Source organism: Subtercola sp. YIM 133946 (assembly GCF_036553535.1).
In the GTDB taxonomy this organism is placed as follows: domain Bacteria; phylum Actinomycetota; class Actinomycetes; order Actinomycetales; family Microbacteriaceae; genus Subtercola.
The window spans coordinates 224,573-339,225 of sequence record NZ_JAZHPE010000045.1 but is presented as its reverse complement, the minus strand read 5'-3'; the positions used below and the strand labels follow the sequence as shown (position 1 = coordinate 339,225).

Below are 114,653 nucleotides of genomic sequence, written 5' to 3'. Positions count from 1 at the left end.
TCGCGGGCGGAGCGGTCGGCACCGACGGCTCGATCGTGCTGTCGACGGCCCGTATGAACCGCATTCTCGAGATCTCGCTCGACGACGAGCTCGCCGTGGTCGAACCGGGCGTGCTCAACCAGGCGCTGAGCGATGCGGTCGAGAACGACGGGCTCGTGTTCTCGCCCGACCCCGCGAGCAAGGCGATCTCGAGCATCGGCGGCAACATCGCTACGAACGCCGGCGGTCTGCTCTGCGCGAAGTACGGCGTGACCCGCGAGGCGATTCTCGGCCTCAAGGTCGTGCTGCCCGACGGCCGGATGCTCGAGACCGGCCATCGCAGCGTCAAAGGTGTCACGGGCTACGACCTCACGGCCCTGCTCACCGGTTCAGAGGGCACCCTCGGCGTGATCGTGGAGGCGACCGTGAAGCTGCGGCCCATCGCCACCGGCGAGGTGGTCACGATCGGAGCGTTCTTCTCCGACATCGTCGCCGCCGCGGCGGCCTCGGCCGCGATCACCGCCGCGCGCATCCGGCCCGCGGTGATGGAACTGATGGACGGCCCCGCGCTCGTGGCGATCGACGCCTACAACGGCACCGACCTGGTGGCGAAGGGCGCGGCCTACCTGCTCGTGCAGACCGACGGCGGTGGGTCGGTCGACGAGGCCGAGCGCATTCTCGAGATCGTGCGGGCCGCGGGCGGCGCGGCCGAGCTGACGGCCGACCCTGCGGTCGGCGAGCGGCTGCTGGGCATCCGGCGCAGTTTTCACCCGGCGCTGGAGGCGCGCGGCGAGGTGCTGATCGAAGACGTGTGCGTGCCGCGGTCGCAGCTGGCGGCGATGTTCGCCGCGATCGGCGAGATCAGCGAGCGTTACGGCATCTCGATTCCGACGGTGGCGCACGCGGGTGACGGCAACCTGCACCCGAACTTCGTGATCCCGCCGGCCGCGGCGGGCACCGACCGGGGTGCGACTGACGGCGGTGCTGCTGAGGGCGGTGCGGCTGAAGGCGGCGCGATCGCAGGCGTGGCCGCTGAAGGCGGTGCTGCTGAGGGCGGCGTGCCCGCCGCGCCGGGTGAGGCGACGGCCGGCGTGCCCGAGTACATCTGGGCGGCCGCGGGCGACCTGTTCCGGGCCGCACTGGCTCTGGGCGGCACCCTCACCGGCGAGCACGGGGTCGGGGTGTTGAAGCAGCGCTGGCTGCGCGACGAGGTCGGGGCCGACAGCTTCGACCTGCAGCGCCAGATCAAGGCGGTCTTCGACCCTCTCGGCATCATGAACCCCGGCAAGGTCTTCGGCTAGCCCCGTCAGAGCTCACGGCGGGGCCACCTGCCGACGGTGACGCCTCCGGCAACCTGGCGATGCGCTACAGCTCGGGGTGCGCCCACGCCAGCAGCTCGTCGACCGGCCACGTCGTGATGATGCGCGCGGGCGGCACGCCCAGCACCGCCGCGCGCTCGATGCCGTAGTCGAGCAGTCCCAGCTGCCCCGGCGCGTGCGCGTCGGAGTCGATGCTGAACAGACACCCCTCGTCGACCGCCAGCGCGATGAGATCGTCGGGCGGGTCGGTGCGCTCGGGCCGGGCGTTAATCTCCACCGCCACGTCGTGCTCGGCGCAGGCGGCGAACACCCGCTTGGCGTCGAACTCCGACGGCGGGCGGGTGCCGCGCGAGCCCTCGATGAGCCGGCCGGTGGCGTGGCCGAGAATGTTCGTGAACGGGTCGGCGATGGCCCCGAGCATCCGCTTCGTCATGGTGGCCCGGTCGTCGCGCAGCTTTGAGTGGATGCTCGCCACCACGATGTCGAGCCGGGCCCGCAGCTCGGGCTGCTGGTCGACGGTGGCGTCTTCGAGAATGTCGGCCTCGATGCCCGAGAGCACCCGGATTGCCGAGCTTCGGGCGCCGAGCTCGGCCAGCTCGCCGAGCTGCGTCTCGAGACGCTCGGCGGTCAGGCCATGGGCGACGGTGAGGTGCGGCGAGTGGTCGGTGAGGGCGACGTATTCACGCCCCAGGGTGCGTGCGGCATCCACCATCAGCGAGATCGACGTGGTGCCGTCAGACCAGTCACTGTGCGTGTGCAGGTCGCCGCGGATCTTCTGCTTCAGCGCCTCGCCCGCCGCCGTCAGGGGTGAGCTCGCGGCGGCTCGCAGAGCGGCGAGCCGCTCGGGCACCGCGCCGTCGAGCGCCTGGCGGATCACCTCGAAGGTGCTCGCTCCGATGCCCTTGGTCGCCTTCAGCCGGCCGTCGGCCGCGCGGGCGGCCAGCTCGTCGGGTGTGAACGCGGCGATGCTGTCGGATGCCCGGCGAAAGGCCTGCACCTTGAACTGCGGCGCCCGGTCGTACTCGAGCCGGAAGGCGATCTCGTTGAGCGCGCCGACGGCGTCGACCGGGCTGTCGCTGGGGGTGGGGCCGGAGGTCATGCTCCCATCATGCGACAGTTTCGCTAGCTTTAGACCAGATCGGTCGACGACCACCGCCACCAGACGACCACCGCCACCAGACGACCACCGCCACCAGATGACCACCGCCACCAAGGGAGCGAACCAGATGGCCACAATTCTGCAGCCCGAATCGATGAAGCCCGACGTGCGACGCTGGACGGGCATCTCGGCGATCGCCGTCGCCATCCTGATGGCGGCCGAGTTTCTGACCGCCTCGCTGGGCGTGGGCGCAGCGCCGCCGCTGTCTGACGAGACGGCCCTTGGCGAGTTCATGACGGGCGCTGCCGACGCTACCCTGCTGGTCATCTTCATCGACACGTTCTTGATGGCGGCGCTCGTGGTCTTTCTGGCGAGCTTTCGGCAGCTCATCACCCGCGCCCGCGCCGACATGCAGTGGGTGGCCGACCTCGGCTACGGCGCCGGGCTGATCTTCGTCGCCGTGACGCTGGTGGGCGACGCGATGGACGGCGGGGGCGCCCTCGACACCGTCAAGCAGCCGGCCGACGGCTCGGTCATCCGAGCCCTCACCGAGGGGCACATTCTGATGTTCGGCTCGATCGGCTGCGTGATGACCGCGCTGGTCGTGGCGGCCGCCGGCTACGTGTCGTTCGCCTCGGCCACCCTGCCCCGCTGGACCGGCTGGCTGGCCTTCGTGGTGGCTGCGCTCAACCTGCTCACCGTGCCGGCGATGTTCAACGGCACGAGCTCGACCGACCCGTTCTCGGCGGGCGGGCCGGGCGTCACGGCGCTGGCCACGTTTCCGTTCCTGGTGTGGGTGGCCATCGTCGGCATCGTGACGATTCGGGGCACTCACCACCACGCGATGCGGCGCGCACGCGCGGCGGCGGCGAAGGCGGCCCCGGATGCCCTGCTGCCGTCACGCTAGACCAATGTGTCGCGCCCGGTCGCCGCGCCGCGCCTGCGCGCCGACCCCTCGCTAGGGCGTCGCCGTCGGCGTCGGCGCCGGTGCGTCGGGAGCGGAGGTGGACGACGGGTCGCTCGTGGCGGTCGGCGTCGGCGTGGGCTTCTCGGTCGGTTGCGGCGCCGTGTTGCGCGTGAAGCTGGAACTCGGGGCCGGAAAGGTGCCGCCGCCGTAGGCGTCGGCCGTGCCCTTGTAGAACTCCTTCCACACGTAGAGGCGTGACAGCCCGCTGTACACGGTGTCGCCGTTACCGCCGGTCACTGCCGTGTTCCTGATCGACACGCCGCCGGTCACGTTGCCGACCCACGACGCCGAGACGAGCTTCGTCGTGCCGCCGACCAGCCAGACGTCTTTCTCGGCGTCGGTGGTGCCGGTCTTGCCGAAGTGCGGGGTGCCGTCGGCGGGGTTCGCGGGGGTGGCGGTGCCCGACTGGATGACACCCTGCATGGCGTACAGGGCGGCCTGGGCGATGGCCGGGTCGATCGCCTGCGTGCAGTCTGCGGTCGGAACGGCCACGGCCGCACCGGTCGCGTCGGTGATGCTCGAGATGGCGATCGGCTTGCAGTACATGCCCTGCGCTGCGACGCCGGCGTAAGCCGCCGCCACGGTCAGCGGGGCGACCTCGTTGCCGCCGAGCACGGTGGCGTAGAGGCCGGTGTCCATCGGCAGGCCGTCGGCCCGGTGCATCCCGAACGCGTTGGCGATCGCGTTGATGTCGCAGAGGTCGAGCTTCGAGGCCATGTTCAGGAAGGCGTTGTTCACGGAGTCTTCGAACTGGGTCAGCACCGAGGCATTGCCGCCGGCCTCGCCCGCGTCGTTACCGGCTTTGTAGGGGGTGCCGGGCACGTCACCGCAGCTGTTCGTGATGTTGGCCGATGTGAACGTCTGGTTGTTCGAGCCGTTCACGATGTCGCCGAGGGAGTGGCCGGTCTTCAGCCAGTCCATCAGAACGAAGAGCTTCTCGGTCGACCCGTTCTGAAACCCCGTCGATCCGCCGTAGTCGGCGTCGGTGCTGTAGTTGATCGCGGTGTTGGTCGCCGGATCGGCCGCCGGATCTTGACTGTAGTTCTTGTTCTGCGCCATCGCGAGCACCTTGCCGGTGCCCGGTTCGACCGTCACGAAGGCTCCACCGATGTCGACAGACGACATCGACTGCGGCACGTAGTCGCTCACCGACTGGTTCGCGGCTGCCTGCAGCTTCGTGTCGAGGGTCGTGACGATCTTGTAGCCGCCGGTGTTCAGGGCGGTGGCCCGGTCGTCGGCGCTCGCGCCGAAGGTGGTGTCGTTCAGAATGATGTCTTTGACGTAGTCGCAGAAGAATCCGGCGCCGTCGGTGGCCGTCTGGCAACCGGTCGATGGCTGCGTGATGCTGGGGGTGACGGGTGTCGCGATGGCGGCGTCGTACTGAGCCTGGGTGACCGTGTGCTCTTTCAGCATCGAGGCGAGCACGTCTTCGTTGCGCCGCGCAGTGTTGGCCGGAATATTGTCGGCGATGTCGATGCGCAGGCCCTCCGGCTCGTTGACCATGGCCGCGAGGCTGGCCGCCTGCGGCAGCGTGAGGTCGCTGGCGTTCACGCCGAAGTAGTACTCCGAGGCGGCCTGGATGCCGTACACCCGCCCACCGAAGAGGGCGATGTTCATGTACCCGAGCAGAATGTCGTCTTTGCTGTACTCCTTCTCGAGACCGATTGCCAGCTTCATCTCTTTGAGCTTGCGGTCGGTGGTCGTCGCGGTCGCGTCGGCGTAGGCGGCGGCCTCGGCCGTGGGGTCGCTGATCGCCTCGGCCCGCTGCACGAGGATGTTCTTGACGTACTGCTGCGAGATGGTCGAGGCGCCGGAGGTGATGCCGCCCGTCACCGTGTTGGCGACCAGGGCGCGAACCGTGGACTGAACATCCATGCCGCCGTGAACGTAGAAGCGCGGGTCTTCGGTCGACACGATGGCGTCTTTGAAGTACTGGGAGATGTCGTTCCAGCCGACCTCCTGGCGGTCTTGGTCGTAGAACGAGGCGAGCAGGGTCTGCGAGCCGTCGTCGTTCTGCGCGTAGATGCTCGAGGTCTGCGACAGAGCGTCGGGCTTGATGTAGCTCGGCAGGTTCTGGAAGACGCTCAGCGAGCTGTCGACAGCGACACCCGTCACGGCGACCGCGGGCGTGACGACGGCGGTCACCAGGATGCCCGCGATCACACTCGCGCCCACAAGCCCGACAATCGCCCCGAGCACACCGGTCGTCTTCTGTTTGTGGGAGGTCATACACACCGATCTGTCGAGCACGAAACGAGCGTCGCGGGCGCGCTTTCGTTGCCCCACGACCAGACCAGAGGCTACGGTGTGCCGCTGGGCACAGGGGTAGGTGAGCTATGAATGTTCTCAGAATCTGCCCCCAATCGGCCCCGAAGACCACGTCGGCTAGGGTGAGGCGCATGAAGTTCAGCCGGGCCGAGCTCGAGTCGTACCGCGGCCAGACGCTGCCCGAGCTGCTGCAGCGGGGCATCGGCATCACGAACCTGGTGGCGGGGGCATCCGCTCGGGCCGACGAGCTGACACAGGCCGAACTGGCCGAGGGCGCAGCGCCGCCAGCCGCCTGAGGCGCGGCCCGAGCTCGATGCTGCGAGGCCTCCTGCGTCAGAAGAGAGTGCTGGCCGGAACGCGCGACCCCTCGAGGGCGAGCAGGAACTGCTTGCGTTCGAGTCCGCCCGCATAGCCGGTGAGCGAACCAGATGCTCCCACCACCCGGTGACAGCCCACCACGATCGACAGCGGGTTGTGGCCCACCGCCTGCCCCACCATGCGCGCCAGTCGGCGGTCACCGAGCCGCTCGGCCAACTCGCCGTAGGTCACCGTCTCGCCGAACGGAATCTGGGCGAGCAGCGCCCACACCCGCTGCTGGAAGTCGTTGCCGGCGAGGGCGGTGGGCAGGTCGAACTCGGTGCGCCGCCCCGCGAGGTACTGTCGCAGCTGGCGGGCGGCCTCGGCCAGAACGAGGTCGTCGCCCTCGTCGACGGCCGGGCCGAAGGCGGTGCGGTCGGGCCTGGTCCAGTGCTCTGGGTAGTAGATGCCCACGAGCGCGTCGCCGGTCGCCACGAGGGTGACGTCGGCGATCTCGTCTGTGGTGATGGTGACGTGGCGTGTGTGCATATCAGAGACGATACGCGCGGCGCACGACACCGACTGGCACCCATCAGACATCACTGCCGTGCCCGGCGACCGCGCTGCACCCGCCCGACCATCCCTACCGCGTGCGCGGCCGATGCGAGAGGATGTGAACATGACAGCGACCATCCCCGCCGAGTACGTGCATCTGCTCGAAGAGCCGAACTACGGCGCGCTCGGCACCATCAGGCCCGACGGCACCGTGCAGGTGAACCCCATGTGGTTTCAGTTCGACGGCGAGGTGCTGCGCTTCACGCACACCACGAAGCGGGCGAAGTACCGCAACCTGCAGCAGAACCCGACGATGTCGCTGATGGTCATCGACCCCGAGAACCCGTTCAGGTACCTCGAGGTGCGTGGCACGCTCATCGAGGTGGTGCCCGACCCCACCGGCGCCTTCTATGTCGTGCTGGGCAAGCGCTACGGCAACGCCGACCAGGTGCCGCCGCCCGACAGCGCCGACCGCGTGGTGCTGGTCATGAGCGTGGAGCACACGACGAAGCAGTAGAGGCCGGGCGCGACGACCGGCGCGCGACCTGCACGAGCGTCGAGGTGGCGACGGCGGTTCATCGCGAGAGCCAGGGCGCGAACGTGACCTCGACCAGCGGCAGTTGCTTCTCGGGCGCACCGAGTGCCGAACCCAGTACGAACGACACCTGCTGCCCGGCCGACAGCACGATGAGCAGGTCGACGATGCCCTGAACGTCGGTGCCGGGCACGAGTTCACCGTTCGCGATCGCCTGCCGCAGCAGCTCGTCGAGCCGTGCCCGCCACACCACCTCGTAGTCGATCTGGTGGCTGGCGATGCCCGGATCGACCGCGACCCGGCCCCAGAAGCCCACCACGAGGTGGGCCTCGTCCTGCGTCTCCTTGCCCGTCGGCAGAATCTCGCGCATCATGGCGCGTACGGCATCCAGCCCCGACCGCCCCCTCGTGACCTCGTCGATGCGCGCGTTGGTGCGCGCGAACACCGTGCCGAAGGCCGCGCTCAGCACGGCGTCGAAGTTCGGAAAGTAGTGCCACAGGGCACCGGTGGCCACGCCCAGCTCGGCCGCGATGGCCCGGGAGGTCGCCGCGTGCAGGCCATCGCGGGCGGCGATCGCCAGCAGCGCCTCGACGATGTCACGCCGGCGCGCATCATGGTCGACGACGCGGGGCATGCCTCCATTGTTGCAGGATGCCCGGCCGCGCCCGCGCGGCACCCACCATTTACACGAACGAAACAAGCGCGTAATCTATTTCGAGCGAGCGCTCAATAACATTGTCGTTGTTCGTTCATCCCCCTCTCTGCCTGGTACCACCTATTGCCCCAGGAGTTCTCGTGACCAAGATCGCCCCCTCTGCCGACCCTGCCGTCACGGCGCCGGCCGCCCCATCGAACCGCCTGAGCGGAAAGCTCGGGGCGACCGCCATCGTATTCATGGTGGTCGCCGCCGCCGCACCGCTCACCGTCATCGCCTCGAGCCCCATCGGCATGGCGCTGACGAACGGCGGAGGCGTTCCGTTCAACTACCTCGCCGCCGGTGTCGTGCTGCTGGTCTTCGCGGTGGGCTTCACCACCATGGCGCACCACATCACAGACGCCGGCGCGTTCTACACCTTCGTCGGCAGCGGCCTCGGCCGCGTGATCGGCGGCGGAGCGGCGTTTCTCGCGCTGTTCTCGTACCTCGCCATCCAGACCGCAATCTACGCCTTTCTCGGCTTCTCGGCGTCGAACCTGGTCGCTTCGGCGGGTCTGCCCGACACTCCGTGGTACCTCTGGAGCGCCCTTGCCATGCTGATCGTGGCGTTTCTCGGTTATCGCAACATCGACCTGAGCGCGAAGGTGCTCGGCGTGTTGCTGATTCTCGAAGTGCTCGTGATCGTCGTGCTGAGCCTCGCCGTGCTGCTCAAGGGCGGATCGACGGGCGGCGGCGTGACGGCCGACTCGTTCACTCCGGCCGTCATCATGTCGGGCCCGGTCGGCCTCGGTGTCATGCTCGCCTTCGGTGGCTTCACCGGGTTCGAGTCGACCGCCATCTTCCGCGATGAGGCACGCGTGCCGCACAAGACCATTCCGCGAGCGACCTACGCCGCGGTGATCGGCATCGGTGTGTTCTACACGTTGGCGACCTGGATGCTCGTCGAAGCCTGGGGCAGCGGAGCCGTTCAGAGCATCGCCGTCGAACACACCGGTGACCTCGTTCAGCTCACCGCGACCACCTACGTGGGCCAGTGGCTCGCCACTGCCGTCAGTACCCTGCTGGTGACCAGCCTGTTCGCCTGCGTCATCTCGTTCCACAACGTCATCTCACGCTACCTGCACTCGATCGGCCGGGTGGGGCTGCTGCCGACACGGCTCTCCACGACGCACAGTCGGCACCGCTCGCCGCACTTCGCGTCGATCTTCGTCACGGCCGCCTCGGTTGCGCTGCTCGTGCTCTGGGTCGCCCTCGGCTGGGACCCGCTGCTGCAGGTCTTCACCCTCATTTCGTCGTCAGGGGCCATCGGAATCATCCTGCTGTTCGTGCTGACCAGCGTCTCGGTGGTGGTGTTCTTCGCCCGCACGAAGCTCGACCGACGGCCGTGGAACACGGTCATCGCCCCGATCGTGGCGCTCGTCGGCCTCATCGCGATTCTCGTGCTCGCCATCACCAACTTCTCCGCCCTGACCGGAACCCCCGAGCCGGCACTGAACACGGTGCTGATTCTTGCGCCCGTGGCGGCGTTCCTCGTCGGTGCCGGCGTGGTGCTGTGGGTGCGCCGCCGGCGACCTGCCACCTACCGTTCTCTGCTCTTCCACGACCACACAACCCAGAATGAGGATCACTGATGACCCTGGAGATGACGAACCACCCGGCGCCGAACCCGGCCGACCGAGACGCCACCGGCCGAGACGCTACCGGCCGAGCGGTCACCCATCCGCTGCAGCCGCTCGGCGCCGCCGAGATCGCCGCGATGAAGGCCGCCCTCGAGGCCGCCGGCCTCGCGGGCGACGCGACACGCTACTCGTACGTGCTGCTGCGGGAGGCAGACAAGAGCGAGGTGCTCGCCTTCGACGCCGACGGCGACGCCGCGAGCGGCGGGCGGGCATCCATTCGCCGCGAGATCAGTGCACTGCTGACCGACCTTGAGGCGAAGACACTGACCACCGTGATCGTCGACGTCACCGCCGGCCGCGACCCTGCCGTGGTGACAGCCGATCGGCTCGACCCCGCTGTCACCGGCTGGGGGCCGTCGCTCGAAGAAGACTTTCCGGCCGCCGACGCCATCGTCAAGGCGAACGCCGACTGGGTCGCCGCGCTGGCGCGGCGCGGCGTGACCGACCTCGACCGGGTGCGCACCGTGCCCCTCTCGGCCGGCGTGTTCGACTACCCCGACGAGGTGGGGCGCCGCATGGTGCGGGTGCTCGCGTTCTGGCAGCCGTACCCCACCGACTCGGTATGGGCCCACCCGATCGACGGCGTCGTCGCGCACGTCGACCTCAACGCCGCCGAGGTGCTGCGCGTGATCGAGACCGACATGACCACCGTTCCCGAGGAGTCTGGCGATTACACTGACCCCGACGTTCGGGGGCCCGAGCGCACCACCCTCAAGCCGATCGTCATCACTCAGCCCGAGGGCGTGAGCTTCACGCTCGACGACAACGTGCTGAGCTGGCAGAACTGGTCGGTGCGCCTCGGATTCAACGGGCGCGAAGGGCTGACGCTGCACCAGCTCGGGTTCGAACACCGCGGGGTGGTGCGCCCGATCATCTACCGGGCATCCGTGTCAGAGATGATGGTGCCCTACGGCGACCCCTCGCCGACGCACGCCTGGCAGAACTACTTCGACGTGGGTGAATACCAGTTCGGTCGGCTCGCCAACTCGCTGCAGCTCGGCTGCGACTGCCTCGGCGACATCACCTACGTCGACGCGACCGTCGTCGACGACCGCGGCGAGGCGAAGACGATCGCGAACGCGATCTGCATCCACGAAGAAGACTACGGAGTGCTGTGGAAGCACAACGACGACTTCGCAGGAACGAACGAGACCAGGCGGCAACGTCGACTCGTCATCTCGTTCTTCGTCACTGTGGGCAACTACGACTACGGGTTCTACTGGTACCTCTACCTCGACGGCACCATCGAACTCGAGGCGAAGGCCACCGGTGTCGTCTTCACCTCGGGTCACGCCGGTGGCGACTACGAGTACGCCTCGGCGCTCGCGCCGGGCCTCGGGGCGCCCTACCACCAGCACCTGTTCTCGGCGCGGCTCGACATGACCGTCGACGAGACGGCGAACGCGGTCGACGAGATCCAGGTGCAGCGCGTGCCGATCGGCGCGTCGAACCCGTGGGGCAACGCGTTCACCCGCAGTGTGACGCGCCTCGAAGACGAGCAGAGCGCCCAGCGGCTGGCGGCGCCGGGCGAGGGGCGGGTGTGGAGCATCCACAGCTCGTCGACGACGAACCGCATGGGCGAGCATCCGGCGTACGTTCTGTACCCCGAGGGGCAGCCGGTGCTGCTGGCGGCCGACGAGGCGTCGGCGCGACTTCGCGCGGGATTCGCGACCAAGCACCTCTGGGTGACGCAGTACGACCGCGACGAGCTGTGGGCGGCGGGCGCCACCGTGAACCAGCACCCGGGCGGGGCCGGACTGCCGGCCTACACGGCGGGCAACCGGTCGGTCGACGGCGAAGACATCGTGGTGTGGCACACGTTCGGGCTGACGCACTTTCCGCGCCTCGAAGACTGGCCGGTCATGCCCGTCGACTACGCGGGCTTCAAGCTCAAGCCGCACGGCTTCTTCGACCGCAACCCCACCCTCGACGTGCCGGCGAGCGTCGGGCACGGTGCGGGCGGGCACGGTGCGGGCGGGCACGGTGCGGGCGGTGCCGGTGGGGTCGGTGCGGGCGGGGTCGGTGCGAGTGCGCACGAAGGTCACGATCACGGCGCCGCGGCATCCGGCGACGGTCATGCCTGCAGCTGCTGACCTCGCGGGCGCCGGGGCGCGGCGTGTCTGAGCTGCTGCAGCTCGGGATGCTCGTTCCGACCGGCGCCGCGGCCTGCTGCGTCGCGGCGAACCGCAGGCGCCGCACCCTGCGCGACGGGGTGCCCACCGTGGTGATGCTCGCGGCCATGCTCGACCTGAGCATCCCGGGCCTCCTCGGCCGCCCCGCGCTGCTGCCACCCGCCTTCTGGTTCGCGGCGCTCGTCGCGTGCGCCCTGCTGGCGGCATTCCCCGCCCGGCGGCGCACGGCCGCAGGTGCGCGGGATCCGGTCGCATCCGCACGGCGCGCGGACGCAGGTGTGCGGACTCCGGTCGCATCCGCACGGCTCCCGGTGCGACTCGCGTCACCCTCGGCGCCACCCGCGCCGCGTGTGAACCGTGAGATCGGAGACCGGCCCGCGGGGCGCCTCTCACCGATGATCACCCACCGGGCGCTGAGCTGCGTCGTGATGGCGGCCCTCCTGCTGGCAGGCGGCATGAGCGCGACACAGGCGGCGACCGCGGCAACCACGGCGACGACGACGGCGACGGTGACGACGGCAGCGACGGTGACGACGACGGCGACGGCCATCCCGGCGGCGCACGGCTCCATGACCGGCATGGCCATGTTCGAGGCAACCGGCGGCACGGGCAGCCTCGGCCTGCTGCTTGCCGGCGGCGGCCTGGCGATCGCCGCGTTCGGCGGTGTCGTCGCCGTGCGCCACTGGCGGGCATCCCGTCTCGCTTCGATCGACGCCGCCGCCATGTCGCTCTCGGTCATCGTCATGCTCGTCGCCATGTGACCGTCATACGACCCCCGCCCGCGCCACCACGCCACCGGCACCCGACCCCGCCCGCGCCGCCACGTGATCGCCACGTCAGAATGGCGCGGCGCAGCCATGGTGGCAGGCCGGCCGCTGGCCTAGGGTGTGGAGCATGGGTCGGGGTCGGGTGGAGGCGTTCAGTGACGGGGTGATGGCCGTGGCCATCACCCTGCTGGTGCTCGACCTGCACACGAGCGCGGCGACCGGCGAACCGCTGCTCGATCAGCTGGCACACGAGTGGCCCGCCTTTCTGGCGTACCTGCTGAGCTTCTTCGTCATCGGAACCATCTGGGTGAACCACCACCTGCTCTTCGACGCGATGGTGCGCGTCGACCGGCTGACGCTCGCCCTGAACCTGCTGTTGCTGCTGTTCGTGTGCACCATTCCGTTCAGCACGTCGACGCTGGCCGACTTCGTCGTCGAGGGCGGCACGAACGCCCAGGTCGCGGTGGTGCTGTACGGCGCCGTCGCCGAGGGCATGGCGGTCAGCTTCGTACTGATTCTGCGGCACATCATCGACGCTGGGCTGGTCAGCCGGCCGATCGGTCGCGACGAGCGCCGCCGCCAGCTCGTGCGGTTCGGTGCGGGGCTGGTGCTCTACCCGCTTGCCACGGTCGTCGGGTTGTTCGCGCCCGTGGTGATGATGGTGGGGCTGACCGTACTGTCGATCTACTACCTCGTGGGTCGTTCGGCACTCACCGAACTCGCTGCGCCCAGCCCGGAATGAGGGAGCGGATCGACGCATGACCTCAGCGCGACCTGATGCGGGGTTGTGGCCCGGCTGAGGCACTTCTCTCCCGTTTCGTATAGTCTTTCTACAAATGGAGGAAAACCCAGACCTGGTGCTGCACGGCGGCACGGTGTACTCGTTCGACGATCCCACCCCTGGCGCGGCCGGAACCCGAGCCGAGGCTATCGCCTGTCGGGCCGGCACCATCGTCGCCCTCGGTACATCGAGGCAGGTGCTGGCCCTGGCGGGCCCCGCAACCCAGGTCATCGACCTCGCCGGCAGCACGGTCATTCCGGGCATCAACGACGCCCACCTGCACGGCGCGTGGCTCGGAGCCCGCTGGCCGAGCCTCTTCTTCGGCGACGAGAGTACAGCTCCGACGGGCCGACTGTTGTCGAACGCCACTGAACGGGCGGCAGCCCTGCAACGATCATGGGCCCTCCTGTCGTCGCTCGGAATCACCAGCTACACCGAGCCCGGCATCGGCCCCGGTGAAGACGACGGTGAGACCGGATGTTTCGGCTCAGCGATGCTCGACAGCTACCTCGAACTCGCCGGCAGTGCACAGCAGACCGTGCGGGTGACCCTGCTGCGGCTGTTCGGACTGCTCGATGGGCCGAGCACACTCGACGGCTTCCGGGCCGGGCTCGACGTGCCGACGCCGCCGACAGACTCGCGATGGCTGGCGATTCCCGGCGTGAAGATCTTCGCCGACGGCATCCCGCCCATGCACGGCGCCTGGACCACGACACCGTACCCCGACGGCAGCACCGGCGCACTGATGACCGAGGGAGGTGCGGAGTTCGGGTCGGAGTCGAACGCCGAAGCCTCCCGGCTGGCAGCATTCACCCGGATGATCGAGCTCGCCGATTCACGCGGCCTTCAGATCGCGGTGCACGCGACCGGCGACCGCACCATCGATGCGTTTCTCACGGCGATCGAGCGCCGACGAGCAGCTGGGGCGGCAAGCCGCGACGGGCATCGAGACGCAGGCCACCCCGCGGGCCGTGCCGCGAGTCGTGCCGGAGAGGCAGCCGGCGATGCCGCCCGCGCCGCCGGGCCGCACTACGTCGTGCACGGCGACCTCGTGACTCCGGCGCAGATCGCCCGACTCGCTCGACTGGGAATGGGACTCGATGTTCAGCCCCTGATCGCAGCCCACACTCGGGACTGGCTGAGTGAACGTGTCTCGCCCCAGGTCGCAGCGGCGGCGTGGCCGCTGGCCGATCTGCTCGAGAGTTCGGTGGCGACTTCACTGACGTCTGACGCGCCGATCGCGACGCCCGACTGGCGCCAGACGATCGCGGCGGCCGCAGCTCTACTCGAGAGCCGCGGCGTCGCTGTGACCCGTGAGCACCGCGCCCGATTCGTTCAGATGTACACCAGCGTGCCGGCAGCACAAGACGGCGCAGCGGGGTGGAAGGGAACCCTCGCCCCCGGAATGGCCGCTGACCTCTGCGTACTCACGGCCGATCCGCTCGAGACCGAGCCGGCCGATCTGCCTGCCGTCGAGATCGAGCTGACCGTCGTCGACGGCCGCATCGTCTATACGAGGGCCGGCGCCGACACGCTGCGCTGATCAGCAGCAGTGCCGCCGGCGCCCGCCCTCCCGCTGCGGAGGCGGGCGCCGGCTCGGCACGGGGATCAGACAGCTTCGGCGACGAGCAGCCGCGGGCTGCCGGGCAGCTCGATCACATCGATCGGGTTCCAGCGAGCGTCTGACAGCCAGCCGCGCACCTGCGCCTCGGGGTAAACGACAGTTCCGTCGATCACGAGGTACTCACCTGCATGCAGGGCGTCGATACGGCGCTGGTGCTCATCGTCGTCGAGAAAGAAGTCGAGCACGACGAGTCGCGCACCGGGCAGGGCAGCGTCGCGCAGAGCGCCGAAGATGCGTGCGTTCTGTTCGGCATCGAACCGATGGATGACGTGGTTGGCGAGCACCAGGTCGTACGAGCCCACGGGGGTACCCGTCGCCGTGTCGACCGGCAGAACGGTTGCGCGGTCGGTCAGTGCGGCATCCTGAATCGCTGCGGTCACCGACTCCGCGAAATCGGGCGCGAACATGAAGGTGGTGTGCAGGTCGGGGTTGACGCTCATCGCCTCGAGCGAGAAGTAGGCAGCCAGACCGCCGTAATCGAGACTGTTGCGGTACGGCGTGACGTCGAAGAAGCGGGTGAACATCTGCGAGTGCAGCCGGTTGTAGGTCATCACTCCGGCGAGGAACGTGGCCCAGCGCTCGTCGGTCATGCCGAGGTCGCCGGGCTCCGACGTGTCGACCGTGTGGCCGAACTGCAGCCAGTGCGGGTAGCTGATCTCGCTGAGAAAGGTCAGAAACGGTGCCAGGTCGACACTCGAGTCGCCCCCGACGAGGTAGTCGGCGGCATCGGCGGCCAGACTGTACTGCCCATCAGTGCGAGCGATCAGACCCAGTGACGACATCGCGTCGGCGAGGATGCGGGCGATACGCACGCTGACCCCGGTGGCTGCGGCGATCGCGTCGATCGTGAGAGCTCCGTTCTGCAGGCTCGCGAAGAGACCGATGCGGCTCGCCTCGAACAGTTGCTTCGACGCCATGTACCCGACGGCGATGTCGAGGATGCGCGCGGGTGTGGCGGCCGCGCCTCGGGCACCGGTCGAGCCGGTGGCGTCGGTGGCATACGGATGCACGGAGGCAGATTCAACGGTGGTCATTGTCTTCCTGTCTTTCTGTGGGTGGTTCTGGAGGGATTGCGCGAAACCGATCCGCGCGGTGAGGGAGGGTCAGTCGAGGAGGAAGTCGAGCGTCAAACAGCGCAGGTCGTCGCCGGCGAGCGCGCCGACGTGATCGCCGGGCACGATCTCGACCACGACGGGCCGGCCCGAGATCAGCGCTACGAGTTCTGTCGATGCAGACGCCATCTGGTCGTCAGCACCGATGACGAACAACGTGGAACACTGCGGCGGGGTGCGGGCAGGGTCGAAGGCATCAGCACCGAGGCCCTCGACGAGGGCGAGCAGTGATCTCGGGTCACGGCCGACGGCGCTGGCAAGCTGCACCATGATGCCGGCCAGCGGGTCGATCGGTTCGGTGCCGGTCTCGAGAAACTGGTGCAGCTGCCCGGTGTCGACGGCGGCGAACGGTTCGACCGGGCTGAGCCCGCCGAGCACGAGTCGCCGAACCCGATGGGGCCGGGTGCCGGCGAAGTCCCAAGCGAGCCGAGCACCGAGCGAGTAGCCGACCACGTCGAGGGTGCCCGTGTCTGATTCCGAGTCGGCGAACGACACGCCGGGCTCGATGGCAGCGTCGACGGCGGCAAGGATGGCGGCCGTCGAGACGTCTGCGACTGCGTCGATCGCACCCGCCGACCCGTGGCCGGGCAGGTCGACCACGTAGACGTCGCGGCCGGCCGAGGCCAGTGGTTCCGCCCAGCGGTCAGCGGGCCAGTCGGCGACCCCATCTGAGGCGAATCCGTGCAGCAGAAGCACCGCCGGACCGCTTCTCTGCCCGCGAGCCGGGGTGTGCGACACGCGCGCTACGAGCGCGGTCATCGTTGCGTCTCACGGTCGGAGCGGGCATCCGGTCGCCCGGTCGCAGTCGAGCCTAGACGACGTCGACCGAGGCACTCAGACGTTCGATGAAGTGGTCGACGTATGCCTGGTAGTCGGGCCCCTTCTCGCCGCCGGGGTACATCAGGCTCATGACATTCGACCCGATCGTCACCGAGATGACCTCGGTCGCCAGCTGTTCGTCGGTCTGCTCGAGCTTCACCCCTGTCGACTGCCTCGCCCGTCTGATGAGTGTCACCAGTTGCGCCTGCCACCCGGTGAGATGGCGCCGGTACAGGTCGGCCAGATCGGTGTTCGACATGGCGTACTCCCACAGCGCGAGCAGAACCCGGCCCGAATTCACACGATGTTCGTCGAGGGGCAGCGACCCCTCGAGGTACGAGCGCAGCTGCTGCAGTTCGTCGGCATCGGCCATCGGCGACGACAACGCCTCGCTCATCTCGGCGAGCACGCTCTCGAAGGTCGCCGCGACAATCGTCTCTTTGCCGGGAAAGTAGTGTTTCAGAGCGCCGTTCGCGAAGCCGGCCTCGCTGGCGATGCTGCGCATGGTCGCCGCTTCGAATCCGCCTTCGAGAATGAGCTTCTTCGCCACCTCGACGATGTCTCTGCGTCGCTGCTCGTGATCGATTACCTTCGGCATGGTGCCCTTTCTGTGCCTTACTGTATCGCGAGCGCATCGGCCGTCCTCCGAAGTCGCAACCACGCCTGCCGCCGGGCCGCCTGCGCCGACGGGTCGGCCACGGGCGACGCGAGCAACAGACGTTCGCTGTAGGCATGCTCAGGTGAGCGGGTGATCTGCTCACCGGGGCCCTGCTCGACGATCTCGCCCCGGTACATCACCGCCACGTTGTGGCAGATGCGCCGCACCACCCCGAGGTCGTGCGACACGAAGATGTACGAGACGCCCGTGTCGCGCTGGATCTCGATGAACAGATCGATGATCGCCGCCTGAGTGGTGAGATCGAGCGCGCTCACCGGCTCATCGCAGATGATGAGTCGGGGCCGCCGCACGAGGGCTCGGGCGATGGCGATGCGCTGGCGCTGCCCCCCGGAGAATTCACTCGGGTACCGTGCCAACGCGTTCTGCGGCAGCTTCACCCGGTCGAGCATCTCTGTCACCGACCCGCGGGCCGACGCCGCACGCACGCCCGAGGCGACCAGAGGCTCGGCCAGAATCTCACCGATCGTCATGCCCGGGTCGAGCGAACCGTACGGGTCTTGAAAGACCACCTGCAGACTGCTCGCCAACCGGCGCCGCGCAGCACCGCGGGCGTGGGTGATGTCGGTGCCGTCGAAGGCGATTGCGCCCGCCGTCACCGGAGCGAGGCCGAGAATGGCCTTGCCGAGCGTCGACTTGCCCGAGCCGCTCTCGCCGACGATGCCGAGGCACTCGCCTGGCGCGACCTCGAGCGACACACCCTTCAGAGCCCGGAACGGTGCACCACGGCGCCCGGGCACCCGGTAGTCCACCACCAGGTCGTCGACGGCCAGCAGTGGCCCTGCGCTCGCATTCATCGCGACATCACTCCTCGGCTGTGTTCGGCGACCACAGAAGCGGGTCGTTCGGTCGACGCGCCCGCGGGTGCAGCCGCCATTCGGTCGGCTGCCGGATGACCGGCGTGCCGTTCATCGAGTTCACGACGACTCTCCGACTCATCGAGCGACGCTCCGATGAGCGCCGCGGTGTACTCGTCGGCGGGATGCTCGAAGATCTGATCGACGTCGCCCACTTCGACGAGATGGCCGTTGCTCATCACGGCCACTCGGTCGCAGATGTCGGCGACGACGCCGAAGTTGTGGGTCACGAGCAGCAGAGCCATGCCATACTCGGCCTGCAGCTCGCGAAGCAGTTCGAGCACCTCGGCCTGCACCGTCACGTCGAGTGCGGTGGTCGGCTCGTCGGCTACCAGCAGTGAGGGTCTGCCGGCGATGGCCCCGGCGATCAGCACGCGCTGGGCCATTCCACCCGAGAGCTGGTGCGGGTACGAGCGCATCACGCGCTCGGGGTCGGTGATGCCGACCCGCTCGAGCACGGCGACTGCACGCGCCCTGGCTTCGCGTCTGCGCATGCTGTGCACCGTGCGCAGGGGCTCGACGAGCTGGAATCCGATGGAGTACGAGGGGTCGAGGTTCGACATCGGCTCCTGCGGAATGTAGCCGATCTGCGTTCCGAGCAACTTCGCGCGGGCGGCCGTGCTGAGGCCGGTCACCTCGAGGCCGTTGATCCAGATTGCGTCGGCGACCGCGTTGCCCCCGTTCGGCAGCAGGTCGAGCAACGAGAAGACGGTCTGCGACTTGCCCGATCCGGATTCACCCACGATACCGAGCACCTCGCCGGGAGCCACATCGAGAGTGATGCCGTGAACCACCTCGATGTCGGTGTCGCCTTTCGCGTAGCTCACCCGCAGGTTCTCGATGCGGGCGGCCGAACCGGCGATGTCGTACACCGTGCGGCCCGACGCTGGGCCGCCGCTGCCTGCCATCGCAGTTCGACGTCGGGTGGCCGCCGTGCGCTGCCTGCGTGTTGCTCTGTCGGTTCGCACGCTGATCAGATCGGCGAGCGTGGAACCAATGATCGCCAGTACCGCGATCGTGACTCCGAGGGCCGCGGCGGGCCAGAGCAACAGGAGAGGGTTGGTCAGCATATTTCTGAAGCCGTCATTCATCATGGCGCCCCAGCTGGGCACCACCGCGCTGCCGATTCCGAGAAACTGCAGACCGGCCTGCATTCCCATCGCAATGCCGGCGGTGAGGGCGGTCTGAATGATGATGGGTGGGTAGACGGCACGGATGATGTGGCGGCTCATCGTTCGGAGGTCGGTGAGGCCGGCCACCTTCGCAGCGTCGATGTACGGCTCGTTGCGCACCGAGAGAGTGGTCGATCGAGCGATGCGAAAGTACCCGGGCGCCATGAACACACCGATGGCGATCATGATGATCGTGAAGTCGGCACCTGAGGCTGCAGCCACGATCAGCAAAATGATCATGCCAGGAATCGCCTGCAGGGCGTCGCTGATCCACGTGCCGATGCGGTCGGTCTTACCGCCGAAGTAGCCGGCGGCGACCCCTGCGGGCCCCCCGACGACGAGCCCGGAGACGACGGCGATGAGCGCTCCGTAGAGCGTCGTGCGCGTACCCCAGATGAGCCGGCTGAGGATGTCGCGACCCGACGAGTCTCCGCCGAGCCAGTGCGCGGCGCTGGGCGGCGCCTTTGTCAGCGACAGCGTGACGAAGTTCGGATCGGAGGGGCTGAGCAGGGGCGCGAGAACTCCGATCAGCGCGATGACGACGAAGACAGCTAGAGCGATCACCCCGGCGGGGCGTCTGAGGTACCGCCGCCACACCGTACCGGGACGGGTCGCACGAGAATCGAGGTCTGCAGTGAGTGCTTCGGTCACGATGTGCGCGCTTTCGGGTTGACGATGCCGAGCAGAAGATCGAGCAGCAGGTTCACGATCACCACGAACAACACCGAGACCACAGTGATACCGAGGATCATCGGGATGTCGGCCGAGTTGGCGGCCGACATGGTCACCGCGCCGATGCCCGGAAGATTGAAGATCGTTTCGACGATGATGGCGCCCCCCAGCAGACCGACGAACTGCAGCGCGAGAACCGTCAGCGCTGCCGGTGAGGCGTTGCGAACAATGTGCGTGATGAGGCGCCCTCTAGAGAGACCACGGCTGCGCAGCGTTCGCACATATTCCTGGCCGTTCACCCGCACGACGGCATTTCGCAGCTGTTCGGCCACCGACACGATGGCGCCCAACGACAGCGCGATCGCCGGCAGCGTGATGGAGTCGAGCCAGCCCGCGAACGACTTCGCCGGCTGCACGTACCCGACTGCGGGAAACCACTTGAGGTTGATGGCGAACCAGATCACGAGCACGAGGCTGACCCAGAATCCCGGCAGGGCGAACAGCACCACCGCGGCCATCTTCACCACGCGATCGATCGCGCTGCCTGGCCGCGTCCCTGAGACGATTCCGAACGCCGCGCCCACCACGGCCGAGATGAGGGTGGCGAAGATGACGATCGACAGGGTGACGGGCAGTTTCGACGCCAGCTCGCCGGTCACAGAGCGCGAATTGGCCCACGATGTACCGAAGTCGCCTGTCACAGCGTGACCGATCCAACTGAAGAACTGGGTGATGATCGGCTGGTCGAGCCCGAGCTTGGAGTTGAGGGCGGCCTCCTGCGACGGCGTCGCATTGTCGCCGAGGATGGCCGATGCCGGGTTGGGGAATGCCCAGTGGCTGAGAAAGAACGCGGCGATCGAGATGGCCACCAACAGAATGGCCCCTGAGATCACGCGCCGAACGGTGAAGCGGAGCATGGACGTCTCCTGAAGGTGTGCGGGCGGGTCGCGCGTGGGGTGCGTGCGACCCGCCCGATTGTCGGGAATCTCTGGCTAGCCCTGCTGGATGTAACGCAGGGTGGGGAACATCATGCCGGTGATCGGCGTGACGGTGATGCCCGGGCTGCTCACGTAGATGTTGTTGGCCTGGTACCAGACGCTCCACCAGGCCATCTGCGTCAGCTGGGTGTTGAGCTGTTTGATCAGCGCCGTCTGCGCGTCACCGGTGGCCTGGTTGATCTGGTCGACCAGGCTCACCAGTTCGGGAAACTGGGTGTACTCCGGGGTCGGGTCGAACCACTGAGGGGTGGTCAGCATCTGCGCGACGGTAGCGTTCGGGTTCGAGTCCATGGCGAGGTACGAGACGAACATCGGGTAGGTCGCGGCCTTGGTCTGGTAGTCGGCCTGCGACATGTCGTCCCAGGTCACCGTGACACCGATATCGGCGAGCGATTGCTGCGTCACGGCCTGCCACTGCTGGAAGACCGGCGACATCGGCATGGTGACCGAGAAACCGCTGGCGTATCCGGCATCGGAGAGCAGCTGCTTCGCGGTCGCTACGTTGTACGCATAAGTCGAATTCAGCGAGGAGTCGTTGATCGCGCCGCCGTCGGGGAAGACCTGGTTCGTCGCGACGCCCGCTCCGCTGCCAATCGACTGCAGAATGGATGCCCCGTCGAATGCGTAGTTCAGTGCCTGGCGCACCTTCTCGTTACCGAGCGGCGCGAGCATCGAACCGGTGTGGTCGATGAACTGCAGCCCCACCCACCCCGCGACCTTCTGCGAGACGTTCCAGCTGTTCTGCTGGGCCTGCGGCAGATCGGTCGCCGCGGCGTAGTTGACGTTGATCTGACCCGACAGCATGGCATTGTTGCGAGCAGTGGCGTCAGTGATCGGCATGATCTCGAGGTTGGCGAAGGGGTAGGTCGACGCATCCCAATACCCGTCGACCTTGGTGAAGTGATAGTCGCTGCCGGCCGTGCTGGTCGACGCGTCGAGTACGTACGGGCCCGATCCGACTGGCGTCGTGGCAAGGGTCGACGACGTCAGAGCTTTCGGCGAGACCATGTAGCTTCGGCCGAGGCCCATCAGGTAGAGCAGGGTGTCATCACGCTGGGTGAGGGTGATCGTCAGAGTCGTAGGGTCGGTCGCCTGGAAGCTGGCGACATTCGCGTAGGTGGGCCCCGAGAGCGTGCCTGCCTTGAGGTGCTCGAGGTTGGCGACCGCTACTGAGGCATCGAACGCGGTGCCGTCACTGAACGTGACTCCGGTGCGCAGGTGCATCGTCAGAGTAAGGAAGTCGGCCGAGTACGACCAATCCGTCGCCAGGGCCGGAATCGGCTGCGAATCAGTGTCGAGTGCGATCAGCGGGTCGTACACGGCCGAGAGATAGGGCCCGTCGAAGCCGATGTCGGCGTTGGCCGGATCCCACGAGGTGACGTCGAGAAAGTTGCCGATCTTGAGGTCGGTGGGTGCGCTGCTTGTCGACGAACTGTCTGTGGCTCCGCCTGACGAACAGGCCGTGAGCACGATCGCCGCAGCGGCGAGCATCGCGACTATCGGGAACTTCTTCATGATTCCTTCTCTCGAGTACAAGGTGTGGTGGCGCATGTTCGGGTGAGGTGTTCTGACCACGGGTTGGTTCGCCTCGTGAGGTGGATCCGGCGGCACCGCGGTGTGTCGTGGTCTTTATTCTACATACGTTGACTTCAAAGGCAAGGTCTTCACCGGGCTTTATTCAACGATCGTAGGAAATTATTTCGACGGATCGTTCAATCGTGTTTCAATCGCGTAAATTCACCATCGCCCGTCAGATCGAACACTCGTGTCGACCTGGAGATCTGCCAGCAGGGTGCCGAGACGAGCGGCTCCGATTCGTTCGAAAAGGCGAACGGCAGCGATGCCCTCGTCGAGCTGGCTGCGACGGGATGCCCCGAACAGCACATTTCCCACCGCGGAATGGGCAAGCACGAAGGCGAGGCTGAGTTGTGCGGCGGTCGCGTCGAATTCGGCCGCCCGTCGGGCGATGGCAGGGTGGATGGCCGCGATCTGTTCGCGGATCGATCCGACATCGGCGCCGATCTTGCGCTGGGGGCGCAGTCGACCGGCGAGGATGCCGCCCTCGAAGATATCGGAGGCCTGTAGGCCCAATTCGCCCGATGCGAACAGGTCGCCGTACTCCCGACCCTCGGCCATCGATCGCCGCGCCACGCTGTACTTGAGCTGGGCGAACACGGGGGGCGCAAGGCCTTCGCGCCGGGCGAAATCGAGAGCCCGTCGGGTGTGCTCGATGCGCCAGTTGTTGATGCCCCAGCTGCCGATCAGGCCCTGCTGCTCAAGCGCGGCGACATCGGCCACAATGCCTTCGACATCGGGCTCGCCCAGATAATCACCGACCACCACCGTGTCGAGCCGCTGCTGCCCGATGCGCTCGAGGCTCTCGTGCAGCTGGTCGGAGAACGACGCTCTCGGGTAGTCCCACAGCCACAGCTTGCCGCAGAGCACCACATCGTCACGGTCTCGTCCCGACGACCTCAGCGCTTCGGCGAACAGCAGATCGGTTCGCGAGCCCTCGGCGTGCGGGCCGGTGTTGTAGTAGGCCACGTCGAAGAAGCCGGCACCGGCGTCGCAGGCCCGCTCGATCATGGCGACTGCCTCTGCGGCCGGCATTCTGTCCCACGTATTCCACGATCCGAGCGCCAGAATCGGCACCTCCGGGCCTGAACGACCCAGGCGTCGGGTCGGCAGCTTGTCATCAGTGTTCATCGTGCCTCCCGGCGTTTGCTTTTTTTCTACGCGCGTATAATATACGTACCACGCTATCAACGACGAGTGCCGAGGGCATCGCAGATCGGTGGAGGTTTCATGAGTTCGACACGGCGGGTGCTCGTCACCGGCGGAGCAAGCGGGTTGGGTCGCGGCATCGCCGAAGCCTTCGCTGAGTTGGGCGACGAGGTGATCATCGCCGACTCGAATCGCGAGGCCCTCGCGTCAGCCGCCACCGAGATCGGCGTGCTGCAGCGCTTCGTAGACATCTCCAGTGCGGCATCCGTCGCTGAGGCCGTCGACGCCGTCGCCACCGATCACGGGGGCATCGACGTGCTCGTCAACAACGCCGGCATCGTCGGCGGCGGCGGCTCGATGCTCGACCTCGATGTCTCGGTTCTGGATGCCGCACTGGCGGTGAACGTGCGAGGCACGTTTCTCATGACGCAGGCCGTCGGCCGGCTCATGGCCGCCGCCCGAAGCGGGTCGATCGTCAATGTCAGCTCGATCGGCGCCCGGCAGCCGACCCCGGGTCTCGGGCACTACGAAGCGACAAAGGCGGCGATCGACGCTCTCACCCGCACCGCGGCCATCGAACTGGCGCCGTACCGAGTGCGGGTGAATGCCGTCGCGCCGGGCCCGATCATCACTCCGCTGACCCGCGTGCTGGTCGCCGATCCGCAAGCCCGCTCTGCCTGGGAGGCGCGCATCCCGCTCGGCAGCGTCGCGACGGTCGACCAGGTCTGCCCGCTTGTGGTTTTTCTGGCGGGCGACACGGCATCGCACATCACCGGCACCAGCGTGCCGGTCGACGGAGGGCAACTTCTCTCATGACCACGCCGCTTCCCTCTGCCACCCGCGCTGCGGTGCTCGCACACCACGGTGAGCCCCTGTCGCTCACCCATGTTCCGCTGCCGACGGAGATCGAGCCGGGCGCGGCACTGGTGCGCCTGACCTGCACCACGCTCTGCGGTACCGACATCGAGCTCTGGTCGGGAAAGATGACGTTCGCCGGAATGCTGCCGATGATCCTCGGGCACGAGATGGTCGGCGCCGTGGTTGCCATCGGCGCAGGAACCGTGGACGCTCTCGGTCGGCCGCTCTCGGTCGGCGACCGAATCGGCTGGTCAGAGTCGACGTGCGGCGAGTGTTATGGCTGCACGGTGCTGCGCGAGCCGGTCGCCTGCAGTCGACGGGGTTACGGCTTTCTGCAGCGGTCAGACGCGCCGCCCTACGCCACCGCCGGGCTGGCCGAGTACTGCTACGTCACACCCGGAGCCGCCAAGCTGCTGCTGCCCGACGAGGTGAAAGACGCCTGGGCATCGATGGCCGGGTGCGCGGCGAAGACGGTACTGCGCGCATTCGACAGGGCGGGCGGGGTGCGGCCAGGATCCCGGGTGGTCGTGCAGGGGTCTGGAGCACTCGGCATCTTCGCCACTGCCGTTGCTCATCTCTCCGGCGCCGGATCTGTCATCACCGTCGGCGCACCGACCGCCAGGCTCGAGATGGCCGCGCGTTTCGGCGCCGACCACGTCATCGACATCGCCGGCGGATCGACGGCCACGGTCGAGCGGGTGCTCGAGCTCACCGCGGGGCGGGGCGCCGACCTCGTGCTCGACTTCGCGGGAGCCCCGAGCGTCGGGCCCGAAGCAGTGGCGATGGCCGCCCAACGCGGGACGTTCGTGGTGGTCGGCAGCACCGGGCCCACCGGCGATGCCATCACGCTCGGCACCGTCATGGGCAAAGAACTCACGATCGTCGGGTCGCTGAACGGCGACATCTCTGACTACTACAGGGCCATCGAGTTCTTTCGCGATTTCGCCACCCGCATGCCCTGGGACGACCTGTTCAGCGAACCGGTCGGCCTCAGCTTCGCCAGCGATGCTGTCGAGTCGATGGCGCGGCTCGGGCAGATCAAGGCCGTGATCGACCCCCGGCTGCCATGAGATCTGTCGCTCTCGTGCCCCCATCCCCTCAGCCCCTCACCCGCAGACACGCCGAAACCACCCCGGAGCCCCGAATGACGATCCCAGCACTCCTGAACCGCCGGATGATCGGCAGAAGCCCGGTCGAGACCTCGGCCCTCTCGCTCGGCTCGTGGCACACCTACGATCGCATGGACTTCAGCGACGCAGTCGACCTGCTGCAGTATGCGGTGCAGAACGGCATCACCCTGTTCGACGTGGCCGCCTACGGACTGCCGGGTGCCGCCCCCGTGCACACCGATGTACTGTTCTCGGCCATGGTGCGTGCCGCGGGCATCCCTCGCTCTGACTATCAACTGTCGGCGAAACTCTGGCTCGAGGGCTTCGGCGACCACGGCTTTCGGCCGCAGCTCGAACGAGCCCTTCTGCGCGCCGGGGTTGAGTATGCCGACCTCGTCATTCTGGGCGATCTGCGCCGCACCGACCTCGAGCTGCGCGACCTCGTGCTCGACCTCGCTTCGCTCGCAGACGCGGGGCTCATCAGAACATGGGGCGTGAACAACTGGTCGACCGAGAACATCCGGCAGCTCGTCGAGATCGCCGCGATATCGGGGGTGAGCGGGCCACAGATCGCGCAGCTCAAATACAGCGTCGCCCGCCGTGCGATACCAGACGGGGCACCCTTCGCCGAGCTGTTCGCGGCGGGTCTGTCGATGCAGGCATCCGATGTGCTCGAGGGCGGCATCCTGGCCGGAAACCTGGCGCCCGACCGCGAGGTCGGCCGAGACCCTGGTGACATCCGCGAGCGCATCCGGGCCTCGGTACCCGCCATCGCCGAGGCGGCCGGGAGACTCGGCGTCTCGCCGGCGCAGCTCTGCCTGGCCTTCACGCTCACACATCCCGCAAACGTGAGCACCCTGTTCGGTGCGAGCCGGCTGGGCCAGGTCACCGACGCCCTCGAGGCCGTCGACCTGGTGCACCGGGTGGGTGCCGACGAACTGCGAAGCCTCGTCGAACCATTCTGGGCCGACAACGGAATCGTCGATCCAGCCGGCCCCTGACCGACAGCACCGAGACCCTCCTCCGCCCTACAGGCACCGCTCACGAGAGATTCGAGATTCCATGCCGATCACCGACCCCGCTCCTCCCTTCGACACCGAGTTGCAGGCGACGCTCGCTGCCATGCCCGAGACGCCTCCGCTGACCTTGTCGAGCATTCCCGCTGCGCGCGAGGCACTGGCGGCGATGATGCCGACGGTGGCTGAGGCCATCGGCGACCGTGCCGTCTCGTTCACCGAGGTGCTGGTTCCGGGGCCCGCCGGGCAGCCCGCAGTGGCTGTCACGGTGCTGCGACCCCGGGAGGCCGTCCCGGCTGCCGCCGGGGCTCTGGTCAACTTCCACGGCGGCGGCATGATGGTGGGCAACCGCTTCATGGACACCGGGCGGCTCGTCGACCTCGTGCTCGAGCTCGGAGTGGTTGCGGTGAACGTCGAGTATCGGCTCGCGCCCGAGCATCCGCACCCCGCACCCGTCGAAGACTGCTACGCGGCGCTCGTCTGGGTCGCCGCCAACGCGATGCAGCTCGGGGTCGACCCCGATCGCATCGTCGTGATGGGCGGCAGCGCCGGCGGCGGTCTGAGCGCCGGAGTGGCCCTGCTGGCCCGAGACCGGGGCGGCCCCGCCCTCGCCGCTCAGCTACTGCTGTGCCCGATGATCGACAATCTGAACTCCACAGTGTCGAGTCGCCAGTGTGCGACAGGCGGAACCTGGACGCTCGACGCGAACCTGCTCGGCTGGCAGAGCCTGCTGGGCGGCGAAGCCGACTCGACGCAGGCGTCGATCTACGCGGCGCCGAGCCGAGCGACTGACCTTGCGGGGTTGCCGCCTGCGTTCATCGAGGTGGGCAGCGCCGAGCTGTTCCGCGACGAAGACGTCGACTACGCCTCGCGCCTCTGGGCTGCAGGCGGCCAGGCCGAACTGCATGTGTGGTCGGGGGGTTTTCACGGCTTCGACATGTACGCGCCCGGCAGCGCGCTTGCGGCAGCGGCTCTGGATGCCCGGCTCTCGTGGTTGCGGCGGGTGCTCGGTGCCTGAGCCCGTGCATGTGTCGCCGCCCCTGCCGGCGCTTGCGCCCGTTTCCTACGACCCGGAACTCGTGGCCGGACTCGCCGCTTTTCTCGACGCGGTCGAACAGCTCCCGCTTCGCGCCGACACCATCCTGGCCAATCGGGCTCACTTCGCTTCGCTCGTTCCGCCAGTGGAGCAGCAACTCGGTGACCGGCCCATCGATGTCGAACACGTGATGGCTCCCGGGCCCGCAGGAGCCCCAGACATCGAATTGACCGTGCTGCGGCCGAGGTCGGGCACCGGCAGCAGCGCAGGTACAGGCACCGGCACCCCCGTGCCTGGGCTCTACCTGATCCACGGCGGCGGCATGGTGCTGGGCAATCGCCACTTCGGCGTCTCCGACGCGTTCGACCTCGTCGAAGAGCACGGCGTCGTTGCCGTCTCGGTGGAGTATCGGCTGGCCCCTGAGCACCCCCACCCCGCACCGGTCGAAGACTGCTATGCCGGTCTGCTCTGGTTTGCCGCCGCCGCGTCCCGTCTTGGAGTCGACCCCGACCGCATCATGGTCTGGGGTGCGAGCGCGGGTGGGGGGCTGAGCGCGGCGGTCGCTCTGCTGGCGCGCGATCGGCGAGGGCCAGCACTGGCCGGTCAGCTGCTCGGCTGCCCGATGATCGACGATCGCAACAACACGGTCTCCAGCCACCAGTACAACGGCATCGGCGCCTGGGATCGTTCGAACAATCACACCGGCTGGAGCGCACTGCTCGGCGACGAGCGCGGTCGTGCGGGCGTCTCACCGTACGCGGCTCCGGCGCGCGCCATCGACCTCGCCGGCCTGCCGCCCGCGTACATCGAGGTGGGGGCCGCCGAGGTCTTTCGAGACGAGGCCGTCGACTATGCGTCGCGTCTCTGGGCGGCTGGCAGCCAGGCCGAGCTTCACGTCTGGGCCGGCGGCTACCACGGCTTCTCGACGTTCTCGCCCGACGCAGTCGTGTCGAGAGCCGCCAACGCTGCCCGTGCGACCTGGCTCCAGCGCACGCTTCGTCTGTTGCGCTGACTCGCGGCGCACCGTGCCCCGACCTCAGCCGAGCGAGGGCGCGAGCACCGGCACCGTGAAGATGGGCTCGAAGAATCGCGCGAGTTCGACCGTCGCCGTGAGGGGCAGAACGCTCGCCACGTACTGGTCGGGTCGCACCACCACGATGACTCCCCCGCGGTCGATGCCGCGCAGGTCGAAGATGTCGGCGCGCGGGTCGGCGGCGAACACCTTCTCGTAGTCGATCAGGTCGAACGGCCCGGTGCGCGGCAGAAACACCTCGGGCACCCGCCTGATGTCGAGTTCGTCGTGCGGCTGCTGATACACGACCTTGATGTCGAACAGGCCGCCCTCGTCGTGCCCCTCCGGTGAGAACGCGACGAGGGGCGAATCGGCCGACGTGGTCAGCCACGAGGCGAAGTCGGCGAGCGCCGACGGCTCCCCCGCCGCCGGCGCATCGGCGAACGCGTAGATGCGCCAGCGCCCGTCGGCCAGGTGCTGGTGCCCGAGTTCGAGCGGGTTGGCATCGGCGACCCGGATGACCGGGGCCGACCTGAAGCGCTTGCCGAGCGGGTAGCCCGTGGCGAGCCCCTGGTGGTTCGGCGACCCCACCAGCAGCGACGGCGGGTACTGCGTCATGAATCCCGCCGGAAACTCTGCGGTGCTGGTGTAGAAGTCTTCGAGCTCGGTCGGGTCGTCGAGGTCTTCGGGCCGCGTCGCCATCAGCGTCGACCACTCCTTGTCGAATTCGATCAGTGCCTTCGCCACCGGCTGCCGCTCGGCCGAGTAGGTGCCGAGCAGGGCCTCGGGGCTGCGGCCGGTGAGCACGTGCGCCAGCTTCCAGCCCAGGTTGAACCCGTCTTGCATCGACACGTTCATGCCCTGCCCCGCCTTGGCACTGTGCGTGTGGCAGGCGTCGCCGGCGATGAACACCCGGGGCGTTCGCGTGTCGAGCTCATCGGGCAGCACGTCGTCGAACCGGTCGGTGAGGCGGTGGGCGACCTCGTACACGCTGTGCCAGGCGACGTTCTTCACATCGAGGGTGTACGGATGCAGAATCTCGTTGGCCCTGTCGATGATCTGGTCGACGGTGGTCAGGCGCACCGCACCGTTGTCGTCGGCCGCGACCTCACCGAGGTCGACGTACATGCGGAAGAGGTGGCCGCCCTCGCGCGGAATGTGCAGAATGTTGCCGCCTGACCCCGACTGGATGGCGCACTTGGTGCGGATGTCGGGAAAGTCGGTCACCGCCAGCACATCCATCACACCCCAGGCGTGGAAGGCCTGGTCGCCCGCCATTGTGCAGCCGATCGCCGAGCGTACGCCGCTTCGGGCGCCGTCGGCCCCCACCACGTACTTCGCGCGCACGACGACCTCGTCGCCTTCGCGCTCGCCTGCAGTGCGGGCGAGCGTGACCTCGACCGGATGCTCGCCCACGCCGGTGTTCACAAGCCCCCTGAATTCGAGGCCGTAGTCGGGCGTCATGCGCGTCGGCGAGAGGGCCATCACCTCGGCGAAGTAGTCGAGCACCCGTGCCTGGTTGACGATGAGGTGCGGAAACTCGCTGACGCCCGCGGGGTCGTCGATGGCGCGCGCGGTGCGGATGATGCGGGTCGGGTCGGCCGGGTCGGGCTTCCAGAACGCCATCTCGGTGATGCGGTAGGCCTCGGCGATGATGCGCTCGGCGAACCCGAACGCCTGGAACGTCTCGACACTGCGGGCCTGGATGCCGTCGGCCTGTCCGATCGCGAGCCGGCCGCCGCGCCGCTCGACGATGCGCGTGGTGATGCTCGGAAACTGCGACAACTGCGCCGCCGTGATCATGCCGGCCGGGCCTGTACCGACGATCAGCACGTCGACCGTGTCGGGCAGTTCTGCCGGGCGGTCGAGACCCACGCCCGCGGCCGCCTTTATGCGGGGATCGGTGGAGACGTATCCCTCGTGGTGGAACTGCACGGTTGCCTCACTTCATTGTGTTTCACATCTCGGTGTGTTCTATAATCGAACACGTAGTTCGGTATGAGAACGATCCTAGATCATCTGCGCGCACCCGACAAGCCGCCGGAGTGCGGCCCGACACCGACGCGAGAGAATGGACACCGTGACCGACACCGCCGCGAACGCCCCGCACTCGCAGACGCTGTCGCGGGGCATCCGGGTACTCGAAGTGCTGGCGGAGGCAGACGGCGGGCTGACCATCGCCGACCTCGCCGCCGCGATCGGCGTTCACCGCTCGATCGTCTACCGCATACTGCGCACCCTCGAAGACCACGGACTGGTCATTCGCGACGCCGCCGGCGGGGTTCGGCTGGGGCCCCGCATGGCCACTCTGGCCCGGGGCGTCGAGCGCACCCTGCAGTCGTCGGCTCTGCCCGAACTCACGGCCGTCGCCAACGAGCTCGGGATGACCGCCTTTCTGGTTGTGCTCGAGCATCTCGAGTGCGTCACTCTGCTGAGCGTCGAGCCACGGGTCGGCCCGGCCACCGTTGCACAGCGGCCGGGCACCCGGCATTCCCTGGCCGTGGGGGCGCCGGGCCTGGCACTGCAGTCGCTGCTCACCGACCGGGAGCTGGCCGAGCACGGCAGTGTCGAGCGCCGCGACGACGACGGAGCAGTGGGCACGCGCGGCTACGCGACCAGCCACGACGAGGTGATCGCGGGCCTGCGCTCGATCGCCGTGCCACTCTCAGTGCCGGGCAGCCTGCCCGCCTCGCTCGCCGTGGTGTACGTGTCGAGCAGCCTCGACGATGCAGGGATCGGCGCGCGCCTCGTCGCGGCTCGCGACGCCATCCTCGCCGGCTCGCGCTGACGCGGCCATTCCTGCGCACGAAGTCAATCCACCGGCACTCTGAGGCAAGCCTCCGCCGCGCAGTCGGCCGATGATGGTCTTACCGAACGAAGCCAGGCGAAAGGATCTTCGTGTCACTGCCTCCCGACATCATCATCAGCAACGCCAGGGTGTACACCGCCGACCCCGTTCGCCCCTGGGCCGAGTCGTTCGCGGTACGCGAGGGCATCCTGGTGGCGATCGGCGACGTGAGCGAGATCGCGACCCTGGCCGGCACCGACACGGTCATCCGCGATCTCGGCGGCGCGTTCGTGATGCCGGGCCTCATCGATGTGCACAACCACCACGCCCTCGCCGGCAGAGCCGACCTGTTCGAACTCACGTTCTCGTCAGAACTCTCGTTCGAGCAGGTGCTCGACGCCGTGCGCCGCCGAGCCGACACCCTTGCCGAGGGCGCATGGATTCTCGGCGGAAGCTGGGGCAGCACGTTGTTGCCCGAGCTGATGAGCGAACGCGCGCGTCACGCTCTCGATGCAGCGGCCGGCGGACGGCCGGTGATGCTCAGCGACGACAGCCACCACAACCGTCTCGTCAGCACCGCGGCACTCGAGCTGGCCGGAATCACCGCCGACTCTGCAGACCCCGACGGCGGCGTCATTGTTCGAGACCCGCACACTGGTCGCCCGAGCGGGGTGCTGCTTGAAGCCGCTGGGCTGCCGGTCGAGGAGGCGCTCGCCCGCACGCAGCGGCTGACGGCCGCCGAGCATGCGGCCAGCTCGGCCCGTGCCGTCGAGATTCTACATTCGTACGGCGTGACGGCCTTTCAAGACGCGGGCGCCTCTGTCGACATCCTGCGTTCCCTCAAACAGCTCGACGACGCGGGTGAACTGACGGCGTGGGTCGTCACGAGCATGCTGATCAACGATCCCATTCTCGGGCTCTCGCCCGTCGGCGCCGAGCTGATCGACCAGGGCGAGCAGTACCGCAGTCGGCACCACCGCCCCGACTTCGTCAAGATCTTTCTCGACGGCGTTCCCCCGACGCGCACCGGCGCCTTTCTCGAGCCGTATCTGCCCGACGACGTGCACGGCGCCCACTTCACCGGCACAACGACCATGGACCCGGCAGAGCTCGTCGGCTGGCTGCGTCGCAGTGCGGCGGCCGGGCTGGGCGCAAAGGTGCACTGCACGGGAGACGCCGCGGTGCGGGTCGTGCTCGATGCGGTCGAGATCGTGCGGCGCGAGGGGTACACGCACACCGCGATCCAGGTCGCGCACGGGCAGTTCGTGCATCCGGATGACGTACCCCGGTTCGCAGCCCTGAACGTGTATGCCGACATCTCGCCGTTCATCTGGGTGCCCGGCGTCATTCCCGACGCCATCGCCGCCGTTCTGCCGGCCGAGCTGGCCGCGCACATGCAACCGAATCGCGACCTGCTCGACGCCGGCGCACTCGTCGCCGGCGGATCTGACTGGCCGGTCAGCGCGTCGCCCGACGCCCTCGAGGGAATTCAGGGGCTGGTCACCCGAGCCGACCCGAGCGGCACCTTTGCGGGAACGCTGTGGGCCGAGCAGGCCATCTCGGTCGCGGAGGCGGTCGCGGTGTTCACGATCGACGCGGCGCGCGCCATGGGTGTCGACGACGTCACCGGCAGCCTCGTGCCGGGCAAGTCGGCCGACTTCGTCGTGCTCAGCCAGAATCTCTTCGAGGTCGATCCCGACCGCATCGCGGCGAGCACCGTCGAGCAGACCTGGTTCGCCGGCGAGCCGGTGTTCAAGCGTGACTGACACGAGGGCGCCTCACAACGAAGGGGCAGGTCGCGAGAAGGTGGTCGATCTGCTCTATTATGAGCGAGCGCTCGACAATAGAATGAGGGGATGCTCGACTTCATCGAATTCCAGAGTGCCGTCTCGCATTCGTTCGTGCCGTTGCGCGTGTCGACCGACTCCGCCGACCGGTTTCGCGGTTTGCTTCGCGCCGCCACCTCAGACGAGGTGCAGATCTGCGAGGTGACGGCCTCGCCGCACACGGTGGAGCGCACGTGCGAGCTGATCGCCCGCGACGGCGTGCGGTGCTTCAAACTGAGCCTGCAGCTGCAGGGCTCGGCACTGCTCGTTCAAGACAACCGCGAAACCGTTCTGCGGCCGGGCGACCTCGCCGTGTACGACACCAATCGGCCGTACTCCCTGGTCTTCGACGACCCGATCCGAACGCTGGTGATGATGTTCCCCCAGCGCCTGATCGATCTGCCGCCCGACCTGGTCGGTCAGTTGACGGCGGTCAGGATGACCGGATCGAGCGGAGTCGGCGGCATGATCGCCCCGTTCCTCGCCCAGCTCGGCAGCCACATCGAACAGCTCTCGGGCCACACCGGTGAGCGCCTGGTGCACAGCGCGCTCGATCTGGTCACCACGATGTTCGCGAGTGAACTCGACGTGCGGCGGCTGGGCGAGCATCCGCACCACGAACTGATGCAGCGCATCTTCGACTACATCGATGCGAACCTGGGCTCGCTCGACCTCGACCCGACGCAGATCGCCGCGGCGCACTTCATCTCGACGCGGCACCTGCACTCGCTCTTCCACGAGCGGGGCGCGACCGTGTCGTCGTACATCCGTGCTCGCCGGCTGAAGAACTGCCGGCGGGGCCTGATGGACCCGCTCTACCTCGACCGCTCGGTCGCGTCGATCGCCGCGCGCTGGGGCTTCGTCGACGCGGCGCACTTCAGCCGCGTCTTCAAGACGGCCTACGGCGAATCGCCGAGCGACGTTCGGGCCCGAACGCACGAGGCCACCGCGGGCGCCGCCCGGGTCTGAAGGTTCGTCGCGCAGAGTCAACGCCCCTGCCCGGCAAGCCAAGCCGTCTCGTGTGCACGCGCAAATACTGGAGAGAGTCAATTGCGTGAATGCGAAGGAGCACCATGACCACCCAACTCTTCATCGACGGCGGATGGACGACGGCCTCGGCCGAACCGATCGCCACCTACAACCCCGCCACGGCCGAGGTGATCGACGAGGTGGGCAGCGCATCGAGCTCAGACGTCGATGCCGCGGTCGACGCCGCCCGCCGCGCCCTGGGTTCTGCCGACTGGGCCGGTCTGCTGCCGGTTCAGCGCGCCCGGCTGCTGTTTCGCCTGGCCGATCTGATCGAGCAGAACGCCGATGAACTCGCCCGACTCGAGACCCTCGACCAGGGTCAGCCCATCGGCGTCTCGCGCGCGGTGAGCGTGACCGGTGCCGCCGAGCATTTTCGCTACTACGCGGGCTGGGTCACGAAGATCGAGGGCACCGTCAGCCCCATCTCGTACCCCGACACCCTGCACTACACCAAGCGCGAACCGATCGGCGTGACCGCCCTGATCACCCCGTGGAACTTTCCGCTGATGATTCTGGCGTGGAAGCTGGCGCCCGCGCTGGCCACGGGCAACACCGTCGTGATCAAGCCCTCAGAAGTGACACCGCTGACGAGCATCCGTCTCGTCGAGCTGTGCGTCGAGGCGGGCATCCCCGCCGGCGTCGTCAACCTGGTGACCGGTGACGGCTCGGTCGGCGCCATGCTCAGCTCGCACAGAGGCATCGATCACCTGTCGTACACCGGCTCGACGGCGGTCGGCAGACTCATCACGCACGCCAGCGCCGACTCCAACCTGAAGCGACTCACCCTTGAACTCGGCGGCAAGGCCCCGAGCATCATCGCCGCCGACGCGAACATCGATGCGGCCGTGGCCGGCAACATCGGTGGCGGCATGCTGAACAGCGGCCAGGTCTGCGCCGCGTACACGCGCTTCTACGTCGACCGGTCACGCGAGGCCGAGTTCGTCGACAAGCTCGCCGCGGGCGTCGCCGGCATGCGACTCGGTGCGGGCATCGATGAATCGACCCAGCTCGGGCCGCTGGTGTCGGCGAAGCACCTCGGCCACGTCGAGCGCCTGGTCGCGGCCGGCGTCGCCGAGGGTGCAGAGGTCGTCACCGGCGGCAACCGCGCCGAGCGTGACGGGTACTTCTTCGAGCCCACCGTCTTCACGGGCGTCACCGACGAGATGACGATCGTGCACGAAGAGATCTTCGGCCCCGTGCTCTCGGTGCTCGCCTACGACGGTGTCGACGAACTCGACGCGCTCATCGCTCGCGCCAACGACACCGAGTACGGGCTGGCCGCCACCGTCTGGACCACCGACATCGCCACCTCGCAGCGCCTCGCCAACGGCATCAAAGCCGGCGCGGTGTTCGTCAACATGCCGCCGGTGCCCGACATGGCCGCACCGTGGGGCGGCTACAAAGCCAGCGGCTGGGGCCGCGAGATGGGCCCGCAGGCCATCGACGCCTACACCGAGACGAAGGCCGTCTGGCTGCACTACGGCAGCTGACACGCCCCGGCGGCCGAGCAGCCGTCGGGCAGACAGACGAGAGCGGCGACCGGGTCGATCCCCGGTCGCCGCTCTCGTGCTGCCGGCGGTCAGGCCGGTTCGAAGCCCTCGGGATGCACGGTCTGGCTGATCAGGCGACCGTGGGCGCCGAACGTGAAGTGCGTCGGCACGGTGCCCGACTCGTCGAGGCCGAACAGCACTCCGTGCGAGCGGATCGCGCTCGCGGTGCGGTGGTCGGCGATCGTCACCGACGCGCAGGGGATGACCTTCTCGCGCCAGGCGAAGACGTAGATGCCCGGCCGGATGCGGTACACCGTGTTCACATCGGTGTCGGCGAGACCGCGCTCGGGGCCTGCGAGGCACTGCCAGGTGTACAGCTGTGAGCTGAGGTAGACATGCTCGTAGGCGTGCTCGGGGCTGTACTGCCAGAACACCCTGCGGCCGAGCAGATCGGTTGTCGGCGCGGGCGCCTGCCCGGTGGGCAGCCTGCCGTCGAGCTGGCCCGCGACGAAGTGGTGCTGCACCCGGGTCTGGCCCGGCACGTCGTCGCCGATGGTCGAGATCACGGTGAGAACGCGGCCCTCCCGCAGGTCGAGCACGAGACTGACCGCCTCGTTCGGCTGGTGCCGGTGGTGAAACTGCGCGAAGTACAGGCCCTCGTCGACCTCGAATGCTTCATACGGGTCAAGTCCCACGGATTCGGCGATCGGATCGCCCTCGCCCGGCCGGTAGCTCCAGCTGACGGTGTCGGTGTCGGCGTCGAAGCGGTGCTCGACCCGGGTTCCGCGCGCATCGACGGTGGTGAGCGTGCGCCCGGCGAGGTCACGGCTGGGCCGGGCCTTGTTGGCGTCGAAGCCGGGCGCCAGGCCCTCGAGCGGCAGCCAGGTCGAGGTGTCGGAGACAGAGGTGGTCGCCTGTGGCGAGGTCATGCGAGATCCTTTCGTCGGTCGAGCGGGGCGAGCCGGTGGAGCGGGGCCAGCCGGTCAGGTGGGCCAGCCGTAGAGGAGGCGGCGAGCCGGTCAGGATGCGTCGGCCGGCACATCGGCGTCGAGCTGCGCCTCGGGGTCGTCGGCGCCGTGGCCGATCTGCCGGTAGACCCGTGGGTTCGACCGCTTCAGCCGGAACCCCCACCACACGCCCACCAGTCCGGGCACGAGCACTATCGCCGGCAGCAGGAAAGTGCTGGCATCGGGTTCGGCCTGGCCGAGCAGCACCGTGTAGTTGACGAGGATCAAGACCCAGATCGTGGCCAGCGCGATGAATGAGATGATGGGCGCGACCATGGTCGACCACGAGCTCAGCGACGCGGGGTGGCGCCGGAAGAAGCCGATGACCGCCAGGCTGATGAGCGCCATGAGCAGCACCAGCCCCATCGCGCCGGTGTTGGTCAGCCAGGTGAACAGCGTGATCACCGGGTATAGGTCACCGAGCGGCGAGCCGGCGCCTGCGATGGCGAAGCCGATCACCACGACGACGGCGATGACGGTCTGGGTGAGTGAGCCGACGACGGGCGCACCGCCGCGCCGACCGATGCGGCCCATCGCGGCGGGCAGCACACCCTCGCGCCCGAGCGAGAAGAAGTATCGTGCGACGGCGTTGTGAAAGCTGACGAGCGAGGCGAAGACGCTGGTGACGAAGAGCACCTGGGCGATGTCGCTGATCACCATCGACACGTGGTCGCCGAGAAAGCCGAAGATGAGGTTCGGGCCCTGCTCGGTCGCCGCAGCGACGACCTGGCTCGGCCCGATTCCGACCGTCATGGCCCACGCCGAGAGCGCGTAGAACAGCGCGATGATCGCCACGGCCGTGTACGTCGCCCGGGCCACCGTGCGTTTCGGGTCTTTCGACTCTTCGCCGTAGATGGCCGCAGACTCGAACCCCATGAAGGCAGCGATGCCGAAGGCGAACACGGCTCCGATGCCGGTGACGAACAGGCTCGACGGCTCGAAGGCGACACCGGTGACGCCCTCGGGCGCGACGGCGAAGCTCGACACGTCGTAGATGATCACCACCAGAAACTCGAGACCGACGAGGATGCCGAGAACCTTCGCCGAGAGATCGACCCGGTTGACCCCCAGCACCCCGACGACCGCGATGCACACGAACACCGGCACGTACCAGGGCACGCTGATGCCGAGGCGCTCGCTCAGCAGGTTCGACACCGTGTAGCCGAAGATGCCGTAGATGCCGATCTGCATCGCGTTGTACGAAATGAGCGCGACGATCGACGACCCCACGCCCAGCGGCCGGCCGAGGCCCTGGGCGATGTAGGCGTAGAACGCCCCCGCGTTCGTGACGAACCGGTTCATGGCGGCGTACCCGACGGCGAAGATGGTCAGCGCGGCACCCAGGATGAGGAACGAGAGCGGCACGCCCAGCACCCCGGTCACGGCGAACGTGGTCGTCACCCCTCCGGCGAGCACCGTGAGCGGGGCGGAGGCCGCCACGATCATGAAGGTGACGGCGGGCACCCCCAGGCGGCGACGGCTCGGAGCGGTCGGGGCCGGCGTCGTCGCCGGGCGGGCAGTCGGTGAAGCGGTCATCAGATCCTCATTCGGCCACGGGGTTCGGCGCCCGCAGGGTGAGGCGACGATGGCTGCCTCGAGTGAACCACCCTGCGCCCTGCGACGGGTCGATGCGTGCGCTGTCGGTCAATCACGCTGCCGAGAAACGCAAGGCGGGCATCCGGGGCCCGGCAGGGCCTCAGCCACACCTGTACGCGGTACAGTAGAGGCATGACAGCAGTGCGCCAGACCAGACAGCGCGAGCGACTGAGCCGCGACGTGCTCACCGCCGGCGCCCTCGCCCTCGCCGACTCAGCGGGGCTCGAGGCGGTGACCATCAGGCGCCTCGCCACCGAGAACTCCGTGACGCCGATGGCCCTGTACTGGCACTTCGCCGACAAGGAGGCGCTGCTCGACGCCATCGCCGAGCGTATCTACAGCGAGATCGTGCTGCCCGAGCCGGGCGGCATGCCGTGGTACGACGAACTGCGGGCCGTGCTGACCGCGGCGCTCGACGCGCTGCGTGCGCATCCGTTCGCCGTCACCATCGTCGCCCCTGCGATCATGAAGTCTGAGGCCGGCCTGGTGTTCGCCGAGCGGGCGATCGCGCTGCTGCGCGCGGGCGGGTTCTCCCCCGCGCAGGCCGCACAGACGGGCACCTTCCTGCTCTGCTCGCTGGTGAACCTGGTCGACATCGAGCCGGGTGAAGACCGCCGGCTCGACGACGACACCCGGGCGGCGCGCCTGCGCACCAAGCGGGCGCAGCTCGACTCTCTCGACCCGAAGCGATTCGCGAGCCTGCGTGAGACCGCCGAGTTCTTCTTGTTCTGCCCCAGCGAAGACGACTACTTCGCCCAGGGAATCGACTTTCTGATCGCCGGCGCCCGCGGCACCGTGCCCGCCTGAGACGGTCTGCGCTCTCGCGAGTTCGCTGTCGGTCTTGCGTTCCTATACAGCGAACATGTACGTTGTACGAGTACGGCGTACAGTCGTTCGCCGCAGGCCTCGACCGAAGGAAGAACAATGAGACGCAGCCCCTGGAGCACCCTGGTCGTGCTCGCGATAGCGCAGTTCATGGTGGTGCTCGACGTGACGATCGTGAACGTCGCGCTGCCGAACATCCAGACCGATCTCGGCTTCGCACCGGATGACCTGCAGTGGGTGATCAGCGCCTACACGTTGATCTTCGGCGGTTTTCTGCTGCTCGGCGGCCGGTCGGCCGACCTCGTCGGCCGACGGCGGGTCTTCGTGGCCGGGCTGGCGGTCTTCGCCCTCTCGTCGCTCGCCGCCGGACTCGCCACCTCGCCCTTGCAGCTGATTCTGTTCCGCGGGGTGCAGGGGCTCGGCGGCGCGATGCTTTCGGCCTCGGCGCTGACCATCCTCATGGTCACCTTCGAGCACGGGCGGCGCCGCAACATCGCCCTCGGCGTCTGGGGCGGTCTCGCCGGGCTCGGCGGCACCATGGGTGCCATCGTCGGCGGCATTCTGGTCGACAACCTCAGCTGGCGCTGGGTGTTCCTGGTGAACGTGCCGATCGGCATCCTCGTCGTCGCGGCCGCGCTGTTCATCATCCGGGAGAGCCGGGCGGTCATTTCGGGGCGCCGCACCTTCGACGTCGGCGGCGCCGTGCTCTCGACCGCCGGGCTGCTCGCCATCATGCTCGGCGTGATCCGCGCCGAACCGCTCGGCTGGGGCTCGGTCGAGGTCATCGGCCTGCTGGCGGGCGGGGTCGTTCTGCTCGCGGCGTTCGTGCTCGTCGAGTCGCGCTCGGCGGCCCCGCTGATTCCGCTGCGCCTGTTCCGCACGCGCAGCCTGTCGCTGTCGGTCGTCGCGCTCGGCCTCAACAGCGCCGGGTTCCTCGCGATGTTCTTCCTCACCGCGATCTTCCTGCAGCAGGTGCGCGGGCTGTCGGCGTTCGACACCGGCCTCGCCTTCCTGCCGATGGGCATCGCGGCCATCGTGGGTGCCGTCGTGGCCTCGCGGTTCGTCACGACGTTCGGCACGCGGTCGGTGCAGCTGGTCGCGGCGATCATCAGCGTCGTCGGGCTGCTGCTGCTCACCCAGGCCGACGCGACCTCGCCGTACGCCAGCACGCTGCTGCCTGGGCTGGTGCTGTTCGGCCTCGGCATCACCGCGATGGGCGTTCCGGCCCAGGTGGCGGCGCAGTCGAAGGTGCGCAGCGATGACGCCGGTGCGGCATCCGGAGTTCTGAATGCCGGCTACCAGGTCGGCGGCGCGCTCGGGCTGGCCGTCATCACCACCCTGGCGACGAGCCACGTGGCCGACGCCCTGGCCGGCGGAACGGCGCCGGTCGCAGCGGCCGTCGACGGCTTTCAGTTCGGGCTGCTGGTCGCCGCGATGTTCGCCGCAGCGAACATCGTGATCACCCTGCTGTCACCGTCGGTGCGGGTCAGCCAGACCGACGCGACCGAAGCCGCAGAACTCGAGCCGGTCGCGATCTGACCCGCGCGGCCCGACGGCACCGGGCCGGCCGCGCAGTTCGGAGCATCCGCCCCCGGTCGAGCCGGCACGGATGCTCCGATCGGCGCGAAGGTACCGGTCAGCGACGGCCGAGGCGACGCTCGCCGCCCGTGCCGGTCTCGTAGGCAAGGCCGTAGTGCGCGAAGACGGCCGGCTCGCTGGCCGCGTCGAGCTCGCCGTCGGTCGCGATGAAGGGGGCGTCTTTCACGATCTTCTTGTCAGACATGACCTTGAGGTGCTTCGGCGAGACGAGGGCTCCGGCCAGCGGCACGAAGACCAGCTTCTGGCCGCTCAGGATGCCCACCTTCACGGTCGCGAAGGTCGGCTGGTCGGTCGACGTGTCGAAGTAGATGCTCTCGAGGGCACCGATCTTGTCGCCGTTCTGGTCGACCACCGACGAGTCGATCCAGTCGCGGATGTTTTCGGCCTCGAACACTGTGAACCCCATTCCTGTCAGGGGCTCCTGACTCGTCACCTCATACGCTAGCCGGTCGGCGCCGGGGTTCGCACCCCGGCGTTCGCCGGCCGGGGTTCACTCTTCGTTCTTGAGGGCGAGACCGATGGCGAAGAAGGTCGGAGCCCAGTGGCCGACGAAGATGCCCCAACGGTCGGACTGCGCGCGGTCGTCAGACTTCTTGCCACGCGAGATCAGCCAGGCCGACATGGCGATGACCACCGAGGCGAACCCGGCGATGTAGGCGTGGTTGCTCTGGATACCCAGGTCGTGGGCGGTCTTGATGGGGTCGAAGCCGACCTTCTCGATAGCTTTCTTTGCCATGATGGTTCACCTTTCGAAGAGCCGGTTGTTCGGCTCTGCTCACCTTCGCACGAGCAGCCCGCGCGGCCGCCTTCGCGTTGACCCCGTTGACAAACACGGCAGACTGAGAACATGAACCCGACCGAGAACTTCCGGGCCGCTCGCGACACCCTGCTCGAACACCGCACCGACGCCGACGCCGCTGCCCTGGCGTTCGACTGGCCCGACGTGGGGACCCACTTCAACTGGGCCGTCGACTGGTTCGACGCCATCGCCGTCGGCAACGACCGGCTCGCCCTCTGGATCGTCGAAGAAGACGGCAGCGAGACGAAGGTCAGCTACGACGAGCTGCGCTGGCGCTCTGACGAGGTGGCGGCCTGGCTCTCGGGCCTCGGCGTGCAGCAGGGCGACCACGTCATGCTAATGCTCGGCAACCGGGTCGAGCTGTGGGAGTCGATGCTGGCGATCATGAAGCTCGGCGCGGTCATCCTGCCCACCACTACCCTGCTCTCGACCGGTGACCTCGACGACCGCCTGGTGCGGGGCGGCGTGCGCCACGTGATCGCCGACGTGGCCGACGTCGACAGGTTCGACGGGCTGCAGGGCGACTTCACCCACATCGTCGTGGGCGGCAGCACGCCCGGCTGGCACGACTACAGCGACTCCCTCGAAGGTCTCGGCATCGCACCGTCGGTCACCGTCGACACCGGCGACCCGTGCCTCATCTACTTCACCTCGGGCACCACCTCGAAGCCGAAGATGGTCGTGCACACGCAGGCCTCGTACCCGGTCGGTCACCTGTCGACCCTGTACTGGCTCGGCGTCGGGCCGGGCGACGTTCACCTCGCGATCAGCTCGCCGGGCTGGGGAAAGCACGCGTGGAGCTGCTTCTTCGCGCCGTTCAACGCCGAGGCGACGGTGTTCGTCTACAACTACCGGCGGTTCGACGCGGTGGCCCTGCGCACGCAGCTCGACGAGGCGGGCGTCACCACGTTCTGCGCGCCGCCCACGGTGTGGCGGATGCTCATCCAGTCTGACCTCGGGGCGAAACCGCGGGCGCTGCACGAGATCCTCTCAGCCGGCGAGCCGCTGAATCCCGGCGTCATCGCGGCAGTCGAGCAGGCATGGGGGCTGACCATCCGCGACGGCTACGGCCAGACCGAGACCACGGCGCTCATCGCGAACCCGCCCGGCGCAGCCATCGTGCCCGGTTCGATGGGGCGTGCCCTGCCCGGCGTCGCGATCGCCATCGTCGACCCGGTGAGCGGCGAGCCCGCGGCCACCGGCGAGATCTGCCTCGACCTCACCGTCGAGCCCGCCAACCTCATGTCGGGCTACCTCGGCGACGACGACCGCACCACCTCGGCGCGCACCGGCGGTTACTTCCACACCGGTGACGTCGCCGTGCGCACCGATGACGGCACGATCACATTCATCGGCCGCACCGACGACATCTTCAAGTCGTCAGACTTCAAGGTGTCGCCGTTCGAGGTCGAGAGTGTGCTGCTGCAGCATCCGGCCGTCGCCGAGTCTGCGGTCGTGCCGGCACCGGATGCCACACGGCACAGCGTGGTCAAGGCCTATGTCACCCTTGCCGAAGGCTGGGCGCCCGGCGTCGAGAGTGCCCGCGCGATCTTCGCCCACTCGCAGGCCGAGCTGTCGTCGTTCGAGCGTGTGCGCCGCATCGAGTTCTTCGAGCTGCCGAAGACGATCTCGGGAAAGATCCGCCGCGTCGAGCTGCGCGAGCGCGAGCAGGCCGCCTTCGACCGCGGCGAGGCGATCGACACCGAGTGGCGCGGCGACAGCGTCTGATGCCGCACCGGCGCGGCCGCAGCGCTGAACCCGGGCGAGGCAGCCACCAGCTGAGCCCGGCAGCCGCAGCGCCTGAAGCCGCGCGGAGCAGCGACCACCTGAGCCCCGGCCGCCCGTGACGGTCACGCCGATGCGGCCGCGCCGATCTGGGCGGCCGCGCGGCGCAGGGGCGGCAGCAGTGACTCGCGCATGCGGTCTGTGCTGAAGGTGCCGGCCGAGACCGAGATGTTGACGGCCGAGACCGTACTGCCCCCGGCGACCACAGGAACCGCGATGGAGCGCAACCCCAGTTCGAGCTCCTGGTCGACCAGTGCGTAGCCGTCGGCGCGCACGCGATCGAGTTCGGCGACGAGCGAGCCGCGGTCGCTGAGCGTGTGCGGGGTGCGCTGCTCGAACTGCACCTGGTCGAGGTGGTGGGCGAGGGCATCCGGTGGCAGGGCGGCGAGCAGCACGCGGCCCATCGAGGTGGAGTACGCCGCAAAGCGGGTACCGACGCTGATCGACACGCTCATGATGCGGCGAACGGCGACCCGGGCGACATAGACGATGTCGAGGCCGTCGAGCACCGAGGCCGAGCACGATTCACCGGTGGCGCGCGAGAGCTCTTCGAGGTACGGCTGGGCCAGCTCGGGCAGGCTGAGCGCAGAGAGGAAACTGTAGCCCAGCTCGAGCACGCGCGGCGTCAGCGAGAACTGGCGCCCGTCGGTCTGCATGTAGCCGATCTCGACGAGGGTGAGCAGAAACCTCCGCGCGGTGGCGCGGGTGAGCGAGGTCGCGGCGGCGATCTCGGTGAGCGACATGCGCGGATGGTCGGCGTCGAAGGCACGGATGACGCTGAGCCCTCGCACCAACGACTGCACGTACTGGTCGCTCGGCTCGGGCTGGGCGCTCAGGTCGGGTGGCACGGGTTCATGCTATCGGCGTGATCGTCGGCCACGGGATCAGCGCTCGAGAACGACCGCGAGGCCCTGGCCCACGCCGATGCAGATCGCGGCTACGCCCACACCGCCGCCACGACGCTCGAGAGCGCGGGCGAGGTGCAGCAGAATGCGCGCACCCGAGGCGCCGAGCGGATGCCCGATGGCGATCGCCCCGCCGTCGACGTTCACGATCTCGGGGTCGAGCTCGGGCCAGAGCTTCAGGCACGCCAGCGACTGGGCGGCGAAGGCCTCGTTCAGTTCGACGACATCGACGTCGGCCCAGGTCTTGCCCGCCCGGGCGAGCGCCTTGTTCGCCGCCTCGACCGGGGCGATGCCGAAGATGTTCGGGTCGTTGCCGGCCACGGCGCGCGACACGATGCGGGCCAGCGGCTCGCCCTCGAGCGCGCCCTCGCGGCCGATGAACATGGCGGCCGCGCCGTCGTTCAGCGGGGACGAGTTGCCGGCGGTCACGGTGCCCACGTCGGCGGGGCGGAAGGCCGGCTTGAGTGCGGCCAGCGCCTCCACTGAACTGTCGGCGCGGATGCCCTCGTCGCGCGTGAGAGTGGTGCCCGGCACGGCGATCACCTCGTCGTCGTACACGCCGGCATCCCACGCCGCGGCCGCCAGGCGGTGGCTGCGCACCGCGAACACGTCTTGCTGCTCGCGCGTGATCTCGTAGCGGTCGGCGAGGATCTCTGCCGTCTCGCCCAGCGGAACGGTCCACTCGGCGGGCATCCTGGGGTTGACCATGCGCCAGCCGAGGGTTGTCGAGTGCAGCGTCTCAGAGCCGGCCGGGTAGGCCCGCTCGGGCTTCAGCAGCACCCAGGGCGCGCGGCTCATCGACTCCACACCGCCGGCGAGCACGAGGTCGGCGTCGCCGGTCTCGACGGCCCGCGAGGCCTGGATGGCCGACTCGAGCCCCGAGCCGCACAACCGGTTCACGGTGGCGCCGGGCACGGAGGTGGGCAGTCCGGCGAGCAGGGCCGCCATGCGTGCGACGTCGCGGTTGTCTTCGCCGGCGGCGTTGGCGTCGCCGAGAATGACGTCGTCGATGCGCGCGGGGTCGAGACCGGGCTGCCGTGCGACGAGTTCTCGCACCACGTGTGCAGCCAGGTCATCCGGTCGCACACCGGCGAGCGACTTGCCGAAGCGGCCGATGGGGGTGCGGATTCCGTCGTAGATGAAGCTCGCGGTCATGCTGGTTCTCCTGTGTTGTCGGCGAGGTCGAGACCGGTCAGCTCGCGCAGTTCGTCGATGGTGGTCTCGCCGACGAGCTCGATGACGGCCGCGCCCTCGGCGCCGAGCGAGAAGATCGCCCGGTCGGTGTAGAGGCGGTCGACGCAGCCGAGGCCGGTGACAGGGTAGGTGCACTGGTCGACGAGCTTCGAGACGCCGTTCTTCGTCGCAAGCTCCATCATCACGTAGACGCTCTTGGCGCCGAGCGCCAAGTCCATCGCGCCGCCGACGGCCGGAATCGAGTCGGGTGCGCCGGTGCTCCAGTTCGCCAGATCGCCCGATTGCGACACCTGGAAGGCGCCGAGCACGCACACGTCGAGGTGCCCGCCGCGCATCATGGCGAACGAGTCGCCGTGATGGAAGTACGAGGCGCCCGGCAGCTCGGTGACCGGGATCTTGCCGGCGTTGATCAGGTCGGGGTCGATCTCGCCCGGCTGTGCCTCGGGCCCCATACCCAGCATGCCGTTCTCGGTGTGCAGAATGATCTCACGGTCGGAGGGCAGATAGTTCGACACCAGCGTCGGCAGCCCGATGCCGAGATTCATATATGCGCCGTCGGGAATATCCTGCGCCAGCCGCTCGGCGATCTCGGCCCGCGACCACGAACTACCTGACATCGGCCCACTCTTCTCTCTCGAAACGGTCGCCGGTCTCGACCACCCGGTCGACGAAGATGCCCGGGGTGACGACGGCCTCGGGGTCGAGTTCGCCGAGTTCGACGATGCGGTCGACCTGCGCGACCGTCGTGCCTGCCGCGCTGGCCATGATGGGCCCGAAGTTGCGCGAGGTCTTGCGATAGGTGAGGTTGCCGAGGCGGTCGGCCCGGTAGGCGCTGATCAGGGCGAAGTCGGCGAAGATCGGATGCTCGAGCACATAGTCGCGGCCGTCGATCGTTCGCGTCTCCTTGCCCTCGGCCAGGCTCGTACCGAACCCGGTCGGGGTGAAGAAGCCGCCGATGCCCGCGCCGGCCGCCCGGATGCGCTCGGCAAGGTTGCCCTGCGGCACCAGCTCGAGCTCGATCTCACCGGCCCGGTAGAGGCCGTCGAAGATGTACGAGTCGACCTGACGCGGAAACGAGCAGATGATCTTCTTCACCCGCTTCGCCCCGATCAGGGCGGCGAGGCCGGTGTCGCCGTTGCCCGCGTTGTTGCTCACCACGGTGAGGTCGGTGGCGCCGTGTTCGAGCAGCGCATCGATCAGCTGCACCGGCTGCCCGGCGAGGCCGAAGCCGCCGATCATCACCGTGGCGCCGTCGGGCAGGTCGGCGAGCGCGTCGGCGGCGCTGGCCGTGGTCTTTGAAATCATCGTCGTCCTCAGCGGGCCCGCGGCACCTCGACCCGAGCAGTGTTCGTGATTCGAACCGAAGTTCGTATGACGACTCTACTCCGCAAAGACCTCTCGCGCGATGCCCATAGCAGAATTCGCTGCGGGAACGCCGGCGTAGATGGCGGTGTGCAGCAGGGCCTCGCCGATCTCGGCAGGCGTCAGCCCGTTGGTGAGGGCGGCGCGCACGTGCATCCGCAGCTCGGCCTCGTGACCGCCCGTGGTGAGGCAGGCGAGGGTGAGAAAGCTGCGGGTGCGGCGGTCGAGGCCGGGCCTGGTCCATACCGAACCCCAGGCGTAGCGGGTGATGAGGTTCTGAAAGTCTTCTGTCTCGGGGGTGATGCGGGCGTTCGCCGAGTCGACGTGCGTGTCGCCGAGCACCTGCCGGCGCACGGCCATGCCGGCGTCGTAGATCTCCTGCGAGGTGGCCTCGGGGCGCCAGGTGGGGATGCTCGGCCCGGTGGGCTCGCGTGCGGCGGTGGCCTCATCGTCGGGTGCGTTGGTCTCGGTCGCGGCTCCGTCACCGGCAGCACCCGCCAGCCGCGCCGAAGCGACCCACGGGCCGATCGAGTCGGCGCGGCCGAGCACGGCCGCGGCGACCGCGGCCGGCGCTTCGAGCGGTGGCAGGTGACCGACCCCCGCGATGAGGGTGAAGGTCGCGTCGATGCTCTCTGCCAGGTCGTGCACGCCCTCGGGGGGCGTGGCGACATCGAACTCGCCGGCCACGCAGAGCGTCGGCACAGAGAGTTCGCCGAGCCGGTCACGCACGTCGAAGGCGGCCAGCGCGCCGCAGCACAGCGCGTATGACTCGTCATCGATGTCGAGCAGTTCATTGAGCGCCCTGGCCGAGTGCGCCGGGTCGCGCTGCAGAAACCCGGGCGCGAACCACCGCTCGGCGCTGGTGGCGACCAACGAGGCCGTGCCGCTCTGCCGCGCCTGGGTGGCACGGGCATCCCACCCTTCGGTGGTGCCGATCTTGGCGCCCGAACAGATGACGCTCAGCGAGCGCAGCCGGTCGGGGTGGTCGAGCGCGAGCTGCAGGCCGATGATGCCGGCCATCGAGACCCCGGCGTAGTGGAACGCCCCGCCGCCGACCGCGTCGACCAGGGCCAGCACGGCCTCGGCGAGCTCGGCGGCGGTGAACGACTCGGTGGCGCGTGGGCTGTCGCCGTGCCCGGGCAGGTCGAACCGCATGACCCGGTATCGCTGCGAGAGTTCGGCCAGCGGCGGCAGCCACAGCGACGTGGTGGTGCCGAGCGACGGGCCGAGCACGAGCAGTTCGGCGTCGGGTGCTCCACTGGCCACGGGGTGAACGGTGCAGCGCAGAACCGGAACGGTCACGATGGGTCTCCTCGGTGTGGGGCCGGGCTCTGGCCGAGCGCGGCGTGACGCGCCAGCACTCGGTCGATGCCCGCTGACGTGTGGTCGATCATCGAGGCGGGGTCGAAGGCCGCCTGAACGCTGGTGCGCACCCGATCGTCGGCCGCGAAGCCCTCGGCCGCCAACTGCTCGTCGAGCACGGCCGACAGCGGCGTCTCGGCCGAGACACGGGCCGACGCGCGGCGAACGACCTCGAAGGCGTGTGCGCGCCCGATGCGCTCGGCGAGCAGGGTCGACACCCGCTCAGAGAACAGCAGCCCGTGTGTCAGGTCGAGGTTGGCGAGCATGCGCTGCGTGTCGACGGTGAGGCCTCCGATGAGGGGCACACTCGCGGCCACACTCGTCAGGGCCAGCCGTTCGAGCTGGCGCAGGGTCTGCCACTCGGCGTGCCAGCCGCCGATGGCGCGCTGATCTTCGGCGAGCAGGCTGCCGTACAGGGTCGAGAGGATGCCCGGCGACTGTTTCGCCGCCGCGACGATCAGCACCGAGGCCACCGGGTTGCGCTTGTGCGGCATCGCCGACGACCCGCCCTCGCCCTCGGCGAGCCCCTCGCCGAGCTCGCCGATCTCGGTGCGCGACAGCTCGGCGACCTGTGCGGCGATCGTGCCGACCACTCCGGTGGCCGCGGCCAGCACCGAGCCCACCTCGACGATCGGCAGCCGGTTGGTGTGCCAGCTGATGTCTGGGGCTGCCAGGCCGAGCTCGTCGGAGTAGGCCGCGACGACCCGGTCGAGGGTGTCGGCGGCGTCGCCAGAACCTCGGCGTTCGACGACCACCTGTGCCAGAACCGCGAGCGTTCCCACGGCACCGGCGAGCGAGGCGGGCAGCCGGCGGCGGGCATCCCGGGCTTGTTCGATCACGGTGCAGACGGCATCGAGCCAGCCGGCCGCCACGAAACCGAAACTGGTGGGCGAGGCGTGCTGGCCGAGCGTGCGACCGGCCTGCGGGGTCGCCCGATGCGTCTCGGCCAGCGCCGCCAGGTCCGCAGCGACGCGGTCGAGGTCTGCGGTCACGGTCTCGAGCGTGCGGGCGGCGACCAGCATCGCGGCCGTGTCGACGATGTCCTGGCTGGTGGCTCCGACGTGCAGGTATTCGGCGGCTCCCGCGTGCAGCTCGTCGGCACGGGCCGACAGCTGCCTGGTGAGCGGGATGATCGGGTTGCCGCCCCCGCGGGCGGCGGCCGCGACCGCGCCGAGGTCGACCACGCCGGGCTTCGTGAGCGCGTCGGCGACCCCGAGCATCCACGCGGGTGCGAGATCGGTCGCCACCAGCGCCCTGCTCAGCGCGACCTCGGCGGCGATCAACGCGGCGAGCCACGCCTCGTCGCCGACGATCGTCTCAGCCCGGCCGTCGGCGCCCAGCGGGTCGAGCAGGTCGTGGGCGGCCGGCCGCACCGCGGGCTCGTCGGTGTCAGGCGTCAAAGTCGAAGAACACCGTCTCGTTGTCGCCCTGCAGCGTGATGTCGAAGCGATACGACCCCGGGCCGTCTTGCGAAGCGACCAGTGTCGCTCGACGGTCGGCCAGCACGGTCGACAGCGTGGCGTCGGTCTGCGCGAACGACTCGAACGACTCAGCTCCGTCGGCGTCGACGAAATAGGCGCGCGTGAACAGGTGGTGCAGCAGGCCGCGCGCGAACACGGTGATGAGGGCGTAGGGCGCGCCGGCTACGGCTACGGCTGCCGATGCGGCGCCCGCCTCGGGGTGGCCCGCGCCTGTCGCGTCACCGCCGGCCACCGCCACGCCGGCCACGCCCCCGGCCACCGCCACGCCCGGCTTCACCGTCGTGAAGGTGTAGTCGCCGGCACGGGTGGTCGGCACCCGGCCGAAGCCGGTGAAGGTGTAGCCGTCTCGCTCGAAGCTGCCGAGTTCGGTGCTGATGACACCCGACTCGTCAGGCTGCCACACCTCGACGATGGCGTCGGGAACACCCACCCCGGCGCCGTCGAACACCCGCCCGTGCAGCCTGATCGCCGCCGGGTGCGTGCGGTCGACGACGTCGGCGCCGCCCTGGTAGGGCAGCGCATAGCCGAAGAACGGCCCCACGGTCTGCGACGGGGTCTGCACGAACGCGCCCGTCTCACTCGAACTACTCATGGTCATCATCCTGCTCCATCCAGGTCGATTTCGGGCCGGTCAGCACGATGTTCCAGCGATACCCGAGCGCCCACTCGGGCACGCTCAGGTCGTGGTCGTACTCAGAGACCATGCGCTGCTGGGCCGCCGGGTCGACCACCGACTGGTAGATCGGGTCGAGCGCGAACAACGGGTCGCCCGGAAAGTACATCTGTGTCACCAGTCGCTGCGTGAACGCCGAGCCGAACAGCGAGAAGTGGATGTGCGCGGGCCGCCACGCGTTCAGATGGTTGCGCCACGGGTACGGCCCCGGCTTGATCGTGATGAGCCGGTAGCTGCCGTCGTCGCCCGTCATCACGCGGCCGACGCCCGTGAAATTGGGGTCGAGCGGGGCGGGGTGCTGGTCGCGCTTGTGCACGTAGCGGCCCGACGCATTCGCCTGCCACACCTCGATGAGCTGGTTGCGCACCGGGCGGCCCTCGCCGTCGAGCACCTTGCCCGCCACGACGATGCGCTCGCCGAGCGGCTCGCCCGGGTGCTGAATCGTGAGATCGGCCTCGAAGAGGTCGACGTCGGTGTGCCCGAACGCCGGCGATGTGCGCTCGATCTCTTCAGGGTCTGCCTTCACCAGGGCGTGGGTCGGATGCCGCAGCACCGAGCTGCGGTACGGCGCGTAGTCGCGGCGCGCCTGCAGTTCGGGCGGTGCACCGGCGTTCGCGGCCGCGCGCACCTCGCTGGCTATGGCGGCGATCTCGGCGCTGATCTCGGCCTGGGTTGTCTCGGCCATCTTCACGAACCTCTCTTCTGATCGAACTCACATCTGATTCCGGATGCCCGGCTGCTCACGACCGTAGACCGGTGTACTGCTCGGCGAGTGACGACATCGCCTCGTGCGAGTGCGTCACGTAGTCGAGCCGGCCGAGCTGGCTGCGGTAGTCGAAGGCCGCCGCGCCGTCGGTGCCCGGTCGCCGGTGCAGCAGGTCGGTCATCCACTGCGAGAACTGCTGAACCTTCCACTGCCGGGCGAGTGCGGTGTCGCTGTACGAGCCGAGCAGCGCCGAGTCGCCGGCGTAGTGGGCGACGAGGGCCTCGTTCAGCTGCGTCACGTCAGACATCGCCGAGTTGAGCCCCTTCGCGCCGGTCGGCGGCACGATGTGGCCGGCGTCGCCGACGAGGAACAACGCCCCGTAGTTCAGGGTCGAGACGACGAAGCTGCGCATCGGCAGAATCGACTTCTCGGTCACCGGGCCCTCGTGCAGGGTCCAGCCCTCGAGACCGAGGCGCGTCTGCAGGCCGTCCCAGATGCGGGCATCCGACCACGCCTCGATCTTCTCGGCCGGATCGACCTGGAGGTACAGCCGCGACACCTGCGGCGAGCGCATCGAGTGCATCGCGAATCCGTCGGCGTGCAGGGCGTAGATGAGTTCGTCGGTCGAGGGCGCCACGTCGGCGAGAATGCCGAGCCAGGCGAACGGGTATTCGCGCTCGAAGCTGGTCAGGGCATCCGCCGGCACCGACTGGCGGCAGACGCCGTGAAAACCGTCGGCGCCGACGACGAAGTCGGCCGACACCGTGTAGGGCGCGCCGTCGTGCTCGAAGGTGAGCGACGGCGAGCCGGTGAGGTCGTGCACGGCGACGTCGTTCGCGTCGTAGAACACCGGCGTCGAGGCCGCATCGTGGGCGTTCACGAGGTCTCTGACCACCGCCTGCTGGCCGTAGACGGTCACCGTGCGGCCGATCAGCTCGTTGAAGTCGACGTGGTGGCGTTCGGCTTCGTACTGCAGGTAGATGCCGTCGTGAACGAGACCATCGGCCTGCACGCCCGCACCGACGCCGAGTCGTTCGAGGGTCTCGACCGAGCCCTGCTCGAGCACACCGGCGCGGATTCTGCCGAGAACGTAGTCGCGGTCACGGTTCTCGACGACCACGAAGTCGATGCCGGCCTGGTGCAGCGACCAGCCGAGCAGCAGGCCGGCGGGGCCGGCGCCGACGATGGCGACACGGGTGGAGAGATGGGGCACGTGGGTTCCCTAGCGACGGTGACAGGATGCTTGCCAGTATCGCTGCTCGGGGCGTCGACGGGTGCCCACCTTCCACTCACCGGAAGCCGGCTCGGAGTCTTCTCGTTCACGAGATCAGGATCTTCAGCACGATGGCAAGGATTCCGAGGCCGGCGGTGGCCAACGAGCCACAGAGCTTCCAGTACCAGGCTGTTCCTCGACCGGTGAAAGCGATCCAGCCCAAGACAGCGAGCAGTGCCACCTCGATCCACAGGGCGATCCAGTAGGCGATCTGACCGTGTGTGAACCCGAAGATCCCGATGAACATGAAGATCAGGGGTGGGATGGCGGCCAGGAGCAGTCCGAACGAACGGTTGATGGCGATCCGGAACGATTTGCTGACGCTGACGGCTTCTTCGTCTCCGCGGAGCCCTTGAACCGCAATAGTGACGATGAAGACTTGCGTTGCCCAGAAGACGAGCACGCTCAGAACGGTGATTGCGAAGACGTCGGCGACGCCGTTGTTCTCGTCGGCAACGGCGATGACGACGCTGACGAGAATCGTTCCGGAGATGAGTTCGGGGGTGACGAAACTGCGTCGGAGCCGGCGGGAGCTCCACGAGCTGTTCGGCGCGTTCGGGATCTGTGTGCTCACTGCGACCTCCTCGACGCTTCCTTTCGGAGTGAGTACCAGTGTGCAGCTTCGGCGTGCGCCGAGGAACCTTTCGTGTTGACTTAGGCGGCGAGCCGGAGGATCGTGACGACTGCGGCAACGACGCCGCAGCGTTTCGAGGTCGCCGATGAGCCGCGTGCGGCTCCAGCTGGAGGGGGAACTCCATGGTCACTGATCGTCACTCGCGGGCACTGCTCCCGATTCCTGACCGGCCCGCCCCCGATCTCACCACGTATGACGCCAAAGATCCAGACACGTCGTATCCGCCGATCGAGCCGTTGGTGCCCCCGAAGGGAGCCCCGAACATCCTGATCGTGCTCGTCGACGACACCGGATTCGGAGCGGCGAGTGCATTCGGCGGCCCGTGCTACACGCCGACTGCCGAGAAGCTGGCGGGCAATGGCCTGAAATTCAACCGGTTCCACACCACCGCTCTGTGCGCACCGACACGGCAGGCGTTGCTGACGGGCCGCAATCACCATTCGGTGGGTATGGGAAGTATCACTGAGACGGCGACGTCGGCGCCGGGCAACAGCTCTCTTCGGCCGAATACGAAGGCGCCGCTGGCGATGACGCTGAAGCTGAACGGCTACTCGACTGCGCAGTTCGGCAAGTGTCATGAGGTGCCGGTGTGGCAGTCGTCTCCGATGGGGCCATTCGATGCATGGCCGTCTGGGGGCGGTGGATTCGAGACGTTCTACGGCTTCATCGGTGGCGAGAACAACCAGTATGAGCCGGCGCTGTACGACGGAACGACCCCGATCGAGCCGCCGTCGACCCCGGAAGAGGGCTACCACTTGACCGAGGATCTCGCCGACCACGCAGTGAACTGGATCAAGACGCAGAAGGCGCTGATGCCAGACAAGCCGTTCTTCGTGTACTTCGCCCCCGGAGCGACACACGCTCCGCATCATGTGCCGACCGAATGGTCGGACAAGTACAAGGGAAAGTTCGCGGCCGGGTGGGACGCGCAGCGGGAGGCCACTTTCAACCGGCAGAAGGAGATGGGCGTCATCCCGGCCGACGCGCAGCTGACCCGCCGCCACGAAGAGATCCCGTCGTGGGATGACATGCCCGCCGAGCTGAAGCCGGTGCTGGAGCGCGAGATGGAGGTGTACGCGGGATTCCTCGAGCACACAGACCACCACATTGGCCGGGTCATCGATGCGGTCGATGAGATCGGTGCACTCGACAACACCATCATCTACTACATCATCGGCGACAACGGAGCCTCCGCCGAAGGCACCCTGAACGGTGCCTTCAACGAGATGGCCAACTTCAACGGCATGGCCGCCCTTGAGACACCCGAGTTCATGGCATCGAAGATCGATGAACTCGGAACACCCAGCTCGTACAACCACTACGCGGTCGGGTGGGCGTGGGCGATGAACACCCCGTTCCAGTGGACGAAACAGGTCGCCTCGCACTGGGGCGGCACCCGGAACGGCACCATCGTGCACTGGCCGAAAGGCATCGCGGAGAAGGGCGGCCTGCGATCGCAGTTCACGCACGTGATCGACATCGCCCCGACCATCCTCGAGGCGGCCGGTCTGCCCGAGCCGACCATGGTGAATGGTGTGATGCAGTCTCCGATGGAGGGCACGAGCATGCTCTACACCTTCGCAGAACCCGAGACTGCCGAACGGCACAGTCTGCAGTACTTCGAGATGTTCGGCAATCGCGGCATCTACCACAAGGGTTGGAGCGCGGTGACGAAGCATCGCACCCCGTGGGAGATGGTCGGGCCGAAGCTGCCGGCCTTCGACGACGACGTCTGGGAACTCTACGACGCCTCGACCGACTACAGCCAGGCCAGGAACCTCGCCGCAGAGAACCCCGAATTGCTGGCCAGACTGCAGCGGCTGTGGCTCATCGAGGCCACGAAGTACAACGTACTCCCGATAGACGACCGGGGAATCGAGCGCGCGACGCCCGAGATCGCCGGTCGCCCCACGCTGATCCACGGCAACACCCAGCTGCTGTACTCAGGTATGGGGCGACTGTCGGAGAACAGCGTCGTGAGCATCAAGAACAAGTCGTTCTCGGTGACCGCCGAAGTCGTCGCCGACGACAAGCCCCTCGCCGGAGTGATCATCGCCCAGGGCGGCCGGTTCGGAGGGTGGACGCTGTATGTCAAAGACGGCCGAGCCGTCTTCGTCTACAACGTGCTCGGCATCCACGAATTCGCCACCGTCGCCGACTCCCCGATCCCGATCGGCACGCATCAGGTGCGGATGGAATTCGACTACGACGGTGGCGGTCTGGGAAAGGGGGGAGACGTCACTCTCTTCTACGACGGCACGGCCGTCGGAAACGGCAGGGTCGCGGCGACACAGGCAATGGTGTTCTCTGCCGACGAGACAACCGATGTCGGCTACGAATCCGGAACCTCGGTGTCATCCGACTACACAGGCGCAACCAGCAGATTCAGCGGCAGGATCAACTGGGTGCAGATCGACCTCGGCGACGACGACCACGACCATCTCATCGACCCGGAAGAACGCCTGCGCATTGCGATCGCCCGACAATGAGCCGACGCTGAGCACGAGCCGCCGAGCAGGTCAGTGGCGGTAGCCGAGGGCGCGGCTGATGGCGCTGGCCGAGAGGCGCACCACCGGCTCGTTCTGCCGGCCGGACTCTGTGGTGGTGCGCACCACCACAGAGACGGCCGCCACCACGGCGCCCGTGCGGTCGCGGATCGGCGCGGCCGTCGACGACGACCCTGAGGTCATCTCCTCGCTCATCTGCGCGATACCGGTGGCCCTGATCTCGGCGAGCCGGCGGCGCAGCAGGTCGGGCGAGGTGACGGTGTTCGGCAGAAAACCGCGCAGGGGGGCATCCAGATACTCGTTGATGAGTTCGGTCGTCGCGAAGGCCAGCAGCACGAGCCCCACCCCCGTCGAGTGCAGCGGCAGCCGTGCGCCGACCCGCGAGATGATCGGAACCGCATCGTGCCCCGTGAGCTTCTCGAGGTAGAGGGCCTCGCGGCCGTCGAGGATGGCCAGCTGCACGTGCTCGTGCGTCGCCTCGTAGAGGTCTTCGAGGTGCGGCAGGGCGACGGTGCGCAGGTTGCGGGCGGTCGGCGCCTGCACGCCGAGCTCCCAGAGTCGCAGGCCGAGCGAGTACCGACCGTCGTCGGTGCGCACGAGACCGCCCCAGTGCACCCATTCGCCGACCAGCCGGTGCGCGGTCGAGAGCGGCAGCTGCGCGCGTTCGGCGATGGCGGTGAGCGTCAGCGACGAGGCCTCCGGTGCGACCAGAAAGGCGTCGGCGATGGCGAACAGCTTCTGGGCCACGGGTCGGCCGGCCGCTTCATCACTCACTCTTGAATGATGCCACGAGTGCTCGTCACCCCGGCCGGCGCGCCGGTCAGTAGCTGCTCAGCGGCTCGGCGCCAGGGGCCGTCGGGGCGGCGGCGATGAAGGTGGCGGCGAGCTTCTCTGAGCCGCGGGCGAGCAGGGCCACGTCGGCGCCGACCAGAATGAAGTCGACGCCGGCGGCGAGGTAGCGCCGGGCAAGGGGCTCGGCGAAGGCGTTCACGCCGACCGGCTTGCCGAGGCGCTTCACGGTGGCGATGCAGTGTTCGACGGCGGCCACGACGTCGGGGTGATCCTGCTGGCCGAGCAGGCCCATCGACGCCGCCAGGTCGGAGGGCCCGATGAACACGGCCGAGACGCCGTCGACCCCAGTGATCTCGACGATGTTGGCGACCGCCTCGACCGACTCGATCTGCACGATGATCGAGATGCCGTCGCCGGCGTTCTGCAGGTAGCCCTCTGTGCGGTTCCAGCGGGATGCCCGCGCGAGCGCCGAGCCGACGCCCCGGATGCCCCGGGGCGGGTACTGCGCGCTCGACACCGCAAGCCGGGCGAGCTCGGCCGTGTCGACCATGGGAATGAGCAGGGTCGTCGCCCCGAGGTCGAGGTACTGCTTCACGATCACCGGGTCGAGCACCGGCGGCCGCACGACCGGCAGAATCGGATAGCCGTGCACCGCCTGCAACTGCGCGAGCAGCGACTCGAGGCCGTTGGGGCTGTGCTCGGCGTCGATCAGCAGCCAGTCGAGGCCCGACCCCGCACAGATCTCGGCGACCAGCGGGCTGCCGCTGCACGCCCACATTCCGGCGAGCGGCCGGCCGGTCTCGGCAAGCGCCGTGGCGAAGCTCTGCTCGGGGTTCACTCGAACTGGCATGTGATGGTTCCCAACGGTCCGTAGTCGGCGAAGACGGTGTCGCCCGCGTACACCCACATCGGGCGGGTGAACGATCCGGCGAGGATGATCTCGCCCGCCGCAAGCGACGCGCCGTGCGGCGCGATCTTGTTGGCGAGCCAGGCCACCCCCGACGCCGGGTGGTTCAGCACGCCCGCCGACACCCCCGTCTCTTCGATGGTCTGGTTGCGGTAGAGCAGTCCGCCCACCCAGCGCAGGTCGATGTCGTGCGGCCGCACGGGCCGGCCCCCGGTGACCATGACGCCCATCGCCGCGTTGTCGCTGATGGTGTCGACGATCGTACGGCCCTCCATCTCGATGCGTGAGTCGAGGATCTCGAGCGCGGGCACGACGTACTCGGTGGCACGCAGAACGTCGAAGATCGTGCATCCGGGGCCCTGCAGCGGCTCTTTCAGCACGAAGGCGAGTTCCATCTCGACGCGCGGGTGTGTGTAGGTCTGCCACTGCAGCGTTGTGCCGGTCTCGAAGACCATGTCGTCGAAGATGAGACCGTAGTCGGGCTCGGTGATACCGGTGGCCATCTGCATGGCGCGCGAGGTGAGCCCGATCTTGCGCCCCACGAGGGTGCGCCCGGCCTCTTCGTTGCGGCGCCCCCACAGCGACTGCACCGCGTAGGAGTCGTCGATCGTCATCTCGGGGTACCGCGCGGTCAGTCGTCTCACCGGTACGCGGTTCGCGGCCGCCTCGAGCAGTTCGTCTGCGATGCGCTCTATCTCGTCTGGTTCGAGCATGGCTTCCTTCGGTGGTCAGCTGGTGTGAACTCACCCTAACAGATCGTATATCTTCTGTGATACTGTCTCTTCCGACAGAACAGGAACGCCGATGACACTGACGCCATTCGACCCGGCACGCACGACGAAGATCATCGCCGTGCACCTCAGCTACCCGTCGCGGGCGGCCCAGCGCGGCCGCACCCCGGCCTTCGCTTCGTACTTCATGAAACCCACCTCGTCGATGGCCGGCACCGGGGGCGAGATCGAACGCCCGGCCGACACCGAGCTGCTCGCCTTCGAGGGCGAGATCGCCCTGGTCATCGGCCAGACCGTTCGCCGGGTCACTGCGCAGGAGGGCTGGGCCGCCGTGTCGGGCGTGACCGCCGCGAACGACTTCGGCGTCTACGACCTGCGCCTCGTCGACAAGGGCTCGAACCTGCGCAACAAGGGCGGCGACGGCTTCACCCCGATCGGGCCGTTCGTCATCGACACCGACGGCATCGAGCAGGGTGCGTTCCGCGTGCGCACCTGGGTGAACGGCGAGCTCGCCCAGAGCGACACCAGCGACACCCTGCTCTTCGGCTTCGGCCAGGTGGTCTCCGACCTCTCGCAACTGCTCACGCTCGAACCGGGCGACGTCATTCTCACCGGAACCCCTGCCGGTTCGTCGGTCGTGGTGCCCGGCGACGTGGTCGAGGTCGAGGTCGATGCTCCGCAGGCCCCCGGCTCCCCCTCCACCGGCCGCCTGGTCACCACGGTCACCCAGGGCACTGCGCTGCTGCCGCCCTACAGCGCCCCACCCCAGGTCGACGACGACCAGCGGGCCGAGGCGTGGGGCAGCCGGGAGGCCGCGGGCCTGCCCCCGGCACCGGCAGCCGACGAAACCGCCGATGCCCCCGACTCGGCCGCCACGCACGAACCGGCCGGCTTCGAACTCACCCCCGAGTGGAAAGCCAAGATCAACAGCGTCGCCACGGCCACCCTCAGCGCCCAGCTGCGCAAGCGGGGCCTGAACAACGTGTCGATCGACGGCCTGCACTCCACGAAACCGGATGCCCGGCTGGTCGGCCGCGCCCGAACGCTGCGCTACGTTCCGAACCGCGAAGACCTCTTCGCGGCGCACGGAGAGGGGTACAACGCCCAGAAGCGGGTGATCGACTCTCTGACTCCCGACGACGTTCTGGTCATGGAGGCGCGCGGCGAGCACGGCAGCGGAACTATCGGCGACATCCTCGCGCTGCGCGCACAGGTGCTCGGCGCCGCCGGCATCGTTACCGACGGCGGCCTGCGCGACCTCGCGATCGTCTCGGGTCTCGACATTCCCACCTACCACGGCGGCGCCCACCCTGCGGTGCTCGGCCGCCGGCACGTTCCGTGGGACATCGATCTGACGATCGCCTGCGGCGGCGCGGCCGTTCAACCCGGCGACGTGATCGTCGGAGACGCCGACGGCCTGCTGGTCATCCCGCCGCCCCTGGTCGAAGAGGTGGTCGACGCCGCGATCGAGCAGGAGCAGCAGGAGCTGTTCATCGCCGAGCGGGTGGAGGCGGGTGAGGCCATCGAAGGCCTCTTTCCGATGAACGCCGACTGGAGAGCGAGGTACCTCGAGTGGCAGAAGAGCCGATGACCGGGCAGGGCACGGCCAGCGACACCGGCACCGCCAGCGACACCGGCACCGCCAACGACACCGGCCCGGCCGCCTCGCAGAGCAAGTCGCAACAGGCCTACCACTACATCAAGGGGCGCATCTCAGACGGAACGTATTCACCCGGCTTCCGCCTGGTGCTCGGCCCCATCGCGAAGCAGCTGGGCATCAGTGTCGTGCCCGTTCGGGAGGCCATCCGGCGGCTCGAGGCCGAGGGACTCATCACGTTCGAGCGCAACATCGGTGCCCAGGTCGCCCTCTTCGACGAGTCGGAGTACCTCTTCACGATGCAGACGCTCGCCCTGGTGGAGGGCGCGGCCACCGCTCTGTCGGCGCCGGCGATCACGGTCGACGACATCGCACGGGCCCGGGCGATCAACGAACAGATGATCGAGTGTCTCGAGCACTTCGATCCGACCCGGTTCACCACCCTCAACACCGAATTCCACTCGGTGCTCTACGAGCGCTGCCCCAACCCGCACATCCTCGATCTCGTGCACCGGGGGTGGGCCAGGCTGAACACTCTGCGCGATTCTGTCTTCGGTTTCGTTCCGGGCCGGGCACGAGAGTCTGTCGTCGAGCACGAAGACCTGCTGCGCCGCATCGAGGCCGGCGACGACTCGCTCGACCTCGAGATCGCGGCCCGGCAGCACCGACTGGGCACACTGAACGCCCTGCTCGCATACCAATCGACCCACCACGCCCACCCCCACTCGACAGAGAGCTGATCATGGCTTCGCACTACATTCCCGAGAATCTCCCCTCGCGCATTCAGCACTTCATCGACGGCGAGTTCGTCGACAGTGTTTCGGGCGCCTCGTTCGACGTGCTCGACCCGGTGTCGAACCAGACCTACGCCACCGCCGCGGCCGGCCAGAGAGAAGACATCGACCTCGCCGTGGCCGCCGCCACGAAGGCGTTCACCACCGGCCCGTGGCCCACTCTGGCCCCCAGAGCCCGGTCGCGCATCCTGAACCGCATCGCCGATGCCGTCGAGGCTCAGGATGCCCGGCTCGCCGAGCTCGAGACGTTCGACACCGGCCTGCCCATCACCCAGGCCCTCGGCCAGGCCAAGCGCGCGGCCGAGAACTTCCGCTTCTTCGCCGACCTGGTCGTGGCGCAGGCCGACGACACCTACAAGGTGCCGGGCACCCAGGTGAACTACGTCAACCGCAAGCCGATCGGCGTCGCCGGGCTCATCACCCCGTGGAACACCCCCTTCATGCTCGAGAGCTGGAAGCTCGCGCCCGCGCTGGCCTCCGGCTGCACCGTGGTGCTGAAGCCGGCAGAGTTCACGCCGCTCTCGGCCAGCCTGTGGGCCAGCATCTTCCGTGAAGCCGGACTGCCCGACGGCGTCTTCAACCTCGTCAACGGCCTCGGCGAAGAGGCCGGCGACGCCCTCGTGAAGCACCCGGGCGTTCCGCTCATCTCGTTCACCGGCGAGACCACCACCGGGCAGACCATCTTCCGCAACGCGGCCACGAACCTGAAGGGCCTGTCGATGGAGCTCGGCGGCAAGTCGCCCGCCGTCGTGTTCGCCGACGCCGACCTCGAGGCGGCCATCGACTCGACGCTGTTCGGCGTGTTCTCGCTGAACGGCGAGCGCTGCACCGCCGGTTCGCGCATTCTCGTCGAACGCCCGATCTACGAGGAGTTCCTCGAGCGCTACGCCGCCCGCGCCGCGAACATCGTCGTCGGCGACCCGCACGACCACCGCACCGAGGTGGGTGCCCTGGTGCATCCGGAGCACTATGCGAAGGTGATGAGCTACGTCGAGATCGGCAAGACCGAAGGGCGCCTGCTGGCCGGCGGCGGTCGACCCGAGCACCTGCCCGAAGGCAACTACGTCTCACCGACCGTGTTCGCCGACGTCAAACCGGATGCCCGCATCTTTCAGGAGGAGATCTTCGGGCCCGTGGTGGCGATCACCCCCTTCGACACCGACGAAGAGGCGCTCGAACTCGCCAATGGCGTGAAATACGGCCTCGCCGCGTACATCTGGACCACCGACCTGACTCGCGCCCACACCTTCGCCCAGAACGTCGAGGCCGGCATGGTGTGGCTGAACTCGCACAATGTGCGCGACCTGCGCACCCCGTTCGGCGGGGTGAAGGCCTCGGGTCTCGGCCACGAGGGCGGGTACCGCTCCATCGACTTCTACACCGACTCGCAGGCGGTGCACATCACGATCGGCGACGTGCACACCGCGAAGTTCGGCGCCTCGCCGATCGCCCACGAGGCCCCGCACGCCACGGCGATCGCCTGAGCGCCGCCCACACCCCTGACACTCTCGACGAGGAGACCCACGCATGACCATCCCCACCACCGACCTCACCCCGCCCGACGTCATCCGCTGCGCCTACGCCGAGCTGATCGTCAGCGACCTGGCCGAAGCCCGCGCATTCTACGTCGGCGTGCTCGGGCTCGTCGTCACCGACGAAGACGAGAACGCGATCTACCTGAGGGCGTTCGAGGAGTACCTGCACCACTCGCTCATCCTCAGAAAGGGCCCGGTGCCCGCCCTCTCGGTGCTCGCCTACCGCGTGCGGTCGGCCGCAGAACTCGATGTCGCTGCGGCGTACTACGCCGACCTCGGCGTGCGTGTCGAGCGCAAGCCCGCCGGCTTCACCCGGGGAATCGGCGAAGCCGTGCGCATCCAAGACCCGCTCGGCTTTCCGATCGAGTTCTTCTACGAGGCCGAGCACGTCGAACGCTTCACCCGCCGCTACGACGTTCAGGGCGCCGGCGCCATCTCGCGGCTCGACCACTTCAACGTCGTCACCCCCGACGTTCCCGCCGCCGTCGCGTACTACGAGGGCCTGAACTTCAAAGTCAGCGAAGACATCGAAGACTCCGACAAGACCGTCTACGCCGCGTGGATGTACCGCAAGGCCACCGTGCACGATGTCGCCCTGACCGGCGGCGACGGGCCCCGCATGCACCACATCGCCTTCGCCACCCACGAGCGCAGCCAGATTCTGCACCTCTGCGACCACCTCGGCGCGATTCGGCAGAGCGACAAGATCGAGCGCGGACCCGGCCGGCACGGCGTCTCGAACGCGTTCTACCTCTACCTGCTCGATCCCGACGGCCACCGCATCGAGATCTACACGCACGACTACTACACCGGCGACCCCGACAACCCCACTCTGACCTGGGATGTGCACGACAACCAGCGCCGCGACTGGTGGGGCACACCCGTCGTGCCGAGCTGGTACGCCAACGCCTCGACGGTGCTCGACCTCGAGGGCAACCCCGTCGACTCCGTCGCACGCACAGACGACCGCGAAGCCGACGTGACGATCGGCGCCGACGGCTTCTCGTACACGCGCGCCGACGACGTCACCACCGGGTTCAAGCTGGGAGCACAACTGTGAGCGGCACCTCGACCATCACCGCACCGACCGGCAGCCCGGATGCCCGCGAGGCCGAGCTGCTCGCACGGGTGCCGAGCGGCCTCTTCATCGGCGGAAAGTGGATCGACAGCGCAGACGGCTCGACGCTCGACGTCTTCGACCCGTCGACCGGAACGCGCATCAAGACGATCGCCAGCGCCCGCGCCGCCGACGGCGTCGCCGCGCTCGACGCCGCCGTCGCGGCTGAGCAGAGCTGGGCATCCACCGCCCCGCGTGTTCGCGGCGAGATACTGCGCCGGGCGTTCGACCTGCTCACCGAGCGGGCCGACGACTTCGCACTGCTGATGACGCTCGAGATGGGCAAACCGCTCGCCGAGGCGCGCGGCGAAGTCGCCTACGGCGGCGAGTTCCTGCGCTGGTTCAGCGAGGAGGCCGTTCGCATCAGCGGGCGGTACGGCCAGAACCCCGAGGGCACCGGCACGATGGTGGTCAGCCAGCGACCGGTCGGCCCCTGCTTTCTGATCACGCCCTGGAACTTTCCGCTCGCCATGGCGACGCGCAAGATCGCGCCCGCCCTGGCCGCCGGCTGCACCGTCGTCATCAAGCCGGCCGCGCTCACCCCGCTGACCACCCTGATGTTCGTCGCCCTGCTCGAAGAGGTCGGTCTGCCGGCTGGGGTGGTGAACGTGCTGACCACCTCGCACACTGCGGAGGTATCAGACCCGATCATCGCCGACCCGCGCCTGCGCAAGCTCAGCTTCACCGGCTCGACACCCGTCGGGGTCTCGCTGATGAAGCAGGCCGCCGACACGGTGCTGCGCACGTCGATGGAGCTCGGCGGCAACGCTCCGTTCGTGGTGTTCGGCGACGCCGACCTCGACAGGGCTGTCGATGGCGCCGTGGCCGCCAAATTCCGCAACACCGGGCAGGCCTGCACCGCCGCCAACCGGTTCATCGTGCACTCGTCGGTGGCGGGCGCCTTCGCCGACCGCCTCGCGACGCGGGTCGGCGCAATGATCGTGGGCCGCGGCACGGGCGAAGGCGTCAACATCGGCCCGCTGATCAACGACAAGGCGGTCGACAAGGCCGACGCTCTGGTGCTCGACGCCCTCTCCCGCGGCGCCCGGCTCGTCATCGGCGGCGCGCGGGTCGAGGGCACCGGCGGCAGCTTCTACGAGCCGACGGTGCTCACCTCTGTCGCCCGCGACAGCGACATTCTGCGCGACGAGATCTTCGGCCCGGTCGTCACCATCGTCGAGTTCGAGACCGAAGACGAGGCGGTGGCCCTGGCGAACAACACCGAGTACGGGCTGGCGAGCTACGTGTTCACCGACGACCTCGCCCGCGGCCAGCGGATGATCGACCGCATCGACACCGGAATGATGGGCCTGAACACCGGCCTCATCTCGAATGCGGCCGCGCCGTTCGGCGGCGTCAAGCAGTCGGGTCTCGGCCGCGAAGGCGGGCTCGAGGGCATCCACGAGTACCTGTCGACCAAGTACACCCTCATCCCACGCTGACGAACGGGCCGACTCCCGAGGTGTGGGAGACGGCCCGTTCGGTGAGTGAACCGCGCGTTACTGAGCAGTGAACCCGCCGTCGATGACCAGCTCGCTGCCGGTGGTGAACTTCGACTCGTCAGAGGCGAGAAACAGCATCGCGTAGGCAATGTCGTTCGGCTCGCCGATCGTGCCGAGCGGGTGGATCGCCTGCATCTCTTCGAGGTACCCGGGGTTCTGCCGGGCCTTCTCGAGGTTCATCGGCGTCAGGATGGTGCCGGGCAGAATGGCGTTCACGCGTATGCCTTCAGCGGCATACGTGATGGCGTCGGTCTTTGTCATCGTGCGGACGGCCGCCTTGGTGGCGTGGTACACCGGCACATCGGCGTTGCCGATGATGGCGTAGATCGACGACATGTTGACGATGCTCGTCTGTCCGGGCGTCTGACGCAGGTACGGAATCGCGTGCTTGGTACATAGGAACGGCCCACCCGCGTTGATGCGGAACACCGTCTCCCAGTCACTGAACGCCACCTTGTCGGTCGGCTCGGTCGGCCCCGCGACACCGGCATTGTTGATCAGGATGTTCAGGGCGCCGAAACGCTCGAACACCTCGCCGAAGACCTGCTCGACGCGGGCTTCGTCGGTGACGTTCATCGTCCAGAACTGGGCGGTTCCGCCCGCCTGCCTGATCTCGTCTGCGACCCGTTCGCCCGCCTCCGACATGTCGACGAGGGCGACCGAGGCGCCTTCGCTCGCGAACAGCTTCGCGATCGCCTCGCCCATGCCGCTGCCGGCACCGGTGACGATCGCCACCTTTCCCTCGAGCCGGCCCTTCGTGCCCGTGGTGTCGCTCATACGAAGATCACGCCGCCGTTGACGTCGAGCGTCGCGCCGGTGATGTACGCAGCGTTGTCGGTCGACAGGAAGTACACGGCGTCAGCGATCGACTTCGGGTCGCCGGCGACCTTCAGCGGAATCTTCGCCCACTCGATGTCGCGCATCTCCTCGAACGAGATGCCACGCTCGACCGCTTCGCTCGCGAGCGCGGCCTGGTGCATCCCGGTGTTGATGTTGCCGGGGGCGACGGCGTTGACCCGGATGCCCGAGTCGGCCAGCTCGCCCGCGAGGCACTGCACGAAACTGATCACGCCGGCCTTCGAGGTGCAGTACGACGAGTAGAACGCGTGACCGCTGCGACCCCAGTACGAGGCGATGGCGATGACCGACGCTCCGGCGTCGTGCGGCAGCAGAGGCACGAGCTCGCGCGAGGCGAAGAACACGCCGCGCAGGTTGGTGTTGTGCACGCGGTCCCACTCTTCGGTGGTGAGCTCGAGCACCGAGGCGCCGACGGCCTGAACGGTGCCGCCGATGAGGGCGAGCACGTCGAGCTTGCCCGACCACGCCTCGACGGCCTCGCGGGCCGCCTTGACCGACTCCTCAGACGACTGGTCTACCTCGAGGGGCAGCATCTCGGCGTCGGGGTAACGGGTGTGAACGTCGTCGATGACCCTCTGCACCGCCTCGAGGCTCAGGTCGGCGAGCACGACCTTGTCGCCCTCCGACACGAAACGCTCGACGGCCACTTTGCCGATGCCGCCGGCCGCGCCGGTGATGAAGACGACTCGTCCTCCGGTGTTCTCTGCCATTGTCTTTCTCCTTCTCTAGGGTTCGCGCAGGTGACCCGCGGGTCAGCTGTGCGGGTACGTGGGCCGGGGCGGCAGGCCTGCCATCCCGTAGGCGTCATCGATGAACTGCATGTTGGCGACGGCCGACTCCGTGGTGGTCACGAACGGCGTGCCCTTCCTGACCGCGTCGCGAACGGCACGCATCTGGTAGGTGAAGCTGCTGGTGCGGCCGAGCTCTTCGACGCGAACGCCGTCGGCGGTGAAGATGGTCACCCGGTCATCCGTGTGCACGTAGCTGAGGTTCGACTGGTGAACAGTGCCCTTCGAGCCGGTGACGGTGACGACGAAGTGCTGCGGTCCGAGCAGGTTCATCTCGGCGACCGCGGTGACGCCGCCCGGCAACTCGAAATCGACCTCCGACCAGGCGTCGATGTTCTCGTGCGTGCCCTCCAGGTGCCCGGTGCGGGCCGCCACCATGGTGGGCTCGCCTCCCAACTCGGCCGAGACGGCACGGATGGCGTCGATGCAGTACACGCCGAGGTCCATCAGCGACCCGCCGGCGAGCGGCCACGACCAACGGATGTCAGAGATGTTCGGCACCGGCACGGTCATCACCGCGCGCACATGCTGCACCTCGCCGATCTCACCCGACCGCACCACCTCGAGCACACGCCGGAAAGCCGGGTGGTAGCGATAGTGCAGGCCGTCGAACACGACGAGTTCAGGGTGGGCGAGGGATGCCTCGTGCAGCTGCCGCGCTTCGGCCGCGTTGCTCGTGATGGGCTTCTCGCTCAGCACGTGCTTGCCGGCATCGAGGGCAGCGAGGTTCCACGAGGTGTGCAGCCCGTTGGGCAGCGGGTTGTAGACCAGCTCGACGTCCGGGTCGGCGATCAGGGCGGCGTAGTCGTCGACCGCCCGCTCGAAGTCGTGCTCGCGGGCGTACGCATCCGCTCGGTCGCGGTCTCGGGCGGCGACCGCGACCAGGCGGGCGCCGATGTCTTTCGCGGGCGGGAACAGCGTCATGTCGCTGATCCGGGCGGCTCCGAGCACGCCGATTCTCACTGGCTCGTCAGTCATGACAAGAACCTCTCTGAACGTTGCTGCAGATCGTCTTCGATCTGGTCAGACCATGGCTGCGACGAGTTCGACCTCGTTCGGCGGGTTGAGCGGGTCGATGTCGACCGCAGAGGTGATGCGCCCGTCTTTCATGACCACGATGCGGTCGGCGAGCGCCAGGATCTCGGGCAGGTCGTCGCTGATGAGAAGCACCGAGACGCCGGTCTCGGTGAGACGCTCGATGATGCGGTAGATCTCGGCCTTGGCACCCACGTCGACACCGTTGGTCGGGTTGTCGAGCACGAGCAACTGCGACTTGAGCGTCGTCCAGCGGGCGATCAAGACCTTCTGCTGGTTTCCGCCGCTCAGGCTGCTCATCAGAGTGTCGCCGCTCGGCGTCTTGATGTTCAGCTCTTTGATGGCGGTCTGGGTGTTGCCGCGCTCGGTGCGGGCGTTGATGACCGGTGAACCGATGGCGGCGCCGATCTCAGGCAGCGAGAGGTTGTGCGCCACCGACATGCCGAGCACCACGCCGTCTTTGTGACGCTCGGTCGGTACGTAGCCGATCTTCGCCCTGATACCGGCGCGCGAACCGTCGTGCTTCGGTTCGTCACCGTCAATCACGATGCGGCCGGTCGCGGTCTCGCCGAGCTCGAAGACCGAGCGGCCGAGGTCTGACTTGCCCGAACCGACGACGCCGGCGACGCCGAGCACCTCGCCGGGGAAGACCTTGAGCGAGACGTCGTGGAAGCCCTCGCCGGTGAACCCTTCGATCTCCAGTCGCGGAGTCAGGGAGTAGTCGACGTGGTGGCTCCGGTTGTACGCCTCGGCCTTTCGACCCACCATCAACTCGTGGATCTGCGTCTCAGACAGTGCGTGCGGATCGTCTTGAACGCTGACGACCTCGCCGTCTTTCAGCACGATCATCCGGTCGCACAGTTCGATGATCTCTTCGAGGCGGTGCGAGACGAAGACCTGGGCCGCAGAGGGCTGGATCTTGCGCACGAACCCGAAGAAGAACTCGATCTGCTCACGCGACAACGCACTGGTCGGCTCGTCGTACAGAATGACCGGATGCTCGATGCCCAGCAGCCGCGCCTGGGCAAGAGAGCGCACGATCTCGACGACCTGGCGCTCGGCGAACTTGAGCGTGCTCAGTTCGACGTCGGTGCGCAGGTCGATCGACAACTCGTCGAAGATGTCCTGCGTGAGGCGCCGCATGCGCTTGGAGTCGAGCACGCCGAAGCGTGAGAACCGCTGCTCCTGCGCCAGAAAGACGTTCGCCGCCACCGAGAGGTTCGGCACGAGCGCCTGGTGCTGGAAGATGCGGAAGATGCCCTTGTGCGTCGACTCCTGATACGTGCGCATCTGCAGAGCATCGCCGCGCAGCAGCAGTTCGCCCTCGTCGGGCTGCAGGGTGCCGCTGATCATGTTGAGCAGCGTCGACTTGCCGGCGCCATTCTCGCCGACCAGGCCGAGCACCTCACCGACCCGAACGTCGATCGACACCGAACGCACCGCTTTGACGGGGCCGAAGCTCTTCGTCAGGTTGCGGGCCTCGAAGAGCGGCGCCGTGGCGGTCACCGTCGCATCTGACATGGTGATCTCCTCTTACTTGATGACGCTGAGCTTGGAGCGGTCGAGCGTGAGGGCGACCGCGATGACCACGACACCACCCTGCACGATCTGCTGCAGGTAGGGCTGCACGCCGAGGGTGTTCAGGCCGACGCTGAGCACGGTCATCACCAGCACACCGAGAATGGTGCGGTGAACGCCGCCGACACCACCGGTGATGGCGGTACCGCCGATGACCACGGCCGCGATCGAGTCGAGCGTGAGCTTGTCACCCATGCCGGGCGTCGCTGCGCCGACGCGGGAGGCGAGCAGGATGCCCGCGGCAGCGGCCAGCGCGCCCGAGAGCACCATGACCCAGAGCTTCATGCGGCGGATCGGGATGCCCGCAAGGCCACTGACGGCCTCAGCTCCACCGATGGCGAAGGTGTACCGGCCGAAGCGGGTCTTCTGGCCCACGAAGGCGAAGATGATCCAGAGAATGAGCGCCCACACGGCGATCAGGGGCAGCTCGCCCAGGAATTTGCCCTGGGAGATCGTGGTGAAGCCCTTGTCGAACACCTGGATGGGGCGGCCGTTCACGAACCAGAGGCCGACACCGGTGACGACGAGGCTGATGCCCAGGGTGGTCAGGAAGCTCGGCACTTTTATGAAGGCGAAGATGAAGCCGTTGACGAGCCCCACCGCGATGCCGACGCCGAGGCCGGCGAGAATCGCGAGAATCCAGTTGCCGTGCTGGGCGATCGATGCGGCCACGAGCGCCGACAGGGTCACGGTCGAGCCGACCGACAGGTCGATGCTGCCCATCAGAACCACGAACGTCATGCCGATGGCCACGACGAGCAGCACCGACGACTCGCGGGCCACGCCGATGAGGGTGCTGAATTGGAAGAAGCTCGGCGCGAGCAACGAGAACACCACGACGAGGAGAATGATGGCCGCGATGGGCAGAAGGATGCCTCCGGCCCAGCGCAGAGGATTGAACTTGGGTTTCACGACGTGACTTTCGGTGTGAGTGTTACGGACCAGGGTCATCGAGGGCTGCCAGTGGCGCGCCTCGTCTCGAGCGGCGCATCCGCCACTCCCGCCGGGGCCCGAGAGGAGTCTCAGGCCCCGGCAGGAACGATGGATTCAGCCGCGTGTCGAGCTAGGGTTTGACGGTCTTCCAGTGATCGGCCCATTCAGCGTCGACGGTCGCCCGGTTGGGTACCTCTGCTGCATACGCCGGAGGAGCTGTCCAGCCTGCGGGCTTGGGTTCGAGCAGGGTCCACATCTTCTCCATGTCGATCGTCTTGATCTCACCCTGCGGATCCCAGTCGGTCGGGTGGGCGACCTTGCTCATCAGGATCCAGTCGTACGGGTTGTTGTCGCCGGTGTACGTGTTGATGTAGCTGTCCACGTTGTCTTTGGTGACGAAGATACCGCCCGTGTTGAGCATGCGGTTCAGCGGGTTGACGGTGGCACCCTTGCAGTAGTCGAGAGCCTGCACGAAGCTGAAGCCGGCCTGGTACTGCGGAATACCCGAGTAGCTGCCGAACATCTGCCCGGCCTGGATGAGCTGCATGGTGCTCAGGTTGCCGTCGATACCGGTGATGGGAGGCAGGTCGTCAGTCGAGACACCGGCCTCGGTCATCGCGTTGAGCGCACCGATTCCGACGTCGTCGTTCTGGCCGAAGATGCCCTGGATCTTGTCGACGCCGACCTGCGTGATGATACCGGCCATGGCCTGACGGGCCTTGTCGCGGTCCCACTCACCGGGCTGTTCTGCGATGACGGTGATGCCCGGGTTCTCTGCGAGCGCGCGGTTGAAGCCGGCGTTGCGCAGCATGTCGGGAGTCGAACCGGGGTGGCCGGTGAGGTGCACGACGTTGCCCTTGCCGCCCATCTTCTTGAAGAGGGCGGTGGCGACGGTGTAGGCGACCTGCTCGGAGTCGGGGGTCAGGTACGACACGTACTGGTCACCGCTGTCGAAGGGTGAGGTCCAGGCCGGCTGCTCCCACGTGTTCGCGAAGCACACGCCGTTGTCTTGCGCGATCTTCGCCATGGCCGGCACGTTCGAGGGGTCGGGGGCCGTGATGAAGATGATCTTCGCTCCGGCGTCGACCTGCTGCTGGAACTGCGAGAGCTCCGTGCCGGGGTCGCCCTCGTTGGTGAGGCCGACATAGGTGCCGCCGAACGCCTCGACCGCACGCTGTGCGCCCTGGGCCCAGCTGGCGTAGTAGTCGTTGTTCATGCTGGTGAACAGCGACACGACCTTCTCGCCGTGGAGATTCACGGAATCGGGAATAGCCTCAGCCGATGCAGTCGTGCCTCCGCCGGATCCGCCGCTGGAACACGCGGCCAGACCGACAAGGCTTGCAACTACGAGAACACCGAGACCGGCTCTCTTAATTCTGCCTTTCATTTCACTCCCTTGTGAATAGCGCATGATGCAGGACATCATTGCCACATTCGATGCAAAGCGCAGTGTGCAATCACACTGTCGAACTAAACTTTACATATTGAGCGTCACTATACAAGCTCTGAACGATAACGAATCGATTTCCACGGGATGATCCGCGATTTCTCGCTAGCCTTAGGCCATCCAGTGTGTACCTGACGCGACGCTCGTGTTTATCATTGGTGAACAACGCCAGTCAACAAGGAGGCTGATCATGGCAGATTTCGGATTATCAGGCAGCACGGTGTTCATCACCGGCTCGGCTACAGGCATCGGCAGGGCGACCGTCGAGGCGTTCGTCGCCGAGGGGGCACGCGTGGTCGCCGTCGACATCGAGTACGACGTGCTGCAGCAGTACATCGAGGAAGGCGGAGCCGGCGAGCAGGTCACGGCGGTGCGGGCAGACCTGTCGACCGCCGACGGAGTGGCGCACGCCATCGACGAGGGGCTGCGCATCCTGGGCGGCGCACCCGACATCCTGGTGAACAACGTCGGCGCCGGCCGCCTGAAGACGTTCGAAGAACTGTCAGACGACGACTTCCACCGCACCTTCGAGCTCAACTTCTTCTCGATGGTGCGCATCTGCCGGGCGATGGTTCCGCTCATGTACAAGGCGGGCAAGGGCGCAGTCGTCAACACGACATCCGATCTCTCCCGCCAGGCCGAAGACACCATCGTCGACTATGCGGCCTCCAAGGCGGCCGTGGCGAGCGTGGCCAAGTCGCTGGCGCGCGCGTACGCCCCCCGCGTGCGAGTCAACAACGTCGCCCCCGGCCCCATCTGGACACCGTTCTGGAGTGACCCGAACAGCGGATGGATCAAGAACCTCGAGGCGGCGTACGGCACCACCGGCGACGCGGCCGTGCAGGCCTTCATCGAAGACCGCGGCATTCCGCTCGGTCGTATGGGCACCGCAGAAGAGGTGGCCAACGCCATCCTGTTCCTGGCTTCCGACCTGGCTGCCTTCACCACCGGCAGCACCCTGGGCGTCGACGGCGGCACCGTTCGCGCGACCCTCTGACCCGACGACAACTGCGAAAGGAAACACCATGATCGTCAAAGACACCAACGTACCCACCATGCTCGAGCACGGCGGAACCTGCCGTTCGTGGTTCTTCTTCGACAAAGAAGAACTGCGTGACGAGACAGAGGGCGGCTACATGGAATTCATCGACGAGTTCGAGCTCGCCGCCGGTGCCGCCCTCGAGCCGCACTCGCACGACACCGATGAGTTCTACTACCTGCTGCGCGGTACAGCCGTGATGCGGGTCGGTGATGAGGAACAGGAAGTCTCGCCGGGCAACCTGATCCGCATTCCGCGCAACCAGATCCACAGCATCCGCACGCAGGGTGACGAGGGATTCCGGGCGCTCGCCTTCGCCATCAGCTACATGCCGAAGGACAAGACCGGATACACGGCCTACCCGCCCGGCGGCGAACCGCACTTCGTGCCGAACGGAACCGACAAGCCCGAGGCAGAGAGCCTGGGCTGAGGCGCGCCCAACCGCCCGCTACGTCGACGAGTGCGGAGAGTCTCCCCGGGAGGCTCTCCGCACTCTCTCATACCCGGCCACCTCGCCGGCGCTCTCTACCGGCCTGCCTCGAGCACACGGTACGCGGCGTCGCGGGCCACCTCGAGGCCGTCGACGAGTTCGCGGGCGCGGTGCTCGTGCGAGATGATCTCGACGCCCCAGGGCCCAGTGAAGCCGACCTGTCGCATGACACGCACGAAGGCCGGCAGATCCCACTCGCCCTCGCCGGGCAGAAGGCGGTTGTCGATCGTGTCGGCGAACAGCTCCGAGCGGGGCACGATGGGCCCCCTGGCGTCGTCGAGCTCGACAGCGAACACGATCTCGGGCCGCAGCACGGCGGCGACCTCATCCAGCGTCGTCTCGGTTCTGAAGATGTGCCAGGCGTCGACACACAGGCCGCCGTTGGCATTGTTCACCTCGTCGATGAACCGCGCGCCGATCGGCACCGTGGTGAAGTTCGAGAACGGAAACGGTTCGAGCGCCACCTTCGTGCCCACCGCAGCGAAGTCGTCGCACAGTGCGCCGAACTCGTCGACGAGCAGCTGGTGCTCGGGCTCGTCGGTCATCGAGCCGCCGACCTTGAGGTGGCGGGCGCCGAGCTCGGCCGCCGCTTCGACGAACAGCTCGCGGTAGCCGTCAGACACCCGCCGGGGCTCGCCGGTGGCCCACCAGTCGCCCAGAATCTCGATCTCGGTGTAGGCCAGGCCGTTCGACTCGATGAGGCGGCGCAGCTCGGCGAAGCCCATCGTCTGTCTGACCGCCACGAGGTCGGCGACGACGATGCCGATGCCGCTCCAGCCGGTCTGGGCGATCGCCTCGACTCGGTCGATCATCGATCGAGGGCTCGTCTCGTCGGCCCAGCCCGGTCCGGCGTAGCCGGCGTGGGTCCAGCAGGTGGCGAGAAGCTCGTCTCGTGCGGCGTCAGTCATGTCACTCCCTCTGCGTACAGCTCTGTACACTCTTACTTGACATTCATCGTATCCAACTGTGTACTCGTAATAAATCATCGAAGGGACAGCAATGAGGCTGCAGAACAAGGTGGCGCTCGTCACCGGCGGAACCCGAGGTATCGGCCGCGCGACGGCAGAACTCTTCGCGGCGGAGGGCGCCACGGTCTACGCGGCCGACCTGTCGCTCGACGAGGCGTTCGACTCCGACGCGATCACGTTCGCACAGCTCGACGTGACAGACGAAGACGCGTGGAAGACCGTCGTGGCCGACATCGTGGCGACGCACCAGCGCATCGATGTGCTCTTCAACAACGCCGGTCTCGTCGGGTCGTACGAGCCGATCGACAGCATTCCGCTCGAGGCCTGGAAGAGGGTGCTCGACGTCAACCTCAACGGCGTCTTCTACGGCGCGCGCACGGTCGTTCCCGTCATGAAGGCGGCCGGCGGCGGCTCGATCATCAACACGTCGTCGATCTGGGGCATCGCCGGCGCGGCGGGGGTCGCCGCCTACACGGCGTCGAAGGGGGCGGTGCGGCTGCTGTCGAAGAACCTCGCGCTGTCGTACGCGTGTGACGGCATCCGGTCGAACTCGATTCACCCCGGCATCATCGACACCCCGCTGATTGCGGCGCAGGATGCCGACATCACCGCGGGCGTGGTTGCTCAGACGCCGCTGGGCCGGCTGGGCACCGCGCGCGAGATCGCGAACGGCGCCCTCTTTCTGGCCAGCGACGAGTCGAGCTTCATGACCGGTGCCGAACTGGTGATCGACGGCGGCTACACCACCCAGTGATGGCAGCCCGACGCAATCGACCACGCCCCGTGCCACGGCCCGGGCCGATCGACCGGCGCGGGCCCGAGCGTCACCGCCGGGCCCGCGCGTGGGCCTCAGGCCCAGGGATCGATGAGCACCTTGCCCTCGAGCTTGCCCGAGGCGAGTCGCTCGAGCTGCGCCGGCAGGTCTTCGAGCGGCACGACAGCCTCGAGCAGTTCAGGGCCGACCACACCTTCGGCGAGAATCTCGAGCGCGGGGCCCAGATCGGTGTCGCAGACATGGGCGAGGCTCGAATCGATGGTGATCTCGCGAAAGACGACCGAGTGGATGTCGAGCTCGGGCTTCGCCTTCGGCAGGCCGACGGCCAGCACCCGGCCGCCGTCGCGCACCAGCGAGACAGCGGTGGCCAGCTGGCCGGGCGCCCCGCTGGCCTCGATCACCACGTCGGGTCGTACACCGCCGAAGGCCGCGAGCACGTCGTCGTAGAGGGTGTCGCCGGGCGACACCACGTGATCGGCGCCGAAGCGGCGGACGCGATCCTGCTTGGGGCCGGCGAACTCGACGACCAGAATCTCGGCGTCGACCAGGTGCCCCAGGCCGGCCAGCACGAACGACGCGATGGCGCCGGCGCCGATGATCACGACGCGGTCGCCGTCGTGCGTGCCCGAGCGACGGGCGGCGTGGATGCCCACCGCCAACGGCTGCGCCAGGCCGGCGTAGTCGTCAGAGAGCCCGTCGGGGATGCGGGCGAGGTTCTTCGACTCGGTGGCGATGTAGCCGGCCATGCCGCCGTCGGTGGTGAGACCGTAGGTGTAGTACCGGTCGCACATGTTCGTGCGGCCCTCGAGGCAGCGCGCGCACTCGCCGCACCACACGCCGGCACCACTGGCGACCCGGTCGCCGGGGGCGAAGCCGCTGTCGGCGTCGGCCTCGACGACCTCGCCGATGAACTCGTGGCCGAGAATCATGGGGCCCATGTGGCCGGTGACGCGGTGCGGGGTGGTGACGGGAAAGATCTTGGGGCCGACCGACCACTCCGTCGCGTCGGTGCCGCACAGGCCCGAGCGGGTGATCTTGATCAGCACCGAGCCGGGCGCCCTGGTGGGGGTCTCGACGTCGGTGACGCGGATGTCGTGGGCTCCGTGGTAGACCGCGGCGCGCATCAGCTGAAGGTTCCCGAAATCGTGCTTCCGACTGTCATCGCTGTGTCCTTTCGCCTGGCACGGCTTCGTCGCCGCGCTGCACTGTTGAGTATAACTGCACGCGCTGACCCGATCCATCCCACCTGTATGTTTTAGGTGAACACTCGAACGAAAGGCCGAACCATGTCGACACAGAACGCTCCCCGCCGCGCAGTGGTGGTCGGAGCCACCGGAATCGCGGGCCAAGCCCTCACCCGCCTGCTGGTCGAGAGGGGCTTCGACACCTACGGCATCTCGCGTTCGCTGAACGCCCCCGTGCCGGGCGTCACGCCGATCGCGGCAGACCTGCTCGACGGCGCCGGCCTCGACGCCGCGCTGGCGGGTCTCGAGCCCGAGCTGCTGTTCATCACCGCGTGGATGCGCCAGCCGACCGAAGCGCTGAACATCGAGGTGAACGGCGCCCTTGTGCAGAACGCGATCCGCTCCGCCGCGGCCGGTGGCACCCTTCGGCACGTCGCCCTGCTGACCGGGCTGAAGCACTACCTCGGGCCGTTCGACAACTACGCGACCGGCGTCATGGCCGACACGCCGTTCAGCGAGGACGAGCCGCGACTCGACAGCCCGAACTTCTACTATGCCCAGGAAGACGAACTGTTCACGGGCGCCGCCCGGTACGGCTATACCTGGAGCGTGCACCGCGCGCACACCGTGTTCGGCTTCGCCGTCGGCAACGCGATGAACATGGCGCTGACGCTGTCGGTCTATGCCACCCTCTGCCGCGAATCGGGCGAGACCTTCCGTTTTCCGGGATCGGCGACGCAGTGGAACGGCGTGACCGACGTCACCGACTCCGACCTGATCGCCGAACAGTTGGTGTGGGCATCCACCGACCCGGCGGGCCGCAACGAGGCCTTCAACATCGCCAACGGCGACGTCTTTCGCTGGCGCACGCTGTGGCCGCGCATCGCCCGGCACTTCGATGTGCCGTGGCGGGGCTTCGAAGGCGAGCCCGCACCGCTGTCAGAGCGAATGGGCGACGCGTCACGGCAGTGGGCAGAGATCGCCGCCCGCTACGACCTCGTCGAGCATGACGTCGCGCGACTGGCGAGCTGGTGGCACACCGACAGCGACCTCGGCCGCAACCTGGAGTGCTTCACGAGCATGAACAAGAGTCGGCAGCTCGGGTTCCAGGGGTTCCGCAGCACGCCCGACAGCTTCTTCGACAAGGTCGAACGCTATCGGGCGGCGCGGATCATCCCCTGACCGACGGGGCGGGCCCCGGCGCGGTGGCGACTAGGCCTGGGCCACCGGCGCCGCGGCCGACAGCTCGATCTGGGCCTTGATGACGCCCTCTTTGAGGTGTGCCGTCGCGAGCGCGTCGAGGGCCTCGTCGACACCGAACACGTGCGTGATCAGCGGCGAGAGGTCGATGCCGCTCTTGGCGAGAAAGCGCAGAGTCTGCGGCCAGACACCGGGGCTGCCGATCGATCCGGTGATCGACAGTTCTTTCGACTGGATGAGGCCGAGCTGAGCGGTGGCCGAGCGGCCGACATCGATGCCGACGTACGCCACACGCGCGCGGAAGCCGGCGAGTTCCAGCGCGATCGCCATCACTGCGGGGTGGCCGCTGCACTCGATGACCACATCGGCGCCCCGTGAGCCCGAGAGGCGGTCGACGGTGGCCTGAGCCTCGTCGGGATGCACGGCCTCAGTCGCCCCGAGCTGGCGCGCGATGCGGCGGCGCTCCTCGGTCGGCTCGACGACGATCGTCGTCGCCCCGAGTGCTGCCGCCGCGGCTGTCGCAGCCAGGCCGATCGGGCCGGCGCCGAGCACGACGAGCACGTCGCTGGCGTCGACGTTGCCGGCGCGCAGCAGGGCGTTGTACGCCACGCTGAACGGCTCGACCAGGGCGCCCGCGGCCCAGTCGAGCTCGTCGGGCAGGCGGTGCAGCCACGCCGGCTTCGCGACGAAGTACTCGGCGGCGGCACCCGAGATGGAGAAGCCGAAGTGGTCGTCGCCGATGACGCACTCCCCCACGACCCGGTCGCCGACGGCGAAGTCGGTCACGTCGGAGCCGACGGCGGCAACCTCTCCCGACCACTCGTGACCCGGAATGATGGGGTACGAGAACGGGATGATGTACCGGCCCTCTAGCAGGTCGATGTCGGAGTGGCACACCCCGACCCGGCGGGCCGCGATCAGAACCTCGTCGGCCGCGATCGCGGGCACATCGAGGCCGCGCACCTGCGCGTCGTCCTGTTCGACGAATTGCAACGCTTTCATGTCTGTGGATCTCCTGTTTCAGGGGGCTCGGACGATGTCAGTAAGCCCGGATGAGCACTTTGAGCTGGTCGCCGCTGGGCGAGAAAAGGGTGTCGAAGCCGGCCACCACGTCGTCGAGCGGAATCTGGGTCGAGACGACCTTCTCGACGGGGTAGAGCCCGCGGGCGACGAGGTCGATGATGCGCGGCCAGTCGGTGACCGGGTAGCACCAGGTGCCGGCCAGGGTGATGTCGTGCTCAGAGAGCACCATCGGGTCGATCGCGGCCGGCCGGGTGTGCAGGCCGGTCTGGGCGATGCGGCCCGCCGAGCGAACCGAGGCCAGGGCGGCCTGCAGGGCTCGTTCGTTGCCCGAGCACTCGACCGCGGCATCCACCCCGACGCCCTCGAGGGAGTCTTTGAGGTAGGCCGGCACGTCGATGCTCGACGGATCGAGCACCTCGCCCACATCGAGGCCGCGGGCGAACTCGGCACGGAACGGGTTCACCTCGGAGATGAACACGTTGGCACCGATCGACGAGGCGTAGAGCGCAGCGAGGGCGCCGATGGGCCCCGCGCCCGTGATGAGCACGTTGTCGCCCGGGCGCACCCCGGCGGTGTCGACGCCGTACGCGGCGACGGCTCCCGGCTCGATGAGCGCACCCTGCACATCGTCGACCGAGTCGGGCAGAACGCTCACGTGGTCGGCGGGCACCACGGCGAGTTCGGCGATGCCGCCCCAGGCGTAGCTGAGCCCGATGGCGGCCATCCGCTGGCACAGATGATTGAGCCCGCGGCGACAGTAGTAGCACTGGCCGCAGAACAGCAGCGGCATGACCGACACGCGGTCACCTGCCTTCACGTTCGTCACGCCGGCGCCCACCTCGAGCACCTCGCCCGAGAACTCGTGGCCCAGAATCTGCGGAGCGGTCGCCCCGGTCAGCGCGTGCGGCGTGCTCGGAATCACGATGGGGCCCATCGCGTACTCGTGCAGGTCGGTGCCGCAGACCCCGCACCAGAACGGCTTCAGCAGCACCTGTCCGGGCCCGACCTCACCCGGATCGCTGACGGTGTCGACCCGCAGGTCGTGGGCCGCATGAAAGACGGCAGCTCTCATTTCTTGCTCCTTTGCAAAAGACGTGGGACGTACGGTCAGTGGGCCTGGCGCCGTCGGGTGACCTCGGCGATCGAGGCCCAGTCGAGCTCGGCCTGGCCCTCTGACAGCGCCGACTCGAACACACCGCGCAGCATGCTCTCTGAGGGGAACGAGACTCCGGAACCCTTCGCGGCGTCGAGCGCCAGCATCAGGTCTTTGAACCCGAGTTCGGTCGTGAAGGCGGCGGGCGAATAGGTGCGAGTGGCGATGGCCGAGCCGTACCCGGTGTAGACCAGTCCGGGGAAGAAGCTGTCGCCCAGCAGCTCGACGAACAGCTCGGTGTCGATGCCCCGGCTCTCCATCAGCGTGATCGACTCGCTCATGGCCTGGATGGCGTGGATGAGCAGGTAGTTCATGCCGATCTTCACGACGTTCGCCACCGAGGGGTCGGCGCCGAAGTCCCATACGCGGCGGCCGATCACGTCGAGCACTGGGCGCACCCGGTCGACGAGGGCGGGGTCGCCGGCGGCCAGAATCGTCAGGGCGCCCGATGCCGCCGCGGGAGGGCGGCCGAGCACCGGAGCGGCGACGTAGCCGACACCGGCGGCAGCGTGCATCGCGGCCAGCCGGGTCGCAGCACTCGCCCCGATCGTCGCCATGTCGACGTGCACGGCACCGGCGGGCGCCGCGGCGAGCGTCGCCTCGTCGAACAGGTCGAAGATCACCGACTCGTTGGAGAGCATGGAGAACACGGTGCCGGTCTCGAAGGCGGCGCCGATGGAATCGGCGCGCGTGGCGCCCTTCTCGACCAGTGCCTCGACAGGTCCCTGCGACCTGTTCCAGACCACCGGGGCGTAGCCGTGCTCGATCAGGTTGCCCGCGATGGCGGCGCCCATCGAGCCGAGGCCCACGAACCCGAGCGGCGTGGTCGCCGACTCGGAACTCATGCGCCGGGCTCGCCGCGACCCGCCGCGGTGTTCAGGTTCGACTGCGAGTCGCGCAGGGTGGGCAGCACGCCGCCGACGTTGAAGTACCGCTTGCCGGCGACCAGCAGGTCTTCGGCCGGGAACTTGGTGATCACCTGGCAGCCGGTGGCGGTCACGATCACCTCTTCTTCGATGCGCGCGGCGCCGATGCCGTCGGCCGACGGCCAGTAGGTCTCGAGGGCGAAGACCATGCCCTCTTTGAGTTCTTCTGGGTGGTCGAGCGACACGAGGCGCGAGAAGATCGGCTTCTCCCAGATGGAGAGGCCGACACCGTGGCCGTACTGCAACGCGAAGGCTGCCTCTTCGTCGGCGAATCCGAACTCCTGGGCGGTCGGCCACACCGAGACGATGTCGGCCGTGGTCGCGCCGGGGCGAACCAGTGCGATCGCGCGGTCCATGTACTCGCGGGCCCGGATGTAGGCGTCGTTCTGCGCAGAACTCGCCGAGCCGACCGCGAAGGTGCGGTAGTAGCAGGTGCGGTAGCCGTTGTAGCTGTGCAGAATGTCGAAGAAGGCGGGATCGCCGGGCCGGATGAGCCGGTCGGAGAACACATGCGGATGCGGCGAGCACCGCTCGCCCGAGATCGCGTTGACGCCCTCGACGTATTCAGAACCGAGGTCGTAGAGCTTCTTCGAGACCAGGCCGACGCACTCGTTCTCTTTGACGCCCGGCTTCAGGAATTCGTAGAGGTCTTCGTACGCGGCATCGACCATCGAGGCAGCCTGCGTGAGCAGCGAGATCTCGTCGAAGGTCTTGATGCGGCGGGCCTCCATGAAGATCTGCTGGCCGTCGACGACCTGGATGCCCGCCTTCTGCAGCGCGAACAGCACAGGCAACTCGATGACGTCCACGCCGAGGGGCTCGTTGGCGACACCGAACTTCTCGAGCTCACGCTTGATCTTCGCGGCGACCTTGTCGGCGATCTCGGCGTCGGGGTTGAACGCCCCGCGCAGGGTGGAGATGCCGGCCCGCGACCCGCTCTCGGCACGCGGACGCACGGCGCCGTGGTGCGGAGCGTGCGGGTCGGCGTCAGCCTCGGCCGTCGTCGTGTCGAGCCAGGGGTTGAAGAGCGAGTGATGCTTGGCCGCCGAGCCGAAGTCCCACATGATCGGGTCGCTGTTGCGGGTGAGCAGACTGAACCTGATCAGCTTGTCCATCGCCCAGGTGCCGATGTGGGTCGAGGTCATGTAGCGGATGTTCGAGAAGTCGAACGCCAGCACCGCACCGACGTCTGACCGGTTCAGCTCGTCTTTCAACCGCGCCAGGCGTTCGGTTCGCAGGCGGTCGAAGTCGACACGCTGCTCCCAGTCGACAGCGTTGGTGCCGCGCGTCGCCGTGGCCGACGTAGCGATGCTGAAGGGTGTCGTGCTCATACGAGAACCATCCCGCCGTCGATCATGATCACCTGGGCGGTGAGGTAGTCGGAGTCGGAGGAGGCGAGGTAGAGCGCCGTTCCGACGATGTCGCCCACCTGGGCGGTGCGGCCGCGGATGATGCCGGCGGAGAACTCGTTCATCGCCTGCCCGGCCTGCGTGCTCTCACCGATCTCGAGCAGGTCGCCGTCGAGCTTCACCCAGAGCGGGGTGTCGACCACCCCGGGAGCGAACGCGTTCACGGTGACGTCGTGCGGGGCGAGCGCCTTCGCGGCTGACTGCGTGAGCGAGATGACGGCGGCCTTCGAGGCGGAGTACGGGGCGAAGGCCGGAAATCCCTCACGGCCGGCCATCGAGGTGGTGTTGATGATCTTGCCGCCGCCACCCTGGGCGATGAACTGCTTCGCCGCCTCCTGGGTGCCGATCAGCACGCCGAGCGCGTTGACCTCCATGATCGAGCGCCAGTTGTCTTCGGTGACGTCGAGAAACTGCATCGGCTTGTTGAAGCCGGCGTTGTTGAACCACACGTCGATGCGACCGAATTCGGCGACCGCGGCCTGCACCACCCGCTGCACGTCTTCGCGCACGGCGACGTTGGCCTGCACCCCCAGCGCACGCTGGCCCTCGGCCACGATGCTGCGTGCGGCGGTGTCTGCCGCCTCGGCGTTCAGGTCGGCCACGACAATTGCGGCACCCTCGGCGGCAAGAGCTTTAGCGAAGCCAAGTCCCATGCCGCTGGCGGCCCCCGTGATGACCACAACTTTGTCTTGCATACGATTCGCCATTGATTCGTTTCCCTTTCGGCATGTTCAGTAATGCTTGCCAGCGTGTTCAGCATAGCAACACACTTCCTGAACATGCACCCATGAAAAGACGAAAAACTCGGCGAAACTCCTCGTATACTCGTGCTTTACAGATGGACACGGACGAATCGTGCACACTGTAGGAGCAAGGAGTCTGATCATCACCGACGACATCGGCCCCCGCCTGCGTGCTGCACGCATTGCCCAGGGCATCAGTCTCCGCAGCGTGGCCACCGCGGTCGGAGTGTCAGCGAGCCTCATCTCACAGGTCGAGACCGGCAAGACGCAGCCCTCGGTGAGCACGCTGTACGCCCTCGTGAACCACCTCGGCATCTCGTTCGACGACCTGATGGCCGGCAGCGCCACCGGGTCGGGCACGGCGACCCCGCCACCGACGGCGACCGTGCCGCCCAGCGAGCCCAGACAGGCCGCCGCGCACGAGACACCGGCGGCACCCGCGGGCGGCCCGGTGCAGCACGGCAGCGACAATCCGGTGCTCGAGATGGAGAACGGCGTGCGCTGGGAGCGGCTCGCCGCGAGCCGCGACGGCTCGGTCGATCCTCTGCTCGTGACCTACGAACCCGGTGCCTCGAGCTCGATCGAGGGCCGCATGATGCGGCACAGCGGCGTCGAGTACGCCTACCTGCTCTCGGGCGAGCTGACCGTTCGGCTCGACTTCGACACCTTCACGGTGCGGCCGGGCGACTCGCTGAGCTTCGACTCGGTGCGCCCGCACATGTACGTGAACGAAGGCACCGTTCCCGCCCAGGGGCTGTGGTTCGTCGTCGGTCGCCGCGAGTTCTCGAGCGAGATGCGCGACTCGGGGCAGCCCGAACGCGTCACCTCCGGCCTGAGCTCGGCCGTCGACGTGCTGCAGGCGATGGACCGCCTGGCCTGACGGCCAGACGCCCATCGCTCGGCTCACCAGCTGACCGCGATGTACTTGCTCTCGGTGTAGTCGAGTACACCCTCGTGACCGCCCTCGCGGCCGAGACCCGACTGCTTCACGCCGCCGAACGGGGCGGCAGGGTCTGACACGATGGCCCGGTTCAGCCCGACCATGCCCGACTCGAGCGCCTCGCTGACGCGCAGGCCCTCGGCCAGATCGGTCGTGTACACGTAGGAGACGAGCCCGAACTCGGTGTCGTTGGCCAGACGCACGGCCTCCTCGTTCGTCTCGAAGACGACGATCGGCGCCACCGGCCCGAAGATCTCCTCAGAGAGGATGGCCGCGGTCTGCGGCACCCCGGTCAGCACGGTCGGCTCGTAGAAGTAGCCGTCACCTGCGATCGACGAACCGCCGACCAGTGCACGCGCGCCCTCTGAGACGGCTCCGTTCACGAGCGTCTCGACCTTCTCACGGGCCTCCGCGTTGACCAGCGGACCGATGCGGGTGGCAGGGTCGAGCCCTGCACCGACGGTGAGCTCGGCGAACTCCGCCGCGAGCTTCGTCGAGAACTCGTCGACCACCGACGAGTGCACGTAGAAGCGGTTGGCCGCGGTGCAGGCCTCCCCGCCGTTACGCAGCTTGGCGATCATCGCGCCGGCCACGGCCTCGTCGATGTCGGCCTTCTCGAGCACCAGGAACGGCGCGTTGCCGCCGAGCTCCATCGAGGCGTTGACGACGGTCTTCGCCGACTCGGCGAGCAGCATGCGGCCGACCTCGGTCGACCCGGTGAACGAGACCTTGCGCACCCGGGGGTCGGCGAGCAACTTCGACGAGAGTGCGCCCGATCGGCGGCTCGGGATGACGTTGACCACGCCGGCGGGTACGCCCGCCTCTTCGAGGATGGCGGCCATCGCGAGAGCGGTGAGCGGGGTGTCGGAGGCCGGCTTCAGCACGACGGTGCAGCCGGCGGCGAGCGCCGGCGCGATCTTGCGGGTGGCCATCGCGGCCGGAAAGTTCCACGGCGTGATGAGCAGGCATACGCCGACCGGCTGGTGGGTGACGAGAATGCGGTTCGTGCCCGAGGGCGCCGTCTCGACGGTGCCCTGGATGCGCACGGCTTCTTCGGAGTACCAGCGGAAGAACTCGGCGGCGTAGGCGACCTCGCCCTTCGCGTCGCCGAGCGCCTTACCGTTCTCGAGCGTGATGAGGGCGGCAAGATCATCCTGCCGCTCGGTCATCAGCTCCCAGGCGCGACGCAGGATCTCGGCCTTCTGCCGCGGGGCGACGGCGCGCCAGCCGGCGGCGGCGGCCTCGGCGGCGTCGACGGCGGCGAGCGCGTCTTCGACCGAGGCGGACGCCACCGTGGTCAGGGTCTCACCGGTCGAGGGGTCGACGACGCCGAACGACGAGCCGTCGCTGGCGGGCCGTTCTTCGCCGCCGATCCAGAGGCCGGTCGGCACGGTCAGGCCGAGCCCGGCCAGGGTGGGCAGTGCGGTGGGCGGGGTGGCGATGCTCATGATCTTCTCCGGAGGGTGTGTGGGTGTCGAGACGGGTGGGGTGCCGGGGCGCCGGTCGTCAGAGCAGGATGCTCAGGGGATTCTGAATGCGGTCGGTGAAGGCCGCGAGCCACCGTGCGGCGAGCGCACCGTCGACGGCACGGTGGTCGACCGACAGCGTGCAGCGCATGACCGTGGCGACGACGATCTCGCCGTCTTTGACCACCGCCTGCGGGGTCGCCGCGCCGACGGCCAGGATGCCCGACTGCGGTGGATTGAGAATGGCCGAGAATTCGCGGGTGCCGTACATGCCGAGGTTCGACACTGAGAAGCTGCCGCCCTCGAGCTCGTCTTGCTTCAGTTTCTTGTCTTTGGCGCGGCCGACGAGTTCGGCGATGGTCGAGCTCACCGCGGTGAGGCTCTTCGAGTCGACGCCCCGTACCACGGGGGTGACGAGACCGCCCTCGGTGGCGACCGCGACGGCGATGTCGACGGCGTGGTGAACGCGCATGCCTTCGTCGCTCCACGTCACGCTGGCTTCGGGAACCTCGGCGAAGGCCGCGGCCACCGCCTTGACCACGAAGTCGTTGACCGAGACGCGAACCTTCGAGCTCTCGTTGACCTGCTTGCGCAGGGCGAGCAGGTCGTCGACCAGGCAGTCGGTGGTGAGGTAGAAGTGCGGCACCGTCGATTTGCTCTCGGTGAGCCGCCTGGCGATCGCCTTGCGCATGCCGGTGTGGGGCACGAGATCCCACTCGGTGCTGGGAGCGGGTGCCGAGGCAGGGGCGGCAGGCGCTGCCGATGCGACGGGCGCAGCCAACGCGGGTGCAGCCGCAGCGGGAGCCTCGGGTGCGCGCTCGGCGGCAGCCGGGGCCGACTCGACGTCGCGCCGCACGATGCGGCCGCCGGGACCGGTGCCGACGATCGCCGCGGGGTCGAGACCGCGTTCGCGGGCGAGCTTGCGTGCGATGGGGCTGACGAAGAGACGGCCGTCGCCGCGATCTGTCTCGGCTTGCGGTGTGGCTGCCGGGGCAGCCGCGGTCGTTGTGGCGGGTGCAGTTGCCGCTGCGGTGGCCGGAGCATCCTGAACCGCCGGAGCGCTCGAGGCCGCAGGCGCAGCCACCGTGGCAGGAACGGCCTGTTCGGCTGCACGTTCTTGAGACGGCGCCTCGACGATCGGCGTACCACCGTCGGGGTCGCGAGGCGCGACGTCGGGGGTATTCGCCGCCTCAGCCACGAGTGCGGGCTGTTCTGCGCCGCCGCCCGAACCCAGCAGGGCGTCGATCTCGGCGTCGCCCTCGCCCGTGCCGAGCAGCACCGCGATGGGAATTCCGATCTCTCCGGACTGGCCGGCTTCGAGCAGCACGCGGCCGACGACGCCCGCGTCTTCGGAGTTGTACTCGACGATCGCCTTCTCAGTCTCGATCTCGGCCAGCGGATCGCCGATGGCGACCGACTGACCCTCTGTCACCAGCCAAGTGGCGATCGCAGCCTCTTCAGAGCCCGCGAGCACGCTGGGCATGCGGATGATGGTGGCCATGATCAGGCTCCTTTTCCGAATCCGGCGCGAATGCGTTCGAGGCCGGCGACGACCTCTTCACTCTTCGCGATGGCGGCACGTTCGAGCACCTTCGAAATGCTCGGCGACGCCTCAGAACCGGTCACGCGCTGCACCGGCTGGTCGAGGTAGTCGAAGAACCGGCGCTGAATCTCGTCTGCGAGCCAGCTGCCATACGAGGTTCCCTGGGCGCCCTGTTCGACGATGAGCACCGAATTGGTCTTCTGGATGCTCGCACCGATGGTGTCCCAGTCGACCGATGCTCGGTCGAGAAAGCGCAGGTCGATGAGCTCGGCGTCGATGCCGGTCTCTTCGATCGCCTTGGCGCTCTCGCCCACCATCGACAGGTAGCTGATGACCGTGACGTCAGAGCCCTCACGGCGAATCGCGGCCGTGCCGAAGGGAATCGTGAAGTCGAGGTCGTCGGGAATCAGGCCCGACTCGGCGTACAGGTCGACATGTTCGATGATCAGCACCGGGTCTTGGATGGCCAGGGCCAGGTTCATCAGGCCGATGTAGTCGAACGGGGTCGACGCGGCCATGATGCGCCAGCCGGGGCTGGTGGCGAAGATGCCGGCCGGGTCCATGAGGTGCTGCGAGCCGTAGCCCGAGCCCATGGCGATCTTGGTGCGCAGCACCAGCGGAACGGGATTGTCGCCGCCGAACATATGGCGCGCCTTGCCGATCTGGTTGAACACCTGGTCGGCCGCCACCCACATGAAGTCGGGGTACATGAACTCGACCACGGGACGGTAGCGGCCGTCGAGCGCCATGCCCCCGCCGAGTCCGACGAACGCGTTCTCGCTGATGGGGGTGCCGAGCACGCGGTCGGGGTACTTCTCCGACAGGCCCTTGGTGGCACCGTTCGTGCCGCCCTTGAGGCGGTGCACGTCTTCGCCCATGACGACGATGCGGTCGTCTTCTGCCATGCGGCGATCCATCACGGCCGACACGGCGTCGACGAACTTGCCCTTCGTCGTGGCCCCGGTGAACTCCGACTCCTCCAGCGTGCGGGCGTCGGCGATCTCGCTGAGGTCGCCGCGGATGCCCACATCGACGAAGCTCGGATCGGGCCAGAGGTCTGGGCGGATGCGCTTGACGCCGGGCTTGCCATCGGGGTCGGGCTCGGTCAGGGCGTCGGCGGCCAGACGAACGGCATCCTGAGCCTGCTGACGCACCGACGCAAGGCCCGCGTCGTCGATCAGACCGAGCGTCTTCATCTCGCGACCGACACGCACCAGCGGGTCGCGCTCGCGCCAGGCGGCCTCCTCTTCTTTGGGGCGATAGCCGAAGGCACTGCCGGGGTACGGGCCGTTCTGGTGGAAGAAGCGGTAGACCTCGGCCTCGATGACCGCCGGACCCCTCCCTGCGCGCATGTGCTCAGAGGCTTTCTCCATGGCGAGGTGCACCGCGAGCGGGTCCATTCCGTCGACACGCCAGGCCGGGATGTTGAAACCGAGGGCGCGCGCCGACAGCCGCGGTTCTGCCGTGACCTCACTGACGTTGGTCGACACCGCGTACAGGTTGTTCTCGATGAAGAAGCACAGCGGCACCTGCCAGGCCGCCGCCAGGTTCATCGACTCCAGAACCGAGCCGATGTTCACCGCGCCGTCGCCGAAGTAGCTGACCGTGAGGTCGGTGGTGCCGGACTTCTTCTGGGCCCAGGCGTTGCCCGCTCCCATCGGAACGCCACCGCCGACGATGGCGTTGGTGCCGAGCGCACCCGCCTCGTGCCACTGCAGGTGCATGGAGCCGCCGCGACCGCGGCAGTAGCCCTGGGCGAGACCGAGGATCTCGGCGAGGGTGCGCCGCAGAACATCCTGAACCGCGTCGTTCACCAGGTGCGCAGGGTCGAGCCCTTCGGGGGCGACGTGGCCGAGAGCCTTGGCGAGAAACTGGTGGTGCCCGCGGTGCGAGCCGTTCACGCCGTCAGACGAGCTCAGGCCGACGATCGAACCGACCGCGCCGCCCTCCTGGCCGATCGAGGAGTGAGCGGGGCCGTGCACGAGGCCGGCGCCGGCGAGGTCGAGCACTGTCTCTTCGAAGGCACGGATGAGGTGAAGCTGCCCGAGCATCGTGGCCAGCAGCGCCGGGTCGGCGGCCTTCCAGTCGGCGGGCGTGGTGCGCAACTCGAGCCAGTCAGAACCCGGGTGCAGGCGCTTTTCGCGGGGCATTCCACTTTCTCCTTTGTAAGTGAACAACCGTGTCGAACGGCGTTACCTACTCAGCGTAACGCGCGAGATGTATCCATTGCAAGGGGTATTGCAGAGGTGCATCCGCTCGAGGGTAGGATATGGATACATTCAGCAATTGGAGACGACGATGACTTCTCACCGGATTCCCGGCCTGCGCGGCGCAGAACACCTCGGTTTCACCGTGCCTGACATGGAAGAGGCGCACCGCTTCTTCGTCGACGTGATCGGCGCCGAGTTCGTGTATTCGCTGCCCGAGATGAAGAAAGACGACGACTGGATGCGCGAGCACCTCGCCGTCGACCCGCGCAGTATCGTGCGGGAGATCAGGTTCTATCGCTGCGGCTTCGGCCCCAACTTCGAGGTCTTCGAATACGAGGCCACGCCCGACCAGCGGCCCCAACCGCGCAACAGCGACGTCGGCGGCCACCACATCGCGTTCTACGTCGACGACCTCGACGAGGCGATCGCGTACCTGAAGAGCGAGGGCGTGCGTGTGCTCGGCGAGCCCACCGCGAGCCGCAACGCGTCGGCCGGCCAGCGCTGGGTGTACTTTCTCAGCCCCTGGGGCATGCAGTTCGAGCTTGTCAGCTACCCCGAGGGCAAAGCCTACGAGAACGACTCGGCAGTCATCCTCTGGCACCCCGCCCGACCGGCCCAATGACCCGGCGCTAGGCTGACCTGACCATGACTGCGATCAGCGAGAACGTCGCGAGCCACCGCATCGCCGACGCCCTGCGTGCCGACATTCTCGGCGGGCAGCTGGCGCCGGGCGAACGCATCAGGCAGGAAGACCTGGCCGAGCGCTTCGGCGCCAGCCGCATCCCGGTGCGCGAGGCGATCAGGATGCTCGACGCCGACGGGCTCGTGACGGTGGTGTCGAACTCGGGCGCCTGGGTGTCGCGGCTCTCGCTCGATGAGTGTGTGGAGGCCTATGCGATTCGCGAGCGCCTCGAGCCGCTGCTGCTGCGGTCGAGTCTGCCGAACCTCGGCCCGGCCGCGCTCGATCGGCTGGCTGAGCTCGCCGACGAGATGCAGGGCAACACCGACGTCGACGTCTTCATGCGCCTCGACCGGGAGTTCCACCTGCTGAGCTACTCAGGGGCGACGCCGAGCGGATACCTGTGGCAGATCATCCACCGCCTCTGGAACACCACCCAGCACTACCGGCGCGAGTACGCCTCACTCGTCGGCGTCGGCCTGCAGGTGACCCACATGGAGCACCACCTGCTGGTCGACTGCCTGCGCCGGGGCGACGCCGACGACGCCGAGCGGGTGCTCGTCACGCACATCCGCCGCACCCGGCTCGAGCTCGAGCGTCACCCCGACATCTTCGCGCTCGACGCCGGCGCGCGGTGACACTCGCGTCACCGCGGGCCGACGCTCTCGCGCGGTCGCTCAGTACTGGCCCGCGATGAACAGGTCTTGGGCGGGAAACCGCGTCAGCACCTCGATGCCGTAGTCGGTGACCACGACCTCCTCTTCGATGCGGGCGGCCGACACGCCGTCGCCGGCCGGGCAGTACGTCTCCATAGCGAAGACCATGCCCACCTGCAGCTCGACCGGGTCGGCGAACGAGTTCAGCCTGGAGATGATCGGGCGCTCATGCAGCCCGAGCCCGAGCCCGTGCGCGAACTGCAGACCGAACGCGGCGAGCTCGGAGTCGAAACCGAAGTCGCTCGCCTTCGGCAGCACCTTCGCCACGGAGTCGGTGCCCACGCCTGGCTTGATCGCATCGAGGGCGGAATCCATCCACTCCCGGGCGGTCTTGTAGGCGTCTTTCTGGCTCTCGGTCGCCCAGCCGACGCCGAACGTGCGGTAGTAGCAGGTGCGGTAGCCGTTGAACGAGTGGATGATGTCGAAGAACGCTTGGTCGCCGGGCCTGATGATGCGATCGGTGAAGTTGTGCGGGTGCGGATTGCAGCGCTCCCCCGAGATCGCGTTGACGGCCTCGACCTGGTCGGAGCCGTACTCGTAGAGCCGCTTGTTCGCCAGGGCCACGATCTCGTTCTCACGAACGCCGGGGCGCAGGGCCTCGGTGATGTCCTGGTAGACCCCGTCGACCATCGCAGCCGCCTGGTTCAGCAGCACGATCTCGTCGACGTTCTTGATGACGCGCGCGTCGAGCATCGCCTGCTGGGCATCCGCCACCCGCAGGCCCTGCCGCTGCATCTCGAACAAGAAGGGCGGCTCGACGATGTCGAGGCCCACGGGCGCATCGGCGAGGCCGTTCGCCTTCAGCAGCGACACGATCTCGGCGATGGCGGTGCGCATGAGACCGGTCGGCTCGGGTGCCACGGCCCCGCGAAAGCCGAGGAAGCCCGGGCGATGGTTCTCTTCCGGCATCCAGTCGGAGGTGAGCTTGTGGTGGCGCACGGCAGAGCCGAAGTCCCACAGAATCGGCTCCTGACCGCGCATCAGCAGCGTGTAGCGGATCATCTTGTCGCCGAGCGCGCCGCCGATCCAGGTCTGCGTCACATAGCGGATGTTATAGAAGTCGAACAACAGAAAGGCGCCGCAGTCGCTGGCCTCCAGCGCGGCCTGCGCGCGGGCGAGCCGGTAGCGACGCAGCCGGTCGAAGTCGACGCGGTGTTCGTAGTCGACGGCCATGCCGCCGGGCGCCGCGATGGGCCGAACGTTCGCGGGGCGGGTCGACGGCCGCTCGAACCGCTGGTCGGGGGTGTGGTCGTGGTGCGCTGACATGGCTAGACGCGAGCGCCCAGCAGCAGATCGATGTTGGCCGGCCCGCGCTCGAGCTCGCCCGCCTCGATGCGGCGCGCAAGATCGACGATGACGGCGTTCGCGGGTGCGGTTCCGCCGATCTTCGCCTGCTCGTCGACGACGAGGCCGTTGATCTCGTGCACCTCGTTGCGGCGCCCCTTGATCCAGTCCTGCAGCGACGTCGTGCGGGTGGTCGGCGACGAGAAGCGGCGCAGCACCTGGTCGAGCAGTTGCTCGGCGAAGGCATCCGGGTCGTCGAGTGCGGCATCCGTCATGCCGAAGATCGGGCGCAGCTTGCTGCCCGAGGCCACGGCGGTACGCGCGGCCTCGCTGCCGCACTTCAGCATGAACTCGTACATGCCGGGCACCTGCACAGCCTTGGCGAGTTCGAGGTCGAGGATGGCCGACGGCACCAGCTCGGCCGCGTTGACGATGAGCTTGCCCCACTTCGACGAACGGATGTCGTCGGAGACTTCGACGGTGCCGGCGTGGCCGAGAGCCTCGGCGGCCTCGTGCGCACGGGCCTGGGCCGCGGGGTGGATGCCGCCGATGGCGAACCAGGCGGTGTCGGGAGCGTTCTCGCGGTTCACGACTCCCGGCTCCCACATGTTCGACGCCATCTCGATCACAGCACCGAGGGTGCGCTCGGGGCCCATGATGTCGGCGATGTCGTCGAGCGACATACCGTTCTGCAGGCCGACGACCAGGCCGGTCGGCTTTACGAGCGGCTTGATCAGCTCGCAGGCCCAGCGCGTGTCGTACGCCTTCACGACGATGAACACGATGTCGAAGGGCTCGCGCAGCTCGGCGACCTCGTAGAGGTTGAACGCCGAGACCTTCGTGTTCTCGGTGCGGTCGGGCATCTTCACGGTGATGCCGTTCTCGCGCATGGCTGCAACGTGGGCGGGCCACTGCTCGATGAACGTGACATCGAGACCGGCGCGGGTGAGGTCTGCGGCGATTCCGGCGCCGTTGGCGCCGGTTCCGACAAAGGCGATCTTGGGTGAGGGCATCAGCGCTGATTCCTGCTTTCTGTTCGCTGTTAATGAACGCTTGACATGGTATTACGGGGATGTCACCGCTGTACAGCCTGCTTGTGCATTCCCACTAAACAAGTCGTGGACGGACCGTGACCCGCAACACGACGTTGGCGAGCACCAGAGCAACCACCATCGTCACCCCGAGTGTGACCGCGGTGGCTCCGGCGAGAGACACCAGCGGCCCGATGATCGGAGCCACGACGAACTGCGCCGTGCCCAGCAGCGCGGCTGCCGTTCCCGCCCGGGCGGCGTGGTCGCGCAGCGCGATCGCTGCCGTGTTCGGGTTCGTGGCGCCCTGAAAGAAGGTGACGATCGCGAGCGACGCACAGAGCGCGACGAGCGGCAGAGGTATGAGCCCGGCCACCAGCACCAGCACGGCACCGACCAGTCCGCCGCCGAGCGCGAGCGTGAGCAGCCACAGCGCGCTACGCCGCCGGGCGAGACGCCCGTTGACCTGAGAGCCGAGTACGTATGCGAACGAATTGATCGCGTACAGCCCGCTGAAGGCCAGCGGTGACACCGCGAATTCGTTCTGGAAGATGAAGCTGGTCATCGACAGGTACGTGGTGAAGGAGGCCGTTGTGCAGGCGAGAATGAGAATGACGCCGAGCACGAGCCTGTCGCGGGCCACGATCGAGAAGTCGCGGCCCACGGCCGACAGCCCACCCACCCGCCGAGCCTCACGCGGCAGGCTCTCTCTGACACCCGTCGCCGCCCCGACGACAAGCACGACACCGATGCCGGCCAGCACGAGAAATACCCCGCGCCAGTCCATGAAACGGGTGAGCTGGCCTCCGATGATCGGCGCGAGAATCGGCGCCGAGCCGCTGACGAGCATGACCAGCGAGAACATGCGGGCCAGGTCGGAGCCGGCGTACATGTCACGGATGCTCGCCCGTGACACCACCATTCCGGCCGCCCCGCCGAGGCCCTGCACGAACCGGAACACGATGAGCAGGCCGATGTTCGGGGCGAACGCACAGGCCAGCGACATCAGCGTGTAGACGAAGACGCCCGCGATCAACGGCACCCGCCTGCCGAACCGATCGCTCAGCGGTCCCATGACGAACTGGCCGAGGCCGAGCCCCATCATGCACGCCGACATAGTCAGCTGGGCCAGCGTGGTCGACGTACCGAGGTCGGTCTGCAGTTGGGGCAGTGAGGGCAGGTAGAGATCCATCGAGAGCGGGCCGAAGGCCGACAGCGAGCCGAGCAGAACCACGCTTCGCCTGATGCTCATGACAGGCGCGGCCGCCTCAGGCGTCATCAATGATCATTCAGCGTGTCTCTGAGGCTGTCCGATGCCCGGATGACCGGCGATCGGGCCGCGCCAGGGCCAGGGTGTCGCGCAGTGTCTCACCCGGATATTCGGTACGGAAGAGCCCGCGCCGTTGCAGTTCTGGCACCAGAAGATCGCACACCGCGTCAAGCCCTTCGGGCATGTAGGGCGGCGAAATCATGAAGCCGTCGCACGCTTCGGCCTCGAACCACTGCTGCATCTGGTCGGCGACGCTCGTGGCCGTACCCACGAACACCGGATGCCCCGCCGACTGCGACGACGTGCGAACCAGCTCGCGCAGCGTCGGGCGCTGCTCGGTTACGAGCCGGTACATGTTGGGGTACCTGCTCGCTCCGAGGTGCGAGTGACCGGCCGCCTCTTCGAGCGTCTTCAGCCGCTCGACGGGAAGAGGTTCGTCGAGATCGAGCCCGTCGAGATCGGCGCCGAGCAACAGCGTGCTCAACTCATTCAGCCCGACCCGCAGCGGCAGCAGATCGGCAATCGATCCCATGATGTCGTCGGCCTCTGCCTGTGTCTCGGCAATGATCGGCAGCAGCCCCGGCAGCACGCGGGGCGCGCCGTCGGGCCTGCCGTTCGCCGCCGCCAGCTCGCGCAACCGGCGCCGAAACTCAATGGCGCTCGGCAGGTGGTTCTGCGCTGTGAAGACGACATCGGCGTTGCGCGCCGCGAATGCCATGCCCTCGGGCGACTGGCCGGCCTGCACGATAACCGGGCGGCCCTGCGGCGAGCGCGGCATGGCCAAGGCATCCCGAACCTGCACGTAACGGCCCTGGTAGTGCGGTTGCGAGATCTTCGAGATGTCGGCCCAGACTCCGTTCTCGCGGTCGAGTACGACCGCGTCGTCGGCCCACGCGTCCCAGAGCGCGGTCATGGCCTCGAAGGAGTCCTGAGCCTGGTCGTAGCGTTCGGCCTTGGGCGGCAGGTCATTCTGGAAATTGGCGGCCCCGTCGGTCGAGGTCACGACATTCCAGGCGACGCGGCCGTTGGAGAGGAAGTCGAGCTGGCTCAACATTCGGGCCAGGTTGTACGGCTCGGTGAAGGTCGTCGACGCGGTGGCGATCAGTCCCAGCTTCGTCGTCACGGCGCTCAGTGCGCCGAGCGTCGTCAGGGGCTCATACGACGACATGTCGGGGTTGCCGCCGACCCGGTCGAAGAACACCTTGTCGGCAAGAAAGATGCCATCGAACCGCGCGGCCTCCGCTCGCTCGGCCGAGTACCGCACGAGCTCGAGACCGAACAGTTGCTCGATGCGGCTCTCACGGCGCGCCCAGGTGTGCATGTAGCGACCGGTCGGGCTGTGGAACAGCACAAGGCTGAGCTGGTGTGACATGGCGCTCGCGCCTCAGGCGATCGGTGCGCCGAAGTTCGCCGGCAGGGTCTGCCTGGCGATCGCGTTGTCGGGAAATGCATTCAGCACGTCGCCGAGCCATTTCGATGCCCGACGGTAGACGAACAACCACTCGCCGTCGATCTTCGCTACGACGTCGGTGTAGTAGCCCGTCCAGTAGAGCGACGGGCCGACGTCGCGCAGCACGAATACGTGCGCGAACGACTTCACCTTCCAGTGGTCGGGGCGGCCCTCGTCGTCGGGTTCGAAGAGGCTCTGCCCGATGAGGTGCTGGCGGCCGGCGAACAGCGGGTTCTCGTGGAAGTAGCGCAGCACGAGCTGTCTGATCTGGTCGCGGCCGGTCACCACGGTGAGTTCGTCGAAGACGGCGTCTTCGGCGAAGCACTCGACGAAACCGTCGGTGTCGCAGGTGTCGAGCGCCCAGGCGTACTTGGCCCAGAGGTCGCTGATGAGAAACCGGTCTTCGGCGGAGGGGGTCGTTTGTGACATTCTCGTTCGGCTTTCGTGAGGGGGGCGGCGCCCGCCGCGAACCGACGAGCGAAGGAATGTTCGGGTCAGGGTTGCGGCAGCGGAAACGCCGAGATGCCACCACCGTCGACGGGCAGCGCCTGGGCGGTGATGTATCCGGCACCCTCCGAGGCGAAGAACGCGACTGCGGCCGCGATATCGTCGGGGTGCCCCACCCGGCCGACTGGAATGACGCGCCCGCGGGCGGCCTTGAGCTGTTCTTCATCAGAGGCTGTGCCCTCGAACATGCCCGCACGGCTGGTCCACACCACGCCCGGACAGACGGCGTTGACCGTGATGCCCCACGCCCCGACATCCGTCGCGAGCGCCCGGGTGAAACCCAGAACGCCGGCCTTCGATGCCGAGTACGCAGTGGCGTGCGGCAGAGCGTCGATGCCGGCCATCGAAGCGATGTTGACGATGCGCCCGTAGTGATTCTGGCGCATCTGCGCCACAGCGAATCGGCTCATCAGGTACGTTCCGCGCAGGTTGATGTCGAGCACCGTGTTCCAGGTGGCCGTTCCGAAGTCGGAGATGTCGTTGCGGTCGGCGCCCTGCGGCGCCGCGGCATTGTTCACCAGAATGTCGAGGCCGCCTCCGAACGCGGCGGCCTCCGCGACCATGCGCTCCGCGTCCGCCTCATCCGAGATGTCGCCGAGAACAGCGGATGCCCGGCCGCCCGCCTCGCAGATCTGCGCCACGAGGGTCTCAACTCCGTTCCAGCCGATGCCCACTACGCGGGTCTCCTGGCCGACGTTCGGCACACCCGAGGGCTTGAGGTCGGAGACCACCACCGTGACGCCTGCGGCGGCGAGCGTCCGGGCGACTGCTTGTCCCATACCATCGGCCTTGCCGCAGCCGGTGACGAGTGCGACCCGCGCCCGGGTGTTCTCCGAGGTCACTTCGCGCCTCCCGATGTCGGTCCGGCCTGGCCCGACGAAGAGAAGGCGGGGCCGCCGCCGTCGACAGTGAGTACCTGTCCGGTTATCCAGCGCGCCCGGTCACTCGAAAGGAACAGTGCCGCCTGAGCGATATCCCACACAGTTCCCTCGGTTTTCAGCGCCGTCGCCGCTGCGCGCACCGCGCGGTCCTCCTCAGAGAACACACGAGCCGCAAAGGTCGACCAGATCACGCCCACGCGCACGGCGTTCACCCTGATGCCGTTCGGCGCAAGGGTCGCCGCTGCGCCGACGGTGAGCTGCTCGAGGCCGGCCTTGGCGACGGCGTAGGGCATTCCCGGGCCGCGTGAGGCCGCGGCACCCGACGATGTCGTCACAACGGTCGAGCCGGGGGGCATGACGGGGTAGGCGTGCCGCATCAGCTGCCACGCCGTGGTGAGGTTGAGTTCGAGAATCTGGTCCCACTGCTCGCGTTCGACGTCGAAAATTCCCTCGACGTCGCCACGGCCGATGGTGGTCGCGAGGGCATCGAGCGTTCCGTACCGCTCGAGCGTCTCGGCGACAGCTCTGGCGCAGTCGGCATCATTCGACGCGTCTCCCGAAACGGCGAATGCCTCACCGCCCTCAGCGTGAATGAGGTCGACGGTCGCTCGGGCCGCCGCCGGGTCGCGGTCGAAGACCGCCACCCGAGCACCGTTCGTCGCATACAACCAGCTGATCGAGAATCCGACGCTGCCCGCCTGTCCGCTGAGCCCTCCGCCCGCCACGAGGGCGGTGCGGCCGCGCATCGAGAGCGCATCGGCACGCGCGAGGTCATCGTCAGTGGTCGTCACTGTGAGATCCTTCTCCTGGAACGAGGTCGCGGCGCGGAGCGACGAGGAACATACGCTCTTCGGAGATTCTCCAGACGCCCTCCTCGGTGCGGTGCAGCACTGCCGTCTCCTGCGCGAGAACGAAGATCTGCGGCTGGCGCAGTTGACGGGTGACTCCGTTCTCGTGAACGGTCAGTTCCCACACGGTCATCGAGTATCGCGCGCGCATCGCGTCGCCGTCGGGTTGGATGATGAAGTTCGACGGCACGTGCAGCGTACGTCGACCGGGGTACATGAAACGGAATCTCCGAGCACTCTCAGCCGCCGCCTTCGGCCCGCGCAGCGGCTCGCTCGCGCCGACCTCCCAGAACTCGAGATCGTCGGAGTGCAAAGCGAACGCGGCGTCGATGTCTCCCTGATCGAGCAGATCGCAGAACGCTGCGATCACCTCTTGGCATGCGACGATGGCGGCTGCGATCCTGGCGTCGTGCTCGAGCCCCACCGTCATGTGGTCGATGAACGGCAAGCCACCACCAGCGGGTCCACCGCCAGTGCCGTCATCTGTGCCGGCGAAGTCGATCATGCCAAGGCCTCTCTGTCGGTGACACCGGGCCCGAACGGGCTCTCGCGCAGCTTGTACTTCTCGACGCGCTGAGTCGGCGTGCGGGGCAACTCGTCGAACACCTCGACGTAGCGTGGCACCATGAACCGCGGCAACGAACGGGCAGACCAGACGAAGAACTCGCCGGGGTCGAACGTCGCCTCGGGCGCGAGAACCACACACGCCTTCACGTCGTCTTCGCCGAGCGGCGAGGGCACCCCGATCACAGCCACGTCTGCCAGGCCGGGGAAGTCACGGATGGCCTGCTCGAGCTCTGACGACGAGATGTTCTCCCCACGACGGCGCAGCGCGTCTTTCTTGCGGTCGACGAAGTAGAAGAAGCCGTTCTCGTCGCGTCGCCCGATGTCGCCCGAGTGGAACCACAGGTCGCGCCAGGCTTCGACGGTCTTCTCGGGCATCCCCCAGTAGCCGGAGGTCATCGAGTCGGCCCGCATCGGCCGGGTCACGATCTCACCCGCAACGCCGTCGGGCACCGGTTCGCCCTCGTCGTCGACGATCTGCATGGCGAATCCGGCCACTGGCCGCCCGAATGAACCCGGGGGCAGGTCGTCTGCCCAGTCGTAGGTGATGATGCCCGATTCGGTCGCGCCATAGCCGGTGATGAACCGCAGGTTCCAGCGTTCGGCGCCGGCGGCGAGCACGTCGGGCGTCAACGGGCCGCCGAACGCGATCCGAGGGGCATCGCTCCACTCGTCGGGTGAGGGTTCGCGGCGGGCGAGAATACCCAGCATCGCCCCGATGAAGTTGATGTGCGTCGCGCCGACCCTGTCGAGCGTGGCCCAGAATCCGCTGGCCGAGAACTTGCGCTCGAGCGCGAGTGTTGCGCCCGCCTGCACCACCGCCATCGTCGTGAGGTGCTGAGCGTTCAGGTGGAACAGCGGCAGGCTGGTCGCGAACACGTCGTCGCCGCCAAGCCCACGGTTGATACGGGCATCCGCTGCTGCGTACCAGGCTGCCTGGTGGCTGATCATCACGCCCTTCGACGCTCCCGTCGTACCCGAGGTGTAGCCGATGACAGCCACGTCGTGAACCGAGACGTCGGCGTCGATAGGCGCGTCGTCGCCCGAGGCGAGCAGTTCGGCGTAGTCGAACACCTGCCGCCCGTCGACAGGCGCCACGCCTTGACCATCGATCACGACGATGGTCACAAGGGTCGGCAGGTCGGCGACCACCGCGAGCAGGTGCTCGAGCAGGGAGCGCTCGATGAGCAGATGTGCGGCCTGGCTGTTCGTGATCGCGTAGGCCAGAAACCGTCCGCGGAAGTCGACGTTCAACGGCGTCTCGACGACGCCGATGCGCGTGGTGGCGAACCAGGCCTCGATGAACTCGGGCCGGTTCGTCGACATGATCGCCAGGCGGTCGCCCCGACGCATGCCGATGCGCGAGAAAGCGCTGGCGAGCCTCGTGGTGCGCTCCGCAATCTCGGCGTAGCTGGTGTCGGTGCCGTCGAACCGCAGAAACGCATGGTCGGGGATTCGCCGGGCCTGGGCGTCGAGCATCACGCCGATCGTCTCGGGCTTCTCGGTCATGACCGAACCATATCCCTCAGCCCCAGAAGCCGAACGGCATTGTCTTTCAGGATGCCCGGCCGCACCGAGTCGCGGAAATCACTCTTCGCGAAGTCTTCGAGCCACTTCAGCGGCGGAATCACCGGGTAGTCAGAGCCGAACAGCACTTTCTCTTTCAGCAGGGTGTTCGCATACTGCACCAGCTGGGCCGGAAAATACTTGGGTGACCATCCCGAGAGATCGATGTAGACGTTCTCCCGCCGCGACGCGATCGACAGCGCAACGTCTTGCCACGGGAACGACGGGTGCGCCATCACGATCTTCAGGCCCGGAAAGTCGACGGCGACATCGTCGAGATAGAGCGGATCTGAGTACTTCAGGCGAACGCGGTCCCCGCCGCCCGACTGACCGGTGTGGAAGATCACAGGCACCTGCTGTGCCTCCAGCTCGGCGTAGAGGGGGTACACGGCCCGGTCGTTCGGGTAGAACTCCTGCAGGCCGGGGTGGAACTTGAATCCGCGGGTGCCGTGCTGCTCCACCAGGCGTCGAACGATCAGCGGCCCGTGTGCACGCGCGGGGTCGACGCTGCCGAACGGGATGAGCACGTCGTTGTTGGCGGCGGCGATCTGGGCGACCTCTTCGTTCGGCACGGCGGACCGGCCGAGCATCCGTTCGGCGTCGACAGGAAAGACGACCGCTGCCATGCCGATCGAACGGTAGTAGTCGGCGACCTGTTGAGCGTCAGGCGAGGGCCACGGATGTTCGGAGCGCCGCTCGTCGGCGGTATCGGCGATCGACGACTCGGCGTGCACGTGGATGTCGATCGCCGAGACCGACTCGAGGTCGATCATCGGTCGTCACCGCCTCTGTCGGGCAGGCCTGGCATGCGTCAGTCCTCGACTTCGACAAGACCGTCAGAGAGGCACAGCGTTCCGTCAGCCAGCGCGGTCTCGAAGCTGTACTGTCTTCTGCCCGATTCGCTGACTCCTGCGGAGAAGATGCGGGTGGTGATGGTGTCGTAGGGCGTCACCGTGCGGCTGAACCTGATGGCCAGTCGCTTGATGCGCCGCGGATCGCCGCCGGCTACAGTCTCGAGAACCGACCGCGTGGCGAAGGCGAAGGTGCAGTTGCCGTGCAGGATGATGCCGGGGAACCCTGCGCGCTGGGCGAACGTGTTGTCGCTGTGCAGGGGCATCACGTCGCCCGAAGCGCCCATGTAACGGAACGACTGGTCGACGTCGAAGCTCTGTGAGAGCTCCGCGAGGGGCTCGGGGTCGCGCACGTAATCGCGGGTGGGTGGCTCTTCACCCAGCTTCTCGGGCGAGATCGCGGTTCGGATGAACACCGTGACGAACTGGTCGACGACCGGCGTGCCGTCTTCGGTGGTCGTCTCGCCCTTCACCGTGATCAGCGATCCGGTCGAGCGCGGCGTGATGCCGATGGGCATCGCCCGCGTGACCAGCCTCATGCCGGCCTCGATGGGGCGGTGGAACCGGAAGTCCTGCTCGCCGTGCAGCCCGAGCAGACGCTTCGCGGGTGGCGGCATCTCGAGCGTGAGCGGTGCGATCACCTGGAAGGCCGGCACCACGTTGAAGACGGGCGGGGCGACGTCGCCCGAGACGAATTCAGCCCGGGTCTCGTTCGTCGCGTTGGCGTAGGCCACGAGGCGTTCACGATCGACCACGAAGGTCGAAGGCTCGCTCCAGATGAACAGGGGCTCGGTGTCGAAGGCAAGTTCGGGGTCGATGACGGTCATCGGTCAGATCCTTTCAAAAGTGGTGTCACACGTCATGCGCCGCTGACCTGCCGCTCGAGCGGCGTGGTCGACGGCCAGTACAGGTCTTTGATGAGCCGGCGCGAACGCTTGCCGAGCTCGTTGCGAGGCAGGGCGTCAGAGGTGACGACCAACTCAGTGGGCTTCTTCATCGAGCCGATCTGCGCCGAGCAGAAGGCGATGAGGTCGGCCGCTTCGGCGGCGGCTCCCGGCGCCAGCACGACGACAGCGTGTGGGGTCTCACCCCAGCGCGGGTGGGGCACGCCGACCGCGACGACGTCGATGACATCAGGATGCCGCAGCAGCGCATTCTCGATCTCTGCCGGCCAGATGTTGAAGCCACCCGAGATGATCATGTCGTCTTTGCGGTCGACGACGAACAACAGGCCTCGCTCGTCGATGTAGCCGATGTCGCTGCTGCGCACGAACCCGTCGGCAGTGATGCGCCTGGCGGTCTGTTCGGGGTCACCGTAGATGCCGAGCATCCGACCCGCAGTCGACACCAGAATCTCGCCGATCTCGCCGACGCCGAGCGGAGCGCCATTCTCGTTGGCGATGCGCACGTCGGCGTTCAGACAGGCCCGGCCCGCCGAACGGAGGATGCTCTCGTCACCGGCGACGCCCCTGGCATGGTCTTCTGGGGTGAGGCAGGTCGCAGGCAGGCACTCGCTCTGGCCATACGACTGGAAGAGGACGGTGCCGAAGGCGACCTGCGCCTTGCGCGCCGTCTCGACCGAGATGGGCGCACCGGCATACATCAGCGCCCGGATGCTCGACAGATCACGCGTCGCGACGTCAGGGTGACTGGCCAGCATCTGGAGCATCGTGGGCACCATGAAGGCGATGCTGCAGCGCTCCTGCTCGATGATGGCGAGCGCCTCGCCCGGCTCGAAATGCGGCATCACCCTGATTCCGGCGCCACGCGAGAGAAGAAGGTAGACGACCGTCGATGCGGCGTGGGTCAGCGGCGCCGCGGCGAGGTAGATGTCGTCGGAGGTGACGCGCGGTAGCAGGGCGGCGTTGTCGAGAGTGACCGACACCCAGCTGCTGTGAGAGTGCATCGACGCCCGGGGCGAGCCACCCGAGCCCGACGAGTAGGCCAGGTGCAGAAGGGTGTCGGGCGTCACATCGACGTGCGCGTCGGTGGCGTCGCTCTCAGCGAGCATCGTCTCGTAGTCGACGAACCCAGAGTCGTCGTGGTCATCAGCGCTGCTGCGGTCATCGCGGCTCACGCTGTCGCGCACGATCACCAGGTCGAGAGCCTCGAGCAGTGCGCTGTCGCCCTTGATCTTGTCGTAGTAGACACCGTCGACGATCAGAACCCGCGCACCCGCCGCAGCGATCATCTCGCGGTGCGTCTGTGAGCTGTTCATCGCGTGCAGGGCGACTCGGTTGAAACCGCCGAGGGCCAGGCCGAGCATCCATTCGAGCGTGGTGACGTCGTTGGCGCCGAGGGTTGCGATGCGATCATCGAGCTCGAAGCCGCGTGCTCGCAGAGCGTTCACCAGCCGGTGCGACCGGTCACCGACCTCCGCGTAGCTGAAGGCTCGCACGCCGTTCGAGATGGCAGTGTTCGACGCGAAGTCGCGCAGCGAGCGCCTGATGAGGTCGGCGATGATCACGACTGGGCCTTCGCGCCTGGGCCGACCGGAGTCCCCTCTGGGTCGGCGTCGGGGCGCACCATGCGAAAACGCATCGCTGAGAAGCGCCAACGGCCGTCATCGCCTCTGCGGTACGTGCAGGTGTACTGCCCCTCCTCCCAGATGCCGTGGGCCGGAAAGTCGCCGCCCGCATAGGCCTCGGTGTGGAAGCGGTGCCAGGTCCACCTGCCGACGGCCTCGTCACCGTCGGCGGTGACGACAGGCGAGCTGAGCAGATAGCTGGCCCCGCGCAAGGGCGAGTTGACCATGTGGCTGAAGTGCTCGGCGATCGCCGCCTCGCCCTGTTTCGCACCATGGGTGCGCATGTCGATGACGGCATCCGAGTCGAAGTATCCGGCGAGCGTGTCGAACTGGCGGTCGGCGACGGCGCGAACGAACGTGGCATGCAGGGCACGAACGGCCTCGGCTGATTCGAGGTTCTCCGTTCGGCGCTCGAGTGCGGCGACGGCCTGGGCGAGGCTCTCAACAGTGTCTGTCATGGAAGCAACGGCTCCTTTGCCGGATGGGGCGTCTGAGGCATTCGATCCGATGCCTTGAGGCGAACGTACTACATTTGCTAGACGAACGTCAACCATTCGTATTATGTCTGACGAGGCGCCGGCGGGCGCGCAGTGTACGCTTCGTCTATGTCGATGAAGGCCACCGTCACCCCCGCCCCGCGACGAACGAAGACGCTGCTGCTCACGATCATCGGCGAGATCATGGTGCCGGTGAAGCACTCGGTGTGGCAGGAGGTGCTCGTCGAGTGCCTCGGCACCCTCGATGTCACCGTGGCCGCCGCGCGGCAGGCCGTCGCCCGGGCCGTGGGCGACACCTGGCTCACGAGCGAACGCATCGGCCGGCGCTCACTGCTGACGCTGACCGAAGAGACTGCTGCCGGGCTGGCCGAGGGCCGCGAGCGAACCTGGAACTTCGGCAAGCCGCGCGAGTGGGATGGCCAGTGGCTGTTCGTGGCTCTCACTGTGCCCGAAGAGAGTCGGGCACTGCGTCACCACTTCCGCACCGAACTGGCCTGGCTCGGCTTCGGCTCGCTCGGCAACGGACTCTGGATCTCTCCGCACACCGAGAACGAGAAAGCCACACTCAAACTATTGGGCTCGTCCGACGGACCGAGCGACGCCTTCGTCTTCAGCTCGGCGCAGGCCGCGAGCCACACGCCGCGTGAGCTCGCCTCAGCCGCGTGGGACCTGGCCGGGCTGCGCCAGCGGTTCGACACGTTCTGCGAACGGTTCGAGAACGAGCGCCCGCAGACCCCCGGCCAGTATTTCTCGGCCTGGATCGACATGCACACGAGCTGGCGCCACTTTCCACTCTTCGACCCAGAACTGCCCGACCGCCTTCTGCCTCGCGACTGGCCTCGCCACCGGGCCGTGCAGCTGTTCCACGAGCGCAACGCCGAATGGACACCGCCGGCGATGGCGTTCTTCGATGGGCTCGAGGCCGAATCGCAAGCCTGATCGGCGGGGCCCATCGGGCAGGTCGCTTCGCGTATGACATTTTTGCAATGATCGTCATCACGCTGTAGTGTTTCGACTGGTTGTCGTGGCGTCTGTCGCGACGATGCGCTCAGCGAGGAGACCTGCATGACCACCCAGTCGATCGTCGCCAGCGAGAATGTTGCTGGAATAGTCACCATCACTCTCGACCACGCCCCAGTGAACACGCTCGGCCGGTCGCTGCGCCGAGCCCTGCTCGCGGCACTCGAGCGCGCCGAGCACGATGACACCGTCACCTCCGTCGTCATCACCGGCACCGGGCAATTCAGCGCGGGCGCCGACCTCGCCGAGTTCGACAGTGGCGAGGGACTCGCCGAGCCCACGCTTCACCTCACCATCACGGGGTACCTCGATTCGATGTCGAAGCCCACCATCGCGGCGATCGAGGGGGTCGCCCTCGGTGGTGGTCTCGAACTCGCACTCGCGTGCAGTGCCCGGGTCGCTCATCCGGATGCCCGGCTCGGCCTGCCCGAGACGACTCTCGGTTTCATGCCCGGAGCCGGGGGCACGCAGCGTCTGCCGCGCGCGATCGGCATCGAAGCCGCCCTCGACCTTATTGTCACCGGCCGGTCTGTCACCGGCAGCGAGGCCGCCGAGCTGGGCCTGGTGCAGCGGGTCGACGAGCGCCCCGTCGAAGCCGCACGAGCTCTGGCCGTCGAACTGGCCGCCGTGACTCCGCGACCTCGGTTGCGCGACCAGCCGATCGCCGAGCCGCTGGCCGAGGCGTTCGTCGACGTGGCCCGACGAGCTGCTAACCGGAGTCCGCGCGCGAACGCCGGTGTCAAGGCGGCGCTCGAGGCGCTCACCGCGGCGGCCACCATTCCGTTCGATGACGGTCTCGCGCTCGAATTGGCGCTCTTCGAGAGGCTCGCCGCACAGCCCGAGGCGCGCGCCGCGAGATACCGATTCCTGTCAGACCGGGCTGCGGGCAGGGTCGCAGCGGTGCCCGACATGCCGAGCATCCACTCGGCGGTTGTGGTGGGGGCCGGCACCATGGGGAGGGGCATCGCGCTCGCCCTGCTTTCGGCGGGGGTGCCGACGACGGTGGTCGACACGTCGGCTGACGCCCTCGGTGCCGCCACGACAGCGCTCACCGCCGAGCTCGATCGGGCCGTGGCAAAGGGGCGGCTGTCGGCCGATCGCAGAGACGCGCAGCTCGGTCTGCTCGACACCTCGGTGAGTCTCGCCGACGCGGCGAGAGAGGTTGACCTTGTCATCGAGGCGGTCTTCGAGAACCTCGAGGTGAAGCAGGGCGTGTTCCGCGAGCTCGACGGCATCGTACGGCCGGGCACGATTCTGGCGTCGAACACGTCATCGCTCGACCTGAACCAGCTCGCCGGGGTGTCGGCTCACCCGGGTGACGTGGTCGGCATGCATTTCTTCAGCCCGGCGAACGTCATGCGGCTCGTCGAAGTGGTCGACGGCGCCGCGACGACACCCGCCACCCTCGCCGCGGCGGTCGCACTGGTGAAACAACTGCGCAAGCTGCCGGTAGTGGCTCAGGTCGGGCCGGGATTCATCGGCAACCGCATCTTCGACCAGTATGTGCGCCAGGCACAGCTTCTGCTGCGCGAGGGCGCGACGCCGCAGCGGATCGATAGTGCACTCGAGAAGTGGGGCATGGCGATGGGGCCATTCCGGGTGCTCGACCTGGTGGGCAACGACATTCCGTGGCTGGCGCGTAAGGCGCAGGCCGCTGCCACCGCCGATGCCCCGACCCAGATCCCCGATCCTGCTTGGCAGGTGGCAGACGAACTCGGCGAACGCGGATGGTTCGGCCGCAAGTCGGGGTCGGGCTGGTACCGTTACAGCACCGATGGCAGCGCTGAGCCCAATCTCGCGGTCTCTGAGCTGCTCGCACCGTTCTCGGCCGCCGGTGCACCGACCGACGAAGAGATCGTCGACCGCTGCATCTTCGCCCTCGTCGTCGAGGCCGCCGCCGTTCTGCACGACGGAATCGCCGCGTCGAGCGCCGATGTCGACACGGTGCTGGTCAACGGATACGGCTTTCCGGCCACCAAGGGCGGGCCCTGGTTCACCGCAGAACTCTACGGATTCGATCGTGTCGGGGCAGCCGTCGAGCGGTGGAACGTTGAGACGGGCGACCCCTTCTGGAACAGTCGGCTGCTGCCGGCCACATCATCGGAGAACCGCTCATGAGAAACGCCGTCATCGTGTCGACCGCTCGCACTCCGCTCGCTCGGTCGTGGACAGGCGCCTACAACCTGACCCACGGGGCGGCGCTCGGCGCACACGCCATCACCGCCGCGCTCGGCCGGGCCGGTGTGGAACTCGACCGAATCGACGACGTCGTGCTCGGCTGCGCGAACCCCGAGGGCGCCACTGGTGGCAACATCGCCCGCCAGGCCGCGCTGCTCGCAGGCCTGCCGACATCGACCGCCGGCGTCACGGTGAGCCGCTTCTGCGGCTCGGGGTTGGAGGCGATCGCCACGGCGGCCCAGCGGGTCATGACCGGCCAGTACGACGTCGCAGTCGCCGGCGGAGTCGAGTCGATCAGTCTGGTGCAAGAGCACATGAACCAGTTCAGCGCCGTGGATCGCGCACTCGCCGAGCGCGTTCCGAGCATCTACTGGCCCATGCTTCGCACCGCTGAGACCGTCGCCGAGCGCTACGGCATCGGCCGCGATGCCCAGGACGAGTACGGCCTCTCCAGCCATCTGCGGGCCGCGGACGCCGCAGAAGCAGGGCGGTTCGACGCCGAGATCGTGCCCATCACCACCCGCATGGCCAGTACAAATCGAACCACCGGGGTGACGAGCATCGTCGAGACCGAGACGACGCGTGACGACGGCATCAGGGCCGACTCCACCCTCGAGGGCCTAGCAGGCATCCGGCGCGCCCTGCCTGGCGGCACCGTCGCCGCCGGCAATGCCAGCGGATTCTCCGACGGAGCCTCGGCCTGCGTGGTGATGAGCGAAGACGAGGCCGAGCGCCGTGGTCTCGAGCCGCTGGGCAGGTTCAGCGCCTACGCCGTGGCCGGCGTCGATCCCGACGAGATGGGGGTGGGGCCGGCGGTCGCCGTGCCGAAACTGCTGCAGCGCGCCGGCCTCACCGTCGGTGACATCGATCTGTGGGAACTCAACGAAGCCTTCGCCGTGCAGGTCATCTACTGCCGTGACGTGCTCGGAATCGATCCCGGCATTCTGAATGTCGATGGCGGAGCGATCGCGATCGGCCACCCCTACGGCGTCTCGGGTGCCCGGATGACCGGCCACGCCCTCATCGAGGGTCGTCGCCGGGGCGCCCGTCGCGCCATCGTCACCATGTGCATCGGAGGCGGCCAGGGCGCTGCCGCGCTCTTCGAGCTGGACTGACCGCAGGCGCACCACGGTTTCAAGCATTCTGGACACCGCGGGCGCGGCACGCCGCTTCAGTCTCGATGGACTCGCCGCGCTCCAGAGTGAAGACCTGCGTCTGGCGTCGGAGCGGCGCGGGCGCGACGTGGCGGCAGAACAGGCTCGCGCACTGGTCAGCTGACCCGCGGCTGACGGAGCAGGTGCGCCCGGTCAGCGCGTGAAGGTGGTCGAGGCGAGCAGCTCGCGTGTGTAGTCGGCCTCGGGCGAGTTGAAGATCTTCTCGCGGGTGCCCGTCTCGACGACTGCGCCGTGGCGCATGACAACCACCGAGTCGCTGACATGGCCGATCACCGCGAGATTGTGGCTGATCATGACGAGCGAAAGCCCACGTTCGACCCGCAGCCGCAACAGCAGGTTGACGATCTGCGCCTGCACCGAGACGTCGAGCGCCGATGTCGGTTCGTCAGCGACGAGCAGGGTCGGCTCGCAGGCGAGGGCCCTGGCGATCACAACGCGCTGGCGCTGCCCGCCGCTCAGCGACCGGGGGTAGACCGAGGCCTGGCTCGAGCCGAGACCCACCTCATGCAGCAGGTCGACCGAGGTCGCCTGGGCCTGCTTGCGCGACTGTCCCAGTACGACCCGGGCCGCCTCGGCGACCGCCTCTCCGCAGGTCAGGCGTGGATTCAGAGCAGCGTACGGATTCTGGAAGATCATCTGCACACGGTTCGAGCGCGCCCTTCCGGTGTCGAGCAGGTTCTCACCAAGCACGGTCACCGAGCCTGTCTGCGGCCTCAGCGCGCCCGCAATGATGCGTGCGACGGTCGACTTGCCCGACCCGCTCTCGCCCACGATACCGAGCGAGTGGCGCTCGGCCAGGCTCATGCTCACGCCGTCGACGGCCGGCCGGGCATCCTCACCGTACGAGAACGTGATGTCGTCGAGTTCGACCACCGTGGGCGCAATCACCCTGTTGCCGTCGAGGAGTGTCATGCGCCGACCTCCCCCTGAATCTCACGCCACCGGATGCACGCGACCTCGCCCCCGTGCGGCGACGGTTCGGCGGGCGGTTCTGTCGCGAGGCACTGGGGCCGGGCGTGCGGGCATCGTGCCGCGAACGAGCACTCAGACCTGGCCCACTCCCGCGCCGCAGGTGGCTCGCCGGGAATAGGCGTCAGAGCCTGCCCGAACGGTACGGCGCTGGGATCGGTCGCGAGCAGACCGGCGGAATAGGGGTGTAATGGTCGCCCGAGAACGGCGTCGGTTGCGCCCGACTCCACCACCCTGCCTGCATACATGACATGTACGCGATCGCACACCTGCTCGATGACTCCGAGGTCGTGTGAGACGACGATGACGGCAAGGCCCTCTTCTTCGCGCAAGCGTCGCAGCACACGCAGGATCTCCTTGGCCACCGTGGCGTCGAGTGCGGTTGTCGGCTCGTCGGCGATGAGGAGCCGTGGCCGCGTCGCCAGGGTGAGTGCGAGCATCACTCGTTGTTGCATTCCGCCGCTGAGTTGGTGGCCGTACTGCCCGAGCACGCGCTTCGGGTCGTTCAGCTGAACCTGCTCCAGCAGCTCGACCGCACGGGCGTGCCAGCCCTGTGCTCGATCTTCGGCATTGCGGGTCAGGACTTCTTTGAAATGCGCCCCCACCTTGCGCATCGGATTGAGCCCTGACAGCGAGGCCTGTGGCACGAATCCGATGCCCGACCGGCGCACCGAACCCCAGTCGGACTGCCGCCCGTCGGTGATCACGCGCGAGTCGTAGGTGATCGAACCCGACTCTATGCGACCGCCGTGATACGAGATCATGCCGGTCAGTGCTCGGCACAGCAGCGACTTTCCGGCTCCGCTCTCGCCGACGACGCCGACCGCCTCACCGGGGCCGATGCTGAACGAGATCGGCCCGACCGTCACTTTACCGGCGACCCCGAACACAAGGTCGGTGACCTCCAGCAGGGGTGTGACTGTGTGTGCGACGGTGTTCTGTTCGGTCTGCATGAGTGTCATTTCTGGTTCTGCCTGTTCAGGATTCCGTTGACCGACAGCGAGACGGCGATGGCCGAGAGGAGAATGGCGCACGCGGGGAAGAAGGTCACCCACGGAGCCGTCGTGATGATCGACTTGCCCTCGTTCATGATCGAGCCGAGCTCGGGCGTGGGCGGTAGCACTCCCGCCCCGAGAAATGCCAGGCCACCTGTCAGAGCGATGATCATGATGCAGTCGGTCATCGCGTAGGTCAGCACCTGCGACGATACGTTCGGCACCACGTGCTTGAACACAATACGACGCTTCGAGTAGCCCATCAGCTGCGCCGACAGAATGAAGTCCTCGCTCATCACGCTGGTCGCCTGTGTTCTCGAGATGCGGGCGAAAATGGGCCAGCCGGTCAGGAAGATAGCGATCATGAGTGCCGGCACACCCTGGGGAATGCCGAGCGGACTCCACGTCGGGCCGATCGAGAGCACGATGAGCAGCACGAGCAGAATGAACGGAATCGAGATGATGGCGTCGGTGGCCCGCATCAACAGCGTGCCCCAGATCGATCGCCTGGCCGAGCCGGCCAGCACGCCGAGCGTGGTGCCCACCACGAGCGAGAACCCCACACCGACGATGGCGATCGAATAGTCGAGACGGATGCTCAGCGCGACCCGCACCAACAGGTCACGTCCGTACTGGTCTGTGCCGAAGAGATGCGCCGCAGAGGGCCCTTGCAGGATGCTCGCCGACAGTGCATTGGGGTCGTAGGGGCTGATCACCGGCACGAACACCGAAGTCAGCACGAGCACGACCAGAATCGTGATGCCGGCCGGCAACTCCCAGCCGGTCTGGAACCGGGCGGGCCGGGCTTCGGCCGAACGGCCGCGTACCAGCGCATGGGTGACGGCGCTCATGTTGCTCACTTGACCAATCTGCGTCGGGGGTCGGCCACCAGAGTGAGCAGGTCGCCGACGGTCGTGATGAGAACGACCAGCACGGCGACGACGAGAGTCATACCGGCGACGGTCGGGTAGTCGCGTGAGAGAACGGCGGTGTTGATGGCCTGGCCGAAGCCCGGCAGACCGAACACCACCTCCACGATGATCGCGCCGCCGATGAGAATGGCGGCGCTGTAGCAGAGCAGGGTGATCAGCGGCACCGACACGACGGGCAGCACATGGCGGAAGGCGATGCGCAGCGACGAGACGCCCCGGCTGCGTGCGGCATCCACATACTCCTGGCCTGTCGCGTCACGAGTGCTGCGAAAGACGCTGCGGATGATCGGCGAGACGATCAGGATCGCCAGGGTCACGGCGGGCAGCACCAGGTGCTCCACGATCGTCACCGGGTTGGTGCCCCAGCCGCCGGCGGGAAACACCTTGAAATTGACCGCCAGCAGATAGATCAACAGGGTGCCCACGACGAACGGCGGTAGAGCGATCAGCAGCGACGTGCCGACGCCGACCGCCTGGTCGTAGCCGCGCTTCTGCGAGAAACCTGCCGCCAGGCCGATGGGAATGCCCACAACGACAGCCAGAACGATGGCCGAGAGAATCAGCGTCAGCGTAATGGGCAGCGACTGCGCGACGATCGACGAGACAGGGCGGCTCTGCACGATCGAGGAACCGAGGTTTCCGGTGAAGAGCTGCCCGAGGTTGCGGCCGACCTGCACCAGAAGCGGGTCATTGAGACCCAGCTGCTGGTTCAGGCGGTCGATCGATTCTTGCGAGGCGGCGTCACCCAGGATGTTCGAGGCGGGGCTGCCTGGCGCGAGGCGGATGAGAACGGTGGTGATGAGGGTGACCGTGACCACGACGCCCACCAGCTCGAGGAGCTTGCGCACCACGATGCGCCACAGCGTCGCCACCGGCAGCGCTCGCCGCTGCACGGGTGTCGTGGTCACAGTCGCGGCGGTCATGGCAGGGTTGCCACATCCGGCACGCCGGTCGGGGAGAAGAAGATCTGGTTTGCGTACTCCGCCTTCACCGCCGAGATCTGCGGGTTCGACAGCAGTGGAACCCACGGCACGTCTTGCGCGAAGACCTTCACGACGTTGGTCAACGCCGTTCCCTGGTCAGCCGACGATGCTGTGTTGGCTGCGAGCAGAGCAGCACTGATGGTGGTGCTTGGCCATTGGCTGAACATTGCCTTCGTCGGTCCCTGTGGGTTGAGCATGAGCGCGAGGGTCGGCGAGTAGCCGAATGCACCTCCACCGGTCAGCACGATCTGGAAGTTCTTGGCGAAGACCCGGGTGTTGAAGGTCGTCTGGTCGACACTGACGATTGTGAGCTTAATACCGATGGCAGCGAGTTGCTGCTGAAGAACCGTGGCTGTCGAGGCGGCCGTCGCGGTGGCGGTGCTCGTCAACAGTTCGAACGAGCATCCTGTCGCGCACGCGGTTCCGGCGAGCTCGGTCTTCGCCTTCGCCGTATCTGCGGTGGCCGAGAAGACCTGGTTCGCAGCGTCGGTCGAACCCGGGAAGTTCGGAGCGAGCGGCCCGGTCTGCGGGTCTCCCGTTCCGCTCGAGACGATCTGGGCGAGCTGGGTGCGATCGATCGCGTCGCCGATGGCCTGGCGAACCTTCACATCAGAGAGAATCGGGTCGCTGTCGTTCGGCGTGACAACCGAGATACCCCACGACTCGTTGATCTGCGTGCTGTCGGTTCCACCGGCATCGAGGGTCGCCACACGGGTGGGCAGTACCTGGGTCGCCCAGTCGAGTTGGCCGGAGACCAGCTGGTTTGCCGCCGCGTCGGCGTCGGCGATGACGTTGAAGGTCAGCTTCTGCACCGACGGCTTCGGGCCGGGGTAGTTCGGGTTGGCGACGAGCGTCGCCGTGTTACCCGTGATGTCACCCTGAGCCATGTACTGGCCCGCCATCACCGGGTTGGTGACGAAGTCGGGCTTGTTCCACGAGTCGGCCGGCAGGATCGCAAAGGGAAACTGCGACAGCTGAGCCTGGTAGTTCGGGTTCGGGTTCGCGAAGGTGAACTTCACTCCATCTGTACCTGATGCCTCTACGCCGGTGATGCCGGCGTAGAAGAGAGCGCCGATGTTCTTACCGGTGAGGTCGCGAGTGTAGGTCGCTACGACGTCGTTCTGGGTGAGCGGCGTGCCATCGGAGAACTTGAGATTCGGCTTCAACGTCACGACCGCGCTCAGGCCGTCATCGGCCAGCGTGCCCGATTGCGCCAGAGCCGGCACCACGTCACTCGACGAGCCGGGTACGGCGGCGAACAGATTGCCTCCGAGCAGATGAACGAACCAGACGTTCTGCTGGAGGATGGTGTTCGCCGGGTCGACGCCGGTGATCGGGCCGGGCATCGAGACCGTGAGGTTGTCGACCGACGACACGGTGGTGGCGGTCGGGGTCGGGCCCGCGTCACCGCCCCCCGTGCATCCGGCCAGCAGCAGGGCAGCGCTGCCCGCGATCACCGCCAGCCCGACCCTCGACCAGTGCCTCGGCCTGAAGGAGTGTTCAGTAGTGCGTCTTTGCATCTCAATCTCCATAGTTGTTCGGTGGTGCTGTGTGGTCGGGTGGATCGGCGAGCGTGCCACGTCTTCAGGCGGGCTGCAGAAGCTCGGCGGCCGTGCCCCAGGGCGGTCTCGCGTGCAATTGCTCGGTCAGCTCGCGCGCTTCGGGTTCGAGCAGCCATCCCGCGTCGACCATGCTGTCGATATGGGCGGATGCACGATTCAGGTAGGTCTCGAAGCTGCCGTAGAGAGCGACCAGCTTCTCCGTCGTGAACCGAATACGCTGGCCACGGATGTCGGCGACGAATTCGGGGCCGGGAATGGGCACCCCCGGCGGGATGTCGACGCAGCCCGGCTTGGGTGTGCTGTGAGGCAGGTAGGTGGAATCGGGAATCTCAACCCAGTGCGTGCGGATTCCGCCGATGGCGTTGCCGTGTCTGTCGCGCCAGAGCGGAAACGCGTGGCTCCACAGCCCATGCGGACCGAGTTCGCGGAGGTCGAGCACCGTGAACGGCTCAACCCGCGGCGGCACGCACCCGTCGCGAACCCATCGATCCATCAGCTCGAACAGCGCCCGCACGATGAACGTCATACGCAGATCGGTGGGCTCCTCGTTCATCTCGGCCCGCGGGCGGGTGAAGCCGAGCATCTCGAGCTGAACGGGTTGGGTCGACTGCATCTCGGGCCCAGCCGGCAGCTGATGGTGCGAGCCCCCGGGAATCTGGTAGAGCCGGTACTCGTCACTGGGTTCGTCGGAATCCGGGCGGCCGAAACCCGCATTGCTCTCGGCCTCGAACTCGCTGAGGATCTCGAAGACGGGAACGCCGACGTTGTCGAAGAAGCGTCGGTGGTCGGCCTCCGGCAGCACCGGCGAACCGTCGCTGATGGGCCAGTAGCCGCGAGGCGGGTCACCGGCGCCCGAGATGCAGACGAGGTAGCCCGAGACCGCGTACGACCCGTCGGCGAGCCGGCACTCGGCGTGAAAGCCCTCGTTCACGAACGTGCGGATGATACTGCCGGTTGCTGACCATCCCGAAAGGTAGAGGCGCTCGACCGTGCGGCCGCCGAGCAGGGCGGTGCCCTGTTCCCCGCGCAGAGCCGCCGCCACGTCGCCCATGATGCCGTAAGCCAGGCCCCCGTCGGGGATCGACAGCTCGGCGTACCGGGTGGGGTTGATGACGTCGCGCATGCGATTCACGGGGAAGGGATAGACCGAGACGCCCACCCACGCGGCACCGGAACGCGCGATGTACGGAGCGACGGCGTGCCAGCTGATGCCACGGTCGTTGTCGAGGTGCAACGGTTCTAGGTGAACAGTGCCATCGAAGTCGGCTGGGTCTGTTGGCCGGCGCACGATGATGCGGGTGACGTAGTCGACGCCCTCACTGCGAACGACGCGCTTGAAGGCGGCGTCGTAGTCGTAGACCGTTGCCGCACCGTCGACGAGATACTCGTCTTCGACGTAGCCGACCGCGCCCAAATCGAATCCCGTGTTCGAGTCGGGCAGGTAGGAGGGCCCGAACATGGTGTCGGCCGCACTGACGGCCAGTGGTCCCCGAATTCGGATGTCGCCCATCAGTGCCCTGCCCGCATCACGGCTGGGCACTGCGCCTGCCAGTCGGTGTCTGACTGAACCATCGTTGGTCCTTTTCTGTGGGCTGTCTCGGCGACCATTCATGGCCGAGAAACTACTGAGATGTCTAACTGTAACTCTCGGTTTGTCACTTTACAAGTAACTAACGATCGAAAGCAATCTGTATTACCTGAGAGGTCGCAGGCGAATGTCCTCCGCACTGCGTCGGTACCCGTGGCGAACGTAACAGCCGATCTTGTTGCGGTCAGGATCGTAGGCGAAGACCCGCGCCGCCTGCCCAAGGGTGGTGAGCTCACCGTGCTCGAGACCGAGCCGGTCGAGCTCGGCGGCCAGGTCGTAGACCGCCTGTTCATCGGGCAAGGATAGCGAGAACAGTGGATAGGGGGGCGGATCGGCGGCGC

The 114,653-nt window shown here is 67.7% G+C and carries 102 protein-coding genes and 1 pseudogene (2 of these 103 running past the window's edge); 37 read left to right on the top strand and 66 right to left on the bottom strand.

What is annotated here, in order from left to right; genetic code table 11:
- Positions 1-1,280 carry the 3' portion of an FAD-binding oxidoreductase gene (locus V3W46_RS15640; protein WP_331784064.1) on the top strand. It extends 244 nt beyond the left edge of the window, so the window shows 1,280 of its 1,524 coding nt (coding positions 245-1,524); the start codon falls outside the window, past its left edge; the stop codon is at positions 1,278-1,280.
- 64 nt (positions 1,281-1,344) lie between these two features.
- Here V3W46_RS15640 and V3W46_RS15635 read toward each other — a convergent pair whose 3' ends face one another.
- Entirely contained in the window at positions 1,345-2,397 is a 1,053-nt protein-coding gene (locus V3W46_RS15635) for a PHP domain-containing protein (RefSeq protein WP_331784063.1), read from the bottom strand.
- A 97-nt stretch (positions 2,398-2,494) separates the two neighbouring features.
- On the opposite strand from V3W46_RS15635, the gene V3W46_RS15630 reads away from it, so the two are divergent.
- Positions 2,495-3,304: a hypothetical protein gene (locus tag V3W46_RS15630; RefSeq protein WP_331784062.1), complete on the top strand. Its 810-nt coding sequence runs from the start codon at positions 2,495-2,497 to the stop codon at positions 3,302-3,304.
- A 51-nt stretch (positions 3,305-3,355) separates the two neighbouring features.
- On the opposite strand, the gene V3W46_RS15625 is transcribed toward V3W46_RS15630, so the two are convergent.
- On the bottom strand, positions 3,356-5,593 hold the full coding sequence (locus V3W46_RS15625; RefSeq protein WP_331784061.1) for a transglycosylase domain-containing protein: 2,238 nt from the start codon (positions 5,591-5,593) through the stop codon (positions 3,356-3,358).
- Positions 5,594-5,814: 221 nt separating this feature from the next.
- Between V3W46_RS15625 and V3W46_RS19670 the strand changes: the two are divergent.
- Positions 5,815-5,913 (top strand): annotated as a pseudogene (locus V3W46_RS19670) (mismatch-specific DNA-glycosylase); the annotation flags it as partial.
- 52 nt (positions 5,914-5,965) lie between these two features.
- On the opposite strand, the gene V3W46_RS15615 reads toward V3W46_RS19670, so the two are convergent.
- Positions 5,966-6,478, bottom strand: coding sequence for a methylated-DNA--[protein]-cysteine S-methyltransferase (locus tag V3W46_RS15615; protein ID WP_331784059.1), 513 nt, complete (start codon positions 6,476-6,478; stop codon positions 5,966-5,968).
- 130 nt (positions 6,479-6,608) lie between these two features.
- Here V3W46_RS15615 and V3W46_RS15610 point away from each other — a divergent pair, with 130 nt between their 5' ends.
- On the top strand, positions 6,609-7,001 hold the full coding sequence (locus tag V3W46_RS15610; protein WP_331784058.1) for a PPOX class F420-dependent oxidoreductase: 393 nt from the start codon (positions 6,609-6,611) through the stop codon (positions 6,999-7,001).
- Between the two features lie 58 nt (positions 7,002-7,059).
- On the opposite strand, the gene V3W46_RS15605 is transcribed toward V3W46_RS15610, so the two are convergent.
- A complete protein-coding gene (locus V3W46_RS15605; protein WP_331784057.1) occupies positions 7,060-7,653 on the bottom strand; it encodes a TetR/AcrR family transcriptional regulator in 594 nt (197 codons plus the stop codon).
- Positions 7,654-7,814: 161 nt separating this feature from the next.
- On the opposite strand from V3W46_RS15605, the gene V3W46_RS15600 reads away from it, so the two are divergent.
- The 5 genes from V3W46_RS15600 to V3W46_RS15580 all read left to right on the top strand — a co-directional run bounded on the left by V3W46_RS15600 (position 7,815) and on the right by V3W46_RS15580 (position 14,576).
- A complete protein-coding gene (locus tag V3W46_RS15600) occupies positions 7,815-9,305 on the top strand; it encodes an APC family permease (protein WP_331784056.1) in 1,491 nt (496 codons plus the stop codon).
- Entirely contained in the window at positions 9,305-11,446 is a 2,142-nt protein-coding gene (locus tag V3W46_RS15595; RefSeq protein WP_331784055.1) for a primary-amine oxidase, read from the top strand. The genes V3W46_RS15600 and V3W46_RS15595 overlap by 1 nt, the downstream gene beginning before the upstream one ends.
- A gap of 23 nt (positions 11,447-11,469) precedes the next feature.
- On the top strand, positions 11,470-12,246 hold the full coding sequence (locus V3W46_RS15590) for a hypothetical protein (protein ID WP_331784054.1): 777 nt from the start codon (positions 11,470-11,472) through the stop codon (positions 12,244-12,246).
- A gap of 133 nt (positions 12,247-12,379) precedes the next feature.
- Positions 12,380-12,994 (top strand): TMEM175 family protein, encoded by a 615-nt coding sequence (locus V3W46_RS15585; protein WP_331784053.1) that lies wholly within the window; start codon positions 12,380-12,382, stop codon positions 12,992-12,994.
- A 94-nt stretch (positions 12,995-13,088) separates the two neighbouring features.
- Positions 13,089-14,576, top strand: coding sequence for an amidohydrolase (locus V3W46_RS15580; protein WP_331784052.1), 1,488 nt, complete (start codon positions 13,089-13,091; stop codon positions 14,574-14,576).
- Positions 14,577-14,641: 65 nt separating this feature from the next.
- Here V3W46_RS15580 and V3W46_RS15575 read toward each other — a convergent pair whose 3' ends face one another.
- The 8 genes from V3W46_RS15575 to V3W46_RS15540 form a co-directional block, all read right to left on the bottom strand.
- Positions 14,642-15,691, bottom strand: a complete 1,050-nt coding sequence (locus V3W46_RS15575; RefSeq protein WP_331784051.1) for a methyltransferase family protein — start codon at positions 15,689-15,691, stop codon at positions 14,642-14,644.
- A 69-nt stretch (positions 15,692-15,760) separates the two neighbouring features.
- Positions 15,761-16,528, bottom strand: a complete 768-nt coding sequence (locus V3W46_RS15570; protein ID WP_331784050.1) for an alpha/beta fold hydrolase — start codon at positions 16,526-16,528, stop codon at positions 15,761-15,763.
- A gap of 52 nt (positions 16,529-16,580) precedes the next feature.
- Entirely contained in the window at positions 16,581-17,186 is a 606-nt protein-coding gene (locus V3W46_RS15565; protein ID WP_331784049.1) for a TetR/AcrR family transcriptional regulator, read from the bottom strand.
- Between the two features lie 17 nt (positions 17,187-17,203).
- Positions 17,204-18,061, bottom strand: coding sequence for an ATP-binding cassette domain-containing protein (locus tag V3W46_RS15560; RefSeq protein ID WP_331784048.1), 858 nt, complete (start codon positions 18,059-18,061; stop codon positions 17,204-17,206).
- On the bottom strand, positions 18,058-19,944 hold the full coding sequence (locus tag V3W46_RS15555; RefSeq protein ID WP_331784047.1) for a dipeptide/oligopeptide/nickel ABC transporter permease/ATP-binding protein: 1,887 nt from the start codon (positions 19,942-19,944) through the stop codon (positions 18,058-18,060). Before V3W46_RS15555 ends, V3W46_RS15560 begins: the two co-directional genes overlap by 4 nt.
- Positions 19,941-20,882: an ABC transporter permease gene (locus V3W46_RS15550; RefSeq protein WP_331784046.1), complete on the bottom strand. Its 942-nt coding sequence runs from the start codon at positions 20,880-20,882 to the stop codon at positions 19,941-19,943. The genes V3W46_RS15555 and V3W46_RS15550 overlap by 4 nt, the downstream gene beginning before the upstream one ends.
- 75 nt (positions 20,883-20,957) lie before the next feature.
- Complete coding sequence (locus V3W46_RS15545; RefSeq protein ID WP_331784045.1) at positions 20,958-22,478, bottom strand: ABC transporter substrate-binding protein; 1,521 nt, start codon at positions 22,476-22,478, stop codon at positions 20,958-20,960.
- A gap of 222 nt (positions 22,479-22,700) precedes the next feature.
- Positions 22,701-23,669, bottom strand: a complete 969-nt coding sequence (locus tag V3W46_RS15540; RefSeq protein ID WP_331784044.1) for an aldo/keto reductase — start codon at positions 23,667-23,669, stop codon at positions 22,701-22,703.
- Positions 23,670-23,768: 99 nt separating this feature from the next.
- On the opposite strand from V3W46_RS15540, the gene V3W46_RS15535 reads away from it, so the two are divergent.
- The 5 genes from V3W46_RS15535 to V3W46_RS15515 all read left to right on the top strand — a co-directional run bounded on the left by V3W46_RS15535 (position 23,769) and on the right by V3W46_RS15515 (position 28,718).
- Positions 23,769-24,503, top strand: coding sequence for an SDR family NAD(P)-dependent oxidoreductase (locus tag V3W46_RS15535; RefSeq protein ID WP_331784043.1), 735 nt, complete (start codon positions 23,769-23,771; stop codon positions 24,501-24,503).
- Entirely contained in the window at positions 24,500-25,615 is a 1,116-nt protein-coding gene (locus tag V3W46_RS15530) for a zinc-binding dehydrogenase (RefSeq protein ID WP_331784042.1), read from the top strand. Before V3W46_RS15535 ends, V3W46_RS15530 begins: the two co-directional genes overlap by 4 nt.
- A gap of 74 nt (positions 25,616-25,689) precedes the next feature.
- Positions 25,690-26,655 carry an aldo/keto reductase gene (locus V3W46_RS15525; RefSeq protein ID WP_331784041.1) on the top strand — a complete coding sequence of 322 codons (966 nt, stop codon included), beginning with the start codon at positions 25,690-25,692 and terminating at the stop codon, positions 26,653-26,655.
- 61 nt (positions 26,656-26,716) lie between these two features.
- Complete coding sequence (locus V3W46_RS15520) at positions 26,717-27,688, top strand: alpha/beta hydrolase (protein WP_331784040.1); 972 nt, start codon at positions 26,717-26,719, stop codon at positions 27,686-27,688.
- A complete protein-coding gene (locus V3W46_RS15515) occupies positions 27,681-28,718 on the top strand; it encodes an alpha/beta hydrolase (protein WP_331784039.1) in 1,038 nt (345 codons plus the stop codon). Before V3W46_RS15520 ends, V3W46_RS15515 begins: the two co-directional genes overlap by 8 nt.
- A 24-nt stretch (positions 28,719-28,742) precedes the next feature.
- On the opposite strand, the gene V3W46_RS15510 is transcribed toward V3W46_RS15515, so the two are convergent.
- Positions 28,743-30,653, bottom strand: a complete 1,911-nt coding sequence (locus V3W46_RS15510) for an FAD-binding monooxygenase (protein WP_331784038.1) — start codon at positions 30,651-30,653, stop codon at positions 28,743-28,745.
- A 136-nt stretch (positions 30,654-30,789) separates the two neighbouring features.
- Between V3W46_RS15510 and V3W46_RS15505 the strand changes: the two genes are divergently transcribed.
- The 4 genes from V3W46_RS15505 (at position 30,790) to V3W46_RS15490 (ending at position 35,851) form a co-directional block, all read left to right on the top strand.
- Positions 30,790-31,506, top strand: a complete 717-nt coding sequence (locus V3W46_RS15505) for an IclR family transcriptional regulator (RefSeq protein WP_331784037.1) — start codon at positions 30,790-30,792, stop codon at positions 31,504-31,506.
- Between the two features lie 110 nt (positions 31,507-31,616).
- Positions 31,617-33,272 carry an amidohydrolase gene (locus V3W46_RS15500; protein ID WP_331784036.1) on the top strand — a complete coding sequence of 552 codons (1,656 nt, stop codon included), beginning with the start codon at positions 31,617-31,619 and terminating at the stop codon, positions 33,270-33,272.
- Positions 33,273-33,362: 90 nt separating this feature from the next.
- Entirely contained in the window at positions 33,363-34,301 is a 939-nt protein-coding gene (locus V3W46_RS15495) for a helix-turn-helix domain-containing protein (protein WP_331784035.1), read from the top strand.
- Between the two features lie 104 nt (positions 34,302-34,405).
- Complete coding sequence (locus V3W46_RS15490) at positions 34,406-35,851, top strand: aldehyde dehydrogenase family protein (protein ID WP_331784034.1); 1,446 nt, start codon at positions 34,406-34,408, stop codon at positions 35,849-35,851.
- Positions 35,852-35,940: 89 nt separating this feature from the next.
- On the opposite strand, the gene V3W46_RS15485 is transcribed toward V3W46_RS15490, so the two are convergent.
- Positions 35,941-36,780: a molybdenum cofactor biosynthesis F family protein gene (locus tag V3W46_RS15485; protein WP_331784033.1), complete on the bottom strand. Its 840-nt coding sequence runs from the start codon at positions 36,778-36,780 to the stop codon at positions 35,941-35,943.
- 90 nt (positions 36,781-36,870) lie between these two features.
- Positions 36,871-38,394 carry an APC family permease gene (locus tag V3W46_RS15480; protein WP_331784032.1) on the bottom strand — a complete coding sequence of 508 codons (1,524 nt, stop codon included), beginning with the start codon at positions 38,392-38,394 and terminating at the stop codon, positions 36,871-36,873.
- Positions 38,395-38,586: 192 nt separating this feature from the next.
- On the opposite strand from V3W46_RS15480, the gene V3W46_RS15475 reads away from it, so the two are divergent.
- Both V3W46_RS15475 and V3W46_RS15470 read left to right on the top strand, forming a co-directional pair.
- Complete coding sequence (locus V3W46_RS15475) at positions 38,587-39,261, top strand: TetR/AcrR family transcriptional regulator (RefSeq protein ID WP_331784031.1); 675 nt, start codon at positions 38,587-38,589, stop codon at positions 39,259-39,261.
- Between the two features lie 117 nt (positions 39,262-39,378).
- Positions 39,379-40,818 carry a DHA2 family efflux MFS transporter permease subunit gene (locus V3W46_RS15470; protein WP_331784030.1) on the top strand — a complete coding sequence of 480 codons (1,440 nt, stop codon included), beginning with the start codon at positions 39,379-39,381 and terminating at the stop codon, positions 40,816-40,818.
- Between the two features lie 97 nt (positions 40,819-40,915).
- Here the strand turns inward: V3W46_RS15470 and V3W46_RS15465 are convergent, their stop codons facing one another.
- Together V3W46_RS15465 and V3W46_RS15460 are read right to left on the bottom strand one after the other, a co-directional pair.
- Positions 40,916-41,272: a PRC-barrel domain-containing protein gene (locus V3W46_RS15465; protein ID WP_331784029.1), complete on the bottom strand. Its 357-nt coding sequence runs from the start codon at positions 41,270-41,272 to the stop codon at positions 40,916-40,918.
- 96 nt (positions 41,273-41,368) lie between these two features.
- Positions 41,369-41,614, bottom strand: a complete 246-nt coding sequence (locus V3W46_RS15460) for a hypothetical protein (RefSeq protein WP_331784028.1) — start codon at positions 41,612-41,614, stop codon at positions 41,369-41,371.
- A gap of 111 nt (positions 41,615-41,725) precedes the next feature.
- Between V3W46_RS15460 and V3W46_RS15455 the strand changes: the two genes are divergently transcribed.
- On the top strand, positions 41,726-43,405 hold the full coding sequence (locus V3W46_RS15455) for an AMP-binding protein (RefSeq protein ID WP_331784027.1): 1,680 nt from the start codon (positions 41,726-41,728) through the stop codon (positions 43,403-43,405).
- A gap of 122 nt (positions 43,406-43,527) precedes the next feature.
- Here V3W46_RS15455 and V3W46_RS15450 read toward each other — a convergent pair whose 3' ends face one another.
- The 10 genes from V3W46_RS15450 to V3W46_RS15405 all read right to left on the bottom strand — a co-directional run bounded on the left by V3W46_RS15450 (position 43,528) and on the right by V3W46_RS15405 (position 52,992).
- Positions 43,528-44,310, bottom strand: coding sequence for an IclR family transcriptional regulator domain-containing protein (locus tag V3W46_RS15450; protein ID WP_331784026.1), 783 nt, complete (start codon positions 44,308-44,310; stop codon positions 43,528-43,530).
- A 36-nt stretch (positions 44,311-44,346) separates the two neighbouring features.
- On the bottom strand, positions 44,347-45,522 hold the full coding sequence (locus V3W46_RS15445) for a thiolase family protein (RefSeq protein ID WP_331784025.1): 1,176 nt from the start codon (positions 45,520-45,522) through the stop codon (positions 44,347-44,349).
- On the bottom strand, positions 45,519-46,178 hold the full coding sequence (locus V3W46_RS15440) for a 3-oxoacid CoA-transferase subunit B (RefSeq protein WP_331784024.1): 660 nt from the start codon (positions 46,176-46,178) through the stop codon (positions 45,519-45,521). The genes V3W46_RS15445 and V3W46_RS15440 overlap by 4 nt, the downstream gene beginning before the upstream one ends.
- Complete coding sequence (locus tag V3W46_RS15435; RefSeq protein WP_331784023.1) at positions 46,168-46,866, bottom strand: 3-oxoacid CoA-transferase subunit A; 699 nt, start codon at positions 46,864-46,866, stop codon at positions 46,168-46,170. Before V3W46_RS15435 ends, V3W46_RS15440 begins: the two co-directional genes overlap by 11 nt.
- A gap of 75 nt (positions 46,867-46,941) precedes the next feature.
- On the bottom strand, positions 46,942-48,225 hold the full coding sequence (gene pcaDC, locus V3W46_RS15430; RefSeq protein ID WP_331784022.1) for a bifunctional 3-oxoadipate enol-lactonase/4-carboxymuconolactone decarboxylase PcaDC: 1,284 nt from the start codon (positions 48,223-48,225) through the stop codon (positions 46,942-46,944).
- On the bottom strand, positions 48,222-49,685 hold the full coding sequence (locus V3W46_RS15425) for a lyase family protein (RefSeq protein WP_331784021.1): 1,464 nt from the start codon (positions 49,683-49,685) through the stop codon (positions 48,222-48,224). The genes pcaDC and V3W46_RS15425 overlap by 4 nt, the downstream gene beginning before the upstream one ends.
- Positions 49,675-50,358 (bottom strand): dioxygenase family protein, encoded by a 684-nt coding sequence (locus tag V3W46_RS15420; RefSeq protein ID WP_331784020.1) that lies wholly within the window; start codon positions 50,356-50,358, stop codon positions 49,675-49,677. The genes V3W46_RS15425 and V3W46_RS15420 overlap by 11 nt, the downstream gene beginning before the upstream one ends.
- Positions 50,351-51,124 carry a protocatechuate 3,4-dioxygenase subunit beta gene (gene pcaH / locus V3W46_RS15415; protein ID WP_331784019.1) on the bottom strand — a complete coding sequence of 258 codons (774 nt, stop codon included), beginning with the start codon at positions 51,122-51,124 and terminating at the stop codon, positions 50,351-50,353. Before pcaH ends, V3W46_RS15420 begins: the two co-directional genes overlap by 8 nt.
- 55 nt (positions 51,125-51,179) lie before the next feature.
- On the bottom strand, positions 51,180-52,358 hold the full coding sequence (locus V3W46_RS15410; RefSeq protein WP_331784018.1) for a 4-hydroxybenzoate 3-monooxygenase: 1,179 nt from the start codon (positions 52,356-52,358) through the stop codon (positions 51,180-51,182).
- Between the two features lie 106 nt (positions 52,359-52,464).
- Positions 52,465-52,992 carry a hypothetical protein gene (locus V3W46_RS15405; RefSeq protein WP_331784017.1) on the bottom strand — a complete coding sequence of 176 codons (528 nt, stop codon included), beginning with the start codon at positions 52,990-52,992 and terminating at the stop codon, positions 52,465-52,467.
- A gap of 182 nt (positions 52,993-53,174) precedes the next feature.
- Here V3W46_RS15405 and V3W46_RS15400 point away from each other — a divergent pair, with 182 nt between their 5' ends.
- Positions 53,175-55,541 carry an arylsulfatase gene (locus V3W46_RS15400; protein WP_331784016.1) on the top strand — a complete coding sequence of 789 codons (2,367 nt, stop codon included), beginning with the start codon at positions 53,175-53,177 and terminating at the stop codon, positions 55,539-55,541.
- A gap of 30 nt (positions 55,542-55,571) precedes the next feature.
- Here V3W46_RS15400 and V3W46_RS15395 read toward each other — a convergent pair whose 3' ends face one another.
- From V3W46_RS15395 to hpaH, 3 genes are read right to left on the bottom strand one after another with little or no spacing between them, the layout of a single operon-like run.
- Complete coding sequence (locus V3W46_RS15395) at positions 55,572-56,333, bottom strand: IclR family transcriptional regulator (RefSeq protein ID WP_331784015.1); 762 nt, start codon at positions 56,331-56,333, stop codon at positions 55,572-55,574.
- A 46-nt stretch (positions 56,334-56,379) separates the two neighbouring features.
- Entirely contained in the window at positions 56,380-57,201 is an 822-nt protein-coding gene (locus V3W46_RS15390; protein WP_331784014.1) for an HpcH/HpaI aldolase family protein, read from the bottom strand.
- Positions 57,186-57,971 carry a 2-oxo-hept-4-ene-1,7-dioate hydratase gene (gene hpaH, locus V3W46_RS15385; protein WP_331784013.1) on the bottom strand — a complete coding sequence of 262 codons (786 nt, stop codon included), beginning with the start codon at positions 57,969-57,971 and terminating at the stop codon, positions 57,186-57,188. The genes V3W46_RS15390 and hpaH overlap by 16 nt, the downstream gene beginning before the upstream one ends.
- Positions 57,972-58,062: 91 nt before the next feature.
- Here hpaH and V3W46_RS15380 point away from each other — a divergent pair, with 91 nt between their 5' ends.
- From V3W46_RS15380 to V3W46_RS15360, 5 genes are read left to right on the top strand one after another with little or no spacing between them, the layout of a single operon-like run.
- Positions 58,063-59,580 (top strand): fumarylacetoacetate hydrolase family protein, encoded by a 1,518-nt coding sequence (locus V3W46_RS15380; protein ID WP_331784012.1) that lies wholly within the window; start codon positions 58,063-58,065, stop codon positions 59,578-59,580.
- Positions 59,562-60,326, top strand: coding sequence for a GntR family transcriptional regulator (locus V3W46_RS15375; RefSeq protein ID WP_331784011.1), 765 nt, complete (start codon positions 59,562-59,564; stop codon positions 60,324-60,326). The genes V3W46_RS15380 and V3W46_RS15375 overlap by 19 nt, the downstream gene beginning before the upstream one ends.
- A gap of 2 nt (positions 60,327-60,328) precedes the next feature.
- Positions 60,329-61,864, top strand: a complete 1,536-nt coding sequence (hpaE, locus tag V3W46_RS15370) for a 5-carboxymethyl-2-hydroxymuconate semialdehyde dehydrogenase (RefSeq protein ID WP_331784010.1) — start codon at positions 60,329-60,331, stop codon at positions 61,862-61,864.
- Positions 61,865-61,907: 43 nt separating this feature from the next.
- The gene (gene hpaD / locus V3W46_RS15365; RefSeq protein ID WP_331784009.1) at positions 61,908-62,975 is read left to right on the top strand and encodes a 3,4-dihydroxyphenylacetate 2,3-dioxygenase; all 1,068 of its coding nucleotides are present in this window, start codon (positions 61,908-61,910) and stop codon (positions 62,973-62,975) included.
- Positions 62,972-64,474, top strand: a complete 1,503-nt coding sequence (locus tag V3W46_RS15360) for an NAD-dependent succinate-semialdehyde dehydrogenase (RefSeq protein ID WP_331784008.1) — start codon at positions 62,972-62,974, stop codon at positions 64,472-64,474. Before hpaD ends, V3W46_RS15360 begins: the two co-directional genes overlap by 4 nt.
- A gap of 57 nt (positions 64,475-64,531) precedes the next feature.
- On the opposite strand, the gene V3W46_RS15355 is transcribed toward V3W46_RS15360, so the two are convergent.
- The 6 genes from V3W46_RS15355 to V3W46_RS15330 form a co-directional block, all read right to left on the bottom strand.
- Positions 64,532-65,311, bottom strand: a complete 780-nt coding sequence (locus V3W46_RS15355; protein WP_331784007.1) for an SDR family NAD(P)-dependent oxidoreductase — start codon at positions 65,309-65,311, stop codon at positions 64,532-64,534.
- A complete protein-coding gene (locus tag V3W46_RS15350; protein ID WP_331784006.1) occupies positions 65,308-66,102 on the bottom strand; it encodes an SDR family NAD(P)-dependent oxidoreductase in 795 nt (264 codons plus the stop codon). Before V3W46_RS15350 ends, V3W46_RS15355 begins: the two co-directional genes overlap by 4 nt.
- Before the next feature lie 42 nt (positions 66,103-66,144).
- Complete coding sequence (locus tag V3W46_RS15345; protein ID WP_331784005.1) at positions 66,145-67,158, bottom strand: Gfo/Idh/MocA family protein; 1,014 nt, start codon at positions 67,156-67,158, stop codon at positions 66,145-66,147.
- Positions 67,159-67,203: 45 nt separating this feature from the next.
- Entirely contained in the window at positions 67,204-68,736 is a 1,533-nt protein-coding gene (locus tag V3W46_RS15340; protein ID WP_331784004.1) for a sugar ABC transporter ATP-binding protein, read from the bottom strand.
- Between the two features lie 12 nt (positions 68,737-68,748).
- Positions 68,749-69,705, bottom strand: coding sequence for an ABC transporter permease (locus V3W46_RS15335; RefSeq protein WP_331784003.1), 957 nt, complete (start codon positions 69,703-69,705; stop codon positions 68,749-68,751).
- Between the two features lie 151 nt (positions 69,706-69,856).
- On the bottom strand, positions 69,857-70,984 hold the full coding sequence (locus V3W46_RS15330) for a sugar ABC transporter substrate-binding protein (protein WP_331784002.1): 1,128 nt from the start codon (positions 70,982-70,984) through the stop codon (positions 69,857-69,859).
- 379 nt (positions 70,985-71,363) lie between these two features.
- Here V3W46_RS15330 and V3W46_RS15325 point away from each other — a divergent pair, with 379 nt between their 5' ends.
- Both V3W46_RS15325 and V3W46_RS15320 read left to right on the top strand, forming a co-directional pair.
- The gene (locus tag V3W46_RS15325) at positions 71,364-72,170 is read left to right on the top strand and encodes an SDR family NAD(P)-dependent oxidoreductase (RefSeq protein ID WP_331784001.1); all 807 of its coding nucleotides are present in this window, start codon (positions 71,364-71,366) and stop codon (positions 72,168-72,170) included.
- Between the two features lie 28 nt (positions 72,171-72,198).
- Entirely contained in the window at positions 72,199-72,642 is a 444-nt protein-coding gene (locus V3W46_RS15320) for a cupin domain-containing protein (protein WP_331784000.1), read from the top strand.
- 95 nt (positions 72,643-72,737) lie between these two features.
- On the opposite strand, the gene V3W46_RS15315 is transcribed toward V3W46_RS15320, so the two are convergent.
- Positions 72,738-73,610 carry a sugar phosphate isomerase/epimerase family protein gene (locus V3W46_RS15315; protein WP_331783999.1) on the bottom strand — a complete coding sequence of 291 codons (873 nt, stop codon included), beginning with the start codon at positions 73,608-73,610 and terminating at the stop codon, positions 72,738-72,740.
- A 91-nt stretch (positions 73,611-73,701) separates the two neighbouring features.
- Between V3W46_RS15315 and V3W46_RS15310 the strand changes: the two genes are divergently transcribed.
- Positions 73,702-74,424 (top strand): SDR family NAD(P)-dependent oxidoreductase, encoded by a 723-nt coding sequence (locus V3W46_RS15310; protein ID WP_331783998.1) that lies wholly within the window; start codon positions 73,702-73,704, stop codon positions 74,422-74,424.
- 95 nt (positions 74,425-74,519) lie between these two features.
- Here V3W46_RS15310 and V3W46_RS15305 read toward each other — a convergent pair whose 3' ends face one another.
- Positions 74,520-75,569, bottom strand: a complete 1,050-nt coding sequence (locus V3W46_RS15305) for a zinc-dependent alcohol dehydrogenase (RefSeq protein WP_331783997.1) — start codon at positions 75,567-75,569, stop codon at positions 74,520-74,522.
- 162 nt (positions 75,570-75,731) lie between these two features.
- Between V3W46_RS15305 and V3W46_RS15300 the strand changes: the two genes are divergently transcribed.
- Positions 75,732-76,811: an SDR family oxidoreductase gene (locus V3W46_RS15300; RefSeq protein WP_331783996.1), complete on the top strand. Its 1,080-nt coding sequence runs from the start codon at positions 75,732-75,734 to the stop codon at positions 76,809-76,811.
- A 30-nt stretch (positions 76,812-76,841) separates the two neighbouring features.
- On the opposite strand, the gene V3W46_RS15295 is transcribed toward V3W46_RS15300, so the two are convergent.
- Genes V3W46_RS15295 through V3W46_RS15275 form a run of 5 tightly spaced genes read right to left on the bottom strand, consistent with a single transcriptional unit; the run spans position 76,842 to position 82,035 of the window.
- Complete coding sequence (locus tag V3W46_RS15295) at positions 76,842-77,831, bottom strand: zinc-dependent alcohol dehydrogenase (protein ID WP_331783995.1); 990 nt, start codon at positions 77,829-77,831, stop codon at positions 76,842-76,844.
- A 37-nt stretch (positions 77,832-77,868) separates the two neighbouring features.
- The gene (locus V3W46_RS15290; protein WP_331783994.1) at positions 77,869-78,924 is read right to left on the bottom strand and encodes a 2,3-butanediol dehydrogenase; all 1,056 of its coding nucleotides are present in this window, start codon (positions 78,922-78,924) and stop codon (positions 77,869-77,871) included.
- Between the two features lie 35 nt (positions 78,925-78,959).
- Entirely contained in the window at positions 78,960-79,850 is an 891-nt protein-coding gene (locus V3W46_RS15285; protein ID WP_331783993.1) for an NAD(P)-dependent oxidoreductase, read from the bottom strand.
- A complete protein-coding gene (locus V3W46_RS15280) occupies positions 79,847-81,262 on the bottom strand; it encodes a M24 family metallopeptidase (RefSeq protein WP_331783992.1) in 1,416 nt (471 codons plus the stop codon). The genes V3W46_RS15285 and V3W46_RS15280 overlap by 4 nt, the downstream gene beginning before the upstream one ends.
- Positions 81,259-82,035 (bottom strand): SDR family NAD(P)-dependent oxidoreductase, encoded by a 777-nt coding sequence (locus V3W46_RS15275; protein WP_331783991.1) that lies wholly within the window; start codon positions 82,033-82,035, stop codon positions 81,259-81,261. The genes V3W46_RS15280 and V3W46_RS15275 overlap by 4 nt, the downstream gene beginning before the upstream one ends.
- 160 nt (positions 82,036-82,195) lie before the next feature.
- Between V3W46_RS15275 and V3W46_RS15270 the strand changes: the two genes are divergently transcribed.
- The gene (locus V3W46_RS15270; RefSeq protein WP_331783990.1) at positions 82,196-82,963 is read left to right on the top strand and encodes a helix-turn-helix domain-containing protein; all 768 of its coding nucleotides are present in this window, start codon (positions 82,196-82,198) and stop codon (positions 82,961-82,963) included.
- 23 nt (positions 82,964-82,986) lie between these two features.
- Here V3W46_RS15270 and V3W46_RS15265 read toward each other — a convergent pair whose 3' ends face one another.
- The 3 genes from V3W46_RS15265 to V3W46_RS15255 are packed head-to-tail and all read right to left on the bottom strand — an operon-like array spanning position 82,987 to position 88,182.
- Positions 82,987-84,471 carry an NAD-dependent succinate-semialdehyde dehydrogenase gene (locus V3W46_RS15265; protein ID WP_331783989.1) on the bottom strand — a complete coding sequence of 495 codons (1,485 nt, stop codon included), beginning with the start codon at positions 84,469-84,471 and terminating at the stop codon, positions 82,987-82,989.
- Positions 84,472-84,529: 58 nt separating this feature from the next.
- Positions 84,530-85,990: a dihydrolipoamide acetyltransferase family protein gene (locus V3W46_RS15260; protein WP_331783988.1), complete on the bottom strand. Its 1,461-nt coding sequence runs from the start codon at positions 85,988-85,990 to the stop codon at positions 84,530-84,532.
- A gap of 2 nt (positions 85,991-85,992) precedes the next feature.
- Positions 85,993-88,182, bottom strand: coding sequence for an alpha-ketoacid dehydrogenase subunit alpha/beta (locus V3W46_RS15255; protein WP_331783987.1), 2,190 nt, complete (start codon positions 88,180-88,182; stop codon positions 85,993-85,995).
- Between the two features lie 148 nt (positions 88,183-88,330).
- Between V3W46_RS15255 and V3W46_RS15250 the strand changes: the two genes are divergently transcribed.
- Together V3W46_RS15250 and V3W46_RS15245 are read left to right on the top strand one after the other, a co-directional pair.
- Positions 88,331-88,864, top strand: a complete 534-nt coding sequence (locus tag V3W46_RS15250) for a VOC family protein (RefSeq protein ID WP_331783986.1) — start codon at positions 88,331-88,333, stop codon at positions 88,862-88,864.
- 23 nt (positions 88,865-88,887) lie between these two features.
- Positions 88,888-89,559 carry a GntR family transcriptional regulator gene (locus tag V3W46_RS15245; protein WP_331783985.1) on the top strand — a complete coding sequence of 224 codons (672 nt, stop codon included), beginning with the start codon at positions 88,888-88,890 and terminating at the stop codon, positions 89,557-89,559.
- Positions 89,560-89,598: 39 nt separating this feature from the next.
- On the opposite strand, the gene V3W46_RS15240 is transcribed toward V3W46_RS15245, so the two are convergent.
- The 13 genes from V3W46_RS15240 to V3W46_RS15180 all read right to left on the bottom strand — a co-directional run bounded on the left by V3W46_RS15240 (position 89,599) and on the right by V3W46_RS15180 (position 102,871).
- Positions 89,599-90,903 (bottom strand): M24 family metallopeptidase, encoded by a 1,305-nt coding sequence (locus V3W46_RS15240; RefSeq protein WP_331783984.1) that lies wholly within the window; start codon positions 90,901-90,903, stop codon positions 89,599-89,601.
- A 2-nt stretch (positions 90,904-90,905) separates the two neighbouring features.
- Positions 90,906-91,934 carry a ketopantoate reductase family protein gene (locus V3W46_RS15235; RefSeq protein WP_331783983.1) on the bottom strand — a complete coding sequence of 343 codons (1,029 nt, stop codon included), beginning with the start codon at positions 91,932-91,934 and terminating at the stop codon, positions 90,906-90,908.
- 94 nt (positions 91,935-92,028) lie between these two features.
- The gene (locus tag V3W46_RS15230; protein WP_331783982.1) at positions 92,029-93,228 is read right to left on the bottom strand and encodes a multidrug effflux MFS transporter; all 1,200 of its coding nucleotides are present in this window, start codon (positions 93,226-93,228) and stop codon (positions 92,029-92,031) included.
- A gap of 10 nt (positions 93,229-93,238) precedes the next feature.
- The gene (locus V3W46_RS15225) at positions 93,239-94,591 is read right to left on the bottom strand and encodes an NtaA/DmoA family FMN-dependent monooxygenase (protein ID WP_331783981.1); all 1,353 of its coding nucleotides are present in this window, start codon (positions 94,589-94,591) and stop codon (positions 93,239-93,241) included.
- Positions 94,592-94,603: 12 nt separating this feature from the next.
- Positions 94,604-95,098, bottom strand: a complete 495-nt coding sequence (locus tag V3W46_RS15220; protein WP_331783980.1) for a nuclear transport factor 2 family protein — start codon at positions 95,096-95,098, stop codon at positions 94,604-94,606.
- Positions 95,099-95,163: 65 nt separating this feature from the next.
- Positions 95,164-96,018 (bottom strand): SDR family NAD(P)-dependent oxidoreductase, encoded by an 855-nt coding sequence (locus V3W46_RS15215; RefSeq protein WP_331783979.1) that lies wholly within the window; start codon positions 96,016-96,018, stop codon positions 95,164-95,166.
- Positions 96,015-96,848, bottom strand: a complete 834-nt coding sequence (locus V3W46_RS15210; protein WP_331783978.1) for an SDR family NAD(P)-dependent oxidoreductase — start codon at positions 96,846-96,848, stop codon at positions 96,015-96,017. Before V3W46_RS15210 ends, V3W46_RS15215 begins: the two co-directional genes overlap by 4 nt.
- Entirely contained in the window at positions 96,835-97,410 is a 576-nt protein-coding gene (locus tag V3W46_RS15205; RefSeq protein ID WP_331783977.1) for a nuclear transport factor 2 family protein, read from the bottom strand. The genes V3W46_RS15210 and V3W46_RS15205 overlap by 14 nt, the downstream gene beginning before the upstream one ends.
- Complete coding sequence (locus tag V3W46_RS15200; RefSeq protein WP_331783976.1) at positions 97,407-98,978, bottom strand: AMP-binding protein; 1,572 nt, start codon at positions 98,976-98,978, stop codon at positions 97,407-97,409. The genes V3W46_RS15205 and V3W46_RS15200 overlap by 4 nt, the downstream gene beginning before the upstream one ends.
- Positions 98,975-99,808, bottom strand: a complete 834-nt coding sequence (locus V3W46_RS15195) for an amidohydrolase family protein (RefSeq protein WP_331783975.1) — start codon at positions 99,806-99,808, stop codon at positions 98,975-98,977. Before V3W46_RS15195 ends, V3W46_RS15200 begins: the two co-directional genes overlap by 4 nt.
- 38 nt (positions 99,809-99,846) lie before the next feature.
- Positions 99,847-100,713 (bottom strand): MaoC/PaaZ C-terminal domain-containing protein, encoded by an 867-nt coding sequence (locus V3W46_RS15190; RefSeq protein ID WP_331783974.1) that lies wholly within the window; start codon positions 100,711-100,713, stop codon positions 99,847-99,849.
- A gap of 32 nt (positions 100,714-100,745) precedes the next feature.
- Positions 100,746-102,353, bottom strand: coding sequence for a class I adenylate-forming enzyme family protein (locus tag V3W46_RS15185; protein ID WP_331783973.1), 1,608 nt, complete (start codon positions 102,351-102,353; stop codon positions 100,746-100,748).
- Positions 102,350-102,871: a nuclear transport factor 2 family protein gene (locus tag V3W46_RS15180; protein ID WP_331783972.1), complete on the bottom strand. Its 522-nt coding sequence runs from the start codon at positions 102,869-102,871 to the stop codon at positions 102,350-102,352. The genes V3W46_RS15185 and V3W46_RS15180 overlap by 4 nt, the downstream gene beginning before the upstream one ends.
- A gap of 147 nt (positions 102,872-103,018) precedes the next feature.
- Here V3W46_RS15180 and V3W46_RS15175 point away from each other — a divergent pair, with 147 nt between their 5' ends.
- The 3 genes from V3W46_RS15175 (at position 103,019) to V3W46_RS15165 (ending at position 107,223) form a co-directional block, all read left to right on the top strand.
- A complete protein-coding gene (locus V3W46_RS15175; protein WP_331783971.1) occupies positions 103,019-103,849 on the top strand; it encodes a PaaX family transcriptional regulator in 831 nt (276 codons plus the stop codon).
- A gap of 126 nt (positions 103,850-103,975) precedes the next feature.
- A complete protein-coding gene (locus V3W46_RS15170) occupies positions 103,976-106,048 on the top strand; it encodes a 3-hydroxyacyl-CoA dehydrogenase NAD-binding domain-containing protein (protein ID WP_331783970.1) in 2,073 nt (690 codons plus the stop codon).
- Positions 106,045-107,223, top strand: coding sequence for an acetyl-CoA C-acyltransferase (locus V3W46_RS15165; protein WP_331783969.1), 1,179 nt, complete (start codon positions 106,045-106,047; stop codon positions 107,221-107,223). Before V3W46_RS15170 ends, V3W46_RS15165 begins: the two co-directional genes overlap by 4 nt.
- A 192-nt stretch (positions 107,224-107,415) precedes the next feature.
- Here the strand turns inward: V3W46_RS15165 and V3W46_RS15160 are convergent, their stop codons facing one another.
- From V3W46_RS15160 to V3W46_RS15130, 7 genes are all read right to left on the bottom strand, one after another.
- Positions 107,416-108,195, bottom strand: coding sequence for an ABC transporter ATP-binding protein (locus V3W46_RS15160; protein ID WP_331783968.1), 780 nt, complete (start codon positions 108,193-108,195; stop codon positions 107,416-107,418).
- Positions 108,192-109,205 (bottom strand): ABC transporter ATP-binding protein, encoded by a 1,014-nt coding sequence (locus V3W46_RS15155; protein WP_331783967.1) that lies wholly within the window; start codon positions 109,203-109,205, stop codon positions 108,192-108,194. The genes V3W46_RS15160 and V3W46_RS15155 overlap by 4 nt, the downstream gene beginning before the upstream one ends.
- Before the next feature lie 5 nt (positions 109,206-109,210).
- Entirely contained in the window at positions 109,211-110,098 is an 888-nt protein-coding gene (locus tag V3W46_RS15150) for an ABC transporter permease (RefSeq protein WP_331784103.1), read from the bottom strand.
- A 5-nt stretch (positions 110,099-110,103) separates the two neighbouring features.
- Positions 110,104-111,102 carry an ABC transporter permease gene (locus V3W46_RS15145; RefSeq protein WP_331783966.1) on the bottom strand — a complete coding sequence of 333 codons (999 nt, stop codon included), beginning with the start codon at positions 111,100-111,102 and terminating at the stop codon, positions 110,104-110,106.
- Complete coding sequence (locus V3W46_RS15140; protein ID WP_331783965.1) at positions 111,099-112,682, bottom strand: ABC transporter substrate-binding protein; 1,584 nt, start codon at positions 112,680-112,682, stop codon at positions 111,099-111,101. Before V3W46_RS15140 ends, V3W46_RS15145 begins: the two co-directional genes overlap by 4 nt.
- 64 nt (positions 112,683-112,746) lie before the next feature.
- Entirely contained in the window at positions 112,747-114,234 is a 1,488-nt protein-coding gene (locus V3W46_RS15135; RefSeq protein WP_331783964.1) for an alpha/beta hydrolase domain-containing protein, read from the bottom strand.
- Positions 114,235-114,417: 183 nt separating this feature from the next.
- Positions 114,418-114,653, bottom strand: partial view of a VOC family protein gene (locus tag V3W46_RS15130; RefSeq protein WP_331783963.1) — the 3' portion only. Its footprint extends 208 nt past the window's final position; 236 of the gene's 444 nt are visible here — the last part of the coding sequence; the start codon falls outside the window, past its right edge; it ends in the stop codon at positions 114,418-114,420.

Bases quoted from the DNA above. Each gene is read 5' to 3' on its own strand.
- V3W46_RS15635 (WP_331784063.1), bottom strand. From the start codon at position 2,397: ATGACCTCCGGCCCCACCCCCAGCGACAGCCCGGTCGACGCCGTCGGC.
- V3W46_RS15630 (WP_331784062.1), top strand. From the start codon at position 2,495: ATGACCACCGCCACCAAGGGAGCGAACCAGATGGCCACAATTCTGCAG.
- V3W46_RS15625 (WP_331784061.1), bottom strand. From the start codon at position 5,593: ATGACCTCCCACAAACAGAAGACGACCGGTGTGCTCGGGGCGATTGTC.
- V3W46_RS15615 (WP_331784059.1), bottom strand. From the start codon at position 6,478: ATGCACACACGCCACGTCACCATCACCACAGACGAGATCGCCGACGTC.
- V3W46_RS15610 (WP_331784058.1), top strand. From the start codon at position 6,609: ATGACAGCGACCATCCCCGCCGAGTACGTGCATCTGCTCGAAGAGCCG.
- V3W46_RS15605 (WP_331784057.1), bottom strand. From the start codon at position 7,653: ATGCCCCGCGTCGTCGACCATGATGCGCGCCGGCGTGACATCGTCGAG.
- V3W46_RS15595 (WP_331784055.1), top strand. From the start codon at position 9,305: ATGACCCTGGAGATGACGAACCACCCGGCGCCGAACCCGGCCGACCGA.
- V3W46_RS15585 (WP_331784053.1), top strand. From the start codon at position 12,380: ATGGGTCGGGGTCGGGTGGAGGCGTTCAGTGACGGGGTGATGGCCGTG.
- V3W46_RS15580 (WP_331784052.1), top strand. From the start codon at position 13,089: ATGGAGGAAAACCCAGACCTGGTGCTGCACGGCGGCACGGTGTACTCG.
- V3W46_RS15575 (WP_331784051.1), bottom strand. From the start codon at position 15,691: ATGACCACCGTTGAATCTGCCTCCGTGCATCCGTATGCCACCGACGCC.
- V3W46_RS15570 (WP_331784050.1), bottom strand. From the start codon at position 16,528: ATGACCGCGCTCGTAGCGCGCGTGTCGCACACCCCGGCTCGCGGGCAG.
- V3W46_RS15565 (WP_331784049.1), bottom strand. From the start codon at position 17,186: ATGCCGAAGGTAATCGATCACGAGCAGCGACGCAGAGACATCGTCGAG.
- V3W46_RS15560 (WP_331784048.1), bottom strand. From the start codon at position 18,061: ATGAATGCGAGCGCAGGGCCACTGCTGGCCGTCGACGACCTGGTGGTG.
- V3W46_RS15550 (WP_331784046.1), bottom strand. From the start codon at position 20,882: ATGCTCCGCTTCACCGTTCGGCGCGTGATCTCAGGGGCCATTCTGTTG.
- V3W46_RS15545 (WP_331784045.1), bottom strand. From the start codon at position 22,478: ATGAAGAAGTTCCCGATAGTCGCGATGCTCGCCGCTGCGGCGATCGTG.
- V3W46_RS15540 (WP_331784044.1), bottom strand. From the start codon at position 23,669: ATGAACACTGATGACAAGCTGCCGACCCGACGCCTGGGTCGTTCAGGC.
- V3W46_RS15535 (WP_331784043.1), top strand. From the start codon at position 23,769: ATGAGTTCGACACGGCGGGTGCTCGTCACCGGCGGAGCAAGCGGGTTG.
- V3W46_RS15530 (WP_331784042.1), top strand. From the start codon at position 24,500: ATGACCACGCCGCTTCCCTCTGCCACCCGCGCTGCGGTGCTCGCACAC.
- V3W46_RS15525 (WP_331784041.1), top strand. From the start codon at position 25,690: ATGACGATCCCAGCACTCCTGAACCGCCGGATGATCGGCAGAAGCCCG.
- V3W46_RS15520 (WP_331784040.1), top strand. From the start codon at position 26,717: ATGCCGATCACCGACCCCGCTCCTCCCTTCGACACCGAGTTGCAGGCG.
- V3W46_RS15505 (WP_331784037.1), top strand. From the start codon at position 30,790: ATGGACACCGTGACCGACACCGCCGCGAACGCCCCGCACTCGCAGACG.
- V3W46_RS15495 (WP_331784035.1), top strand. From the start codon at position 33,363: ATGCTCGACTTCATCGAATTCCAGAGTGCCGTCTCGCATTCGTTCGTG.
- V3W46_RS15490 (WP_331784034.1), top strand. From the start codon at position 34,406: ATGACCACCCAACTCTTCATCGACGGCGGATGGACGACGGCCTCGGCC.
- V3W46_RS15485 (WP_331784033.1), bottom strand. From the start codon at position 36,780: ATGACCTCGCCACAGGCGACCACCTCTGTCTCCGACACCTCGACCTGG.
- V3W46_RS15480 (WP_331784032.1), bottom strand. From the start codon at position 38,394: ATGACCGCTTCACCGACTGCCCGCCCGGCGACGACGCCGGCCCCGACC.
- V3W46_RS15475 (WP_331784031.1), top strand. From the start codon at position 38,587: ATGACAGCAGTGCGCCAGACCAGACAGCGCGAGCGACTGAGCCGCGAC.
- V3W46_RS15470 (WP_331784030.1), top strand. From the start codon at position 39,379: ATGAGACGCAGCCCCTGGAGCACCCTGGTCGTGCTCGCGATAGCGCAG.
- V3W46_RS15460 (WP_331784028.1), bottom strand. From the start codon at position 41,614: ATGGCAAAGAAAGCTATCGAGAAGGTCGGCTTCGACCCCATCAAGACC.
- V3W46_RS15455 (WP_331784027.1), top strand. From the start codon at position 41,726: ATGAACCCGACCGAGAACTTCCGGGCCGCTCGCGACACCCTGCTCGAA.
- V3W46_RS15445 (WP_331784025.1), bottom strand. From the start codon at position 45,522: ATGACCGCGAGCTTCATCTACGACGGAATCCGCACCCCCATCGGCCGC.
- V3W46_RS15440 (WP_331784024.1), bottom strand. From the start codon at position 46,178: ATGTCAGGTAGTTCGTGGTCGCGGGCCGAGATCGCCGAGCGGCTGGCG.
- V3W46_RS15435 (WP_331784023.1), bottom strand. From the start codon at position 46,866: ATGATTTCAAAGACCACGGCCAGCGCCGCCGACGCGCTCGCCGACCTG.
- V3W46_RS15420 (WP_331784020.1), bottom strand. From the start codon at position 50,358: ATGAGTAGTTCGAGTGAGACGGGCGCGTTCGTGCAGACCCCGTCGCAG.
- pcaH (WP_331784019.1), bottom strand. From the start codon at position 51,124: ATGGCCGAGACAACCCAGGCCGAGATCAGCGCCGAGATCGCCGCCATA.
- V3W46_RS15400 (WP_331784016.1), top strand. From the start codon at position 53,175: ATGGTCACTGATCGTCACTCGCGGGCACTGCTCCCGATTCCTGACCGG.
- V3W46_RS15390 (WP_331784014.1), bottom strand. From the start codon at position 57,201: ATGCCAGTTCGAGTGAACCCCGAGCAGAGCTTCGCCACGGCGCTTGCC.
- hpaH (WP_331784013.1), bottom strand. From the start codon at position 57,971: ATGCTCGAACCAGACGAGATAGAGCGCATCGCAGACGAACTGCTCGAG.
- V3W46_RS15380 (WP_331784012.1), top strand. From the start codon at position 58,063: ATGACACTGACGCCATTCGACCCGGCACGCACGACGAAGATCATCGCC.
- hpaE (WP_331784010.1), top strand. From the start codon at position 60,329: ATGGCTTCGCACTACATTCCCGAGAATCTCCCCTCGCGCATTCAGCAC.
- hpaD (WP_331784009.1), top strand. From the start codon at position 61,908: ATGACCATCCCCACCACCGACCTCACCCCGCCCGACGTCATCCGCTGC.
- V3W46_RS15355 (WP_331784007.1), bottom strand. From the start codon at position 65,311: ATGAGCGACACCACGGGCACGAAGGGCCGGCTCGAGGGAAAGGTGGCG.
- V3W46_RS15350 (WP_331784006.1), bottom strand. From the start codon at position 66,102: ATGGCAGAGAACACCGGAGGACGAGTCGTCTTCATCACCGGCGCGGCC.
- V3W46_RS15345 (WP_331784005.1), bottom strand. From the start codon at position 67,158: ATGACTGACGAGCCAGTGAGAATCGGCGTGCTCGGAGCCGCCCGGATC.
- V3W46_RS15340 (WP_331784004.1), bottom strand. From the start codon at position 68,736: ATGTCAGATGCGACGGTGACCGCCACGGCGCCGCTCTTCGAGGCCCGC.
- V3W46_RS15325 (WP_331784001.1), top strand. From the start codon at position 71,364: ATGGCAGATTTCGGATTATCAGGCAGCACGGTGTTCATCACCGGCTCG.
- V3W46_RS15320 (WP_331784000.1), top strand. From the start codon at position 72,199: ATGATCGTCAAAGACACCAACGTACCCACCATGCTCGAGCACGGCGGA.
- V3W46_RS15315 (WP_331783999.1), bottom strand. From the start codon at position 73,610: ATGACTGACGCCGCACGAGACGAGCTTCTCGCCACCTGCTGGACCCAC.
- V3W46_RS15310 (WP_331783998.1), top strand. From the start codon at position 73,702: ATGAGGCTGCAGAACAAGGTGGCGCTCGTCACCGGCGGAACCCGAGGT.
- V3W46_RS15305 (WP_331783997.1), bottom strand. From the start codon at position 75,569: ATGCGCGCCGCGGTCTACCACGGAGCCCACGACATCCGCGTCACCGAC.
- V3W46_RS15300 (WP_331783996.1), top strand. From the start codon at position 75,732: ATGTCGACACAGAACGCTCCCCGCCGCGCAGTGGTGGTCGGAGCCACC.
- V3W46_RS15295 (WP_331783995.1), bottom strand. From the start codon at position 77,831: ATGAAAGCGTTGCAATTCGTCGAACAGGACGACGCGCAGGTGCGCGGC.
- V3W46_RS15290 (WP_331783994.1), bottom strand. From the start codon at position 78,924: ATGAGAGCTGCCGTCTTTCATGCGGCCCACGACCTGCGGGTCGACACC.
- V3W46_RS15285 (WP_331783993.1), bottom strand. From the start codon at position 79,850: ATGAGTTCCGAGTCGGCGACCACGCCGCTCGGGTTCGTGGGCCTCGGC.
- V3W46_RS15280 (WP_331783992.1), bottom strand. From the start codon at position 81,262: ATGAGCACGACACCCTTCAGCATCGCTACGTCGGCCACGGCGACGCGC.
- V3W46_RS15275 (WP_331783991.1), bottom strand. From the start codon at position 82,035: ATGCAAGACAAAGTTGTGGTCATCACGGGGGCCGCCAGCGGCATGGGA.
- V3W46_RS15265 (WP_331783989.1), bottom strand. From the start codon at position 84,471: ATGAGCATCGCCACCCCGCCCACCGCACTGCCCACCCTGGCCGGGCTC.
- V3W46_RS15260 (WP_331783988.1), bottom strand. From the start codon at position 85,990: ATGGCCACCATCATCCGCATGCCCAGCGTGCTCGCGGGCTCTGAAGAG.
- V3W46_RS15255 (WP_331783987.1), bottom strand. From the start codon at position 88,182: ATGCCCCGCGAAAAGCGCCTGCACCCGGGTTCTGACTGGCTCGAGTTG.
- V3W46_RS15250 (WP_331783986.1), top strand. From the start codon at position 88,331: ATGACTTCTCACCGGATTCCCGGCCTGCGCGGCGCAGAACACCTCGGT.
- V3W46_RS15245 (WP_331783985.1), top strand. From the start codon at position 88,888: ATGACTGCGATCAGCGAGAACGTCGCGAGCCACCGCATCGCCGACGCC.
- V3W46_RS15240 (WP_331783984.1), bottom strand. From the start codon at position 90,903: ATGTCAGCGCACCACGACCACACCCCCGACCAGCGGTTCGAGCGGCCG.
- V3W46_RS15235 (WP_331783983.1), bottom strand. From the start codon at position 91,934: ATGCCCTCACCCAAGATCGCCTTTGTCGGAACCGGCGCCAACGGCGCC.
- V3W46_RS15230 (WP_331783982.1), bottom strand. From the start codon at position 93,228: ATGACGCCTGAGGCGGCCGCGCCTGTCATGAGCATCAGGCGAAGCGTG.
- V3W46_RS15225 (WP_331783981.1), bottom strand. From the start codon at position 94,591: ATGTCACACCAGCTCAGCCTTGTGCTGTTCCACAGCCCGACCGGTCGC.
- V3W46_RS15220 (WP_331783980.1), bottom strand. From the start codon at position 95,098: ATGTCACAAACGACCCCCTCCGCCGAAGACCGGTTTCTCATCAGCGAC.
- V3W46_RS15205 (WP_331783977.1), bottom strand. From the start codon at position 97,410: ATGATCGACTTCGCCGGCACAGATGACGGCACTGGCGGTGGACCCGCT.
- V3W46_RS15200 (WP_331783976.1), bottom strand. From the start codon at position 98,978: ATGACCGAGAAGCCCGAGACGATCGGCGTGATGCTCGACGCCCAGGCC.
- V3W46_RS15195 (WP_331783975.1), bottom strand. From the start codon at position 99,808: ATGATCGACCTCGAGTCGGTCTCGGCGATCGACATCCACGTGCACGCC.
- V3W46_RS15190 (WP_331783974.1), bottom strand. From the start codon at position 100,713: ATGACCGTCATCGACCCCGAACTTGCCTTCGACACCGAGCCCCTGTTC.
- V3W46_RS15180 (WP_331783972.1), bottom strand. From the start codon at position 102,871: ATGACAGACACTGTTGAGAGCCTCGCCCAGGCCGTCGCCGCACTCGAG.
- V3W46_RS15175 (WP_331783971.1), top strand. From the start codon at position 103,019: ATGTCGATGAAGGCCACCGTCACCCCCGCCCCGCGACGAACGAAGACG.
- V3W46_RS15170 (WP_331783970.1), top strand. From the start codon at position 103,976: ATGACCACCCAGTCGATCGTCGCCAGCGAGAATGTTGCTGGAATAGTC.
- V3W46_RS15165 (WP_331783969.1), top strand. From the start codon at position 106,045: ATGAGAAACGCCGTCATCGTGTCGACCGCTCGCACTCCGCTCGCTCGG.
- V3W46_RS15160 (WP_331783968.1), bottom strand. From the start codon at position 108,195: ATGACACTCCTCGACGGCAACAGGGTGATTGCGCCCACGGTGGTCGAA.
- V3W46_RS15155 (WP_331783967.1), bottom strand. From the start codon at position 109,205: ATGCAGACCGAACAGAACACCGTCGCACACACAGTCACACCCCTGCTG.
- V3W46_RS15150 (WP_331784103.1), bottom strand. From the start codon at position 110,098: ATGAGCGCCGTCACCCATGCGCTGGTACGCGGCCGTTCGGCCGAAGCC.
- V3W46_RS15145 (WP_331783966.1), bottom strand. From the start codon at position 111,102: ATGACCGCCGCGACTGTGACCACGACACCCGTGCAGCGGCGAGCGCTG.
- V3W46_RS15140 (WP_331783965.1), bottom strand. From the start codon at position 112,682: ATGCAAAGACGCACTACTGAACACTCCTTCAGGCCGAGGCACTGGTCG.
- V3W46_RS15135 (WP_331783964.1), bottom strand. From the start codon at position 114,234: ATGGGCGACATCCGAATTCGGGGACCACTGGCCGTCAGTGCGGCCGAC.